Origin of the sequence: uncultured Kriegella sp. (assembly GCF_963975415.1) — a bacterium.
Classification (GTDB): Bacteria; Bacteroidota; Bacteroidia; order Flavobacteriales; family Flavobacteriaceae; genus Kriegella.
Map to the genome: position 1 here is coordinate 1 of NZ_CAXBGN010000014.1, position 115,343 is coordinate 115,343.

Consider the following 115,343-nt stretch of genomic DNA (forward strand, 5'->3'; position numbering starts at 1 on the left):
TGGACTTGCAACAAAAAAGTGGACAATTAGATAAGAGTCATGCTGCTATTTTTTGATTATACAATTCTATTTCAATTTCCTCTATAGTCTTATATCCCAAAGAGGAGTGTATTCTTCTTCTGTTATACCAGGTCTCTATCCATTGGAAGACAGATAGTTCGGCTTCTGACCTTAGGTTATAGCTATGTTCATAGACCCATTCTACCTTTAGGCTCTTAAAGAACGACTCAGCTACTGCATTGTCCCAACAATTACCTTTTCTGCTCATACTTTGTTTTATCGATCCATTATATCTTTTCAGTATATCTGTAAAAGTGGAACTGGCGTATTGAGACCCCCTATCGGAATGGAATATAAGTTCTTTTGTGATATTGTTCGATTTAATGGCCATATTCCATGCAGGGACTATAGTGTCGCCGGTACTTAAGGTTTGGCCCATCGACCATCCAACGACCTTCCGGTGGAACAGATCTATAATTACTGTTAAATACATCCAGCCTTGTTTGGTCTTTATATAGGTGATATCCGATACCCAAACCTGGTTCGGTCTATAGACGGTAAAATCCTGATCTAATATATTGGGTGCAACTGGATAGTTGTGCTTGCTGTGGGTCGTAGTTTGAAATTTACGCTTTCTTTTGGCAAACAGGTTATTTGCCCTCATTATCCTAGCTACCCTAGGTCTTGAGATGCAATATCCCCTTTTCCAGAGCTCCGCTTTGATCCTCGGTGCCCCGTAACTCCCAAAACTATCCTCATAAACATCTCGGATGGACTTGCAAAAAAAAAAGTGGACAATTAGATAAGAGTCATGCTGCTATTTTTTGATTATACAATTCTATTTCAATTTCCTCTATAGTCTTATATCCCAAAGAGGAGTGTATTCTTCTTCTGTTATACCAGGTCTCTATCCATTGGAAGACAGATAGTTCGGCTTCTGACCTTAGGTTATAGCTATGTTCATAGACCCATTCTACCTTTAGGCTCTTAAAGAACGACTCAGCTACTGCATTGTCCCAACAATTACCTTTTCTGCTCATACTTTGTTTTATCGATCCATTATATCTTTTCAGTATATCTGTAAAAGTGGAACTGGCGTATTGAGACCCCCTATCGGAATGGAATATAAGTTCTTTTGTGATATTGTTCGATTTAATGGCCATATTCCATGCAGGGACTATAGTGTCGCCGGTACTTAAGGTTTGGCCCATCGACCATCCAACGACCTTCCGGTGGAACAGATCTATAATTACTGTTAAATACATCCAGCCTTGTTTGGTCTTTATATAGGTGATATCCGATACCCAAACCTGGTTCGGTCTATAGACGGTAAAATCCTGATCTAATATATTGGGTGCAACTGGATAGTTGTGCTTGCTGTGGGTCGTAGTTTGAAATTTACGCTTTCTTTTGGCAAACAGGTTATTTGCCCTCATTATCCTAGCTACCCTAGGTCTTGAGATGCAATATCCCCTTTTCCAGAGCTCCGCTTTGATCCTCGGTGCCCCGTAACTCCCAAAACTATCCTCATAAACATCTCGGATGGTAGATGATATGGCCTCGTTCTCCATCACTCTTTTGGAAGGAACCCTGCCCAACCAATCGTAATACCCGCTTTTGCTTATCTTGAACATTTTGCACATCTTCCCGACTGGAAATTTAAATTTATGGTGTTTTATGAACCTATATTTTTCCTGTCGCTCTAGGAGAAGATGGCTATCGCCTTTTTTAAGATATCTCTTTCTAGTTCGGCATTCCTTAACTTCTTCTTCAATTCTGCAATTTCCCGTTGCTCGTCCGTTAATTTGGGGTTTCCCTTGCCCGGGAAACTGTTCCTGCCATAGGCATCCGATTCCCTGCGCCAACGGCTCAATACAGATGTAGGGATATCCAGTTCCCTGCAAATCTCGACAACGCTACCACGTGCGTAACTAAGTTCTACAGCTTTTTCCTTAAACTCTGCAGTGTAATTTCTTTTTTCTCTTGACATTTTTCAAAGTTAATTTTAATAACTAAAACGCTCTTAACTCTATGTCCGGTTAAATATAGTAAGTCCATAGTGAATACTTCTTCAAATACGGACTCAGAGAATAGTTGGCGCGTTCTATTTATAGTGCAATGCCAAGGCAGTTCCTCATCAATATCATATCTTATGAAATAAAAAATATCCAACCGCATTGAACAATGCGCGATGAGCTTAAGGTCACTAATTAAGTTCTCTAGATAACCAACTAAACAAAGCTTAAAGAACACTACCAGATCAATACTCTTTTGACCACTTTCAAAATAGTAATCCTTGGTCTGCTTATAAAGAAAATTTAAATTTAATACTCCTTTTAAACGCCTGTAGAAATTGTTCTTAGGTATACGTTCGCTCAACTGAAAATGGGAGAACGGCTTTTCTTGATAATCCTTTTTTCCCTGCATAACTAAAGTTAAGCAAAAACACTATTTTTAACAAGGTATAGGCTTGAGCAAAATGTATACGACGCGGAGAAACGCTACTTCGATTTCTTAGAAAATTATCCTGAAATAGCGAGAAGAATACCTCAATATTTAATTGCTTCGTACCTTGGTATTTCCGCTGAATTTTTGAGTAGAATCCGTAAAAAAACTTAATTGGATTGAACTAGGTCAATTTTTTACATTTTATTATTGATGAATTTTGCTTCATAATTTAAAAGTTAAAAATATGAACAAAGTTTTAATTATCAATGCTAGTGTCAGAGATGAGAAATCCTACAGCAGAAAATTGACCCAAATTTTTGTTGAAAACTGGAAAAATAGAAATCCACAGGACAAATTCACACATAGGGAAGTTGGTTTAATCCAAATTCCAACCATTGACAAAAAGTGGATTGCGAGTGCATTTATAAAACCACAGGACAGAACCAAGCAAAATCAATCTGGTGTAAAATTCAGCAATGAATTAGTGACAGAATTAATGGAGAATAATACGTATGTTATTGGAACGCCAATGTACAATTGGTCGATCCCAAGCGGATTAAAATCTTACATTGATCAAATTATGCGAATCAATGAAACTTGGAAATTTCGTTCTGGAGAACCGGATGGAGATTATGTAGGTCTGTTCAACAATAAAAAACTGTTTATATTATCAAGTAGGGGAGATACCGGTTACGGTGAAAATGAAAATAATGCTCATATGAATTTTTCAAACCACTTATTTGAAATTTATTTTTGAGATGATTGGAGTAAAAGACATCACAATAATCTCGCTTGACAATGAGGAGTTTGGATGGGAAATTTTCGAAAGGTCCAAACAAAAAATTTATCAAAAAATAAAATTAATTGAATAAAATAAGGGAGACAAAGGAAAATCTCACGCCCAAGTCTCTCGCAGGGACGTATCCAAATAAAAATCGATATAGGCAATGCTACTTTCGCATCATCAATGATAAGGCTTTTCAATAAATCCAATATTTAACAATAAAAAATCCAGTTTAAGGTACTGGATAAACCTTTAATGACATTAAGAAAAATAAGAATGCCGACTGGATTAGAACCTAAAAGGTGTTTTCCAAATCTAATTATTGATAATGTGCCCTTGTTCCGGCCTTGTCATTGGTGTTTAGTTTACTGCGCAACGAACGCATATCCGAAGATACCTTTTGCTCGATGACCCTGGCATAGATTTGCGTTGTAGAAAGTTTCGTATGACCAAGTAGTTTTGAAACTGTCTCAATGGGTACTCCATTGGAGAGTGTAACGGTAGTTGCAAAGGTATGTCTGGCAGCGTGAAACGTAAGCTTTTTATTGATTTTTAGGATTACCGCTATTTCCTTCAAATATTTATTGACTTTTTGATTGGAAAATACCGGAAGCAGTTGTTCCTGTTTATTTTCGGCATCTTGGTCATACTTTTTTATAATATCAAGTGCTTTATCCAATAGGGGAATTTTTACTGCTTCATCGTTCTTTTCCCTTTTTGTAAATATCCAATAATCCCCATCGATGCCCCTTACAATATGATCATAGCAAAGCAATTTTACATCGATATAGGATAATCCCGTATAACAGGCAAAAACAAATACATCCCTCGTTTTTCGGTGCATCTCTTTTGAAAGCTGACCGGATTGCAAAACTTCAAGTTCGGATTGGGATAAAAATGCCCTTTGATGTTTTGTGAACTTTAGCGAGAACCGTACAAATGGGTCTTTCTCGATCCATTCTAATCGAAGGGCGAGATTCATCATCTTTTTCAACCTCTCCAAATGTTTCATAACCCCGTTATTTTTTAGAGGTTGAGAGCGATTTATGGATTTACCGGTGCGGAGGAACTGTTCAAAGTCAATGATGAATCTATAGGATAATTGTTTGAGGAAGATATCATTGGTCTTTAGTTTGTTCTTCAAATACCGTTTGATATAGCGCTCCGTAGTGAAATAATTTTTCAACGTGCCGGGCTTTAGTACCGAAACCATATTCTTGTTGTGATAGGAAACCAGTTGAAGCAGCGTTTTGTGCTGTTCATCTTCGCCGAGATACCTCGCTTTGATGGCTTGGGCGGTAACGTATTTGGATTCGCCCAGAAGCTGTTTGTGGCATTCCAGTAAATCGGAGTAAACTTGGTCTAAATAGACGTTGAGGTCTTTCCCCTCGGAAGTTCTCGAATTTGCCCTCTTGGAACGGGTATCCCAATAGGTAACCGAAGTAGATCGTTTTAAACTGATCTCGGCACGTTTTCCATCGACCGTAATACGGGCATAAATGGGTGCCAAATCATCTTTTTTCTTGGCCATACTCAGCCAAAAATGAATAGTAAAAGTCTTGGAAGTCTGCATAAACTCTCGCTTTAAGTGAATAATCGATTTGTTTACGAAAGTCAAATCGTTGCGAAAGTCAAATTTATTGAATTACCAATGTAGTGAAAATTCTGGTAATAAATCAGGTAACCGAATAGGTAACCTTTGATTTGATAATAAAGCCAATCTTATGATTTCAAGAAAAATGAAAATCCCTGATTTTCATAAGATTAGCTATGTTTTGGTGTCTATTGACACCGTAATTGTCGGGGTGGCAGAGTTTGAACCCTACTACACAATGCTTTATATATCAATCAGTTACAGCTTTCAAGAAACAACTGTTATCCGATTTGTTGACGATACTTAAATGAACTCAAAGTAAATTGCTTTACTTTCTGACCCTACAAATATAAAATTTGTTAAATATTAAATCAACCCATTTAGTAACAAAATTTTATAATAACCCATGTACTTTATATATTATAATCAATACAATACTTTCTTCAGTGAAGCAACAAAACTTTCATGCTTCTCTGGATTGCCATTTTTTAGTTTTGTAAGGTTCTGTAGTTTCCATTGGACGGCAGGAAACCGTTCAAAATCATAAATATCCCAATTGGGTGTTCCTTCTCCAAAACTCAATAAGAACTCCTTGTCTTTGTCTGTTAGATTTTGATGGATTGTTTTTATCAATTCCCCTCTGGTCTTTTCAAAATCTTCATAGGTAAAGGGTTCCTCACTCATACCTTCAAATTGATTGACCAAGGTTTCTCTTTGGTCGATAAAATTGGGATGCAACATTTCGTGAAGGGGGCGATTACTGCACAAAAGGAACAATATGAAACCTTTTTTGATTTCTTCGGTAAATCCTTCATTTTCCAACAGATATTTTACATCGAACAAATCCCTAGGATGCTGACGGTCCAATGCAGCACAGATTTTTCCACCATACAACTGACCTAAAGGAACCACAGGTATGGCACAAAAAGCATCAAATTCCTCTTGGGTCTTTTCGCATAGTGGTAGCGTTACTGTATCATCCATAATTCCTCTGTTGATTTGGTTCACTTCCAATTTTATCTGTGCGTTTACGGTCGTGATTTGAAGCTTCAATGTTTCCTCTTTAAGGGTAATTGTAGCTTCCAGCAGAATTTTTTCGAGTTTAGTTTTTATCTGGCCAAGACTTTCAATAATGTTCTTAAAAGATGTCTTTCTGTCCTCAATGGGAATGTAGGTCAAATCGATGTCCACAGATAATCTGGGCATATCCCGTACAAACAGATTGATGGCCGTACCTCCATGCAATGCGAAAACTGGTTCTTTTGCCACTTCCGGCAACACTTGTAACAATAGGGAAACCTGTTGCTTATAGTTACTCATAATTCTCCAATGCTTTAGGGACAGTAATTTGATATTTGGATATATAAACACCATCCTTTACCAAGGAGCGCTTTCCTTTTCCAAGATCTATATTTTCCAAACTCATATATTTAAACCAATCGTGTCCGGCTTTTTCTGCCATGTATAGGAATAATCGTTTTACCTTTATTGAATTGCATGCCTCCAAAAGTTCACGTACCTGGTTTGGCCTAAGGTTGTTTAACCCCTCCATGATTTCATAACACTCGACCAATTCTTGTTTTTTTGGCGTTAGGTAGAGGCATTCCATCAAAGCCCTCGCCGGGTTGGACACCAACAAATTAAAAGCTCCCTGTTCTATAGCTTGCATCCCTATATTGGGTGGAAGAAAGGAGGAACTAAAGTAATTTACTTTTACCTCCCAATCGTATTTTGAAAACCAAGCGGGCAATTTTTCTTCGCTACCCCCGAATAACGTTACTTGTTTTGTGGATAGCTCCAAATAATGGGCCTTTCCTATTAAGGATAAGGCTGTTTTACCTCCTGGATGTATATTCAGGTCAGCTTGTTCTTGCAATGCAAACAATGCTCCCTGATAAGTAGGCATATCACCCACTCTCATCCAAGCTCCAGGACCTACGGAATATATCCAATTGCTCTTTTTATATCGATTAAGCAATTGTGTGGAGAACCCATTTTCCGTTAACCATGAGCTTAAATAGACAACTCCCGGAGGCTGTAAATTAAGAAGGTGGTTTATTTTTTGTTCTTTTTCCAAACTAATAGTTTCTGTTTTTAACTTTTTTTAAACCACACAAAGTTATCGTAGTTTATTTTTTTTCAAATATACAAACTATTAGTTTGTGATTTTATATTTTTATAAACTTTAATATTCAACAAAATTCAGCTATATTTAAACCAACTTTAACACAACCATTATTCGGCACAATTAATTTTATTTTTTGGATAATTTGAAAGTGCTTTACCTATTTTGAGAACTTTTGAGTTAGAAGAAATAAAAAGAATTCTTGAACACGCACCTAGTGTCAAGATTTTAAAATCCCGAAATCGGGAATTAATACTGCTGTTTCTACTATCGACTTTCCCAGATACCGGCAAAAGCCATTCTTACGATTTTATTCATACCAAACTTGCAGACCACCTTGAAAGTATTGAACTGGAAGAAGATGAGGAAAACGACCTTCAATTTGCAGATACGTATGAGGTAAAAGCCAAAAAACTCATTAAACGATGGACACAACTGGGTTTCTTGACCAGTTTTAGAAATGAGAGTGGCACACCGCATTATCAGCTTACCAATCACACCACTAAAACCCTTATTTGGTTGGAAAGTCTTAAGAAAAAAGAGTTTGTAGGAACCGAATCAAAATTCAAGGAAGTCTTTAATCAGCTCAAAGAACTTGTTGAATGGACCAATGACGATGTTGAAAAACGTATCGAAATCCTTGAAGTGAAAAAGCGTGAACTTGAGAATGAAATCAACGAGTTAAAAATTAGCGGTAAGGTAGATACCTATCAGGAATATGAAATTATTCCAAGGTTTCAGAATATCAATGATACTGCAAAAGAATTACTTTCAGATTTCAAAGAAGTTGAAATCAACTTCAAAGAAATTTCAAAAGAAATTTATCTTAAGCATACCGATTCAGACCTGTCCAAAAAAGAAGTACTGTCATTTACATTTGATGCCATTGACAAGCTCAAAAAAAGCCATCAGGGAAAAAGTTTCTATGCGTTTTGGCAATTCCTCATAGACAGAGGCCTAAAAACCGAGTGGAACAGTTTAATAGATGAATTGTTAAGCAAGCTAAAGGAAAAGGAAATCGAGGTCGATGATGACTTTCTCATAGGTATAAAAAACAATCTTTTTGAGACTGGCCAGCACGTCTATAGGGCAAATGATAAAATGGCTGAAAAAATCAGTCAAATCATTAGGGAGAGCGACTCTTTACAAAGAGAAAGCCTCAAAAGACTTTTGGCGGAAATAAAGAACCTGTTAATACAAACCAGTAGGGTTTCAAAATCACCAGATATATCCATAGAACTAGAAAATGAACCGGAAATCAATCTGGATTTTGATAAGAAGCTCACGCTAGAAAAGAAGAAAGATAGAACATACAGCCAACGACCGCTGGTCGTCCCGAAAGACATTGAACAATCTTCGCAGTTTGAGAAAATAGCTGCAAAACGAAAAATTAGTAAAAAGGTTTTGAATGCGAATATCCTTCGAACCCTTGAAGAGAAAGGACAGGCTTCTTTGGCCGAAATTATTGATGACAATGGTGGCGTTACCCAAGGACTGCCCGAAGTGTTTGGATATTTCAGCATTCTGAAAAACTTCAAGCATACCTTCAATAGTGATAAAGAAACACAAATCCTGTTCGATGGTACAGCGAATAAAATAATAAGAATTCCAGAAATAATAATCACAAAATGAACAGTTTGAGTTCCAATCTAAAAGAATATTCCTTGGCAATTGTACGATTGTTAAAGGGCACGATAAATAGTGACGACAAGGTTTGGGACGACGTGCTGTTGTATAGAAAACCCATTCAAGAATATGTTAATGTAATAGGGTTAGAGCTCATCATTAAGGAAAATGATGGCTATGCTTTTTTAAAACAATTTCCCATTGATGATGATGACAATACCATAGGATTGGTCTCACGAAAACAACTAGGTTTTGAAACCTCTGTACTCTTGGTGGTATTACGACAGATTTTGGAAGATTTTGAAACAAACCCATTGGATTTCACCGGGTCGGAAAAATTTATTGATAATGAGGAATTAATCAACCAGATAGAACTTTTTCTTCCCGAAAAATACGATAAGGTTGGCTATTTAAAGAAGCTTGAAGATTACATCAAGCGGATAGAAAAACTGGGGTACATAAAAAGAGTGGATTCCGATGACCCCAATACCCGATACCGAATCCATAAAATCATTAAAGAAAAAGTGAACATAGATGCACTAGAAGAATTTAAAAACAAATTGAATGAATATGTTGAGTCTATTTAGTACACGGTCAGATACCTCTGGATTTAGGCTCAACTATCTTGAGGTCTATAATTGGGGAACATTTGATGACGAAATTATAAGGATTGAGCCTAAAGGAAATAATTCACTACTTACAGGTGCCAACGGTTCCGGTAAGACAACTTTTATAGATGCGCTATTGACTCTTTTGGTACCACAGAAAAAGGACAGGTTTTACAATCAGTCATCAGGCTCAGAGAAGAAAGGCGACCGTACCGAGGAAAGCTATGTATTGGGTGCGTATGGTACAATATTGAAAGAAGGTGCCAGTAGCGCAACAGCCCAACGGCTACGGAATAAAGACACTTATTCTATATTATTGGCTTCCTTTGGGAACGAAGACCAAAAAACGGTAACCCTCTTTCAATTAAGATGGTTCTCAGGCAACGAGATGAGACGTAGTTATGGTATAGCCCACATACCCTTGACCATTGAGAATCACTTTCCAAAATTTGATGACAAAAACCTTTGGAAACATCGGTTAGAGCAAGAGTTCAATAGCAATACCCAGAAAAAAAGAGTTGAATTTTTTGACGATTACCCTACTCGTTATGCAAAGCGTTTGATAGCTGTATTGGGGATGAAATCATTAAAGGCTCTGAAGCTCTTTAATCAAACTGTTGGTATTAAGGTATTAGAGGATTTGGATGGCTTTATCAGGATTAATATGCTTGAGGATAAAAAGCCTGAAGCAACTTATGTTGAACTTCGAAATAGTTTCGTAACTCTTAGTAGCGCCAAAAACAAAATCGATAAAACGCAAGAGCAACTCAATCAGCTTGAGCCCATCAATAATCTAGCTGAAAAGCTTAAAGAAAAAACTAGCAGAAAGGAAAAACTAATCCATTCCAGAGATCTTGCAGTACTATGGTTTTCCAAAAAAGGAAAAGAGCTTTTTGATACCGAGAAAGAGAATTTGGAAGGCGAAAAGGAAAAAGTTGAGACTCAATTAAAGGAACTTGATGCCCAGGAAGAAACGCTTAGTGAAGATTTGAACGAGGTAAATAATCAAATAAAAAATGATGAAGTAAGTGCCCAAATCGATAAGCTTACCAAGAATGTAAAAGAATTGGAAGTCAAAAAGTCGCAACGGCAAACCAGGCTGGATTTGTACAATGCTTTCGCTAGAAAATTAACCCTCGAAGAAAACCCGACAGAAAGTGATTTTGATGAAAACAGAAACAATGCTATCAAAAGAGCTAAAGAAACAGATGATGAACGAACTCAAAAAATCGAAGGAAAAACAGCTGTTGAAATTAACATAGCAGAAAACAAAAAGGCAATTGACTCAATTGTTGATACGATAGAAACGCTTCGTAAAAACGATAACAACATTTCTGGCCGAGTGGCATCCATTAGGGAAGACATCTTAACTGTAACTGGTGCTTCAAAAAAGGAAATTCCTTTTGTTGGTGAACTCATTATGGTGAAAGACGAGCAATTAAAATGGCAATCTTCTATTGAAAAGGTGCTACATTCATTTGCCCTTCGATTGATTGTTCCCGAGAAATATTACAAAAAAGTAAATACCTATGTAAACGACACGAATTTACGTGGTAAAATCACATATCTGCGCCATACCGATTCCTTGTTGAGTGGTTTCAACACACCATTCCAAGATGATGATAAATTGATCGGTAAATTGGAATTTAAGAAAGATTCTCCCTATTCAGACTTCATCGAAGACAATATAGTATCGCGTTACAATTATCTGTGCGTTGAGGACTTGAACACTTTCGCGAAAGCTGAAAAAGCAATTACCATCAACGGGCTTATCAAAAGAGGGAAGGGAAACCACGAGAAAGATGATAGAGCTAAAATTAATTCTAGAAATAACTATGTTTTGGGATGGGATAACAAGGTCAAGATAAATGCACTAAAGGATAACTACACTAAACTTCGGGAAAATGGCGACAAACTTTTAGAAGACAAAAAACAACTAGATGCTGGTATAAGTACACTCGCAGATTTGAATAAAAATTACAATACATTTTTAACGAGTTTTGAGGATTACGACCTTATAAATTGGAAGAAGTATGCGCTGGAAATACAAGAGTTGAACGACATAATCAAAGAACTGGAAGAGGGAAACGATACCGCCAAAACTTTAAGAAAGCGGAAAAAAAGTCTGGAAGACAAGATTGCTGAAAATAAGGCGGAAAAGAAACCCAAATCTGAAAGGATATTCAATATCAATAGGATATTGGGTGAAATTCAAGGGGAACTTAAAACCTTTGAATCTCAACTCAAAATACTATCTGAGAACAATATTGATATATCAGATTTTGATGCCGAAAATCCATTGTTGAGCAATTTGTCCTATCAGAATTTCAAGCAGGTACGGTCAACATTTCAAGAGGATAACCAGAGTAATTTAAAGAAGGTTGAAGAATCAATTTATAAGACCAGAGATAAGCTTACACCGAGAATATCAAAATTCAAGAACCCAGATATGGATACCCTTGAACGATTTCCTGATTGGGGCTCAGATGTTAGCGAACTGACGAGCAATCTTGACCATCTTTACCAATACCAAGACCTTTACAAAAAACTCAAAGAAGATGATTTGCCAAGCTTTCAGGCCAAGTTTGATACCTACTTAGAGGATACTATTATCGATAAGGTAGGTGCTTTTAATTTTTTCTTTGAAAAATGGATTGAAGAAATCAAGAATACCATAAAGACCCTTAATGCGTCCTTACAAGCCATAGACTTTGAAGTTGCACCTAGAAGCACATACATTCAATTGTCAGAGCGAATGGCTCTGTCCGAGCAAGCTGACGATTTCAGAAAACTGCTTCACGAAGCCTTACCTGACGTTGCGCAAATAACAACTACCGAATCTAAAAGAATTCATTTTGAAAGCTACATAGCACCTTTAATCGAACAACTCGATAATGAAAAGTGGCGTAAACAGGCTCTTGATGTTAGGTATTGGTTTCAATATAGAGCAGAAGAATTTGTTAGGGAAGACGACCAGAAAATTGCCACATTTGAAAGTATGAGCCATAGGTCTGGTGGTCAAAAAGCCCAACTTACCTATACCATCTTGGGTGCGGCGATTGCCTACCAATTCAATCTGACTTCGCAGGGGTTAGAAGCCAATTCATTTAGGTTCGTGGCCATTGATGAAGCATTCAAGGCTCAGGACCAAGACAAATCAGAATATTTGTTGAAGTTATGCGAACAACTTCACTTACAGGTGTTGGTAGTGACCCCAAGTGATAATATAGAGATAGTTGAACCTTATATTTCCTTTGTGCATTTTACGGAAATTGAAAATGGCAAAAAGAGTTCGTTATACGATATGCCAATCGAGCAGTTTCAAAAGGAAAGCGAAAAATACTTAATGACCAGTTGATATCATCTTCAGAAATAAAGAAAAAAGCACTTAGAGCATACGCTTCATTTTTGTCCTCTCTGGTCAATCAAGAAGAGCTTTTTCCTATGGAAATTAGAGGGAATAAATCGCCAGGAAAGTCGCTTGAGGTTTACAGGAAGGAAATGGATGATTTATTAAGCGATTCAAATGACGACAACAAATACGGCTACACTATCGAGTGTGTAAAGACCAAAACCCGTTTTATAGGTTCACAGAGTTTGCCTAAACGAATTTACTTCGAAAATGAGCTTGACTACGTTGGCTATCTGGGAAAGATTAACGAGGTCAAGACCTTCAAACGATTAAAGGATGAAACGTTAAGCCTCTATCCAGAGCTCAAAAGTTGGCTCTGTGCCAACCCTCTGAAATTGGTTGCCATGATAGAACATTGGCAAGATATCCTAAAAGTGGTCGGCTATTTTAAATCCAATCCCAAACCAGACCTTTACATTCGGGAACTTCCAATAAAAGTTCACACCAAATTTATAGAACTGAACAAATCACTACTTCGGGAATTGTTGGATATAATACTTGCCCAATCTCTAAATTTTGACGAACACAATCACTTTGAGACACGATTCCACCTAAAATACAGCGAACCTTTGGTGCGTTTCCGCTTGCTTGATAGCCAAATAACACAGCAGTATTTTTCAGGGTTAGAAGATATTTCGATAAGACTAAGTGATTTTTCGAAAATTGAGTTACCAATAAAAAAAGTCTTAATTGTAGAAAATCTTATGAATTTACTCACTATTCCTGAAATGAAAAGTACCCTGTCGATTTTTGGTAAAGGCTTTAAAGTACTATCGCTAAAGAATATCGAGTGGTTAAAAAGCTGCCAAATTTGGTATTGGGGTGATTTGGATGCCCAAGGCTTTGAAATTCTTTCAGGCTTTAGAGGGCACTATCCTCAAACGAAGAGCTTAATGATGGATAAAGCCACATTTGATAAATATTATGAAGATGACTTAGAGACTAAATCGAAAGTCGCATCGCTTCCAAATCTGACTGAAGATGAGTACCAAATGCATCAAATGCTATTTAAAAATAAATGGAGATTGGAACAAGAAAAAATCCCAATAGACTATGCTCTACTAAAGCTAAAACCATTAACCGAACAAACATAACAACCAATGTATATATCAAATGTTTCCATAGTCAATTACAAAAGTTTTAGGAATGCCAAATTTTCGTTCAAGGAAGGCATCAATACTATCATAGGCGAAAATGGGTCTGGAAAAACTAATCTGTTTCGAGCCATCCGCTTGCTTTTGGATGATAACTTATTGCGAATGTCTTATAAGTTGGATGAAAGTGACTTCAATAGGCATTTGGGTGCTTGGAAAGGCCATTGGATAATCATCAGCATTGAGTTCAGCAATCTATCGCCCGATGAAGAAATTCAGGCATTGTTCGTACATGGCACGGGTGATGTGACTGAAGAACCTCTGACCAAGGCAACCTATACACTTCTGTTTAGACCAAAGCCAGATATTCGTATAAGACTTTCAGAATTAGCGGATGGCGATACAGTTGGTTTAGAGGCAATCCTAGATAGTTTATCCATAGATGATTATGAAACAAAATTTACAGGAAAGAGTACGGTGGATTTTAATGACGAGAATGTCTACAAGGATATTGTTGGCGATTTTGAAAATGTAAAGTTTCCTTTTCCAGATGACACATCCAAAATAGGTATCTTGATACCACATCAACTATCAATTTCGAGAGAGGTTTCCTTTACGTTTATTAAAGCATTAAGAGATGTGGTTTCAGACTTTCATAACAACAGGACGAACCCACTTTTGACTTTATTGAAAGCCAAAAGTGAGGATATTGATGAAGATGAATATGCAAACATTTCAAATCAAGTATCTGAATTAAATGAATCAATTGAGCAGTTGCAAGATGTCTTGGATGTTACTGACAATATTTCCCAAACGATTAAGGAAACTGTAGGTGAAACCTACTCACCTTCTTCGCTTAGTATTAAATCGAGTTTATCGGATGAAGCCAACAAACTTCTGCAATCTTTAAAACTGTTTATCGGGGAACCCGGTGAAGATTACGAAGGTGGTATCCACGAGTTGAGTCTTGGTGGCGCCAACCTCATTTATTTGACTTTAAAGCTATTGGAATTCAAGTATCAAAAGGCCAATGAAACCTTTGCGAACTTTTTGTTAATAGAAGAACCCGAAGCGCATATCCATACTCATATTCAAAAATCGCTGTTTGATAAACTGAACTATGGAGATACACAAATAATCTATTCGACACATTCCACTCAGATTTCAGAGGTAAGCAATCTATCAAACATCAATGTGCTCAGTAAAAAAGAAAATTATGCCGTTGCCTACCAACCTGCAAATGGTCTAGATGAACCAAGAATTATTAAGTTGGAACGCTACCTAGACGCCATACGGACAAACCTACTATTTGCCAAAGGTGTCATTTTGGTTGAAGGCGATGCCGAAGAAATTTTAATACCATCGTTGATAAAAAAAGTCCTTGGATTTAGTTTGGATGAGATTGGCGTGAGCATCATAAATATCAGAAGTACAGGTTTCGAGAATATAGCTGATATTTTTCACGACGACAGAATACAACGTAATTGCGCTATCCTAACAGATTTGGATACATCGATTGCAGATGTTGCCATTCAAGATGGGGATTCCGATGCGATAAAAAAATACAAAACCAAGTGTTACAACTCTGAGAAGAAAGGTAAAGAACGGCAAGAAAAAATAGCAGAATATATTAACGACAATAGATGGATTGAGGCTTTTTATGCACACCACACATTTGAGGTGGACTTTGCTATGTTGAATCAACCCGAAGTTGTGACAGGTATCGTTGAGCAGGTATATTCTGACCCAGATACCATCGACTTGGCCAAAGAGCAATTAGCATCTGATGAGGTGGCCATTGTTGGCAAAAGAATATTGACTATGGCAAAACAAGAAGGTAAAGGATGGTTTGCCATTCTGTTGGGAAGCAGTATTGACCATAATACAAAAATCCCAAACTATATTTTAAACGCGATACGTTTTGCGACACCTAAAATGAACCGAGAGATTATAGCAGGAATTTTTAATCATAGAATTAAAACACATTTAAAAGATGCCAATGGTTTTAATTTTAATGATTTAGAAATCAATTTGAGACGTTATCGAAATAATGAGATAGAGCTTCCAGAAATTCTAGATGAATTTGAGGCCTTAGTTCTGGATGATAGAGGTTTGGATTTTTTAAGACTATTGTAAAAATGTTTGTTTGGACCGATAAAGAACTAAATGAAGAGCAGAGTGCCGTTGTAAGGGACAATGACAACATTTTATTGGTGGCTTGTCCTGGAAGTGGTAAAACACGAACGCTTACCTATAAGGTAGCGAATGAACTTTCCAAATTAGATTCCCACAAAAAGTTTGTCATAGCTATTACCTACACCAATCGTGCAGCTAACGAAATAAAAGAAAGAATTGAATTGTTAGGTGTTCCAACCGACCAATTATGGATAGGTACTATCCATTCCTTTTGCAATGAATGGATTCTCAAACCGTATTCTTCACTTTTAGAAAAGCTCAAATTTGGATACCGAATTATGGATGCCAATGAGTCTGAAAACTTACTGAATGATATATGTGCTGCTTACCAAAAACCAAGAATTTCCAGTTGGGATTGTGGTCATTATGCAAGCATCAATGGTATTGTTCAAGTGACTAATTCGGGTTATAAGTATGATAATGTTAGCGCTGCATTACAAAGCTATTTTACATATCTAAATGAGCATAACTTCATTAGTTATGAACTGATTCTGTTATATGCCCATAAACTTCTTGAAGAAAACCCTATTATTTCGAATACGCTGTCCAAACTATTTGAAATCATTTTGGTTGATGAATACCAAGACACTAAAGAAATTCAGTACCACATCATTTCCAAAATATGGAATTCGGCGCAAGGAAATACAAGGGCATTGATTGTCGGTGATCCGAATCAAACAATTTATGGTGGTCTTGGTGGTTATCCTATTAAAAAAGAAGAGCTCGAAGCACTTTCTGGCCTCGAATTTAAAAGATTAGAACTTGAACAAAATTACCGTAGTTCTGTATCCATTGTTAACTATTTTGACAATTACAAGACCATAGAAAATAGTGTTGTGGCATCAGGAAATGAAAAAGATTATGTTAGTGTCATATCATTTAATAATCAAGTTCACGTAGATAATTTAGTAAAAGAAATGAGCAGATTACTCAGGTACAATATTGAAGAACTTGGTATTGACCCAAATGAAATCTGTATTCTTGGACCTCAATGGATTCATTTGGCATCTATTTCACGAAGTTTAATGATAGAATTGCCAGAATATAGTTTTAATGGCCCAGGGATGGCACCTTTTTCAAGGGATTTGGATAACTTTTGGTATAAACTTTCTCGCATTGTACTAACCGAAGCTTCGCCAAATATGTATTTGAGACGTTTGCGTTGGGCAAGTGAAGTTCTTAGAGACTTAGAAGATTCGGGATATAATGTCGATTCAATCAATCATAAACTTATTTTGAGAATTTGCAATGGGATTTATATCGAAGAATCTAATGGCTTACTCTATCTAGAGTCTTTTTTTGTATCATTCTTGGAAGAATTAGGAATTGACCTAAGTACAAATGTCTCATTAACTGAAAGTTTCACTTCTTTTTTTGATAGTTCAAAAAAACGCATCGAGAGAATAAAAAATGATGGTAACGACTTCATTGAGCATATAGACAGCTTCAAAAAAGTTTTCCAACAAAAGGAAGGTACTACGATTTCCACTATCCACGGTGTAAAAGGTGCGGAATTCGATACGGTTATAGCGTTTGGCCTACTTGAAGGTTATGTGCCTCATTTTATGGATGCTAATGGTGTTGAGTCTGCAAAAAGACTACTCTACGTAATTGGGTCAAGAGCTAGAAAGAATCTTCATTTAATTTCTGAAACAGGAAGAAAAAATAGGCAAAATCAACTCTATTATCCCACAAACGTCCTATCCCAAGTAGTTCATCAGTACGATGAGATTTAAAAGTTTTTGAATTCTAATATAGTTTAATAACTATAGAAGTTACCTAATCAATACTCTGCTAGGGTAAAATCGAAAAACATCCCCTCAAAAGGATATATATAATTATTTGGAAAATAGTAATTGAGAGCTATCAAGACTCAATTAACATCAATGAATAAATTAGTGTTTTCATAATACCCGCTCAGCACATTCCCCTACGTTCCACGGCTCCCCGCAAAAGTGCGAATAGCCACTCCATTTCGGAAAAAGAGCTTCACTAAAAAAGCCTTGAACACCATCCCCGTTTTTGGCTTTACATTCCACTACCCTTTCCCGTATGACTGGGAAGGGATGTTTCAATCCCGAGCCAAAAAGAGAATGGAGTCCGCTTATCAACGGAAAGCCACCGTCTCGGTTTTCCTAACGTGATTTTCGGCAAGAACTTCTTTGGCCCTTGCTCGAAATCCCTAAAAACCAAACTGCTGCCTTACACATTTTAAGGGGTTTATAATGGATAAAGCCTTTGTCGTTTTTCGGGGCATCGAAAAACGGGCACAGTATAACCAATTCTATTCCAAACCCCATCCCCTTCACTCGCTTAACTATCTGTACGCTCCCTTGTGTACGGCTTTGGAAGAATTGCTAATACTCTTATGGAACTTGTCAAGACCATAGCTGGTTTCAGCGAAAAATAAGGTTTCTACTTCCTTGAATCCGCCGAAAAGGCGGATTGCTACGTCGCAGACACTCCTGATTTGTTCCCCGAAAGTCTTGACAAAACCCACTTTATCCATTGGTGCCATGCACGTAAGAAATCAAACAAACACCCCTTAAAATTTAATCACGATTGAATGGAAAAGGGAATTATTAATCTTTTAAATATTTAGTTATGAGCAGTATTAAAAATCATGTACAGCTGATCGGGAACGTTGGGCAGGAACCGACCATTACGAACCTTGAAAGCGGCAAAAAAGTAGCCCGTCTGTCATTGGCGACCAATGAGAACTACAAAAACGGCAAGGGAGAAAAACAGACCGATACCAATTGGCACACCGTTGTCGCTTGGGGCAAGGTTGCCGACATCATCGAAAAATATGCCGAAAAAGGCAAGGAAATCGGTATCGTGGGCAAGTTAAAGACCCGAACCTACACTATGGACGATGGTAACCAACGCTATGTTACCGAAGTGGTAGCCGATGAAATCCTGTTAATGGGCAACAAGTAAAAAAGTAAAGAGGGTGTTACCGTCGAAAGCTGCACCCTCTTTTTCATTATCAATCTTAATTAGAATAACAATGAGAAACAAAGTTAACGAAATACAGATACGGTACCGAGAAAAAATAAGCGTCTCGAAATCACCACAAATGAATAATTCCGAGAATGTGGCAAAATTGCTATACGAAAATTGGGACAAGGACACTATCGGGTTGCACGAAACCTTTAAGGTACTCTTGCTTAACAACTCCAACAAGGTCAAGGGTATTTATCCATTATCCACAGGTGGTATTACGGGCACTATAGTCGATTTACGGCTATTGTTCGCCATCGCACTGAAAACCCTGTCCGTTGGCATCATACTCACCCATAACCATCCATCGGGGCAGTTGAAGGCATCCAAAGCGGACATTGACCTTACCGAAAAAATCAAGAAAGCGGCACGGCTTTTCGACATTCGGGTACTCGACCATTTAATCATTACGCCAAATGGTGACTATTACAGTTTTACCGATAATGGACTGGTTTAAAATCCCGCATCATGGAAAACAAGGAAAAGACGGCATTTGAAATATGGTTGGAAAATGGGCAGGACTTGGGGGATTACCCCGATGGTTTCAATCCCGATTTGTACGACCTATAATATTTTGAAAAATGGTACATCTAAATTATAACAATCTCGATGACGAAACCCAACAACGGTTGCTATCAATGTCAAAAAAGGACATTGAAAAGCGGTTTGGGGAACAATTAAGGAACTACGCCAGGGAACACTTTGAAAATTACCAAACCCTGTTGGAAGAGGAAGCGATACGAAATCTATACAATTACAAGTATATTTTTAGAATCTAAAATGTTAAATAACACCAAACAAGCCCATTTATTATGATGGGCTTTTTTTATGTCCAATACCCTAAATTCCATATCTTTATAGAGTTGGAACTGAATATATTTCCAACGGTCATCACCCCTTTTTGATTTGACTTTCCTTGATGACCATACCCATTATAAAAGCAATTTGAACGGAACGCAGTTTCCGTAAATCGGCAACCGATTTTTAATCGGGTTGTTCGGAAAATTTTGGTCCCTGCGGGACGAAATTTGGAGAAGCAAGAGGGTAACACGCATAGCGGTGTTATAATTATTTGTTTGCTCATAAAGCATTGTTAATCAATATCTTAAAAACATACAAGTATTTGATTAGCAAGGCCTTTTACAGTAAATGCGGCCAGATCGCCCGAAAACAGGGAATTTTTTACTGTAAAAAACCACTGGGATGAACCCGTAAAGAATTTAAAGGAAAATAATTCGGAGACAGGACAAATCTCGAATACTTAAATCTCGATTATCTAGTAAAAATGGGAGATACCTATCAAAAATATCGCTTTTCGGCCATCAGCATCAAAAAGAAAACGGCCGTGCGCTTTCGGACATTTTCCCGTCTGGTGTCGGATTCCCATACCCGTACCCTAGAGATCGTGATGGACTTTTTTGAACGGAACGACCTTTCTCCAAACGATGACCTAGGAATCCGAAATAATCGTACCAACAAACGTATCAATGCCGTGATTGCCATCCTGAAGAACATCGAAAAGCAACAGACCCTGCCCACCAAGGTCATGTTGAATACCCTGTTCCAGGAAATGTCACAAGTGGAAGACCAAGAAAAGGAAGAAAGCTTTGATTTCGGAACGCCGGAACCTTTTAGCAGGGACAGGGAACTGGAGCATTACCAAAACCGCTATGTGGAAATGCGGCAAGAACTCGGGCAGTATAAAAACCGTGTTCAGAATGTAATGGAACAAATGACCTATGTAAAAGGAACATTTGGCAAAGGGCATTTTAAGCTGGATATGGGCAAGGATGAATTTGAAAAACTCAAAAAAGAATTATAGGATGTACATTACCATCACGGCACAAAAAACTGATGGCAACTATGCCCAAAGTTCAGCAGACTTCGTTTCCTATCTGGAAAAGGAAAACGAGGGCAAGACCGTAGAAGAAATGAAACACTTCTTCAATCAATTTGGGGAAGAAATATCCACGGAAGAGGTCATCAGGGAAATAGACGGGAATACGGCCAAGCTCAAAAAGACCGAGCCCAAGTTCTATTCCATCACCCTGAACCCAAGTGCCAGAGAACTGAAAGCCATACAGGATTCCCCCGAAGCGCTCAAAAACTATACACGGGAAGCCATGAAGGAGTACGCCAAAGCTTTTAACAGGGAAATAGACGGAAGGCCAATCAATGTGGATGATATTAAATACTATGCCAAGGTAGAACGGCAACGCACGTTCAAGGGAACAGACAAGGAAATCCGGGAAAACCAACCCTATGCCACACGGATATTGGAATTAAGGAAAGAGATACGTGGCATCGAGGCCGGACAACAATCGGGCAATATCCGTAAACTGAACAAAGAAATCCAAAAACTGGAGGCAAAGGCCCCACACCGATTGAACGGCAAACGTATCGTTCGGGGAATGGCCAAACCAGGACCACAGAGCCATGTACATATCATCGTCAGCCGTAGAGATGCCTCTAACCGGCATGGTCTTTCCCCGGGGAGCAAGCACAAAGCCTCCGAAGTGGAAATGCACGGCAAGTCCGTAAAACGGGGCTTTGATAGGGACACTTTTTTTAAAAATTCGGAAAAGACATTTGATACCTTGTTCAAATATCGGCGCAATTATGTGGAGACCTATACCGCCCGTAAGACCTTTTTAAAAGACCCCAAACTATATTTTTCTATGATAACCAAATTACCGACCAACGAAAAGGCCGTAGCTTTTAAACTACTTCAAAAATCCGGGGTGAACACCACATTGTTGAGTATCCCTACGAACAAGCTCCAGCTCACCATAAAGGCCATCAACCAACTGAAAAAGGGAATCGGCAAGGCTATTGAATCAGGCTCCATCGGGATATGAACTGGCAATGGGAACATATCGCCCTGTATATCGTTGTACCTATTTTGTTTGCTGGAACTGTACTCTATGGTTTGTTCTTTGCAGAATGGAAAAAACCAATGGATAAAAAGTATCAGGTACATTTTAAATTGAAATATGGGAAGTTTAAAATAGACAACATCAAAAGAGGTGTGTCTATTATAGGTTCTGCAGGTAGTGGTAAAACAGAAAGCGTTATCTATAATTTATTGCAGCATTTTAGCAAACATCAATTTTGCGGTATTCTTCATGACTATAAAGATTTTGAATTGACGGAAATAGCCTATCCTTTATTTAAGGAGAATGGGGTGAAATTCTACACCATTGCTTTTGACCAGATCCACTATCGGGTGAATCCCATAGCACCGAGATATTTACCTAATGAGGAAAGCGTGCATGAAGTTTCAAAAGTCTTGATTGAAAATCTTCTGGGATTAGATGAGTCAAGTACAAACAGTACTTCTAAATTTTTCAATGATGCTGTGGAAGGCTTGTTGGGTGGAATGATATGGAAGTTAAAAACGAGCTATCCCCAATTTTGCACCCTGCCCCACATCATCGCTCTGTTCCAATCGCTCAGCACCAAAAAACTGGTTGCCTTCCTGAAATCGGATTTGACTTCCCAAAGTATGGCAAGTGCTTTTTTAAATGGTATCGAATCGGAAAAACAGACCGCCGGAGTAAAAAGCACTCTGGCCAATGCCTTTAAAAAAATCAGTTCACAAAAACTGTTCATGGCACTGTCAAAAGATGAAGTGCCTCTTAATGTCAATAATGAAAAAAATCCTGCGGTACTTTCCATAGTGAACCACCCTAAATATGAATCCGCATATTCGCCTATTATTGCCGCAATCATTCATACAGTAATTAAACAAATGAGCATCAGGGGGCAGAAATCCTCATTTTTGATGATGGAAGAAGCACCTACTATAAAGTTGCTCAATATGCACCGTATTCCGGCTACACTTCGAAGCTATGATATTGCTACCATTTATGTAATGCAGGATAAGATCCAGAACGATATGCTCTATGGTGAAAAAGCGAGTAAGGCCATTTTGAGCAACCTATCTTATCAATTCTTTGGTAAGGTCAATGACCCGGATACTGCAAAATATTATGAACGATTTTTTGAAATTATCAAAACGCCGACCAAAAGCATAAGTAAAAGCAGTGGGTTGAGTTTTGAGAGTCGAATCACCAAAGGCGAAAGAGAGGTATCCAAACGGAGGGCAGACGCTTTCTTTAGATTGAAACAAGAAGAATTTAACTTTCCATATTGCTCGTCATACATTCGCAACTACAATAACGTTAAGTAATGGAGTGCCCATTGAAACTGTTTCAAAACTTTTAGGTCATACCAAAATTGCAACTACTCAAATATATGCGAAAGTCATTGAACGAAAAGTAAGTGATGATATGAAGTTGCTTAATGACAGACTAAAAGAAACTTCAAAAATGACGAAATATTCCTAAAACCATTTTATCTATCATAAGGAATTAAATGCTTCTTTATATCAAGTAAATTTTCTCGTATATAAATCATAAAATTTCAAATTAGTTGAGATTTTTTGTAGTTGTTTAAATTAATTTATTTAATTTTGACCAATCGTTCATTTTTAAATATGAGTCCAAGAACCGAAAAACAATTAAAAGAACACAAAAAGGCACAAAAAGAAAAAATTCTTCAAGGTGCCTTGAAATTATTTGCAACTAAAGGATATTTCAATACATCTGTTAGTGATATTGCTAATAAGTTAAAAATCTCAAAAGGTTTATTATACAATTACTTTGATAATAAAGAACGATTATTAAATGAGGCTGTTGATTTTGCCTTAAAGGAAGCATCAGAATTAAATCTGTCTGAAGATGATTTAAAAAATTTAAGCCCTGAAGATATATTTAAGGCAGTAGTTGAGGGGTATTTTAAGTTGCTTGAAGAAAAGAAAGAGCTTTGGAGTCTTATAGTGTCTTTGGCCATACATGTAGGGTCTATACCGTCAGTTCATAAAACAATTTCATCCGTATATGAAGAACTTACCAAACAATTGGGTGAGCTCTTTACCATGATAGGTCACCATGATCCTGAAAATGAAGCTGTCAAGCTAGGGGCGTTAATGGATGGCATTGGTATTCAATATATGATTTTCGGTGAATCATATCCTTTAAACACGATTAAAGAAAACATTATAAAAGATTATATAAATTCTAAAAAAAATTAGCTATGAAATACAAGTTACTATTATTGTTAATGGTTGTTTCTAACTTCTCTTTTAGTCAAAATGCTGATGAGATTGTTAAAAATGCTGATGATAAATTTAGGGGGAAATCGTCCTATTCAGAGATCACCATCAATATCAATAGACCAAAGTGGTCCAAAGAAATGAAAATGAAAGGTTGGTCAAAAGGTTCAGATTATTCAGTTTTAGTAATAACCAGTCCAGCAAAAGAAAGGGGTACTGTTTTCCTCATGCGAGAAAAAGAGGTTTGGAATTACCTGCCAACAATTGAAAGAACAGTAAAGTTTCCGCCTTCAATGATGTTGCAGAATTGGATGGGCACCGATTTAACAAATGACGATTTAGTAAAACAATCCTCATTGGTGACAGATTATGATAAAAAAATTATTGGTGAAGAAGAAAAGGAAGGTTACATGTGCTGGAAAATTGAGTTGACCCCAAAGCCTAATGCCGCTGTTGTTTGGGGAAAAATAATCATTTGGATAGATGAAAAAGAATACATGCAGATGCAGACAGATTTTTATGATGAAGATATGTTTTTGGTCAATCAAATGATAGGATCGGACGTAAAAACATTTGATAGCAAGTTACTTCCTTCAAAACTAACTGTTGTGCCGGTCGATAAACCGGGACAATCTACGGTAATTAGTTATAGTCAGTGGAAGTTTGGTATCGATATACCTGATGAATACTTTACCACCAATTACATGAAACGCATCCATTAATTATTAATTAGTAAACAATGATTCTAAAAATTGCCTGGAGAAACATTTGGCGTAATAAAAAAAGGAGTCTAATTACTGTAGCCTCTATACTCATAGCAATATTCCTTTCCTTAATCATGCGTTCTATGCAGTTGGGTACTTATAAGGGTATGATAGACAATGTGGTAGGTTCTTATACAGGATATATACAGCTACATCATAAAGGATATTGGGATAATCGATCAATAGATAATTCAATAATTGTAACTAGTAACTTAATTAATCAATTGTCAAACACAGAAGGTGTTGAAACGATTTTACCAAGATTGGAAAATTATGGTTTATTGTCCTTTGGCGACCTTACTAAAGTAATTAGTCTCAATGGGGTTGATTTTAAGAAGGAACAAAAATTACAGGATATAAATTCAAAATTGATAACAGGTTTCCTTCCTCAAAACCCAAAGGATATTATTATAGGAAAAGGAGTAGCCTCTTATTTTAAAGTAGAAACCAATGATACTTTGGTTTTTGTAGGACAGGGATACCATGGAATGTTGGCTGCTGATAAATTTCATATTTCTGGAATTATAGACTTGAAAAACCCTGCCTTGAATAAAGTTACGGCTATGATGTCCTTGGAAGATGCCCAAAATCTTTTTAGTGCATCTGGCATTGTTACAAGTCTTGTGGTAGATAAAAATGACAATGTCCAACTTAAGTCGTTGCAAAAAGCAATCTCAAGCAAGTTGGACAGTAACTATGAAGTAATGAACTGGCAACAAATGATGCCTGAATTGCAACAAACCATTTTAGCAGATAGTGTTGGTGGATTGTTGATGATAGCTATCCTGTACATGATTCTCATCTTTGGAATTTTTGGCACCGTACTAATGATGACACAAGAAAGAAAATATGAATTTGGTGTGCTCGTCTCTATTGGGATGAAAAAAGGCAAGTTAATGTTTATGGTGTTTATAGAAACCATTATACTATCATTGTTGGGAGTAATTATGGGTGTTCTTCTTGCGTATCCAATCATGTTGTGGAAACACTACGACCCTTTGGTACTACCTGGTACACAAGCCGAAATGATGGAGAACTTCGGGTTTAATGCAGAAATTCCATTTTACATACAACCTGACCTGCCCTTGGTGCATGCTTCACTAATTTTCATAATAGCCTTGTTGGTATCTCTATATCCTATCTTAATTATTAAAAAACTGAATCCTCTGCATGCTATGAGAGGTTAACTTTTTAAAGTAACAAAATGAAAACATTATTAATGATTGCTTGGAGAAACGTTTGGCGTAATAAACTACGAAGCAGTATTGTCATTGCTTCGGTAGTTTTAGGCATCTGGTCTGGGTTGTTTATCATGGCCATGGTCTCCGGTATGAACGATCAGCGTTTGAGTAGTTTTATAAATACAAATTTGTCCCACATCCAAATTCACAATGCTGGTTTTCAGGAAAATTTTGATAAAAAAGATACTATCATAGGAAGTAATACTCTTTTAAAAGAAATAGACACCATGAGTCATGTAACGGCTTATACGAAACGGTTGGTATTACAAGGAATGGCATCTACAGCTCATGGTAATTATGGTGTGAAGATTATGGGAATATTCCCTGATAAAGAAAAAAATGTCACAGATATTTCAGAAAAACTGGTGCAAGGAACCTATTTGTACAAACTAAAAAGAAATCCAATTATCATTGGGGAAAAACTAGCCAATAAATTAGGTGTTAAAGTCAATTCCAAGGTGGTACTCAACTTTCAAGATTCCAATAATAATACCGTTTCAACTGGTTTTAGGGTTGAAGGAATTTTTAAAACCATAAACAGTTCGTTTGATGAGGAAAATGTATTTGTGAAGTATGATGATTTAGCTCCACTAGTTAGTTTAAGTGGCAAATACCATGAAATAGCCATCTTGTGTGATAACATTACTGAAACTGAAACTGTAGAGAACCAAATCAAAACAAACAATTCCGTTGAAAGTTGGGATCAACTTTCACCAGAATTGGGCTATGCCCAAGAAGCCATGAGCAACTTTATTTACATTTTTATGGGGATTATCTTATTAGCCTTGGCTTTTGGCATTGTTAATACTATGCTCATGGCGGTTCTGGAACGAAAACGAGAAATAGGGATGTTGCTATCTGTTGGTATGGATAAACGAAAAGTCTTTACCATGATTATTTTGGAAACACTTTTCTTGGCTTTTATAGCGGCGCTTCTAGGTGTATTGTTGTCAATATGGACGATTGAATATTTTGGTAGGAATGGCATCAATTTATCGGCTGTGGCCAAAGGACTGGAAAGTTTAGGTATGGGTGCAAGAGTATTTACCAAACTGCCATTTGCCATGTATGTAGATATTACACTAATGACACTTTCTGTAGCTTTGATTGCAGCCATTATACCAGCAAGAAGAGCTTTAAAATTAAATCCAGCAGAAGCCGTGAAAGCTATTTGATAAAAATTTAAAACTCAACAAAAATGAATGTTATAAAAACAGAAAACCTAACAAAAGTTTATAATGAGGGTAAAGGCAATGAAGTAAGGGCTCTTAACGGAGTATCCTTGGCTGTAGAAAAGGGAGAGTTCACTGCTATTGTTGGTCCTTCGGGGTCCGGAAAAAGTACCATGCTCAATATTATTGGTGGCCTTGACAAGCCTAATTCAGGAGAAGTGCTTGTCGATAAAACAGATATCATTGGAATGAAGGAAAACGAACTTATCAATTTCAGATTACAAAATATTGGTTTTGTGTTTCAGGCTTATAATTTAATCCCAGTCCTTAACGCTAAGGAAAATGTAGGTTTCATTATGCTTTTGCAGCATAAATCGAAAGAAGAAATTGATAATAGAGTTGAAGCCCTGTTAAAATCGGTTGGTTTGGATAGTCAAGCATCAAAACGCCCCAATGAAATGAGTGGTGGTCAACAACAGCGCATTGCAGTGGCCAGAGCATTGGCTTCTAAACCTAAATTTGTATTAGCTGACGAACCTACTGCTAATCTAGATTCAAAATCCACATCAGATCTTCTTGACATTATGGAGCAACTCAATGAAAAAGAAGGAATAACATTTGTTTTTTCAACGCATGATCAACGCGTTATTGATAGGGCACATCGTATAGTAACATTGGAAGATGGTAAAATAATTAAGGATACCAAGTAATTAAGTTGAAGTTAACAAAGCACATAGTATTCTATATTTTGGTTATTGCATCAATAATCAATATGACGGCACAGGAAAAGCAAAATTGGGTTTCTGAACATGTAGACTTTTCGGGTTATGTAAAGTATTTAAACACTTCTAGTTTTACTTCCTTGGATAGTATAGGAAATGACAACCTAATTCATAATAGATTAAACTTTAAGATGTATGCCAACGATAATCTTACACTAGCAATCGAATTACGTAACAGGATATTTTGGGGTACTTCAGTTAAATCAATTCCAAACTATGCGTCAATGGTTGAAAATTCAAACCAAGATATTGATATGACTGCTTTATTAATAAATCAACCAGCACTTATTTTGCTTTCAAATATTGACCGGTTGTATGTAGATTATCATTCAAGTAAATGGCAGTTGGTTTTAGGTCGTCAACGTATAAATTGGGGTAAGAATTTAGTTTGGAATCCTAATGACCTTTTTAATGCTTACAGCTTTTTTGATTTTGATTATGAAGAGCGACCAGGGACAGATGCCTTAAGAGCAAAATATTTTACTTCAGGAAATTCTAGTTTCGAATTTGCCATTAATTATACAGATCAATGGAAAGATAATACTGTAGCTATAAAGTATAATTTCAACAAATTTCAATATGATTTTCAAATGATAGTCACCAAATATTTAGAAAATTACACCTTGGGGTTAGGCTGGGAAGGTGTTATAAAAGATATGGGGTTCAAAGGAGAATTAAGTTATTTTATGCCGTATGGCAATTCCAACGAAGACAATGCTTTTGTAGGTTCCATTTCGTTTGATTATTATTTCAAAAATGATATTTCCTTAAATGTTTCTACATTATATAATAGTGATGGTATAAGTAACACAGATGCTTACGATGCTTCTCAATTATATAGTGAATCTATTGACGTAAAACACCTAATGCCTAATAAATGGTCCTTTTTTGGTCAAGCTTCTAAAACATTTACACCAGCAATAGTCGGCTCAATAACTTCTATATATGCTGCTGATATTGATATGATTTTTTTTATGCCACAGTTTACTTATAGTATATCCCAAAATTGGGATTTTGATGTTACTGGGCAACTTTTTTATGGTAAGCAAAAAGATAATTTTTCTAACCTTGGAAATAGTATTTATTTAAGGTTTAAATATAGTTTTTAAGTAATAAAACGATAGTGTAAGGATGTTTCTTAAAAAGAAGTAAATCAAAAATTAGATAAAGTTAAACCAAATTACAAACTGTTTATTATGAAAGTTTTATTAGTCCTATTTGCTAGTGCCTTCTTTATTAATGTTAATGCTCAAAAAATGAAAGAATATAAAATTGAAATAGCTGTAAAAGCTTCAAAAGAAAAAGTCTGGGAGGTGATAACAAATTTTGAAAATTATCCTAGTTGGAATTCTGTTTTAAAAATGGAAAGTAACAATAACTTAATTGTGGGGAATAAATTCAAAGTAACAATTACACAACCAAATGGCAAAAGTTCAAATTTTAAAGCTAAGGCAGTTAGTAAAAATGATTTTAAATCATTTTCTGCTACTCAAGTTGTTATGCTGAATTGGTTTTTTAAGGCAACACATAGTTTTATAATTGAAGAGGTAGACGAACAGAATGTTGTTTTTATTCAAAAATGGGAATTAAAAGGCATTATTGCCTCTCTGTTTAGAAAAAAGATTTTTAAAGAACTAGAAATTTTTAAAAAAATGAATAGAGAACTTAAAGAATTAGTAGAACAGTAGTAAAGTAGAATTGTTATGTTAAGACTTGGTGGATATATAAATATAATAATAGCATTTGCTCACATTATCGGTCTATTTTGGGCAGAAAAAATATTTGAGATAACAGGGATAGGAGAAGAAATGGTTAAGCTTTCTCAAATACATTTCTCATTACCTTACCTATTGACGATTTTTGTTGCTATTGTCTTTTTCATTTTTGGACTTTATGGACTTTCCGCAGATGGAAAAATTAAAAAACTCCCAAATTTAAAATATGGAATATTTATAATTTCAGGAGTGTATATAATTCGCGGTGCTGGAGAATTATTGTTTGGTATTCCTCAACAAAAGGCTGTATCCAGTTTAGAAACAATTTATTCTATTGTTGCTTTAGGCATAGGGTTACTGTTTTTATTTGGAGGTTTAAAAAAATGGAAGTTTAAAAATATAAGAGTATAATTAAAACGGGGTGTAAAATTCGCTTAAAATTAAATGGCAGATTTAATAAAAGAAACTTCAAAAAAAGAAATATCAATTTTTCGTACATCAGTAAATTCACAAAACGAAGTTAGGAAATTAAAGCCTTTACTAGATGTGATAATTGGTTCTAAAAATTGGAACTTCGACTTAGAAGATTGTGCATTCATATAATTCTATGACGTCTGAAGCTATTTTAAAATATTCATCTCCATCCAAAAGAACAAGGATTGATAAACTGCCTTTATGTTTTTCAAAATCAGTTGGAAATCTTAACCAAGTTTCTATTTCTTCATTTAGTATTTCTGATTTTAATGCTAGCTTCTTTCCAAATACCAAAGAAATTGTATCCAATTGTGCTTTTGCAGAAATACAGATTATTAAAAATAGAATACCTTAAAATTTCTTTCTTATCATATTATTGTTCATACACCCAGAGCTTTATCTAAAAATAGGTTAGTAAATTTTAAATTCAATTATTATCCTTTATTCTGCCCTGCTCTTCTTCAGAAGGGTTTCTTTTATCCTTTTCCTTATTAAAATTCGACCCAAAATTGTATGTCAATTGAAAATAGACATTTTGACGGGACCAATCGCTTATAATATCGGCATCAATATTATCATAAATAATATTGCCATAGAATTTGCGATTCAAAATCTCCTCAATACCCAAATTGATTTTGAATTTATCATCCATAAACTTTTTGCTTATGGCAAAACTAAGTCCGGCCAACCAATCGTGTTCTATTTGCCCCTGAAGTCCGCCGGTGGTATAGTATCCCGTCAATTCTGAATTCATATCCCAGGGAAGTTGATACTCCAGGTTTGTGTACCATGTCAAACTCCATTTATCCAAATCGAGTTTTGGGGTCAAATTTTCTGATTCGTATTTATTATAATTTACTATAATTCCGGTATAGCCATCCAAACCATCAAGAAAACTTACAGGTGCAAAACCCCTAAAGCTCCAATTTTCCCTCTTGGCAAGATTGATTACCGACCTGGAGGTTTGGGCCGTGGCATCATCTTGAGATATAATTTCGAATAAGGCGTCGTCTGTATTCTTGTATCCTATGCTAAAAAAGGGTTGATTATCATAAGTAAGATTAAATTGAAAACTATTGGTGAATTCAGGTTTTAAGTTTGGATTTCCTTGCTCAAAAGTATAAGGGTCGTAATAATAGACAAATGCATTTAGGGAATTATAAGAAGGCCTTAAAATTCGATAGCTATAAGATAGATTAGCTCCAAATTTGTCATTAATTTTTCTATCGATGCTAGCACTTGGAAATAATTTCGAAATTCTCCTGCTCCTTACTTCATTTGTATTGGTGGAAGTTCCCTTTGTATTACTGTTTTCCCAACGTAACCCACCAGAAAATGACCAATTTTCCCACTTTTTCACCATTTTTAAGTATATGGCCAAGATGTCTTCATCTACCAAAAAACGGTTACTTTGGTCAGCATCCAAAGTGAAATCCCCATTCGTATTTTGTACAAAAGAACGTAAGTCACTATCCGTGGAAACCCTTGAGTATTTTGTTCCGAACATCCAATTAAAATCTTGATTTAAAGTACGTTTATAATCTCCTTTATAAGTCAATATTTGATATTTTCCATCTTGAAAATATCGTTGGTCATCGTATGAAATTGGACTCTGTCCGACTTTATATAAATTGTTAATATTATCATTGTTGTAATCAACGTAATCAAAATCTAGAATGAACTTATTTTTTTCATCTTCAAACTTATAGTATGGGTTTATATTATAAGTTTTTCTATTACGATCAAAACTATTTTCAGTGAGTAAGGATTCTGATGAACCCGTTTCAATAATTTGGGTACTGTTAGATGCTATCCTGTCGGAATCTGTATTAATAAATCTTGTTCCAAATCCTATGGTATGATGCTCATTTATGTAATAGTCTAGCCCTCCATTGAATCTATAAGTTTTTGGATTATATGGTGAAATAGTCGATTGGTCATAAATTTCTCCATTTACCCTTCTAGTTATAAAAAGGTCTTCTCTCCATGCTGATTTTCTATACCCTGCACCTAATTGCCAATTAAGTTTATTCTTATAGCTTGCAATTGAGCCACTCACCCCATATTCAGGTCGATTATCATATCCCGTATAAAGTTTAAGGTTTCCATTAGTGCCTAGTCTAACATTTTTTTTGAGGATAATATTGATTAATGGACCTGACCCTTCGGCATCAAACTCAGCACCAGGTTGTTGAACCAATTCAACCTTTGAGATATTGTCCGCTGGGAGGTCTCGCAATAAGGATGAAATATCCATATACTCGGTTGTTTTTCCATTTATTAAAATGGTTATGCCTTGTTGTCCGCCATAAGTAATATTTCCATTGGTAACGATAATACCCGGTACTTTCTTCATGACATCCTGTAAATTGGAACTCACCATTTCAGATTGCTCCAAATTAACTATCAATTTTTCCGCTGTTTGCCGAATTATCGGACGATTACTTTTAACAACAACTTCGTTTAATGCTTGAGCTTCTTCCTCTAAGGTAAAACTATATGTTACATTTTGGTTTTCATCAGAAAGGGTAAAGGAATCTGATTTTTGGGTCTTAAAACCTAGGACAGAAACCTCCAGTAAATAATTTCCATTAGGAATATCCATAAAGGAATATACCCCTTTATCATCACTCACGGCTCCTGTTACCACCTTATCAGTATCAGCATGATATAAGACAATATTTGCAAAAGGTAATGGCTCTTCTGATTTATCAACAATCTTACCAGAAATGCTATTTTGAGAATACAATAATCCCGTATTCAGCAAAACATATATTATTATACTAATTCTCATAAATTTTCTTTATTTCACTATATTTTCAATCTTTGACTTGATTGAATTTATTTTGTCATTATATCCCTTATCACTACTATATTTCATTTTGAAGTGATTTTTTTTCAATCTTATTTGAAACGAATAATCTTCATTGTGTTTTTCATAATTAATTTTCCTATTACTCTTCTCTGGAAAATCATCAAAATTGCTCTTAAGTATTTGATAGATTGAAGAATACTCATCATTATCTATGGTTGTAGAAGATACCGTTTCATACTTAGATGGTACGATAGAGTTCGTTGTGCTACAACTAACAGCAACCATCATTAACAAACTGATTTTTAATATTTTTAAATTCATAATTTCTATATATTTAATTGATTTTTAACTAATGTGTAATAAAAATTTTTCTTATCTATTAACTCTGTATGTGTACCTTGTTCTACCATTTTTCCTTCAGATAAAACTATTATCTGGTCTGCCTTTTGAACGGTACTTAAACGATGAGCTATTATGACAACCGTTTTATTCCTAAACAACTTCTGCAAATTATTATGTACTTCTTTTTCATTAGTAGCATCTAAAGCTGAAGTTGCTTCGTCCAAGAAAATATACTTTGGATTTTTATAGATTGCCCTTGCAATTAATATTCTTTGTTTTTGGCCTCCTGAAAGATCATTTCCCCCTGAACCTATTTTAGTGAATTCTTTAAGTGCTAATGAATTGACAAAATCAAATAGATTGACAGCTTTTAAAACATTATTCATTTTTATTTTGTCAACATTTGTATCGTTCATAGCAATATTTCTTTCAATAGTATCATTGAATATATATCCGTCTTGCATCACAATTCCCGAATTCTCTCTGATACTCTTCGCCGATATTTCACTTATTTCATCCAAGCCATATAAAATCTTTCCAGATAATGGAGGAAAAAAGTTCAATAACAACTTCATTAAAGTTGTTTTTCCACTTCCACTATGGCCTACAATTGCTGTAACCTTCCCTTTTGGGATCATCAAATTGATATCCTGAAGGATATATTTATGAGAAAGTATATTGTATTTGAAATTGACATTTTGTATTTTAATATCAACTGGAACTATTTCCGGATTAAGTTTCTTATCTGACTCTTTTTCCTCATTTTTTTGAGTATATACTTCGCTCAGTCTATTAAAACTTAAAAAAGCATCTTGTTGAGATTTTATAAAGTTCAATAGTTGGTGTATTGGGGAATTCATTTGACCAATTATAAAAGAAACACTCAATAAAGCCCCCAATGTCATTGTATCTTTTACAACATAATTAGCCGCCAAGAACGTGACCAAAATATTTTTGAGTTGATTAAAAAATGTAAATCCAATAGATTGGAATTGATCAATCTTAAGTGATTTAATATTAATTTTCAATAAATTGTTTTGAAGGTCAATCCATTCATTTTTCTTATAATCCTCATATTGGTTAAGTTTCATCTCCTTGATACCATTATAAAACTCATAAACCGCTTCCTGGTTTTCTGATTTTGCCCTAAATAATTGATAATCCAAAGTTTTTCTTCTTCTTAACCAAAAGAATGACCATACTACAGATAAGGAAGTAAGTCCTAAGTATATTACAAACAGGTAAATGTCATAGTAGAATAGAATAATGGAATAAATAATTAACGTTAAAATCGAAAAAACAGTTAATATGCTGTCCGAAGTAAAAAACTCTTCAACTTTTACATTGTCCTGTATTCTTTGATTAAAATCACCTGAATTTTTAGTATCAAAGAAACTGATGGGAAGTTTTAGAATCTTATCCAAATACGAATAAATAACATCAATGCTAAAGTTTGCCCCAATGACTAGAGTGTACCAATTCCTCAGAATATTGATTCCCATTATTCCAAGAAAAACAAACAGTTGAGCCAAGAGAATTAAGGTAATAAAGTTTAAATCCTTCTTGCTTACTCCTTTATCTATCAAAGCTTCCGTCAAAAAAGGGAGAGCTATACTTAAAAGGCTGCCTATTAATACAAAAAACATCAACAAGAAAATCTTTTTCTTGTATGGAAGAAATAATCTTAATATGTGATTTATCCGTTCTTTGAAATCGTTTTGGTCCTTTAAAGAATAAAACTTGTCAGTAGGATCGAGAAATAGAGCAATTCCTTTTTCTTCCCCTTTCAGCCATGATTGTTTAAATTGTTCTTCATCCAAAGTAACTTTTCCATGAGCTGGATCTGCAATCTTAAAAGTCCTATTTTCACCTGTGAAAGAGATTGCCTCTAAAACCAAAAAATGGTTTTTGTTCCAATATAGTATGCATGGCGAATTAAAATTATTTACGAGCTGTCTTAAATCCAATTTAACAGATTGAGTCTTAAATCCAATTTTTTTTGCTGCATGAATAATTCCTAGCATAGAAACACCATCCTTACCTATTTGACAAAATTCTCTAAGATTGTGAAGTGAGAATTTATTTCCAAAATAGCTAGTCACCATACTTAATGAAGCTGGCCCACAATCCATTAAATCATGTTGACGGATTAATTCGATATGCTGGTCTTTTTTTCTGAACATTATTATTAATCAAGAAGCCGTTTTGTACATCTTAGAGTAACAGAATCTATAAAAGTTCGTTACGAATTGCTTAAAGTAAAGGGAGTCCTTTTTTATCAGGATACTTAAAATATCACTATTCTTGTTAGGACTAAGAATTAAATTTGTTAGCAGTATATAATTACCATAATATCTTGATATTGAACGATTCCAAAGTTTAACTCTTGACAATCCCCTTCTTTCAATTTTGCCATTATTAATACTTTCTGGTTGATTGTGTATTTGCATATAAATAGCATCATACATACTAGAAACTTCGGCATAGAATTTTGCTAGAGTTTTCACGGTTTTGTAATCTTTACTCGCTGTATTGATATCACAATTAAGAGCCAGTTCAATAACATTTTTATTAGCTCCCTTTGAGTCTTTGTATATAATTCCAGAAGGCTTTATCACTAACTGATATTCAACATTATCATCAGTCACAAAGACGTATTTGTTCCTTCCTTCCTTATTAATGTTATAACTATTCATTATGGTAATGGTTCTATTAATTCCAGTTCTTTCACCCTAACCCCTTTATTATTGATCAAGACTTTTAAGAAATACAGTGTTACTTCTTTTGGTAAACTCTTATGTTCATCAATAATTGATTTAACTTCAACGCCAACTTTGCATGTGTTGATAGTATCTAGTATGGATACGAGTTCTGGAAAATACTTGAATGATAATCTTGAACCTCTGACATAGACATATAATCTATCTTCTATTTTTTCCGAATTAATTTCAAATAAATCGTTTGGAATTATGAATTTGGTTTCAAGATTCGGGAAATACTCTTTTTGACTATCTATTTTTTTATGGTAACTAAGAGGTATATTTTGCCACCCTCCATTACTGATTAAGCATTTTTTGTACTCATTATAAGTTAGCTTTAAAAAATCCAATAAAGGCTTTTCTAAAATGTCTTTATCAATATTTAGGGTATTAACAAAATCAGTAAACGTATTTTCGTTACTTAAATAATCTAACTGACTTTCTATAATACTTTGATCATTTTTGAGAAATAAATTTTTAATGGTCTCAATCATTAATTTGGAAAAATCATACCTGGTAGGATTATTAAACCATAATGTTACTCCAATTGAGAAATCCCCGGAATACCCAATATGATGTTTGTTCCAAGGCATATAATATAAATCCCCAGAGCCAAACTCATATTTTTTTGCATATTTTAGGAGTGGGTCAACATTTTTATTATTAGAAATTCCCTTTCCTACCTTTTCATACAAATCTTCATCCCACACATACATACTCTTATTACCAGGACCCAAATGATAGTGTAATACATTTTCCCCTCTATTATCAGTATGTATTCCCAGTGGTGTCCACCCATAGTTTCCTATAAAAGTTGTTAACTCTAAACCCCACGGTGGAATTCCAACAATATCGAATAGAGGACGAATCGTTTTTAAAATAGTACTTGCAAGAATTTCTGAATGCTTTTCTCCATAATTGGTGATTATTCCAAATTTTTTGCCAAACACACGGGTGCAGTATGATTCGATACTTTCCGAATCGTTAAGTTTATTATCTTTAATCAGCCTTCTTATTTCTGAGTCACTCAACTCCTTATCATCTATATAAAGTCTGAACCCATTCGTAATATCAAGTCTATTTATCCTTGATCTTAACATTTCTCTAGCTCCATTGTTTAATGCATCTAAAGTATCTTCAGAGATTGCCTTTTTATAAACTTGTGTTTCTGAGAAAGAGAGATTTTTCTCGATAAATGAGAACCACCAATCCTTTGTAAAATTTTTTGTCTTCATAATATATTTTTAATTGATCATTTCTTCTGTCATTATTATTTAACTATGGCTACTCTCTTTCCAACCCTCTTATCATCCTGTTCATCAATACCATCTCTTATAGTCAACTTCTCAAGTGCTGATAGTTTTTCAGTTTCTAAAAAGTTATCTGGTGCCTTTATCTTATTTTCTATTTTTAAGTGATTTTTTGGTTATTGGTAATAAGGAGGCGTATATTTATAAACACCTCCTTAATAATCAAAGACTCCCTACTCGGAAGCTTTCTCCTTCTTCTTTTCCTTTTTTACTTCAACATCATCAACAGCGGTATTTCCACCTTTTAAGGTTTCGTTTTCCAAAGCTGATAGTTCTTGAGTGTCCAAGAATTTTTCTGGATTCGAATTTTTCATTTTTAAAAAATTTAAGATTGGTTATTACTCTTGTTTTTTCTCCTTTTTCTTTTCTACCTTAACATCAGTTTCGGCATTTCCACCCTTTAAGGTTTCGTTTTCCAAAGCTGATAGCTCCTGAGTGTCCAAGAATTTTTCTGGATTCGAATTTTTCATTTTTAAAAAAATTTATAATTATATAAGATTCAATTTTAGTTTCAAGACATTAATTGCTCTTCGGTCTATCTCTCGGCCAAGAGTATATTGTTTGTTTTTACAATCAACTCTTCGTGTATAAAACTATATTTTAGTACTTTACTTAATGCTACACTAAAGAGTAGTTGTATTGATGAACAGGAGAAACTACCCTTTTGGGTAGTTCTGAATTCATGGTTGAAGTCAAAAAATCTACAGGAACCAAAGACTTGTTTTTATTATAGAAGCCAATTAAGTCTTTATACCGCATACTCACGGGAATGGTTTCGGAACCTAAATAATTGATAGGTTTATCTACAGGAGTGGCCTTAATTCCCAACGCTAGCATGACCCTTAAAAGTTTACTGTCGCACTCTGCATAAGCTACAGCGTTTTTATCTTGACATATAGGAGCTATGGCACAAACCATAAGCCTCTTAAATAAATTGATATCCTTAACTCCTTTTTTTATGGCGAATCTGCCAATATGCCAAATGGATTTATTAATGTCATAACCATTTAACAGTAATGGATTAATACCGAATATTTTCTGGATAGGCAATATGTCCTTGTAATTCCACCGTAGTACCCTAATCGATCCTATTATGGAATTATCCTCGTCTTTGGAAACAAAAATTCCAGCATTTTTAAAATAAAGCATCTCTTCCTGGAAAATTGAACTTATGTCATTTTCATAATTTTCAGGGTAAATACTACTTGTGTGATGCTTGAAGTTTTCATTGACTACAAACTTGGCCAGGTCAAATAGTTGTTCTAACTCTAATCTTTTTAAATAATTTTTTGGAAGTATCATAATTCTGGTTTTACTTCCAAATCTATTGGGACTACATAGCTTTATTTTTACACAAAATGGTAGTTGTTAGTTAGTTACATAAAAACTATACTAAAGTGTAGTTTTTAAAATGTTAAGAAAAAAGTTACATTTGTAACAGTAAACACTTATACCTACACTATATGGCAGACATGAAAGACTTCTTTTCCTTTAAGAATTCGGTTAATGAAATTCCAGAGGGAAGTCAAGGACAAACATTAGATTATTTAGAAGCTATAAAAGCTTTCTCAAGGACTACATACAAAAGCATCTATGTGATTGATTATCAGAAAAGGGGCTTTGAGTATGTATCGGACAACCCATTGTTTCTTTGTGGCCATACTGCCGAAGAAATTAAGGAGATGGGGTACGCATTTTACTTTAAATATGTAATAAAGTCCGATTTGGATCTGCTGATTAAAATCAACACGGCAGGGTTCGAATTTTATGATAAAATCCCAATGGAGGAAAGAAAGAATCATACTATCTCATATGATTTTCATATAAAAAACCAAGAAGGAAAAACCATTTTGATAAATCAAAAATTGACCCCCATGTTCTTGACCAATAATGGCAAAATATGGAAAGCCATATGTATTGTTTCCTTATCTGCAGAACGACAAGCAGGAAACATAAAAATTTACAAAAAGGGGGACAATAAAATTTTCAAGTATGATCTTGATGGTGACTTTTGGAAAGCCGATGAAAAAATAAAACTTTCATCGAGGGAAAAAGAAATATTACAGCTATCGACCAGAGGTTTTACCATAAATGAAATATCCGAATCAATTTATGTGTCTCCGGATACAGTAAAATTCCATAGAAGAAAGTTATTCGACAAACTGGAAGTGACCAATATATCCGAAGCTATTATGTATGCCACCAATAATAAACTCATTTAGATTGTAAGGCTCTGGCAAACAAACATAATTATGTTAGTCCATTATTCAAGAATTCAATATCGTCGATAAATAAAATTCAGGAAATTTTTTTACTGCTCTTCCTGTAGCGATATCAAAGAGGATATGGGTACACATGGCGGCAACTTTCCAAGAGGCAATTGAAAGTTGTGGAGGTGGCAAATTTTCCTTTTCGCTTTTGTATTTCTCGATGATTTCATCGATCCAATCTTGAGGATTTCCCCAAAATCTCATATACGTTGACATGTATTCAACCATATTGACCTCATTAAATTTCTCATTTGGTTTTGCAATAGCAGATAATGACATACCATCTGGAGCAATTACCGTAACAAGTCCTCCCCAACCTAAATTATACGGGTGAATTACAGGAATATTATTTTCTTGACAAACTTTGTCAAACTGTAATGGGATATCTGTTGTAAAATCCAAGGCATTAATAGCAATTGCATGGCCTTTTATAAACTTTTCAACATTGGTTTCAGTTATAAAACTGTTATAAACCTCAATATTAGCTTCTTTATTGATAGCCTTCAATCTAGCATTTATGGACTCTACTTTCTCGGAGGCGATATCCTCTTCAGTATAATTCTGTCGGTTCAAATTGGATAGCTCTACCTTGTCGCCATCTATAATAGTGATATTCTCAAACCCCAAACGTAGGGCACACTCGGCAATTACACTTCCTATTCCGCTACCCCCCAATATTATGGGACAATCCTTAATGATTTTTTGCTCTTCATCACTAATGTATATTCTATTTCGCAGGTATCGTTCTTGCATTCCTGTTTATTGTTTTGATATCAAAATTAGGGTTAATAGTTGAATTGAATCCTACCCATAAGTGTAGTTTCAATCGGGCTCATTTTTAATAATTTTAACAGAATCCATAACATTCTCATTGAAAAAGTACGCAAACATATTAAGCGACCTTGAAAGGCATATTGAATTCTTGGAGTTTGACAATAGTACCTCAATAATATTCAAAGCTGAAAAAATTATTGAGAAGGCTAAGGAAAGTCTTAAAAAGGCTCGGAAAATCGTGCTTTCTCAAGGGTTTGACAATAAGGAAAGTGAGATTTACTTTTTTAAAATAATCAAGCCCAAGCTCTACAGTAAACTCATTTACCATCTTAAACTATTTGATATTGAAAACAAAAGACCAAGAGGAAGTACGAAATCACAAATCAAATATTTTAATTCCCAGATAAATAAACTGCAAACGTATCTGAATGACAATCTGGATTTCTATACTTATTATCGAAGGGAATCATCTATTTTCGATGAGTATTACTTTTTGAGAGGTAACGCAACAATTAAGCTCTTCCCTGGAACTTTCCACTTTTTAACAGACGAACAATTTTCAACAAGCCATGATAGCATGGTAGCCCAGATTATGGCTTACGACTTGCTCATTATATATATAAAAAGAGAGATAGATAGATTAGAAAATAATGGGTCCCTTCGAGAGTCTCGAATGATGTGGACCAACAATAAAATAGATTTGATAGAACTTATTTATGCTTTGTACAGTACCAATTGTGTAAACAAAGGAAGGGCGGATATCAAAGATATTGCATACGCCGCTGAACGTATTTTCAAAGTCGATCTTGGTGATTATTACAGAGCTTTTTTGGAAATACGAATGCGAAAAAAAGGAAGGACCAAATTCCTTGATGCACTAAAGGAAAATCTCGAAAAACGCATGGATGAAATCGATGAATAAAAACACCAAAGTTCGATAACTTGGGTGTTTCCGTTTTAAGGGACAACGCTCATTTTCTTTGATACCTTTTAGCTAACTATCAAAACTTGCAAACACCCAAACGAATACAATATAAGTCATTTAAAATCAACAAAAAATAATACCCAAGATGTCCTGTCTTGTGAATAAAACTCACCAAAGCCCATCAATTTTGTAAAACGAAAGTCAAATCAGCAAAGAGGCCATCAAATTAGGTGACAGTAATGCGATGGTCTCTTTTATTTAAATCGTTTTATTATGGCAGCAACCATCATTACCACCGAAGATCTTCGGGAATTCAAAACAGAATTGCTCGATGACATCAAACAACTTTTACAAAACCAATCAGGACACGTTTCTAAAAAATGGCTAAAATCCCCAGAGGTAAAAAAGCTTTTGGGAATCTCTTCCGGCACCTTACAGAACCTAAGAATCAATGGCACATTACCCTATACCAAAGTGGGTGGTGTACTCTATTACGATTATGAGGAAATTATGAACGTGATGGAAAAGAACAAAATCCATAACAAATTCTGATATTTCTTTGGAGCAGATAAATTACATCAAGCACCTGAATGCCGTGTTCCTGCAATTCTCGAAAGACGGCCGTTTGAATCCCACGCACATCAGTCTGTACGTGACCTTGTTCCAGTTGTGGAACAATTACCACTTCCCCGTTAATTTCCATATCAACCGGGAAGAAGTGATTCAGTTTTCAAAAATCGGTTCAAAGACCACCTACCACCGTTGTATCAAAGAACTGCACCATTGGAAATACCTGCTATACGAACCTTCCCACAATCCATTCCACGGCAGCAAAATCAAGATGTTCAATTTTGGGACAAGTGATGGACAAGTTCTGTACCCAAGCCATACCAATATCGGGACAAGCAATGGACAAGCGGTGGTACCTATAAACAAACATATACAAACAGTAATAAACAATACAAACGGGAATAAACTTGACCGGCCCAAAAATGAAAATGAGGTCATCGTTTTTTTTCAAGAAGAAAATTGGCCGGAACTGGAGGCCAAAAAATTTTACAACCATTACCAAGGCATCGGCTGGAAAGTAGGCGGTAAAACAAAGATTATCGATTGGCAGGCTACCGCCCGCAACTGGATGCTAAAAGCCGACGAGCTCAAAACAGTTAAGACAGTGGTTGCAGTTAGCCAAAATACGGACAACCTAAAGACAAGTTCCAATAAAAATTATAGTGATCCCCTATGAGTTCCCATAAACCACATATCATCATCGAGGGCAGTGTTCAATATACCTTAGGAACATTTAGGAACAATGAAATCATTTACGATTTTGATAAAATGCTCGTTTATCTCAATGCCAAAGGGAAATTGCTCTTTGGCAAAAAATTCAGGATCTATGAGGAAGACCGAAACATACTTTTCAAGCTGTGCAATTATTACATCAAGGACGAAGCAAATTGTAAAAAACTCGGTATCGACATCCATAAGGGCATTTTGCTTTCCGGTCCTGTGGGTTGTGGCAAAACCAACCTGATGAAACTCCTACGCCATATTGTACCACACCGTAAACTTTATGAGGTTATTCCCACCCGGAATATTGCCTTTGCCTTTAACAACATCGGCTATAAAATCATTGAGGATTATAGTGATAAAAAATTCTACTGCTTTGACGACTTGGGTGTAGAACCTACCGGACGGCATTTCGGGAAAGACTGCAACGTACTTGGCGAAATATTGTTGTCCCGTTACGAGCTGTTCTTGAACCATCATATCCAGACCCACGCCACCACCAACCTTAATGCCCAGGAGTTGGAGGAACGCTACGGGAATCGGGTTCGTTCACGGATGCGGCAGTTGTTCAATTTGGTGGCTTTTGACAGAGGGAGTAACGATAAGAGAGTATAGTCTTATAAAAGAGATAATTAAATGTAGGAATCCGCAAGAAAATATGTTAAAAAATTAATATATTTATGAGCGATTACACATAGAACAATATATAGGAGAGCTAATGAGTATTCATTGGCTTTTTTTGTTTATTAAAGTCTTAGTACATCAAAACAGATGATTAACAATACCTCTATACCGGATGCTGATCTATCCAATGCTGGAGATGATTACCATATATTATGGGCAATTCAAAAGTCTTTAGATCTTTTGAATTTTGACAAACATGGTTTGAAAGCGGTTCTTATTGAAGGAATTGAGGCTCCACTTTCTCATAGAATTGATCCAAGTGGGGGGAAACTATTAGGAATAGATTTAATCGAATATTATTCTTCTGATAATTTCGAGAAAGCTAACCGAGTAATTATATCTCAATTAAAATATAGTACTCGAAATGCCAATAAGAATCTTACTTTTTATAGTCTTTATAAAGGGAAAAAAGCTAAATCATCGCAAGGATCCATAATCCATAGGTTAGCTAATATCTACAAAGCATTTCGTCAAAATTATGGAAGAGACTTGGTTCAAAAAAAGATTAAGATAAAATTAGTTAGTAATCGAAATTTCAATCCTGTCCAATTAAGTGCTATTCAAGAAATACAAAAAGAATTACAGCTCATTGGAAAGAAAGTAAGTTTTAATCAATTATTAAAAGGAAATAGGAAATATATAGAGGCTTTTCAGAAACTTATGGATGCTTCTGGTTTAAAGGTTACAGAATTTTCAGATTTTATAAGACTTCTGGATTTTGAAGACTGCGGTTCAAACTCAAGGGATAATTTAAGGAAAGAGTTAATTCAGGCTATTAGTAATACCAGTGTTGTATCCAGAAACCAATTTAATGGTTTAACAAGGCTAATTTTAGATAAAATGATGCCCGAATCTAAAACTAACATTAGAATAACACTTACCGATGTCATTGCTACTCTGGGATTTAATAATGGAAGCCTTGAGAATTTATTCCCTGTGCCCCAGAACTTTGAAAAGTTACCAAAAAGTGTCCCAAGGGAGCAATTAGAGACGATACTTCAAGAGATAGAAAAAAATACAGGTAACCCCATATGTGTTCATGGTCCTGCAGGTATTGGAAAATCAACAATATCAATGCAAATTAGAAATTCCATACCTGATTTCTGTGAATGTATCGCTTTTGATTGTTATGGAAATGGGTCGTATTTGGATCCCACAGACAGAAGACATTTACATAAGAATGCTTTGGTTCAATTATCCAATGAAATTGCAAAACGAGTAGGTGTAAACTTTTTAGTCTTTAAAGAGGATTCAGAGGATGTTTACATTAAAGAATTTAAGAGAAGGGTTTTAGATGCGATAGAAATTCTAAAAAAAAGAAATGAGAATGCATATTTAGTAATCATCATTGATGCAGCTGACAATAGTATAACTGCCGCAAATAAAAGAAACGAAACTTCCTTTATACATGATTTATTGGAAGAGCCATTTCCTCCTGAATTCAAATTAGTTGTAACAACCAGAACCTATAGAAAAGAATCACTGCTATTGCCTAAGAATTACTTGGATATTTTATTGAAACCCTTTACGGAGATAGAAAGCGAACAACACTTAAAGCACTTTTTTCCTAAGAGTTCTGACGATGAGGCTCGTCACTTTCACGACCTTACCCAAGGTATTCCAAGAGTCCAATCTTATTCAATTGGGTTAAAAAAAGAGGGGGTTCAAGAAGTCATCAATTATCTACGTCCAAATGGAAAAACTGTTGAGGATTTAATTGATGAAAGGATTTTGGAGGCAGTAAACAAAATTGGCAATAATGGTTGGGTATTGGTAGATCATCTATTTATAAATTTAATAACATTGCCCCGTCCAGTACCAGTGCTGTATTTGGCAGAGCTTCTAGAAACGGATAAAGATCTAATAATAGATCTTGCCTCTGATATATGGCATGGATTGATTTTGTCAAATGGAAACCTGAGTTTCAGAGATGAAGATTTTGAAAATCACATTAGAAAGAAATACCAGGCCAATGACCAGCAAATAACAAAGATTGCTAATCTCTTTCTTTTGAGGGCTGTTAAAGAAGATTATGCTTCCATTAATCTTGGGAATTTATTATTTGAGGCAGGTCTTGGAAATGAACTAAAAGATATTGTATTAAATGAAAAACTAAGGAAATATCCATTAGATCCAATAAGAAATAAAGAAGTATATGTTGAGCGTGCTAAATTGGCTATGAAGATGACGCACCGGGAAACAGATAATCTAACATTTTTTAAATTATTGTTTATTGCAGCTGAACAATCCAAAACGGACAAGGCATTAAGCGATTTATTAATTGAGAACCCGGATTTGGTCATACAATTTGGAGATGAAGCATCATTAACTAAGCTTAATGCCGTATCAGATAGAAAGACATGGGGCGGTTCTTTCCATCTCAAATTATCAGGAATATATTCAAGGGAGAAATCAACAATAGAAATAGCTAAAAAACATCTAAAAACAGCCAATGATTGGTTGGATTGGAGGCATAAAATCAGGAATGATGAAAACTTGGATAGATATCCTATTAGCAGTTTGGATATTGCATTTGAAACAGAAGCAATACTAAGATTACTAGGACCATATAAGTCTTATCTGTCCATTTCTCGTTGGAAACCAAAAAGTGTACGCTATACCGCTGGAAATTACTTTGTAGATAATGTTTTGCTTCGCTCGTCAAGCAATCAGGTAAAAGGTTGGTTAACAGATTTGAAACTCCCCATATTAGTACAGGTTTTTTTGATTAATAAATTGTTCAAGGCCAATTTTAATACGGATAGTTTTAATTTCAAACAAATTATAGAATACTTATCCAAAGTCATTTCTGGTAAAGAGAAGTATAACAACTCATTTTACCTTCTTATTATTGATTTCATTGAAGTATTGGTTTTTCAAAATCTTTTCTCAAAAAAGGAAATCCTTGCGGTCCTTAGTAAAATAGTATATAGTTTACCAACTAGGGTGCCGCATTTTTCCAGCAACAATTTTGATAAGTCCTCAGAACTGGAAATGCATTTGAGTCTTAAGGCAGAAACGTTAATACAGTCAATCAATAGTAGAGAAATGACTGTAGAGGATATTTATCCTAAGAAATATATAGAAGCTGAAAAATTGAAAGATCCAAAGAAGAGGAGGAGTCTTGCTGACGAGAAAAGGGAATTTAAAAGATTCTTTAAACATGCTGTGCCTATTTATAAATTAAGGGCTGATAGATTGACTTCAAGGTTAAATGAAAAAGATTTTACACCCAAATTTGAGCTTGTTTGTAAAAACATTAAAGACGATTGGGATTTAAGATATTATTCCCATTGGGCAAATGATCAACTTAACTTTTTGGCTTCCATAGCTATTGAGGTTTTAATGTTAAATAAGTTTTCCGATGATCAAGTTGATTTGATACTGGATTCATTCTCAAACAAAACTTCGAATCGCATCTCGATTAGATTGATAGCTTTGGAGAAATTAATCAATCGAAGGGATAAACATACTCTATGTCTTAAGCTGCTCAATGAAATAGATAGTTTTATTAGCGAGAGCAAGATATCTGCTTCCGAAACAACTGAACTATATATTAAGTGCTCAATAAAAGGCTCTAAAATTGATAGGGAAACTGGAAAATATTATTTTGATAAGGCAATTGAAGCAGTCTCAGATGTAGACTATGAAGCATTTTATCAGATTAGATGTGTTTCAGAATTAAGTGAAATGGGAATTACTCAAAGTAATCCTCAAATGTCCTATAGATTAGCACAATTTTTGGAATATGCGGATGAAAAACTCAGCTATTATGATAAAAAACATTTTCCATACGGAGAAGGAATAAAAGGTATTTTCAATCTAGATCCTGCATCCGTGTTTTCGACAGTTTGCCGTTGGCACCACCGAGATGTCATTAGTTTAAATAAGTATATCCCTATTTTATTAAAAGCAACATTAGAAAACAATATTATAAATCATAAAGTCGCCAGTTCACTCCTTCCTTTGAACAGTAATTACTACCATGAGGATATAATGGGATTGTATAGGACTACAATTTCTAGGTTCAATTCAGATGGAGATTCTGAAAACCTAAAATATTTTGTCAAAATAGTCTCAAGAGATTTATTATTGGAGCAAAATTTAGAACACATAAAAGCATTGTATTCTGAATTAAGTAATTGTAAAATTATTGCTAAAGAGTATCTTAACCAATTAAAGGAATTTATTGAGTTTAGAACATATAGTAAGAGGAAGAAGGAGTCCAAATATAGTAACAATTCTTCTAAAGAGGATTACGCCCATGAGATCAACTTAGACAACATTGATTTAAGTTCCTCAAAGGACCTTGAAATTGCTATAAGGAATATTGTTAGTCGTGATAATGACTATCAACAGAGATGGAAAATAGAAAACTTTCTTTCAGATATAAAAGCGAATTGTGTCCCACAGGAATACGTTGGACATTTAAATGCCTTGGTAGATGTTTCAAATGAGGTGTTGAACTATTATTCCTTAGAAAAAGCACTTGATGAAAGGTTAAAGGAATGGAGAATTCATCCTGGAGTGAGAAAATGGAGTCAAGAAAAGTTCAAATATGTTCTAAACAAATGGTTTAATAAATTAAATGAAGATGACTACCTCTTTTTAGCTCATGTCAGAAGCTTTTCAAAGATATTCTCAGTTTCTGATGATGTTTTGTTTGATGCTATTATTCATGTTATTCCGGATAAGATAGAGCAACTTACTGACGAGTCACTTTATGGATTGAGCTTGACGATAAATAATCACTTAACTATTGAAGAAAATGAAAATCTAATTTTCTGGGCCTTAGAACGATGGACCTCAAAAATAGAGAAAGAAGCGGGCGATGGTTCATGGTATGATAAACTCATTCCACCTTCCAATCCTGAACAAATTGTTTGTGATGTCTTAAGATTCATACTTGGTCATCCCGACAAAAGATTAAGATGGAGGGCGGTACACTGTATCCGAAGACTTATAAATTTTGGAGAAATAGGTATAATAAAAAAGCTCTTTGAATTCCAAAACCATAAGGAGTGTTTCCCTTTTCAGGATAAAGAATATATGTTTTATTGGATGTCAGCTAAACTTTACCTGTGGATTGCTATTGAGAGAGCCAGCCAAGAATCTCCTATAAAATTGGTTTCATTAAAAAACGAAATATATCAAGAGCTTTTAAACCAAGACTTACCACATGCTCTAATAAAATTCTTTATTAAGAAAGTCTGTATTAACCTATATAAACATGATACTTCAATATTTAGCCCGGAAGAAAAAATAAACATTGATAACTCTTTGATAAGCGGGTTAGATATGATTAAAAATGACTATGGTGGTAAAGCCGAATTGAATTCAAAAATTTCATTTTCTAGAGAAAGGAATTTTCATTTCGATCCTATGGATACTCTACCTTATTGGTATAGTGGAGCCGCTCGACCTTTTAACCTTTTAGAGAATGATGTCGCCAATATTGCAGATTATTTCATAACCAACAAATGGGGCTATACAGGTAACCCTAATGAAGACGATTATATTAGAAATCAAATGAGTGATAGGGATTACCATTTGATGAGTAAAAGACACGGAAGCGACCCCGTTGTTGAGGATTTGGAAACCTATTTTGAATATCATGCTATGTTTTGTGCGGTAAATCAGTTATTGGAATTTCAGCCAACCGTGGAACCTGAATATAAAGACCAATGGGGTACATGGGATTATTGGATAAAATCCAAGGGAAACACTTGGGGAAATTATTGGTTATCCGATATTGCGGATACTGTTCCCTTAGAAGATAAATACTGGAACAATGAGTTTGAAAAATTTGACGAAAATTGGAGAAGCATAATAGACGATGAAAAATATGACACTGAAGTGGGGTTCGATCATTTTTTTGATAATAATCAGATAATGGCATTTTCATCCGTACGTCGGAATTTTGGGGAGAATTATGAATCCATTTCTATTCGGTCCGCTTTGGTTTCTAATAAGGGTTCAGAAGCCTTGTTAAGAGCGTTTCAGTCAGCTGAAGATTCCTATGACTACGCAATACCTTTTGAAAAAGATGAATATGATTTTGAAATTGACGTAAATGGTTTTCAATATATAGGATGGTTAAGAAATCCATCCTCAGATTATGAAGGATTGGACGTTCAAGATCCCTTTAAGAAGGATATTGGAAGAGACTATATCTGTTTTGGAAAACAAATTGAAAGCATATTTGATATTTCATACAGTGAATACCATAAAGAAGCATTCTTTGAAAATAAGGTGGTTTCAGAATATAGGCAATGGAACGAAACTACGGAATATAAATATCACGATAAAGTTGAAAGCAGCGGTGTAATTTTCAAAGTGAATATTCATTTTATTTTAAATTTTTTAAAGGAGATGAATATGTGTTTGATTCTTAAATGTGAGATTGAAAGACAACTAAATGAAAAAGTCTATGGTTTAGAAAAACGAGATCTAGGATTAGCGAACAACACAAAAATTTATCTTATACGACCAGATGGAAAAGTTAAAACACTCAGAGGACGCAATTTTAAAATTGGGTAAAAAAATAATTAAAGAACTACAGCTAGAACATACCGGAAACACATTAGTAAGATGGATGATTCACTATATATCCGAGTTAATGGAAAATGCTGATAAAGCCCCATCAGGAAAGAAAAAAGAACAATTGAGAAAAGAATGTTGCCAAGCAATATTAGAGTTATGGAGAAATAGAGAATTTCTTCCTATGAAGAAGCCTCTACAAAATGTAGCTCCAATACTAGAAATTTTAGAAGTATTTAAGGAACGTGATTTTTTAATATCCCCTCGTTGGCTTGAATACAGGGCACTTCCACGTGATAATAAATGGGCGAGTTTTGTAGATCTGGTCAAAAATAATTCTGAAAAAATTTTCAATCAATGCATGGATGTAAATTTTAATGAAGAAATCATCTTTAAAGAGAAAGAATGGTACAATGAACATGGTGAGTTTCTTTCCAAAGAAGAAAAGGAAATTATTAGTCATTTGGATATGATGATACAACTGAAGAATACCAGTTCTATAGATACCAATGCCATTGAAAAGACTTCTAAAAAGGAAAAATTTGATTATATTTTTAATGAACTTGAAAGTCTAATTAATGAACAAAAGAATGAGTTGATAAATTTAAAGAAATCAATTTCCAAATCTTTGTAGAAAGATCCGGAATAGACTATGATTTTATTCCCATCAAAATAGCCAACGCCATAGCCCTGATGTTTTTTGGATTCAAATAATAATCTGCTTCATCGGCATTGGTAATAAATCCCATTTCAACAAGTACCGTTGGGCAATACACAACAGTCTCCCGAAGTATCTGAAAATTGGCAAATTTCACGCCTCGTTCCTTAAAACCGAGCTTTCCTGTACTTTCTTTTAAAATGGAGAGTCCTATGGCAATGGATACCTTGATATGTTTTACTTTTTTTCTGGAAGTATGGACATACACCTCTATTCCTTGTGAGGTTCTGGAAGATGCATTGCAGTGCAACGACACAAACACATCTGCTTTAAGTGACCCGGCCAATCGGCCCCTATCTTTTAGGGAAACCAGGGTATCGGCATATCGGGTCAAATAGATAGCAAACCTATCATCAAAAAGGGTTTTGTTAAGTATGGTAATTTCTTTGGCTACATTCAAAACCACATCTTTTTCCAATATATCATTTCTACCTATGGCACCGGAATCGGTTCCACCATGTCCGGGGTCGATGATAATCACTTTTTGCTGACCAAAAACAAAGCAGAATTGCAGGAGCGAAATCCAAAAACTGACGTTTTTGAGGCCCAGGCACTTCCAAAATTTTAGAGTTATCAACATAGTCTTTTCAGATTTCCATATGATTTAATGCCAATTGGCATCAAACAAAAACAATCGGATTTAAAATTTATTTTATTCACAAACAACTGATTATCAATTATTTGAATTACAATATACAGTATTTTTCAAATATCAAAATCAGGCAAATTTTAAATCGATTTCATTATGAAAAAATCATTGTATGTAACCACCCTACTCTTGCTCATTTCAAGTACAACCTTTGCCCAAATAGGGGGCATCGAAGATTCCGTCAACGATGTTTCCGATACCATCCGTGCCATTTTCCCGATTATCCTTGGGGTCATCTTCCTTATCGGCTTCCTCTTCAATGCGGGACATTTCTTCGGTGAAAATGCCGATTTGAAAAAAGGGATTACACGAGTACTGGTCTTTGTCCTCATAGCCGGAGCTGTAGTGGGCATCTTCACCTATTTAATAGGCATAGTAGTGTAATGAAACGGTTCGAGGTCTATAAAAACATACGTAAGCGGGCGGTGATTATGGGGTTGCCCATATCCCTGTTCGCCTTGATGATGACATCCGTTATCGGCTCTTTATTGTTTATCATCTTTTCGTTCAGTTTTGTGGTCATCGTTTCCATATTTCTATGGAACGGAGCATTATATACAGTGCTGACCCACCTTACCAAAAACCCTGCTTTGATGCACATCAACAGGGTGTTCCCACAGACCATTAGTAACAAAAGAAGCAGCCACTTATACTATGAGAAGGATTAACCTATCGGCATACCATCCCATTTTGGACATCCAGGGGCATATCATCTTTGCTAACAATGGCAATTTGGTTTTGGGTTACCAAGTGGATACCCCTGAAATATACTCCTTATCTGAGAAGGATTTTGAGGACATACACGGTTCATGGTTCCAGGCGTCCAAATCACTGCCCGTGGCCACGGTTATTCACAAACAGGACATTTAAAGAAAAAGCCTTTATACGGCGAACGAATTGCCCAACGATACCTTTCTCCAAAAAGCGACCCACGATTATTTTAAAGGGCGTGGTTATTTAAAACATAGTTCATATCTGTTCTTTGTTCTCCCATACAACAAGGCATTGAACGCCACCAAGTTTACCTACCCGTTCCGTAAGGTCGAAAAGGGCATCCATAAACAGATGGACCATACTGTACAGGAGTTCATCGCTTCGGTAAACGATGCCGTTTCCTTTGTCAACAATAGCCGAAAGGTGTCCCTTACCCAATTAAAAGAGAGCGAAATATTAGAGCTTACCAACACTTACTTTAACGGGTTCAACGAGGGCGTAGCGAACAACGAGGGCTATACCTGGGGGTTGACCCCTGCGGAACTGGCCAAAAACTTAGCTGTGGTCATTTTGGTCATTTTTTCTACACAGGTATTGGGCGTTTTCGATGCCATTTTGGTGGCCATCGAGACCCAATACCGGGACACGGCTCCGGCACTCCTCCCGTTGCAGATGCAGGATATTGACATCGAACAGGATGTGGGTGCCTTGGAAGCCGCCAAAAAAGCAATGGCCATACTCTACGAGGCTCTGGTCACCCCTTTGTACGGGTTGAAGATGCTAGCCTTTATCATCGGGGTTTTTCTGTGGTTGTTGGATTTGTTCATCTATCCCTTGTTCTTGGCGGAGCGGTTTTTCCTTTTGGGCATCATGCAGGCGTTTTTTCCATTGGTCATCAGTCTGGCCGTATTTGAAAAGTTCCGGTCCTTGGCCTACAATTTCTTTAAGCTCTATGCTGGGGTGTATATGCTGGTGCCGCCTTCTTTTTGGTCAATGTATTCCTGAACAACCTCTATACCGAAATCAACACCAATTTTTGGAGCAACCTATTCGGAACGGATTGGGGAAGTAGCTTTTTTGCCCCGTTGCTGCAACTGGGCTCCATCGGGTTTATCGTATTCCTGAAGTTCAAACTGTACCGTAGGGCCATCTCGTTCACCCTTAAACTTTTCACTGGTGGATAATCCACATTAAAAGGCACATTAGACAATTAATCATCCATACTTAAAATGAAAACACCTTATAAAAACATATACAACATCCTTAAGCTGAACCGCTTTATTGTATTGACGGCCGTTGTAGGGGCTGTGCTCACCTGTATTGTTTCCATGCTGATGGTCATCAAACTGCACAAGGAGACCGTGGGCAGTGCCTTTGTGGTCAACTCAAACGGTAGTGTAATTCCCTTGAAGCTCGTTTCCCAACAAGAAAACCTGAACGTGGAGGCATTGGCGCACCTGGAGCTGTTCCATACCTACTTCTACAACATCGATGCGAGCAATTATGAAAGGAATCTGGAAAAGGCATTATGGCTGGGCAACAGCTCAGTGGATGCCCTCTATCGACAGAAAAAGGCCGATGGGGTCTATAACCGTTTGTTACAGTATTCATTGGTGCAAAAAGTGTTGAGCATCGAATCCAAAGTGGATATCCAAAACGAGCCTTACAGGTTTGAGACCAGGACCGTTTTTGAAATCAACCGGGGTTCCATAACCGATACCTACGAGCTTATCACAACGGGCAACCTTATCAAGGTGGATAGGAACTTTCCGAACAATACCCACGGATTGCTGATTACCGACTTTTTTGAAAAAACATTACGAAAAATCAATGGTGAACGATAAAACCCGTATAAAATGAAAGTAGAAAAAAACAAAATCATCTTTTCCATTGTATTGGTATGTATCCTACTTTTTATAGGAAGCTATGCCATGCTGGTATTGGGAGAGGATGAAGAACCGACCCTAGAGAACAACCAGGTTCCCGTGCCAGAATTGGAGGACGATCAAAAACAGTACGATTCAAAATTGGATGCCCTGAACGATTTGAAGGAGGTTAGGCAAACCAATGCCCCAAGCATCTACGATGAACGGCTACTGGATTCTACGGGCGTTTATGACCCGGATTTGTTGGACAAGGAAAAGATGCGATTGGTGGACAGTATCTACAAACAAGGGCAGATAAAATATTCAGAACAATCCTATGAACATATCAATCCGAGGTACAGGCCATCAAAACCGACCATTAAGAAGGAAAAGGACACCATCGACGTCAAGGATGAGCAGGAAACCGAAGTCGAGGTCAAGGAACGTGCTTTGGAGCACCAACTCTTTTTTGCTTCCCACCCCATCGAGAATGACGATTTGAATGCAAAAAATACGGACGGTTTTATCTACGTCCGTGTAGATGGTACGCAGACCGTCAAAAACAATTATCGCTTACAGATGCGGCTCCTAAAGGATGCCATGATTTATGGGCAACGTTATTCCAGGAATACGCCCATTTATGGATTTATCAGTTTTAAGCCCAATAGGGCCATCATCGATATTGAAAACATCAACCATCAACCCGTAAGATTAAGGGCACATGACTATCAGGACGGTAGCGAGGGAATTTATGTGGAAAACAGTTTTAGGGCAGAAGTTACCAATGAAATCGTTGGGGATATGGTGGACGACATTAACATTACCGGAGTGCCTCAGGTCAGTGGTTTCAAAAAAATTTTCCAGCGTAACCATCGCAATGTCAAGGTTACAATAACTGATAACTACAAACTCATTTTAAAAATATCCAAGACCAAATTTCAAGGAAAGCCCATGATGGGCAATTATTAAACTTACTCTTATGAAAACTTTTATCACATTACTGCTATTGGCCTTTACAACATCTATACAGGCACAGAAACCACTCGACACCATTTATGCCAATGACCAAAAGAACGTTGCCCTGTTTTTTCCCAATCCCATAAGGCAGGGCATTACAGGAATTTCCCATTTTGTGTTCACCTACAACCGTGAAAAGGAACAGTATTTTGGACTGTTACAGGCAAAACCGGGAACCGAGAGCAATCTTTTGGCCGTTACCAGTGACGGTAAGGTGTATTCCTATATCTTGAAATATTCCGAAAAACTTACCAAACTGAACTACTTCATCGACGAGGATGAAAGCATTGGCAATGAAAGCCCCACAATGGAAATACTCAAAACTGAAAATCCAGCAACCGCCACCAATAAGGATAGAACCGCTTATTTTCAAAGAGCTAGTGAATATTTACTCAGATCCGGTTCTGAAACCATTGCCGTAAAACGTAAAAAAGGAATCCGATTAAAGTTACAGAAAATGGTCTACGATGCTTCCGAGGTGCATCTGGTAATGGAGGTCAAGAACAAATCCGGAATCGATTTCGAAATTGACTATCTCAATGTGTACCGGACCAATGGCAACAATAAACGGAAAGCCTCTTACCAACGGTTGAGACAAGAGGTTGTTTATAAATATAAAATGCCCAACGCTATTGCTGATGGGAAATCGCAACGGTTTGTATTTGTGCTTCCAAAGTTTGTCCTAGGCGATAACGAAAAGTTGATGCTGGAACTGATGGAACGGAACGGGAGCAGAAAAGTGGTATTGGAGACAACTCTTTAACAAAATTACTGTACTATATAAACCTAAAAACCAAGCTTTATCGGCTTGGTTTTTTATCATTGGTTTTAAACCCAATTCGTTCCCTATTCTGTTGGTCAATCTGTACTTTATCTTTTTGCAATAGGTAGTTCAACGCTTGGTGGATGTCCTTGAATTTAACGTTCATTTCTTTTTCAAGTTTGGCTATTTGTTCCTTTAAATCCCCATAGTCCGCAAGATGCTTTCTATACATTACAAAAGCCCTAACAATGGAAATGTTTACCTGTATGGCCTTTTTACTCTTCAGTACACTGGAGAGCATGGCAACCCCTTGTTCAGAAAATGCAAAGGGAGCATATCGTAATCCCATTTTGTTAGATTCATTGGACATCACAAATTGTGACCTCCAATTCTCCAACTCCTCTTTGGTCAGTTCAAACATAAAATCATTGGGGAAACGGTCGATGTTCCGTCTCACTGCCTGTTTCAGCACTCTTGTTTCAACTCCATAAAGTTCGGCCAGGTCAAAATCCAACATGACTTTATATCCTCTAATCGTAAAGATTTTTTCTTTTATTATTGATAGTTCCATTTTATAGTTTTTGGTTATTAAAGTGCCTATCACATATTGTGATAAGCTTTGTTTGAATCATCTTTCTGTTCAGAAAATTGCACCCTTAATTTTTGCATATCATCGCTTACTTTACGCTCAATGACCTTGGCATAAATCTGGGTGGTCGAAATTTTCGAGTGACCCAACAGCTTCGATACCGTTTCAATAGGTATACCATTGCTCAATGTAACGGTAGTAGCAAATGTGTGCCTGGCAATGTGAAAGGTCAGGTTCTTTTTGATACCACAGACATCCGCAATCTCCTTTAAATAAGAGTTCAGCTTTTGGTTGGATATTTTGGGAAAGAGTCTACCCTGGGCAACGGCTTTGTAATTGTTTCTGTATTTTTCGATAATGGCCAAAGCTTTTGGAAGCAATGGTATACGGATGGGTTTGGTTGTTTTTTCACGTCTGTAATGAATCCATAATTCTCCATCAATGCCTATACAGATGTTATCTTCCGTCAAATGGATGACATCGATATAGCTCAAACTTGTATAGCAACTGAAAACGAACAAATCCCTTACCATTTGTAACCTTGCAATGGTCAGTTCCTTATTTTCGATTTCCTGGAGTTCGTCCAGACTCAAAAACCCGCGTTCCTTTTTTATGAACTTGGATTTAAAGTTGATGAACGGGTCACGTTCTATCCATCCCAATTTTTGCGACAGGTGTACCAACTTTCTGAACCGCTCGATATGTTTCATTACGGTATTGTTGCCCATCGGTTTCTGGTGGTCCTCCGGAACGTAGCTCCGCAGATACTTTTCGAACTTTATTATAAAATCATAATCCAGTTCCTGTAAATACTTATCGGTAGTCTTATATGCTTTTTTTAGGAACTTGAAAATATAGCGTTGGGTAGTGAAATAGTTTTTTTGGGTGCCCCATTTCAGCTTGCCCTCCATATCCTCATTATGGTAATTAATGATGTCCATAATGGAATGGCTATCGTCGTCCTCTCCAAAATACCTTGCTTTTACGGCTTGTGCGGTAATTAGTTTGCGTTCCGTTTTTAATTCCCGGTAGCATTCAAAAAGAAAGGTGTAGGTTTCGTCCAGATAGCTGTTGAGCATTCTGGATTTTTGGTTGTTTCCCTTTGCCCTGTTTCTGTGGATGTCCCAATCGGAGACCAGAGTTTTTCGTTTTAGGCTAATGGTCGCCCGTTTTCCGTTTACGGTAATTCTGGCATAGAGGGAAGCTTGCTTGTCTTTTGCCCTTGCGAAGTCTGCCCAGAACAAAATACTGAAGGTGGTCGATGTTTTCATTTGTTTCGTCTTTTAGTTAACAACAGGTGTTGTCAGACGAAAGCCAAATCACTTATAAAGATACATTTATTTACCGAACCAAAAAGGCTGCTTTAACAATTAGGTCAACACAAATGTTAAAACGGTTTTGTTATCCGATTTGTTGACTTTTGTTGACGCATTAAATCGAATCATTTGATTTCTCTAAAAAATAAAAAACCTGATAATCATTCGATTAACAGGTTTTTAGTAACAATTGATATGTTAAAAAGTCGGGGTGGCAGGATTCGAACCTGCGACCTCCTGCTCCCAAAGCAGGCGCGATAACCGGGCTACGCTACACCCCGAAGCGTAAAAAGTAATATTTCAAAGGAAATTGCGGAGAGAATGGGACTCGAACCCATGCGACACTTGCGCGTCGACAGATTAGCAATCTGCTCCGTTACCACTCCGGCACCTCTCCTATTTATTCCTTCAATGAACTGGCATCCTGAAATGCGGTTGCAAATGTACTTTTTCCAATTCTATGACGCAACTATTTTCTAGTTTTTTTTACTACTATTTTAAAGCTGCAACTATTCTGGATATTCTATTCTTAAATGGTAAATATTGGTCAACTTTTGCTTAAAGATTTTTTTAATGAGCTGAATCTCCTTAAAAGTAATATTAGCGTTCAAAAATTGGTTAGCGTTCATCTGCCCAGCGATAATTTTATCCACAAATTCATCAATGACAGAAAATGTCGGATTTTTAAGACTCTTCGAAGCTGCCTCGACGGAGTCGGCCATCATTAGAATAGCCGTTTCTTTAGAAAAAGGTATGGGCCCTGGATACCTGAAATCATCTTCGTTTACGTCGTTGTCAATACTTTGTTGCTTTTTGAAAAAATAATACACCAGCGTAGTTCCGTGATGAGACCTTATGAAGTCGATCACACGATCGGGCAGATTATTTTTTCGAGCTATCTCTATGCCATTAATTACATGGTCGATAATAATTTTTGCACTATCGCTAGGCGAAAGTTCATCATGTGGATTAACATTGGTAATTTGGTTTTCCGTAAAATAGGTAGGACTACCCATTTTACCAATATCATGATACAATGCTCCTACCCTGACCAACATGGCATTCGCGCCCACTTCATTCGCTGCGGCTTCAGCTAAATTAGCAACTTGTAAAGAATGGTGAAAGGTTCCCGGCGCCCTATTCGAAAGTTCTTTCAGTAACTTAGAATTTGTATCGGAAAGTTCCAATAATGAAACATCGGACACCAAGCCAAAGACCTTCTCATAAACATAAATTAAGGGTTGTACAAAAAGTGTGATCATTCCATTCAGTAAAAACAACCCAACTGTAAGCCATTGTATGTTATCTAAGTTGCCTTCATGAATGATATGGAAGGCCAAATAGCCAACAATATAGATTAGGGTAATCTGTCCTACGGAGATAAAAAGATTCGCTCTCTTATACAATTCCGAAACTGTCAATATGGTCACGATTCCCGTAATAATCTGGAGAAATATGTATTCAAAACTATTGGGTACCACAAAACCCAAAATCAGAACTGTAAGCACATGTACAAAAAGTCCAAGCCTAGCATCAAAAAATGTTTTTAAAAGCAGGGGTAGAATACATAGGGGAACGACAAAAACGTACGACTCATCATATTTGACAACTAAAGTGGTCACAAAAACCATCAATAGTATGTTGAAGAAAATAAATGTAACCTTCGTATTGTTGTTAAAAATCCCGTCTCTATACCTTTTCAAGAAAAGAAACAGCATCATGAGCACCAAAGCCACCAAAATCGTATAACCGAAGAGAATAAAATAGTAGTTGTTAGACGTCCACAATTCAGATTGGTACTCGTCCCGTAATGAATTTAAAATCTTTAAATTCTCAGCTTCGACCACTTCACCTTTGGCTATAATCAGTTTGCCCGCGTCGACCGCCCCGCGTGTTAAGGACACATTTGAAAGCTGGTCTTCCAATGCTTTTTCAGATAAACTTTTATCATAAAAAACATTGGGCTCTATGAGATCAAAAAATAAATCTTGGAAGTAAGAATTGAAACCACCAAGATCCTTGTTGTTTAGACTTTCAGCTACTATGTTTTCGATATTTTTCGAAAGGACCAAATCATTGGAATCGATACGTTTAGCCTCGTTGTCTTTAACCAAATATATTTGGTTATCCATACGACCCCCGGCAAATTCCGCAACAACACCACGATCATAGATGGCATCTAAAATTTCTTCTCCCGTCTCCTTTAATGGAAGTTTAAGATTATCATTGAAATCAGTTGCTTTAAAAGTTGATTCGAAATTCGATTCATAATCCTCATATACTCTTTGTTCTATACTATCGTCGAATCTATAATAATCGGTCCGCTGTTCCCTAATGGCACGTTGTTCTTCTGCAATTTCAGCATCGCCCTTCTTTACCGAAAAATCAAAGGGAGCATACAGGTTTTCGTACTGCCAAGGTTTCCCTTTTTGAAATTCGTATTTGAATTTACCTCCTTTCGGAAAGAAAAATACAATACAAAAAATGGAGGCGATGTACAGAATGTACTTATAAATAAGCGATTGATTTTTATAAACTTTATCCAAGAATTTTCGCATTATGAAAATAGGTATCCTCAAAAATAGAAAAATATAAATTCATGCAGTGCTTTTGGAGCCATTACCGACATCTTTGTGTTTTAATTTATTATTTTCGCAATCGTAATATGTTTCATTATGAAAGATGTTGTTATCGTCTCGGCAATCAGAACCCCCATTGGCAGTTTTATGGGAGGACTATCTTCAATACCGGCTACTCAATTGGGAGCTACCGCAATTAAAGGTGCTCTGCAGAAAATCAATCTTGACCCGAATCTAGTCGATGAAGTATTGATGGGCAATGTAGTGCAAGCGGGTACCGGTCAGGCACCGGCGCGACAAGCGGCACTCTCGGCAGGTATACCTGATAGTGTACCCTGCACCACCATAAACAAAGTATGTGCCTCTGGGATGAAGGCTGTGATGCAAGCCGCCCAAGCAATCCAATTGGGCGATATTAACATTGCAGTCGCCGGTGGAATGGAGAACATGAGCCTTATTCCCCATTATGTTCATATGCGTACAGCACAAAAATTTGGACCTGCGACGTTAATCGATGGAATGCAGAAAGATGGTTTGGTCGATGCCTACGACCAAAATGCTATGGGAGTTTGTGCGGATGCATGTGCAAAAAAGTACGAATTTAGTCGAGAAGCCCAAGATAACTTTGCCATTCAATCGTACCAACGATCTTCCAAGGCTTGGGCAACAGGAAAATTCGATAATGAAATAGTTCCTGTTTCAGTGCCCCAACGTCGCGGTGAGCCACTAGTGATTTCCGAGGACGAGGAGTTCAAAAACGTGAAAATGGAAAAAATTTCCGCTTTACGGCCAGCTTTCTCCAAGGACGGGACAGTAACAGCTGCCAATGCCTCCACAATAAATGATGGTGCTGCGGCTCTTGTATTAATGAGCGCTACTAAAGCCAAGGAGTTAAATCTAAAACCACTGGCCACCATACGAAGTTATGCCGATGCCGCGCAAGAGCCCAAATGGTTTACCACAGCTCCCGCCAAAGCATTGCCCAAGGCCATAGCCAAGGCAGGAATCTCCATTGACCAAATAGATTATTTTGAGTTCAATGAAGCTTTTGCAGTGGTTGGTTTAGCAAATATGAAGCTTTTAGGCCTTTCAGATGCCAAGGTAAACATTAATGGCGGGGCCGTTTCTTTAGGCCATCCGTTGGGTTGTTCTGGTGCGAGAATCATTGTCACCTTATTAAATGTACTCGAGCAGAATAATGCAAAAATAGGGGCGGCAGCCATATGTAATGGCGGCGGAGGTGCTTCTGCACTAATTTTAGATAGAAACTAAGCAGAACTTATGCAATACGGTATTTGTCACCTAAGTACTGTGCCTGTTAGAGCAATTTCCGACGACTCCTCTGAGCTGATTTCCCAGTTGCTTTTTGGTGAACATTTCAAAATTTTGGAAAGGCGAAAGTTCTGGTGCAAAATAAGAATGGCTTTTGATAAATCAGAGGGCTGGGTCAGCACAAATCAGATAAGCACTATAGAACAAGAGGAATACAATGCCCTTGAAAATTCAACCAATACCACGTATTCTTCAGAACTGATATCCATCGTCGAAAAAAACGGTTCTGTTCTAATACCGATTGTATTGGGGTCGGCGATTCAAACTACGACACTACAACAATACAGATTCGATGGCGCCAGTATAACCGGAAAAAAGAATCGAGAAAACCTTATCGAAACCGCCTTATTATACCTGAACGCCCCATATCTTTGGGGAGGAAAAACTCCATTTGGTATCGATTGCTCTGGTTTTACACAAATGGTTTATAAAATCAATGGCTATCATTTGTTCAGAAATGCTGCTGAACAGGCTACCCAAGGGTGTGCCCTAAGTTTTATAGAGGAAAGTGAACCAGGCGACCTGGCTTTTTTTGATAATTCAGAGGGTCTCATTCACCATGTAGGCTTAATCATGGAGAATAATTACATTATTCACTCCCATGGTAAAGTCCGTATCGACCGGTTAGACCATACAGGTATATTTAATACGGAAACAGGAACCTATACCCACAATTTAAGGGTTATCAAAAAGGTCATATAAAAAAACCTCGACAATACTGCTGCCGAGGTCATTACTTTTCCAATTACTCTAAAATTTATTACTCGCCCAATAATTTCTTGACGCGCATAAAGTTTTCGTTATCTCCCATCGCCCCATAGATATTCTTGAGTTGGGTCAATATACCCTGGTTGTCAGGATTGGTTTTTAAAGCCTCTTCCAAAACATCTGCACCTTGTCTAAAAAGACTATCTTTTTGCTCTTTCAATTCGTCATAACGGGCAATATCAGCCTTTGAATTCCCCAATGAATTCATCTCGTCAATCAATCCGTTACCCTCGTTTACATAGGTAGTAGATAAATTCAATTGTGCATTGGTGTACCCCGGGTTAATTTCCAAAGTCTTCTTGTAAGCTGCCCTGGCCTCTTCTAAATTGCCTTGCTCCATGTTGATAACACCCATGTTATAGTGTAAATCTGGATTATCGGGAGCTAAGGCCGCGGCTTCCGACTGAAGTTCCTTGAACTTGTCCTTATCCCCCATCTTATAATAAAGATTGGCTTCGTTCAAAATCAAATTCACGTCTTTTGGATTATTCGCCCTTGCAGCCTTATACGCCTCCAACGCCTTATCGTCTTGGCCCAATTGTGTGTATATCAATGCAATGTTCTTAACAATTTCCGCCTTCTTAGAAGGAGCCCTATCATCTACGGGATCTTTATAAGTACCTGACTTTACCATTAAATCACGTTGTGTCTTATCCATTTCCTCTACTTCACCCGTAGCAACATTAGTGGCTTTATAGGTAATTCCACTGCCGTCATAACCTAAGCCCTGAAGTTCCTCGTAGTACTCCAATGCCGGTTCGTAATGGCCTCCATTGACCGCACTACTCGCCGCATAGTACAAATAGACCGTGTCTTTCGGGCTGATTTTGTAACTCATATACAGTTTCTCAGCAGCCTCTTTGAAGTTTTCATTCGCGTTATCTTCAACTGCAGAATTCACTAAATCGGCTGTCAACGTACCCAAATGTTGTCTTGTTTCATCTGAATATTTCTCTTTTCCACTTTTCTCCTCGACATCGATTACTTTCTTAAAAGAAGACACAGCTTCATCAAAAGCCGCATTATCTCCCTTTTTTGCCAAGTCGGCATACGCCTTTCCTCGAACAAAATAGTATTGCGCTTGCAACTTTTCATCTGCCCCGGAAATCATTCCTGAAGCACCGTCAAGTGCGGTCTTTGCAGCTGCGGCATTTCCATCTTTTAAAGCTTTTTCGGCCGTCTTGATCTCATTTTTCTGAGCATATCCCACCATCACAAAAGACATGGAGGCCAGTATCAAAATTCTAGTTTTCATTTTCAATTGTATTAAAGTAATAATTAGTGTTTTTTTTGTTTTTATTGCTTATTCTTCTTCAGAATCGTCAGTACTTGACTTATCAAGAGCCGTGCCATCTTCAGTGTCGACTTCGATATCCAGCACTTCGGCTTCAGACAAATCATCTTCGTCTTTCATAACCTTTGCCACAGCAGCAATCGAATCATTATCTTTTAAATTGATAAGCCTTACACCTTGTGTAGCACGCCCCATAACCCTCAAGTCTTCAACGCTCATACGTATGGCGATACCTGATTTGTTGATTATCATAAGGTCGTCGGAGTCCGAAACATTCTTTATAGCCACAAGGCCTCCAGTTTTATCGGTAATAGATATTGTTTTAACACCTTTACCCCCTCTGTTCGTAACTCGATAATCTTCGATACTAGATCGTTTCCCGTAGCCATTTTCCGAAACTACAAGTATATCTTCATCAAAATCGTGTACAGACACCATACCGATTACTTCATCATTGTCATCGGCCAAACGAATACCTCGAACACCGGATGCATTTCTACCCATAGGCCGCGTCTTTCCTTCTTCAAAACGAATGGCTTTACCAGATTTTAGACCTAAGAATATTTCACTGGTTCCAGTGGTGAGTTTTGCTTCAAGTAACTCATCATCTTCCCGAATACCAATGGCATTGATACCATTCTGGCGCGGTCTTGAATATTGCTCCAAAGAAGTCTTTTTCACAATCCCCTTTTTAGTGGCCATTATGACATAATGGTTGTTCACATATTCTTCATCTTTAAGGTCCCGTGTACAGATAAAAGCCTTCACGTTATCGTCTTGCTCAATATTGACAAGATTTTGAATGGCCCTTCCCTTCGATGTTCTACTACCCTCGGGAATCTCGTAGACACGCATCCAGAAACATTTTCCTTTTTGCGTAAAGAACAACATGTACTGATGGTTGGTACCCACAAAGAGATATTCAAGAAAATCTTCGTTACGCGTCGATGAAGCTTTTTGACCTACTCCGCCCCTATTCTGGGTTTTGTATTCCGATAATGGTGTTCTTTTAATATAGCCCGCATGCGATATGGTAATGACCACTTGCTCATCGGGTATCATATCTTCAATACTCAAATCACCGCCTGCAAGGTTGATTTCAGACCGTCGCTCGTCACCGTATTTTTCTTTAATCTCAAGAAGCTCGTCTTTTATGATTTGCATCCTTCGGTCTTTCCTCTCTAAAATATCTTTTAAATCGGCAATTGTTTTAATTATCTCGTCGTACTCTGCCCGCAGTTTATCTTGCTCAAGACCTGTAAGTTGACGCAATCGCATCTCTACGATGGCCTTTGCCTGTATTTCTGTCAACTTAAAGCGTTCCATCAAATTTTCACGTGCCTGATCGGCATTGGCCGATGCCCTTATAATGGCAATCACCTCATCAATATTATCAGAGGCTATAATCAAGCCTTCCAATATATGGGCTCTGTCTTCAGCTTTTTTAAGCTCAAACTGAGTTCTGCGAACAACTACGTCATGCCGATGTTCCACAAAATAATGAATCATCTCCTTTACATTCAGTAATTGAGGACGACCATTCACCAATGCGATATTGTTTACACTAAAAGAAGACTGTAGTGCCGTATATTTATACAGCATATTGAGTACTATGTTGGGTATTGCATCCCTTTTAAGTATATATACGATGCGCATTCCCTTTCGATCCGACTCGTCACGAATGGTGGAAATTCCTTCGATTTTCTTTTCGTTTACAAGATCTGCCGTTTTTTTAATCATCTCGGCCTTGTTCACCTGATACGGAATCTCAGTAACTATGATACATTCCCTACCCTGAACTTCCTCTATGATGGCCTTTGCCCTTATTTTCACACGACCTCTTCCCGTATGAAAGGCCTCTTTCACACCATCGTATCCATAAATAATACCGCCTGTTGGAAAATCAGGGGCTTTAATATGGGTAATCAGCTCATCGATTTCAATATCATTGTTATCTATATAAGCAACAGTTCCATCGACAACTTCCGACAAATTATGGGGAGGCATGTTCGTTGCCATACCAACAGCAATTCCTGAAGCTCCATTGACCAAAAGATTTGGCACCCGTGTTGGCAAAACGGTAGGTTCTTTTAAGGAGTCGTCAAAATTCAATTGATGATCGACCGTATCTTTGTCGATATCGGCAAGCATATCATCAGCAATTTTTCGCATACGGGCTTCCGTATAACGCATTGCCGCAGGACTATCACCATCAACAGAACCAAAGTTTCCTTGCCCGTCCACCAACATATAGCGAAGGCTCCATTCTTGAGCCATACGCACCATGGTATCGTAAACCGAAGTATCACCATGGGGGTGATACTTACCCAAAACCTCCCCGACAATACGGGCAGATTTTTTATGCGAACTGTTCGAACGCACACCTAATTCGTGCATACCGAAAAGCACGCGCCTATGCACTGGTTTTAATCCGTCCCGCACATCTGGCAGTGCACGTGACACAATGACCGACATCGAATAATCGATGTAGGCAGATTTCATTTCATCTTCGATGTTGATCGGTATCAATTTTTCTCCTTCTGCCATTGTAAAATCTTCTGTTTTTTTTAGGTTAAAAAAGCATGCCAATATACGTAAAATCGTTACTTTTCAAGTATATATCACATACTTTATTCAAAATTTTATTAACACCAACCGCCCCTTGATTGTTTGATTATAAGATTGTTAATTATTCGGTAAACTATCGCTTTTTCGGCAATTCGAACAACTTTGTCGAATAATAGGTACAGTATTTGCCCAAGATTGACCTAGATTTACTAATTTTATGGTTGAAAGGATAATTTTATGGATGATAATTTTTCACCGAGGGTAAAAGACGTGATTGCATATAGCAAGGAGGAAGCACTTAGATTGGGCCATGACTTTATTGGAACAGAACATCTAATGCTCGGATTGCTACGCGATGGAAATGGAAAAGCAATAAGTATTCTAGATGCTTTGGAGGTTGATTTGGACCATCTGCGCAGAAAAGTAGAGATTCTTAGTCCCTCGAACCCAAACCCCAGCGGTTCACAAAAAGATAAAAAAAACTTACACTTGACAAGACAGGCGGAACGTGCCTTGAAGACGACCTTTTTAGAAGCAAAACTCTTTCAAAGCTCATCAATCAATACTGCACACCTACTTCTCTGTATTTTAAGAAATGAAAATGACCCGACTACAAAGCTATTACATAAGCTGAAAGTCGATTATGATGGGGTCAAAGAACAATTTAAATTTATGATTACAAGCGACGACGATATTGTAGATGCACCTACCTCCGATTCGTTCCCTAGTGATTCAGACGATGCCAGCGAAGGCAAGGAAGGTACTTTCGGAAGTGCTTCCGCTCAAAAAGGCAACAAAAAATCAAAAACTCCGGTATTGGACAATTTCGGTCGAGACCTTACACGTATGGCCGAAGAAAACAGACTAGATCCGGTTGTAGGAAGAGAAAAAGAAATAGAAAGGGTTTCACAAATATTAAGCAGAAGAAAGAAAAATAACCCATTGTTGATAGGGGAACCAGGCGTGGGAAAAAGCGCTATTGCAGAAGGTCTGGCCTTGCGTATTATCAATAAAAAAGTATCGCGTATACTCTACAACAAACGGGTTGTAACCCTAGATTTGGCATCATTGGTCGCAGGCACCAAATATCGTGGACAGTTCGAAGAACGTATGAAGGCGGTAATGAACGAGCTTGAGAAGAATGATGACGTCATACTTTTTATCGATGAAATTCATACCATTGTGGGAGCCGGTGGAGCTACAGGTAGCCTTGATGCCTCCAACATGTTCAAGCCAGCGTTGGCAAGAGGCGAAATACAATGTATTGGAGCAACAACTTTAGACGAATACCGACAATACATTGAAAAAGATGGTGCGTTGGAGCGTCGTTTCCAAAAAGTAATTGTTGAGCCCACTACGGTAAACGAAACGATTGAAATACTCAAAAACATCAAAGAAAAATACGAAGATCACCATAATGTCAATTATACCGACGAGGCGATTGTCGCATGTGTAAAATTAACGAATCGCTACATGACGGACAGATTTCTTCCCGACAAGGCTATCGATGCCTTAGATGAAGCCGGTTCAAGAGTCCATATTGTAAACATGGACGTGCCCAAACAAATATTGGTACTCGAAAAGCAACTTGAAGATGTTCGAGAGCTTAAAAATAGCGTTGTTAAAAAGCAAAAATACGAGGAGGCGGCCAAATTAAGGGATGATGAAAAAAGACTCGAAAAAGAATTGGCCGTGGCCCAGGAAAAATGGGAGGAAGACAGCAAATTGCATAAAGAAATTGTTACTGAAGACAATGTAGCCGATGTGGTCTCCATGATGAGCGGTATTCCCGTAAATCGCATTGCACAGACAGAAAGCAACAAATTGGCCGAACTGCCCCAACTGATCAAGACCAATGTTATTGGCCAAGATGATGCCGTGGCTAAGGTAGCAAAGGCGATTCAGCGAAATCGAGCAGGCCTCAAAGACCCCAATAAGCCTATAGGTTCCTTTATATTCTTAGGGCAGACCGGTGTCGGAAAAACACAATTGGCCAAAGTTTTGGCCAAAGAATTGTTCGATTCGGAAGATGCACTTATTCGAATAGACATGAGTGAGTATATGGAAAAATTCGCCATCTCTAGACTTGTGGGGGCACCTCCAGGATATGTCGGATATGAAGAAGGCGGGCAATTAACCGAAAAAGTTAGACGCAAACCCTATTCGGTAATATTGTTAGATGAAGTTGAGAAAGCGCATCCCGATGTTTTCAATATGTTGTTACAGGTATTGGACGATGGCTTCCTTACCGATAGTCTTGGACGGAAAATTGATTTCAGAAATACAATTATTATCATGACCTCGAATATTGGCGCGCGACAGTTGAAAGACTTCGGCCAAGGTGTTGGTTTTGGAACTTCGGCAAAAAAGGCCCAGGCAGATACCCACCAAAAGAGTGTTATCGAAAATGCATTGAAAAAAGCATTCGCTCCCGAATTCTTGAACAGGATCGACGACGTTATTGTTTTTAATCCTTTGGAAAGAAAGGATATTCACTTGATCATAGACATTGAACTGCTTAAGTTATTCGAACGCATAAAAGATATAGGCTACAACCTTAATCTTACCGAAAAAGCGAAAGATTACATTGCGGAGAAAGGCTTTGATAAACAATACGGAGCGAGGCCACTGAAAAGAGCTATTCAAAAGTACATTGAGGATGCCTTGGCAGAGGAAATCGTGAACTCGAAACTCGAAGAGGGCGACAGTATCTTCATGGATTTGGATTCGAAAAAAGGCGAGCTTACCATTAAAATTAAGAAAGCTGAAAAATCGTCGAAAACATAAAATTCCATAAGAAATTTGAAAAAAGGGAGTCATAAGAAATGACTCCCTTTTTTTATGTTCAACAAAAAGGCACATGAAAATAAAATACGGCTACTACTCCCTAAAGGCAGTATAAACGATATTTAAGCTTTTAATCTAATTTTTTATCGTAAAACTGTACTTACATCTACTTTCGTCCCAGACACTATAAAATACATGAAATGAAAGTGGGACAACCGAAAAAAACGATTGTTGTAAGGGAATATCAACTCGAGATTGGAAAAATTCAAGTTTACGATGATTATATGGTGGCTATTTTCGAAGAAGGTGCTACCCTCACCCTAGAAAGAACATACCAAATAATTGGAATTTCAGAAATTCACTTTCGCGAAAAGAATTTTGGGTATATCAGCCTTCGCAAACATTCATATGCCGTCGATCCGACCGTTTACTCTTATTTGAGGCAATTAGACAATCTTAAAGCCTTTGCTATTGTTTCGATCAAGGAAATCGATATGCACAACTTTAAAATTGAAAAGCTTTTTTATAAAAAGCCTATGAAATTTTTTATAGAATTCGATAATGCCCTCACTTGGGTAAAGAGAAGGGTTAAAGGAAAATAATTGTCAATCAAAACCAACAGTATAGTTTCTGTTGGAAAAGATACCCACTACATCCCTATATTTTTGACACCTCATGTCGCCAGACCAAAATTTATACTATTGCGGTTGTTCCGAATGTTCATGCTGAACTTGGGGCTCCTCGGGGACCTTGAACAGATCTAAATAGGCAGCACCGATACCTTCAACGATTCCTGTAGCTGTGAGCGCCTGGTATCCGGTATTCTCTACAGTCAAATCACCAGCCTTTCCGTGAAGATATACTCCAAAAATAGTAGCCTCAAGCGGTTCATAACCCTGGGCTATCAACCCGGTAATGATTCCGGTCAGTACATCTCCACTTCCTCCTGTGGCCATCCCAGGGTTTCCCGAGGTATTTACAAACCCCTTTCCCTCATAAAGCGTAATGGTATGCGCTCCCTTTATCACAACAATACAATCATACTTTTTCGCAAATTCCTTGGCCTTTTTCAATTTATCAAAATCGTTTTCCCATTTCCCGATCAAACGCTCTAACTCTTTAGGGTGCGGGGTCAAAACAGTTTTTGATGGCAATTTCTCCAATAATACTTGATTTTCAGAAAGAATATTCAAGGCATCGGCATCAACGACCAAAGGTGTTTTATTTTTATTCAGGAAATCGGATAACGCCTTTACCGTAGAGGCCTCCTTCCCCATACCGATTCCTAGTCCGATAACCTTTGGCGAAATATCAAAATTTATATGTGAAATATTCTTTTTATGGGCGTCAACAATAACCATTGCTTCGGGAAGCGCCGTTTGCATGATGGCATACCCACATTCTGGAACATAAGCAGTAACCAATCCGCTACCCGAATGAAGTGCAGCCCTGGCCGATAGCACAACAGCCCCCATTTTACCATAACTTCCACCCATGATCAACGAATGCCCGTAGGTACCCTTATGTGCAAATTTCTCGCGAGGAAGGTAATAAGACAATACTTCGCTCTTGCCAATAAGTCGGTATTCCGTTTCCAGTTGCGATAAAAAATTTTGATCCAAGCCAATATCCAAAACCTCCCAATGCTCCATATAAGCCCCGGTTTCAGGAAGAAAAAACACCAGTTTCGGAGCTTGAAAACTTAGCACATAATTCGCTTTTACAACCGCATCTTCCTCCTTGGGTACATCGTTCATATATAATCCGGAAGGTATATCCACAGAAAGCACCAAAGCCTCCGACTTGTGTAAATGCCGCATTAAATCAATGACCCAAGGTGCCGGCGGACGATTTAGACCAATACCAAAAATAGCATCTACAATAATATCATCCCGCCCGACTTCAGGGAGTGTTGAACCCTCCTCTAAAAAAACAGGCCATACTTTTCGTTCTTTTAAACGCTCTAAATTAATAAGAAAATCTTTTGAGCGTGTTTTACTATAATTAACTACATACACACCAATATTATATCCGTGATCCTGCAGGTGTCTAGCGAGTGCAACCCCGTCACCACCATTATTCCCTATCCCACAGAACAGATGAATCTTAACCGACGCTCCCTGAAGGCGCAAGTGCAGCCAATTGAACAACTGAACTGCCGCCCGCTCCATAAGTTCATCGCTCTTTATTTGTTGATTGGCTATTGTTGATTTGTCAGCGGCATATATCTGATCGGCATTAAAAAGCTTCATTCGTCAAAAAATTTAAGTAAATGTTGGATATTCTGTAAATTTTTTACAGAACATTTGATTAGCTCTTCAAAAGTAGTACTTTTGAAACTTTCAAAGAAGTATGCTTTTTTACGACGATTACATACAACAATTTTTTTCTACTCCCACAGATGGCATTACATCTATTGCCACAACCCCTTTGGGGTAAGCAGCTATATATCCGTCCGGTTTGCGTATCACCGCAAAAATTGAGTCAGTTCAAATTAATTTTTAGTACATCATGAAGATTTTGAAATTCGGTGGAACTTCGGTCGCCAACGCACAAAATATAACATTGGTCAAAAATATCGTTTCAGACGTAAATGCCGACCAGACTATCGTAGTCGTCTCCGCCTTTGGAGGGGTTACCGATTTATTGCTACAGACAGCTGATTTCGCCAGCGCGCAAGATTTGCGATATAAAAAGGTTCTGAAGGAAATAGAGGACCGACATATCGATACGATAAAGAAGTTAATCCCCATCAACAAGCAGAGCAAAGCTCTGAGCAAAGTAAAGAGCGACCTCAACACACTCGAAACTCTATTGGAAGGAGCATATCTAATCGGTGAGATTACTCCACGCCTCTCCGATAAGATTGTTAGTTACGGAGAATTACTGTCTTCATATAGTATCGCTGAGTTTTTTGCGGAGCAACAGTTAGACGCTGTCTATCTGGATAGCAGGAAGTTCATAAAGACCAACGACCTTAATGGCAAAGCAGTCGTTGACACGAAAACTACCAATAAGCTATGCAAACAGATACTGGGGGAAACAAAAAACAAGATAATCGTAGTTCCGGGCTTTATTGCTTCCTCAATCAACGGTAACTCAACAACTTTAGGTCGTGGCGGTTCTGATTTTACGGCCGCCCTTATTGCCGCGGCCCTCGATGCTGAAGTCCTAGAAATCTGGACCGATGTTAGCGGCATGTATACTGCAAATCCTAAAATTGTAAAACAGGCGCACGCGATACCCCATATATCTTATGAAGAGGCAATGGAACTGTCCCATTTTGGAGCCAAGGTATTGTACCCGCCAACGATTCAACCAGTTTTGACCAAAGGAATTTCCATCCATATAAAAAATACCTTTGATCCCGAGAGTGCCGGAACACTCATCACCAAGAATAAAACGGAAAAAGGAAAAACGGTTCGCGGCATTACCCATGTAGAAAATATCGCCCTATTATCTTTAGAAGGCCCCGGAATGGTGGGTATTCCCGGTATTTCAAAGCGGTTTTTCGAAGTGTTATCGCTTCATGATATCAGTGTGGTTCTTATTACCCAAGCCTCGTCAGAGCATTCTATTTGCGTGGGCATATCGGATAGTGATATCGAAAAAGCAGTGGAAATTGTTAATCTGGCATTCGAATATGAAATCGAGCGTGAAAAGATTTGGCCCGTAATCGCAGAACGTAATCTGGCCATTATTGCCCTCGTTGGAGACAATATGAAAAGTCACCAAGGCCTGAGCGGTAAGATGTTCAGTACCCTAGGAAGGAACAACGTAAACATTCGGGCCATCGCCCAAGGTGCCTCGGAACGGAACATCTCGGCAGTAATAAAAAAAGAAGATGTAAAAAAGGCGCTGAATGCCCTGCACGAAGAGTTTTTTGAGGAAAATATAAAGCAACTCAACCTCTTTGTTATGGGTGTGGGCAATGTAGGTTCTAAATTCCTAAATCAAATTCAACAACAGCGTAAGTATTTAAAAGAAAACCTAAAATTGAATATTAGGGTTATCGGCATCTCGAACTCCCGTAATATGCTTTTCGATGAAGATGGTATTTCTTTGAAAAATTGGGAAGCAGTTTTAAAAAACGGCGAAAAAGCTGACAAAGCCCTGTTTTTTGACAAGATCAATCGACTTAATTATCGCAATAGCATTTTTGTTGATAATACGGCCAGTGACGAAGTTGCTTCTACCTATGCCTCTTATTTAAAGAACAGCATTTCGGTAGTAACCTGCAATAAAATTGCCTGTTCATCAAATTACACCAATTATATCGACTTAAAGAATTTGGCCCGTGAATATAATGCCCCTTTTCTTTTCGAGACCAATGTAGGCGCTGGTCTTCCAATAATAGACACCTTAAAACATTTAATCGCTTCTGGCGATAAGGTTCTAAAAATTCAAGCCGTTTTATCAGGTAGTTTAAACTTTGTTTTTAATAATTTTGATAGCAAAACCACTTTTCACGATGTGGTAAAACAAGCTCAAGAGGAAGGATATACAGAGCCTGACCCAAAAATTGACCTCAGCGGTATCGACGTGATGCGCAAAATTTTAATTTTGGCGAGAGAGAGTGGAAATCAACTAGATATCGAGGATATAGGGAACAAGCCGTTTTTACCCGAAGAGAGTTTGGCCACTACAACGAATGAAGATTTCTTTGACTCCCTAACAAAACACGAGGCCTCTTTTCAGGAAATGTACAAAGCTGCCGCCGATACCGACAGCAAATTAAAATATGTTGCCCAGTTTGAGAATGGAAAAGCAAGTGTGGGACTACAGCATATTCCCAAGGGACATGACTTTTATAATTTGGAAGGCAGTGATAATATTGTGCTCTTTTATACAGAACGCTACCCCAATCAGCCTATGATTATAAAAGGTGCCGGTGCAGGAGCCGATGTCACCGCCTCGGGAATTTTTGCCGATATTATTAGAATCGGGAATTTCTAAACATATGTCAAAAAGCAATAGGAAGCTTATGAACAATCATGAAATACGCCTTTTCAGCCCAGCAACCATAGCCAATATTTCTTGTGGATTTGACGTGCTCGGCGTAGCGCTTGACTCTGTTGGTGATGAAATGATTATACGCAAAGTACCTGAAAGTGGTATACACATCACCAAATTAACAGGGCAAGATTTACCGATGGAAACCGATAAAAATGTGGCTGGAGTAGCGGGACTAGCTTTATTAGCGGCGAGTACTTATGAAGGCGGATTTGAAATAGAAATCTTTAAAAAAATTAAGGCCGGAAGTGGTATCGGAAGCAGCGCGGCAAGTTCTGCAGGTGCTGTTTGGGGCATGAACGAATTATTGGGCAAACCATTTTCGCAATTGGATTTGGTAAAGTTTGCGATGGAAGGCGAACGTTTAGCCAGTGGTGTCGCACATGCCGACAATGTGGCCCCTGCCCTATTCGGCGGTTTTACCTTGGTACGTAGTTACAATCCTTTGGATATAATTCCGATAAACAGTCCCAATGAGTTATGGGCTACCGTGATACACCCACAAATAGAAGTAAAAACATCCGATTCTAGAAAAATATTGAAGACAAAGATTTCTTTGGAGGATGGCATCAAGCAATGGGGCAATGTCGGCGGACTCATCGCAGGGTTGTTTACAAACGACTACGCTTTGATAGGTCGATCTTTAGAAGACCATATTGTTGAACCCATACGCTCTATGTTGATTCCCGAATTTGACAAGGTAAAATCAGAATCCTTGAAGGCAGGAGCCCTTGGTTGTGGCATATCTGGTTCAGGACCTTCTATTTTTGCCTTTAGTAAAGGAGAGGACACAGCACGAAAAGTAGCCCAAGTAATGAAAGAGATATATGGGGAAATAGCTGTGGAAAATGATGTTCACGTGTCTAAAATCAATAGTATGGGAATAAAATTGCTTCAAAACCAACAAGGAAGTATGGGGGTATGAACACCCCACATAAAAAATCTTAGCATAACCATGAACTTTTACAGTCTAAACAAGAAAGCCGCTAACGTATCATTTAAAAACGCGGTTATTAAAGGAATAGCACCCGACCGAGGATTATACTTTCCGGAAAGTATTTCAGCGTTACCCGCATCCTTCTTCGAGAATATTGAAAAGCTATCGACTACTGAAATAGCATTTCAGGCTATTCATCAGTATGTTCAAGATGACCTGCCCGACGCCACTTTAAAAAATATTTTGAAAGAGGTACTCGATTTTGATTTTCCAGTCGTTCAAATTGAAAAAAATGTAGCCACCTTAGAATTGTTTCATGGCCCGACCATGGCCTTTAAAGATGTCGGCGCTCGTTTTATGGCACGCTGTCTAGGGTATTTTTCAGAAAACCAGAACCAAGAAGTAACTGTACTCGTAGCCACATCGGGTGATACTGGTGGAGCCGTAGCCAATGGATTTCTGGGCGTACCTGGAGTGAAAGTGGTCATTCTATACCCAAAAGGAAAAGTTAGTGATATTCAAGAAAGACAACTGACCACACTTGGGCAAAATATTACTGCCTTAAGCGTAGACGGCACTTTTGATGACTGCCAAGAAATGGTAAAAACAGCTTTCTTAGATAAAGAACTGCTTGAGCAAATGCAGCTGACCTCAGCGAATTCTATTAATGTTGCACGATGGCTTCCTCAATTATTCTATTTTCTTTTAGCCTACAAACAAGTAAAATCTAAAGGAAAAGAAATTGTGTTCTCTGTACCCAGCGGCAATTTTGGAAACATCTGCGCAGGAATGGTTGCACAACGGTTAGGCATGCCTGTAAAACATTTTATAGCGTCGACCAATGTCAATGATACCGTGCCTGAATTTATGCGTACACAAAATTACAATCCGAAACCTTCAACGGCGACCATCTCCAACGCTATGGACGTAGGCGACCCTAGTAACTTCATACGCATTCGACATTTATATCAAGATAATTTTGAGGCATTGAACCAAAATCTTTCTTCATTCGCTTTTACCGATGAAGAAACAAAAAAGGCCATGCAGGATATATATAAGGAAAACAACTACATTGCCGACCCGCATGGTGCGGTAGGGTATCTCGGGCTAAAAAAATATCAGTCAGAGCATCACGACACTTTTGGTATCTTTTTAGAGACGGCGCATCCCGTTAAATTCTTGGATATTGTAGAGGAAACCATCGGAAAATCACTTGAAATTCCAGCACAAATTCAAAAGGTGATGGACAAAGAGAAAAAGTTTATCCAAATAAAAGAATATGACGAGCTCAAAACTTTTCTTCTAAGAAACTAATTTAGGGGGTGAACGCCCCCTTTGTTTCCATATTGAAAGTAAGCCATATAAAATCTTATAAAGAAAATGAGAGAGTTTCGCCTTGAATTAATCTCGTTTCTAGTACTCCCTGTTTTTTTTGCAAAACATTACCAACCGCTATTTTTGTATCCTTTATATATTCTATAGCTTTGCCGAGCCTAAAGGTTGAAATATAGCAAAGACCGGTGCCTTTCAAAAATCGACGGCTATCAACCACGAACTTGAAGAGAAAGTAAAAACCATAAACATTCTTTACCTATGAAAAATACCGCCCTCACTGCGACCCACGAAGCTCTTGGTGCCAAAATAGTACCTTTTGCCGGCTATAACATGCCCGTTTCTTACGAGGGTGTAAATGCCGAACATGAAACCGTGCGCAAGGGTGTTGGTGTTTTTGATGTTTCCCATATGGGAGAATTTTTAATCAGTGGCCCCACCGCTTTGGATCTGATACAAAAAGTGACCTCGAACGACGCCTCTAAATTGACCATCGGAAAAGCACAATACAGTTGCTTGCCAAACGAAACGGGCGGCATTGTAGATGATCTTATTGTTTACCGTTTGAAAGAAGACCAATATTTATTAGTAGTAAATGCAGCTAATATTGAAAAAGATTGGAATCACATATCGAAATACAATACTGATTTTAATGCCGATATGCGGAATATCTCGGAAGGCTATTCGCTTTTGGCTATTCAGGGGCCTAAGGCAGTAGAAGCTATGCAGACACTAACCTCTGTTGACCTATCAGCCATCAAGTTCTACAATTTTGTCGTTGCCGATTTTGCCGGAATACCACATGTGATCATTTCGGCAACAGGGTATACTGGATCTGGTGGTTTTGAAATCTACTGCAAAAATGAAGAAGTAAAACAGGTTTGGGACAAGGTATTCGAAGCTGGTGCAGCTCATGGCATAAAGCCCATTGGTCTCGCCGCACGTGACACCCTTCGATTAGAAATGGGGTATTGTCTTTATGGAAATGACATCAACGATGAAACGTCACCTTTAGAAGCGGGTTTGGGTTGGATCACCAAGTTTGCCAAAGATTTTGTCAACAGCGATACCTTGAAAAAGGAAAAAGAACAGGGCCCTAAACGAAAACTTATTGCGTTTGCTTTAGAGGAAAGAGGTATTCCAAGGCATGGTTATAATATTGTTGACCCTCAAGGTGAAAAAATAGGTACGGTTACTTCAGGTACGATGTCTCCCTCGATAGGAAAAGGTATCGGACTCGGCTATGTCCCCGCAAATCTTTCGACAACAGGCACCAAAATAAATGTGCAGATACGCAAGAATTTGGTACCTGCGACCGTTGTAAAACTACCTTTCTATAATGTATGACGATAGACTATCAACTAATTTTGGACCATATAGCCTCTGGCTGTCAATCGACAGAAGATCGAGGCAAGGTGGCAACCTATATTCCAGAACTTGCCAAAGTTGATCGCTATAAATTCGGTATCCATTTGGTGGATGCCCAAAAAAATGATTTTGGAGCTGGTAATTCCACAGAAAAATTTTCTATTCAAAGTATTTCAAAAGTACTGACCCTTGCCAAGGCCATTGCTATGGTTGGCGAAGATTTATGGCGGCGTGTAGATGTGGAGCCTTCAGGTGACCCGTTCAACCATCTATCGCTTTTAGAAATGGAAAATGGTATTCCTAGAAACCCCCTAATCAATGCGGGAGCTATTGTAGTCGCCGATGTATTGGTTACTAAACTTTCAAATCCAAAAGCCGATTTTCTAAAATTCGTAAGAGATTTGTGCAATGACCAGACCATCGATTTTGATAAGACCATCGCAAAATCTGAAAAGGAGACCGGATTCAGAAACTATGCCGCTGCAAATTTGTTGAAATCGTATGGTAATTTAAAGAATGATGTTGAGACGGTATTGGATTTTTACTTTCATCAATGTTCTCTTCAAATGACATGCGAACAATTGACAAAGGTATTTTTTATGTTCATGAACCGAGGTCTTTGTCAACGTGAACAAAAACAACTCACACTAAGACAGGTAAAACGAATTAATTCTATCATGCTTACCTGCGGTTTTTATGATGAAGCAGGAGAGTTTGCCTTTGAGGTGGGCCTACCCGGCAAAAGTGGTGTTGGTGGTGGTATTGTTGCGGTCTTACCCGGGAAATATTGCGTAGCCACCTGGTCCCCCGGACTCAATCCAAAAGGAAACTCAAAATTAGGTATGGAAGCTTTGGAAAAACTGACCACGGCAACCGGTCAATCAATATTTTAACTATTGCAGTCAAAAAAAATACTCATATTAGGTGGAAGCGGGTTTTTAGGAAATGCGCTTTATAAAGAACTCTACAACTATTATGACACTTATGGAACCTATAATTCGGCCCGTCGGGCTTTCGAGAGCAATCAAAAGTTCTTTAAGTACGACATGCACGAGGATGATGTGGTTCAATTGCTTGAAAAGGTAAACCCCCAATATATTATTTCGGCGATACGGGGTAATTTTGCGGCTCAAATACTGGCACACCAACACATTGTCGAATACCTGAAAAAAAGAGACGATTGTAAGCTTTACTTTATTTCTTCCGCCAACGTTTTTGACGCTTATAGCAAATACCCCTCCTATGAAAATGACAAAACACTTTCAGAGAGTGTTTATGGAAGGTTAAAAATAAAGATTGAGAACATGTTGTTGCGTCTGCCCAAAAAGAAAACGACCATTCTTCGCGTACCCATGGTCTTCGGCAATGGCTCTCCACGAATAAAACAGATTAAACAGGCCATTTGGGGGAATGAACCCGTAGAAGTTTTTCCAAATCTGGTTATAAACGTCACCAATGATGACAAATTCACCCAACAAATTCATTATTTAATCAATAGAAATAAAACAGGTGTGTTTCATTTAGGGTGCAATGATTTGGTGCACCATGAAGACTTCATTAGCGAAGTTGTCGATCGCATAGGCCATTTCAATCCTATCTTTAAAAGAATATATACCACCAACGACGAACGGTACCTTGCGGTTCTTCCCAAAGACAATATTCTTCCAAAAAACTTACAATTTAGCAGCCAAGACATTATAGATCATCACATTTCGGGTTAGCTCCGTGTTCATACCGCTAAATTATGAACGCATATCATATCTACCACAGTAGCAGTTCGTAATTTTAGTAACTTTAAAAGATTAAACTTACATGAGTTATGATGGATGACCAGATAGATTTCAGTGGCCTCAAAGCCGTTTATGTCAATTGTACTTTAAAAAAATCTCCTCGACAAAGCCATACACAAGGCTTGATAGACGTTTCACAGCGAATCATGGAAAAAGAAGGCGTATCGGTAGAAACTATTCGGGCCGTTGACTATGAAATTGCTTATGGGGTGCAACCCGATATGACAAAAGAAGGAGCCGATAAAGATGAATGGCCCAAGCTGTTCAAAACAATTTTTGCGGCTGACATTTTAATTTTAGGTACTCCTATTTGGCTGGGTGAGCGTTCGTCAATATGTACAAAGGTAATCGAGCGGCTTTACGCAATGTCTGGAAAACAAAACGACAAAGGACAATATTTGTTCTACGGAAAGGTAGGCGGAACTATAATAACGGGTAATGAAGACGGGGTCAAACATTGCGCTATGGGCATATTGTATGCCTTACAACATTTAGGATATTCTATTCCTCCCCAAGGCGATTGTGGGTGGATCGGTGAAATTGGGCCCGGCCCAAGTTATTTAGACAAGGAATCAAATGCAGCGCAAAACGATTTCACCAACAGAAATACTACATTTATGACATATAATCTGTTACATTTGGCGAAAATTCTAAAAGAGAAAGAAGGCTACCCAAGCCATGGAAATTCAAGAAAAGCTTGGGACACCGGTTCCCGATGGGCATTTGAAAACCCCGAATATAGATAACAACAAATTAAAAATCGATTAGTACAATGGAAAAATTATCAGAACGAACCATAGAAGAACGCCTAGACAAAATTGAGGGCTGGGAATATGTGAACGAGGCAATTGAAACCACGTTCGAATTCAAAGATTTTCGAGAAGCTTTCGCAACAATGACCCACATTGCGTTTGAATGTGAGGTTCAAGGCCATCATCCTGATTGGAACAATGTATATAATACTTTGAACATACGCTTAAGTACACATGACGCAGGGGGAGTAACTGAAAAAGACTTTGTTTTGGCCCACGCCATCGAGAAGATTATTGAAGGTGTATAGCATCCGTTGGCGATACTGCCCCTCTAAAAAATAAATATGACACGCAGCCCATGTTGTTTTTGAGGTGGACATCTCTTTGAAGTCAAAACAAAAACACTGTCAGACAATTAGTTATACCAAAATCAGTAATATCTTGGTACTTACTCGAGTACTGCTCTTTTTCGTTCTTAAATTTTCTTAAATTTGTCCGTATCAATTTAATGCAATAATAGATTATGGGAAGAGCTTTTGAATTTCGAAAAGCACGTAAAATGAAACGATGGGCCGCAATGTCCAAGGCCTTTACTCGTATTGGCAAAGATATTGTTATGGCCGTAAAGGAAGGAGGGCCTGATCCAGATTCCAATTCGAGACTGCGAGCAGTAATACAGAACGCCAAGTCTGTCAACATGCCCAAAGACAATATTGAGCGAGCTATCAAAAGGGCGTCCGATAAAAGTCAGGGCGATTACAAAGAAGTGCTTTTTGAAGGTTATGCACCTCACGGAATTGCGATTCTCATAGAAACGGCAACAGACAACAATACCCGTACGGTAGCCAACATACGTAGTTATTTCAATAAATGTGACGGTAGTCTAGGCACCTCTGGATCTGTTGAGTTCATGTTCGACCACACCTGCAACTTTCGCATTGCAGCTGAGGGTATCGACCCTGAAGAGCTCGAGCTCGAAATGATAGATTTTGGTACCGAAGAGATTTTCGAAGATGAAGACGGGCTGCTAATCTATGCTCCTTTTGAAAGCTTTGGAGCCATTCAGAAAGAATTAGAAAATCGCAGTATAGAAATATTGTCTTCTGGTTTTGAACGCATTCCTCAAGTGACAAAAGAATTAACGGAAGCAGAGGTCGCTGATGTAGAAAAATTGTTGGAAAAAATCGAAGAAGATGATGATGTACAGAACGTATATCATACCATGCAGGAATAAGTAGCATTAAACCTTACACCTACTACTATAACACTGTTTTTCAACAACTCATAAAAAGTTTATATTCCTTTATTTTTGTTTATATTTGATTGGTTTTCGAACTAATATCGAACTAATTAAAATGAACCTTAATTTCTATCTTTCTTCTTACGTCAAGAAAAATGGCACGCAATTGATAAGGCTCAAGATGGAGACCTCTAATAGGGATGTACAATATTTAGATTCAGGAATCTCCGTTAGAAGAACTCAATGGGACGATAAAAGAAAAAAAATCAAGCGTCATCCTATAGAGGAAAAATTAAACACCAGTTTAAACACCCTTTTACTTTCACTTCAGAAACTGTATTATGAAAATGAGGGCATTTCAGCGAAAAGACTTCTTTTCCTTTACAAAAATGCCCAAAAGTACGACTCCAGTTCCTTCTTGGATTTCTATCAACAGATAGTGGATGAGGCCAGACTAAAAGGAAAAATACGTACGGCCAATACCCAGCAGAAGTATATAAAAAAGTTGAAGGAGTTTGCAAATCACGTTTCATTTTCAGATTTATCAGTTCAGTTTGCTAAAGATTATGAACAATGGATGCTTGAGAAAGGAAACAAAGTAAATACAGTTGCCTCCAACTTTAAATCGCTATATGCGGTTCTGAATAAGGCAGTTGCCATTGGCATCATCAAAATAAACCCAATAAAAGGTTATCAAATTGTTACCGAGAATACGGAGAAAGAATCCCTTACATTCGATGAAATCAAAAAGCTTTCAGATTTAGAAATTCCAGCGCATCACAAAGGGATGTCTAAGGCTAGGGATATGTTTTTATTTTCTTTTTTTACCGCCGGCATGCGCTTCTCCGACGTATGCCGACTCAAATGGGAAAATATCATCGGGAATGAGATTGTCTACACCATGGGAAAATCTAAAACTCGTGCCGGTGCGAAAAGAACTTTGCCAGTTACCCCTAAGGCAATCGATATAATAGAGAAATACAAAGGTAAGGATGAAACGTTCGTCTTCCCTCCACTCTATGGTATGGAAGACAAATCGGCCGAAGAAATTGAACATCGACTATATATTTCAAACAACGCTGCCAACCGATCATTGAGAATTGCGTGTAAAAAAGCAGGCATTAAAAAAGGGGTGAGTATGCATATGGCCAAACATTCTTTTGCAGATTTCGCGGTAAAATCCAATACTGGAATATTGATGATTTCTAAACTATTGGGTCATACCAAATTATCAACAACCCAGCATTATTTAAAAGATTTCTATCACAAAGAGGAAGCGGAAGAAATGAATCGATTGTTTGGTTAGCCGGCGATTCATCGTAGTCAATTTACGCTGCTCATTCATAAAAATCATCAATTAACACAACCATTTATTCTAAAATTAGAAGCTTCTACCTCTTTGAAAACCTTTAAGGACATTTATATTCAAAACACTTTTCCAAAAGGTGCACTCTATAAAGAATTTAATATTTATTCAAGCAGGCTGATAACCGATGAAAGAATTGTACCCTAGTTAATGCTCTAACGTGTGCCATAATTGTGCTAAGTCGCGTAGATATTATAAGTCCATTTGACCGAAATGGGTGGCACCATTACTCCGAAATAACCACCAGTTCCCAAATATTAAATGTGCTAAGGCAACAAATCTTTAAATTCGTCAATTTTATCCTGAACAAAAATCATATATAATTTTTCTATTTCTGGAACCTTGGAAAGCACGTCTGATAGGCTAAATTGAGCCATATCTACATTGGTTAATTTATTTATGTCTTTACAAATTGACTTTAATTCTTCAAAATCAAATTTGGATTCGTTATCGGCGTTGTTAATTAAATGATCGCTCAATTTATCAATCCTTAGCTCTATTTCACGCCCAACATCGGTTAAGACTCCCTTTTGAATGTTGCTAAAATAATTTTGAACTATGCCGTTACCAATTTCATCAACATTCTCAAAACTTAATTTAATCTGTTCTAGGTGTGTATCTAAATATTGCAGAGTAGCTATCGTTTGATAACATTCCTCATATAGTTTGATTTCCGGTATTATATCGTTCCAAAAGAAAATATCCTTTTCTCTTAGAAATTCTTTGTTTGTGTCCTTTGGGATATTAAATATTTCAAATAAGCTTGTAAACTCATAGCCCTCATTAACTTTGGTTTGAATATAACTTAGTTTTGAAGTAGAAACTTCAAAAAACTTGTCATGGATCGGTTTACCGTCGACTAGCTGAACAAGAGTTACAGTCTCAAATTTCAGGGATAAAATTAGGTTTTTCAAAGATGAATGATGGGTTGAACCGAAGATTGTTAAAATCAAATCGACGAAGGACCAAACCGCATCCATTGAATTTTCAATAGTTACGTTCAACAAAAAGATTAAATTTTTGTTATCAGTGTCTGTAATCAGTTCGCCGTAAAGATTCGAACCTGAAAAGTGATTCCTAGTCTCTTTCAATATTCGTTTTCTTAAATCCAAAATAGTTTTTTCAAATCTCAATCGAGCTGATTTCAAAATACTTGGTTGGTATCTATGGGGAGAATAAAGAAATGCTTTCCAAATGGTTATATGAGTTAATAACAAATTCTTCTCCTTTTCTGCAAGAGTTAGCAATTCTTTTGAGTCATAGTACTTTTCAAACTTGTCGGCAAGTTCTTCTTGAAAAGCTACTTGGTTTTTGAAAGAATCACTCAAAATAACTTCGGTTAAGTTTCGCAGGTTTTCGTTTTCTATTTCTGCACCTTTGCCATTAAGTCTTTTTAACGAATTTGAAATTTCCTCATAAGAACGATTAATATAGTTGCTTATACTAGTAAAAAAGTCCCTTTTTATTGAGGTGAAATTTCTATATTTAAAAGCACTGTACGCAACCTTGACGTTTTTGTAGTCTTCTTTCTTTTTTATGTCGTCACCTAAATAACACCACTTATCCGCAACACTTTTTGGCAGTTTTTGATTTTCCACTTCTGATAATGGCTGCTTTATTAAAGATTCATTTTCTATTAAGAACTTAAGACCATTATTTTCGTTTTTAAAGTACATAACAATGCCCTTTCTGAACTCTAATAAAGCATTGTAATGTATTCTTCTGTCATCAAGTATTTTCTCTATGTATTCTTCCCAATTCTCCGTTCTGTATTGATAATCAACAAAATTGATAATCAAACGATTTAACCCGGTAAGAAAATGAAGGGGTAAATTTTCGATGGAAATGTTTTTTGAGGTAGGATCATGGTCTGAAACCATACCCGTAGGGTTGTAACCAATTCCATTAATTTGAAACTTATTTCTATCTGGAAAAGCTTGTCTCAACATATTTAATATCCTAGTTGTACTTTCATGAAATATGTTTGAAGAATCAATTAGGTTTTCAAAATCAACATCAATTATCCCGCCGTCTGAAAATTGTTTGTTTTCCAGCTTATTATCATGATAAGCTGTTGTTAAGTCAAAAAAGAATTTAGACGATATTTCTTTCCCATTATCAGTAAAAAATGGAATGTTAAAGAGTTTTCGGAAATTGGCTATGAAGATTTCCTCTATTTTAATCTTTAATTCCACTTTATCAATGAAATAGTTATATGATTTTAAACCTAAAAGGAATAAAGATTTAATCTCTATATCTACTGTCCCACGTTCAAAAAATTCTAGTAAGTCATTTTCCTTAAGTGGTATGGTAGTTTGTAGTTTTAGATGCCCGAGCCAAAACAATAACTCACCGAGATTTTTATAATCATCCACTTCCGTCGGCGTTATGTCAATTTGACTGTAATTTTGCAGCCAAGAGTTACAATACTTAAAAACCTCATCTTTTGGTGTTAGTCGCGCGGTTAACCTCTCTATTTGTGCCTTCCTTTTATTAGGGCCTTCATGATTCTTGTGGAGAATATCAAGCAAATCAAGTTGGGATTTTGATGTCAGCATCTCAGTGAAATCCACAAAAACAAATATCCACCAAGCACCTTTCAAAAGTGTATATGCATCTTCGAATACCTCTTGGTTTGTAATCAAAGTATAATCATGAGCTCCTTTCCATAATAAAGAGTTAAAAGAATTAAGGAATCCCGCCCAGGATTTGAAATCAATTATACTTAGCCATTGTATGGAATCTTCAACCGCATAGCCATTCATGTAACTATTCAATAAGAACTTATGCAAATCATCTTCGTCAATTATATTCAATAAATTACTGATATACTGGTTTTTATCATCGAAATCATTATTTTCAATTAAAATATCGTACAAAAGCTTAGATCGGATTGGGTGCAGACCGGTTAGAAATTTCTTGTTTCTTGAGTATTTTAATAGATATTCCTTTTCCAACAATTGCACGTATGAATTGGAAAGGGTTCTATCTATTTTTAGAAATTTCAGAAGCTCTAGATAGTCAAGTTTAGCGCCATACGTATCAGCAATGCACACATATTTTAAAATCTTTAGTTCATCAACCTTTTTCTCTTTCTCCAGCCGACGTACTTGATTGTCTAACCTAATTCTTAGTGTATCTCCTTCATTAATTAGATAAACGTATTCCAACAACATTTCGCCCATCCCAAATTCTAGCCAGGAGTCTTCAAAATCGGTAAACTTCAAATCAGTCCGATACGAGGAAAGAGAATCATATATCACCTTGGCTTCGTTTCTGTTAAAAACCAGTTCAATGTCCTGGAATTCATAGTCCTCGCCTAAGACCACCCTATTCCAATCTTCTTGGCGGATTGTGATTAAAAAGTTGACGTTTTCTTTATTTGAAAGCTCTCTTAAAATGCTGTTCCAATTGTTGTTTTGAGGTTCTACATCAATATAGACAGTAATGGGGAAGTTTAACCCTTTACTCATTGCCTCAAGAGTATTCAAAGTCTGATAAACCTCGTTTTCGTTCTTGGAAAGTCTAAGCTCGTATACAGCATTTGATTCTAAATAATCATGTATGTATCTATAGGCTAATGTACTTTTTCCTTGACCTGAAGCTCCGTGTATAAAAACAATATTACTCCTATGAAATGCAATTTTTATCAAGTCCAATTGTTCTTCCCGAACTACATCCAAATCAGCAAGAATATGCTCATATTTAGCAGAAATCCCATAGTAAAATGTCTTCTTCAGAGTTTGGACATCTTCATCTAAAAGATTTTTTAGGGTAATTGGATGTATGGATTTACCAAATTGATTTTGAAAAGATTTTTGTTCACTTATAAATTGGCCAATTCTATTTAGATTACTTACAAAATCCTTACCCAGGATATCCCTTTGATTTTCGCCAGAACGGTAAATCCAAAATAATAAAAGTTCTAAAGCAATACTAGGGTCGGTAAAAACATTGAACTCTTTTAAACGTTGTAAAACCTGAGAGGTTAAATGCTCTTCATTTACTAATTCTGGTAGTTGATAGGTATCAAGTATTCTCTTGATAGTTTCATCCTTAAATCTCTTCTTCTTTAATTTTTTTGCAAGAATTTTATCATTCTTCAATTCTTCACTTACGCTTCCGAAGGAGACAATCTTAATTTTTACGCCATTACTCTTAGCCGATAACTTAGATGCTCGTTTGAAAAACGAATCACTCGCTGTAAACAAATCAGAAAAACTTAAGTTTCCGCTTTTATTTTTTATTTGGACAGACTCCACATATTCTCTTTGGTTGTCTAGTATGTCAATATCTTCATACCCCCCTTCGATTCGAAAAACGTAGCCCTTATCATAGTCGACAAGTATTCTGTATAGTGAGTATAGAAATTGTGTCCTGTATCCTTTTAATGCCGAAGTAGCTCCCATATTTTATTAATATACGCTTTGGATAAAAGTATAAGAAAGAGCTCTAATTTTACAAGACTGCTCTTAAAATACAAAAAACAGGTACAAGTACATTTATAGTCATTCCCAAGTGAACTTATAATCACGACAATGCTTCAGGCCTTTGAGTATAGAGGTTCATTACCCAATTGGGTTGATTTTAACTTTCCAAAACTTTCGAGTTCCAAAAACTTTGACTTAAAAAGTTTAGAAGGAATTTTCATTTTTAAAAGATTGTGAAAATTCTCATCGTGTGTAGAGAGAATGATTTGCTTTTTATTATTTACAACAATACTTCTCAATAAGTCTATGGTAGAAAGTACATTTATGCTATCCATAGATTGAATTGGGTCATCGATAAATATACAGTCATAAGTTTTTGAATTAAGTGCAGAAGCCAGAAAGATGCTAAGACTCAAAATATTTATCTGGGCTGAACTGAAATATAAATTCGGGATAAGACTATTTTCATCATTCTCTTCTGTCCCACCTTTCACGTAAACATCGAGACTTGGGCTATCACCACTAAAAGTTGCGATAAACTTAACATTTTTGAACGTTGGGTGAGGGTCAATCTTCCCGTAAATTTCATTGATTAAATCTTCGTAAAAGAAGTCCTTAATTCTTTGGTCCAAATGATTTTTGGTTTTCTCAATTTCAGCATTTAGAGATTTGCGCACATTATCGTGCAAAAATTTCAGTTCCTTTTGTGTATTGGCCAAATCTAATTTTGCCTGCTCGGATTGTAAATATGGCAGAATGTTTTCAGAGTAGCCTTTAAGTTTATTTACCTCGATTACGTATTGCTCGTGCTGGCTTATCTTTTCTTTTGTTTCAGTTTCCTGGGTTTTTAGGGAACTATTGAGCGTTTCATTCGTTAGGCTACTTGTTTTTATTAGAAGATTATCTTCAAGATGGTTTTGATAAGCCCCAACACGGGATTCCAAATCCTGAAGTTTTTTCTCTACTTCATTTAAATTTTCCTTGAGTTGTTCTTCGTTAAGTTTTTTGAGTTTTTCATCGAGCGTTTTTATCTCTTTTTTTAGAGTTGAAAGAGCTTCATCTAACTCTTTGGATTCATCCTTGGTTTTTTGGATCTTGGCACTAACAAAATCAATTATTTGTTCTTCACCCTGGTCGTTGATATCCAACCACTGGGCAACTTCATTATAATCTTTATCATTTGCTAAATCATTGATTTCGGAATTCAATAGTTCTATCTTCTCTGAAAGTTCAATCTTCTCAGATTCTAATTTTTGATGTGCTTCTTTGGTTTTTTTGATTTGTTCTTCACCAGATGCTTTGGAAGTCTGTACAACCTCTATTTCTGCTTTAAGCTTTTTCTGGTAGGCATCTATGGATTCATCTTGAAAATTTGATTTTAAGTCGAGAAGCCTCTCATTTTCTGCATTTAGATGCTTTGTTAGCTCATCGAGAACACGTTCTTCACTTTCCTTTGTTTCTTCAGCACGTTTTAGTCGATTTTGTAAATCGGCCAACTTATTTACGTAAAACTGCTTGATGTTTTCGTATAGCTTATCTGCTGTACCTACATTTTCATTTATTTCCGATTGTTTTTTTGAGCGCTCATCCAGTAAGGTTTTTATAGAGGTAGAAAGCGCATTGTTGTTTAATATTCTATCTGCCAGAGCTTGATAATTATCATAGGTTTGTTCGCAGAGCGGGCAAGTGTCGGTTTCCTGCTGGTTCACAATGGCAAGACCAGAAGCAATAAACTCATTAAGGGATTTATTGAGTGATTCTTGCGAATCGATGTTCTCTTGTATTGACTCTAACTCTTTCTTAAACCCCAACCTTAGTGCTTCCAAAGTTTCAAGCTGTTTCAGGTTCTTTATCTGTTCTTGATTCTTACCAAGGCTTGTTTCCGAATATTGACCCAAATCAAATTCTTGGATAACCTTTTCAAGTTCATCAATCTCTTCCTCAAGCTTAGAATATGCAGTTTGCGATTTAGAAACTTTTTTGTGCTGAGGCTCAATTTTTTCTTTTAAAGACTTAATTGAAGTTACAAGCGACTCAAGGTTGTTTTTAAGTTCAGGGATTTTGGCTAATTGCTCATTGATTTTCAAACGCTGCCTTTCAAACCTCTTGTTGGCACTTTCAGCCTCTATGACCTTCCTATTGCTCTCTTCAATATAGGTTTGAAGTTTCTTTAATTTTTCCTGATGTTGGTTTTTGACCTCATTTTTCGACGTGATTTTTGAAAGTGTATCGTTATAAGCGGGAATCAAATTCTGGATAACTTCAAGTGCTTTTAACCGTGTCAAAATTTCAGCCTTTGATTTTTCCTTTTGCTTTATTTCATTAGCGGTAGCTTCGAGTTTTTTGAAATCCAGCAGATTTTCATTTATTACAATTTGTTGCTTAACCGTATTTGCCAAGTTCTCTATAGCTTCAAAGTACTGCTTACGAGAAAGGAAATCGGTATCGCCATTCTGTGCCAATCGAATGTGCGACAGTAATTTTTTTAATTTTTTAAACTCGGTATCGTCTGTAATTCTATCCGTTAGAGCATCCCGAAAATCTGTTACTTGCTTTTTGGTAGTCGTAATCTCAATTACATCAAGTCTTTCATTGAACTCAAAATTGTTGATAACAGCTATTTGGTTATTAACGGTAGCCAACAAGTCTTTATCAGAGGTTTCCGTAATCCTGCCCTTAAATTCTTTTATGTCTTTTTCAAGAACATCAATCTTTTTATTATTAGCACCCGAAAGTGCAATGACATTTTGGTAGTACAAATCGACCTCGCTGAGGCCTGGATTACTTTCCATAAATTTTTTATAGCGAATCTGTCCGTCAGCCTCTTTTAAAAATCTTGCAATCCATTCTTGCGAAAGAATTACTCTTGCAAAATTCTTATCATCCTTACTATTAGAGCTGGCATCGTTTGCACGTTGTTTAGCGACTTTAAGGCGGTTTTCTTTGTAAACATTATTCTCTGAGTCAAGGATTTTTACCCAAGTCTCATTCGTGGAATTCCGGTTTTTAAAAAGTGATATTTGCCCAGACGTAAGACGTCGCATTGTCCTAAGCGATTTCTCGGTATTTTTTGTGACCCAGAATCGCCCCACATAATCTGTCACAGCCCACTCAACGGCATCATAAAACGATGTTTTGCCAAAACCATTGGGTGCAAAAAGCGAAACAAAATCCGCAGTTTCACCATCTTCGGTCACAAAATTAAAGTTGGCATCTTCTGGACGGTCATAAATCCTAAAACCTGATATTTCTACTGAATTGAATTTCATTCTTCTTCCTCTCTAAATTTAGTGATTAACTCATCATACGCAAGATTTAATTGTTCTGGCAAAATGTTCTTTTTCTTAATTCTTTTATCTTTCAAGACATCGTAAATTATGGGGTCGTATAAGAAATCAACGGACTCACTTCTAATTACATCAGCTTCTAAGGTCAGCTCATTGTTGACGTGTTTCTTAATTAGAGCTTCTTGTGACAGAGAGGCATCTTCAACAATTTTTCGGCTGGAAAAGGTGTTGTTCTCTATGGTATATTTTAAATCAATATCTTCAATAGCTTGCGACGTTAAAAAGAACAGATAGATATTCCATTTTTCAAAACTTGTTTCAAGATGATTTTGATAATTCAATGCTATATTATTTGTTATAGCTTTCCAGTTTTCTAACAAGAATTTTTCATCGGGTATTTTAAGAAAAATACAATGGGTTATACCCTTCTCTAATTCCACAGTAGTAACTTCAACTGTGGTCTCAGAAAAATCATTTTTGAATATTTCCCTTATATCACGGTAAGAGTCTTTCATATAATTCTTTTAATAAAGGATAACACTCTACTGGTTTCATATCAACAAATTTTTCATCAAGGTCCAGTGCTGCATCTTCCTTAAATGTTGCTATATTGGTATATTTAAAACGGTCAAATGGAAAATCAAGTGTTTCAGCAATATTTATAGCGTCAGAAGCAAAAGCTTCGTTTTGTACTTTCGCAAATTCTCTGCGTGCTGATGATATGTTTGGCACTATATCACACAAATCGAGTACACCCTTGGTAACCGCACTCTGCCTTTTTTGATTTGAAGCAAAAATCACAAGTCCACCATCAGCTAAATCAGTATAATCAACTTTCCATAGGTCTTGTAAATGCTCATCCAAAAAATCCTTATCGGTATTGGAATAAAAAAACCTGATGTTTTGGGTAAGTGCATCTAAGTCTTCGGCATTATGTAGTTTATCTTTAGCGATATTCAAAATCACCAACAGCTCTAACCAAAAAGTCCATACTTTTTTGCGACGAAGCTCAACATTGTCTTTACAATTAACCAAAAGACGTTCGTCACCCATAAAGCTCTTAAGACCCAAAGGTGTTAAATCACTTTGTCGAATTAGTTCAGCTTTTGCCGTGAGAAGGTCTGAAAGTGCAGCTTCTTCCTTGTGTATTGGTGCTGAGCCCATTTGAAAAGTGTCGCCAATAAGTGAAACAAATGATTTGAGAAAAACCGGCAGCAACTCTACCAGTTTTCCAGCAGCATTATAAATTTCAACTATATCTTCATAGTATCTTATAGGAACAAATCCGATTTCACCTAAAGATAAATCAACATTAGTGGCCATCCTACTTTGTATTCCTGTTATAAAAACATTTGATTTGCCATCAACAGCCATAATACCACCACCTGAACAGCCTTGGATTTCATCTCTTGTTAAATTATGGTTACTTAACTCAGCAACATCAAAAAAATCACCAGATTGTTTAAATCTTGTAACTGCAAATGTTGCAACGGTATTACCTAATGTATCTTGGTGACTTAGTCTTCCTGGAAATCCGCTTAGGTAGAATTCGTTTTGTGGGCACTTTTTTCTGATATGAATATTATCAAAACCTGCACGATATGTTATTTTCAAAATTGCCGCATCAGAATTCTGATGAGGAAAGAAATTTTCTTCAAAGCAAATAGTGAATGTTTCCGAATGAACATTCCACTTATTGCCATCAAAATCCAAAAAAGTTAACGGTATTTCTGCACCATCACTTAAATATTCTAATTCATCAGTCTCTTCGTTTTTATTTTGAAAAAGGTGCTTTGCGGTTAATATATAAGTGTATTCGTCATCCATAGGCTGAAACACGCACCCACTTCCAGAACCTACCTTTACAGTATGTTTTTTTAAATCATTGATGCTCATTTTAAATTTGAAACTTTGAAATTAGTTTGACTTGTAATTGTGGGAAGTCCGCTTTATCCTGTTCAGTGAGAAGATTATTGGCCACTGTCTCATAATTGGAATAGATGGTTGCCTTTGGGTTCTTAGATACAATTCTTGCGATGACACTTTTATGTGGGTGGCCGTGCCCTGAGCTATTAGTACTGATAATGTAATTTTGGGTATCTACCAGCTCAAACAACTCTTTATTGTTGTTAGCTTTACTGCCGTGGTGAGATACTTGCATAAACTCAACCTTTACGGCATTTTCTTTTGAATGGCCAAAATCTTTTAAAGCAGCACATACTTCGCTCGGATGTGAATCTGCAAGCAGTAAAACCTTCTTATTTCTGTAAGAAATTAATAGAGTAATACTACTGCCGTTTTTCTCACTTCGGTCTTGCCTAAATCGGAAAGATGGATTTTTTTCTTCAGAAATTATGTCACTTAGATTTTTGTGCCAATCATTTCCTGCTGCGGTATATTTTATATCACCTGTTTTTTCCTGATAATGTTCAAGTAAATTCTCTAACTGTTTATGCGTAGGTGTAAGAATATTGACTTTTAAACCGAAACCTTCCCATTCTAATCCAGCTTTAATGATGCCATCACGGTCAAGATTATGCTTTTCAAGATACTTTTGAAATTCTATTCCTTCATCTACACCAGTAAGGACATTAGACCCATCAGCAAGGAATAAATCTAAATCATCGTTTTTTGGTTTTTTCAAATACCTTGCAATTGCTTCACCAGAATTGAACCATACTTCTTTAATAAAATCAGGTGCTTTTTTATCCTGCTCAAACCATTTCAGAAATCCTTCAATATGGTCGTTATCTATATGGGACAGAATGAGCAAATCAATATTTTCTTTCCTATACTTAATGTCATCTATTACTCTTTTTAAAGGGCCATTTCTTCGTACCCTGTCAAAGTAAGTAGCTTCACGACCGCCATCTACAAGAATATTTCTTGGTTGGTCATTCTTATCTAAAAGATTGATATAGATAGCATCCCCATTACTTGCCTTTAAAAATTTAATTTTCATCAATAGAAATCATTTGTATTATACATAGGCATAGGGTTCACAAAACTGTGGACTTAAGATTATCAAAAAAATAAGTGGGGGAAAACTTAAATTTGATTTTTTAAAAGTAATAAATTTCAATCAAAATTTTAACAAATTTTCACACTTTCAAAAAACGCAAATGAATTTTGGGATTATCTATTTCTAAATATTTGCTAAAAGATTTAAGCAAAGCTGTAAAACTTAAAAATGCTCGCATTTGAAATCAATTAAGACTAAATCGTGTTATAAGATGAGGAATGCAGAAATGTTGTACCTATGTTATACCCATGCCTATTTTCTGTGAGCTTTTGAAATAAAAAAGCCGAAGAGAAATCTTCGGCTTTAAGTGCGGGCGGGGAGACTCGAACTCCCACGCCGTGAAGCACTAGATCCTAAGTCTGGCGTGTCTACCAATTCCACCACGCCCGCTTTTTCAATATTTTAAGAACTTTTATTTGGATAAATCCTAAGTCTACCATGTCTACCAATTCCGCACCCGCATATTAATATTTTTATGAACTTTTTCTTGCTTAGCCCCTAAGTCTAATCTGCTCATATAAGCTTCAATATTAATTATACTGATAAAAAAAATCCGAATAATTTGAAGGGTTAGTGATAATTTTAAGAATCTAGTAATGCACTTTAAATAGGGGGACTTGTAATTGAAGAAAAATGCTATGTAAATCTAGATTTTCAAACTTACATACCTAATAAAAGGCAGGAAATATGACCTATAATAATTGATAAGATTGCAAACTCTTTACATTAAGCCTTTTCATCATGATTCTTGAATTGTCCTTAAAGTCAATTAAGTAACATTAAAAAAATTTGACTCTTTACAAAATCCACTTATTGTAAAGAGACTGATTATATTATCGAATCATTTTTAGATATAGCCCAAAATCTTAGCTAGGTAAATTTTTTTAAAATGTTATCTTGTGAAGCCATTTTCTACCTTTCCTTCTATTCGTTCAAAGTAATATAATAACCATTGTCAACCTTAATCGAAATCTCCCCTCTGCGAAGTTTTTGATTGACCGAATCAATGTCCTCATAAGCATACAGATATTTTTTACCAACCTTAAAAAAGCTAACTAGACCCAGTTCCCGTAAAGCTTGCATTATTTGGCCATTATAGGATACACCAAGCTTTTCGCAAAATGCCTTTCCGGTCAAATTAAGTGGCTGTATGTTTACCTGGTTGCCCATTAAATTCCAATAATACCCTACCCTATTTTATTTCCCTGTTCTCCTTCTTTTCTTCTTTCGCTTCCTGCGGTCGAAATCTTCCAGTTCCATTTTGAACGGAGTGAAAGGTTCGTCATCTAGGCCATCCTTTTGAGTGCCTCCCAAATCGTATTTTGGTTTTCCACCAATTTGGACTGTCCCTCCCTCAGCATCTTTTGCCTTTCCGATAGTGTTACTTGATTGGCCTGTATCCGGAGCAACAACTCCTTTATTTCCTTGTTCTGGATGATTATTTTCGAGAATAACTGCACGGTCTCTGATTTGTTCATAATCGATCTTTTTTATGATGTTGTTCCATGAATATTTTCGGCCTAGGCTGCTGCCCTTATAAATCACTTCTTCATATTTGAAGGAGATACCGGAAACCCTTCCCGTGGTCTTGCTGATATTGAATTTTGGCCGGATATTTCTTGACAGCAATTCATAGAGGAATTCCTCTGTAGTAGCTGAACGTTTTAACGCTTCCCTCAAATGATGTTGAAGCAGGCTTTTAATCGGTGCTTTGCCTGTCCGGAGCGATTTTTCTATCTCTTTTTGAGTTAGTGCCGCCTCTCTTTCCAAGCTTGCGTCCGGTAGCTCTGAAAGACCAAATTTCTTTTCCAGCTTGCGTACCAAGCGTTCGCTGCGCTCGTAGTCCCTACTATCGCTGACCAGCGCTCCAGATAGTTTTACCCTATTGGCAACGATATGGATGTGTTGATGGCTTTGGTCGTCATGGCGGTACATGATATATTGGTTGTCATCGAACCCCATTCCCTTGAGATAATCCAATCCTATCGAAACGAATTCACTATCACGCATCTTATCGCCCGGCGGCAGGTTCAGGGACACATGATAGACCGCTTTGCCAAGTCTCGGGCGTAACTGCCGAATTAAATTGAACTCCTTGGTCATATCGACCGGGCTGCCCAATTCTATATTCGCATCCAGCACAGTGGCCTGGCCCAGTTCCACCTTTTGTTGGTTGTAGGCCAACAGTCCATAAAAATCCTTGCCCTTTATCTGTTTTGCAATCATTTGTTGGTGATATTCGACTTTAATTCATGCAAGAGGTGCCGCAACTCTCCCAAGCGACGATACAAGTCTTTAGGGGAATGCATACGCAAATGTGCGTTTTTGGTCAGTTGGTTGATGTTGTTGCCGATCCGGCTCAACTCGACGAACAATCGTCTGTCCTCCGGTGTCACCTTGGTTCTTGGTAGCGGTCTGCCCGTTACCTTTTTACGGATGTAGTCCGGTATGCCCATGCCCAACGTGGCCGCATTTCTAGAAACTATAAGGTATTCATTGACCGTCATGCGTACATTGACCCGTATCGCTTTCAATGATTCAATATCCTTTTTTGGCCGTGCCATAATCCAGGGGTTTGGGGAGGATCCCCGACAAGCCTCGCGAACGAAGTGAGCGGTTTTTGCTTGCAAAAACATGGCTTGCTACGTGACCTCCGATTAACTTAGGCCAAACCTAAAACATATCGCAATTCAGTAAGGACTTTGTCGTACACCGAGTGTTGTACGGTAAATGGATTCAACAAAGTTTTACGTCCTCGAAAAGGGTTTTGAGAGAAGCCTCGGCTTCAGGAACCTCAAAATATCTATGGGATTCCAATACGAGATGCTTTAATGCAGATCTATAGCGAGCTTTGCCATGGGCGTTGTCCTCATAAAAAGTACAGGGGTCTTTGGGATGCACCTCCATGGGTGTGGTAAAGGATTTTATGTCCCTGTTCATATACTCGAACCGTTGGGAAGCCCTTCGGTGGATACCCTGAAGGGTAAGCTCTTCGGGGTATTTGGGTACATTGTAATAAAGCTCTTCCAAGATGACGATAAAGGCCCGTCTACGCGAAAGTTTCGGTTTTTGAGAAGCGATGCCGATTGCATTTTGTACATCACGTACCAAACGCTCGGCCAATAAAACCTGTGACCGGGAATATTCCTTGCCGTTGACCTCGGGATGTTCCTTCTTGGCCAAATCTTCCAGATAGCTGAGCAGTTTTTCCGACGGAATCATAATTTAGGTCCGCCCCTGCGTTTGTTTATGTTTGGAGTTCGCTCTATAGCATTTACCAAGACCTTGGCAAGTTTTTCGGACCGAAGGGAGAGGCCGAGCAGGTGTTGTTGCACTATAGAACCCGCCAACAAATAATCGGCCATTGTAGTCTTCCCAGGCCAGAGCTTTGCCTTTACGACAAGATGTAGCAGTACTTGTTCGTGGGCATCGAGACTATAGCGTGCATTTTCCAGTTCCTTATCAAAATTTTTGAGATAAGCTTCGGGGCGTGGTTTCTTTTCTTTCACGGTTTTCTCCACTTTTTTCCATTGGGCCTGCGTCGAAAAACGCGCTGTTAAATAAGCTATGGAGAATCGGCCATATTCCCATTTTCGGTATGACGTAGCTTGGTCCAATAGTTCCATTTCTACAAAATCCGCTAGCGGTTCATTGGACAATGGCCGTTTCAAATCACATTCGATATTTTGGAGTGCTTCCAACTGTAACATCGCAGGACTATCCAGATTGTTCATCAGATGTCTTACAAAGGTTTGGGATAGGTCGAACAGTGGTTGTTTGCCTTCCAGAATTGCCTTTAACAGCAGTTCCCGTTGCCCTTCGGATACCTCGTCATAATGAAGCCCATACGTAAAGATGGCCGTGATGAGGGTTTTCAGTTGCTCGTCCGAAAGCGTGGTCTTTTTGTGGGAAGGGGAAAGACCATCCAGTTCACTGATGACCTCAACGAAAGACTGTCGGTCTATCGGCCGACTGAAATCCAGTACTTTATATAGGGTTTCCGACATGGTATAAATTTAATCAATATAGATTGTTCTCAACTTTTAGGCAAGGGAAATTCCACTCCCATTCTCCAATTCAAAGCGTTCATCTTTTCTAAAAATCCTTGGATTCCTTTGACCAAATTTTCATAGGCTGGGGAATCCCCATAAATCATTTGCTCTTGCATGGTTTTATAATCTGCCTTCCAATCGTCCTCATACTCAGGGGGTGGGATGGGCCGTATATCCTGAGGTCGATGCAGATTATAATCGACCCCACCAAGTTTTGTGAATACATATCTATGATTTACAATGGTTTCATATAAACCTTTGTCGTGGATGGCATTGACCGCAAATTCCGTTTTCGATAATTGGAAAATATCGTACAAATGACGGCTTAACCTATCTACCCTTATCTTTTCCTTGGGACGTTGGAATTCCTCATGCAATAGGAAAAGTTTTTCCAAAAAAGTCCTTTCAGGGGTTACGGATGGGACATTTACTGGAGACTCGACAAATTCGGCATCGGGATATTCTTCGTCAACAAAGGAGTTTATCGGTTTTAATCGAAAAGGTTCCCTTAAGGAGCGACAGCCAATCTCGACCTGTACTCTTGGTTGGATGTATCCGGGGGATTTGGTAAGATAGGGATAGTAGATTTCTATGATACGGGGGTCTTGGTCACTTGATTCGGCCTGAATGATATTGAAACCCACATCCTTAAATCCATTGCTCTTGAATCGCTGCTGCAACTCTGGATAAAATTTCCCTGAAATATAGGAGCTGGTTTCTTTTCGGAGCTTGGTCAATTCTTTTTTTGATAGTTCCCCAGAATATCCAAAAAATCCACGGTCAGCGGCAAGGTCGATATCTTCGCTAAATCGATCTATCAGTTTCCAAGCCTTGCTTAGCGACGTCCCGCCTTTAAATACCAAATGTTCCGCTATCCCCATTTCAAATATTATTCCCAATGTACGGACGACCCACCAGTCCTTTTCAGCAGCAAAATCGGGGATACCCGTTTTGTTTTCTACATTTTTAAAGATGGCAAGCCGATCTTCTTTGGGTATATCGTAGAATGTCATTTTATCCATTGTCCAAGCTCTTTTCCATAATTTTCCGTATCCATGCCGGAGCCAATGCTATATCGTGAAGCAGGTCTTTTTGGTCTTCTTTTTTCAATAGGGCAATAATCTTTGCTTCTTCCTCGTCCGTTAATTGTTCCTTTCCGATCTCGCGAAGGGCCTGTATGACCAGTCTGCTTATCTCGCCCTTGGCCGATAAATTCTTGGGGGTGGTCTTCTTTAGTTTTATGCTTCGCTTCCCCAATTTTATTTCCCGGGGAGCTCCATCGGTAAGAAAGACAAGTTTCATGGGTACCTGTGTGCTAAGCCCCAATGCACTTAAGGCATACACTCCGGTAGGCACCAACCTGATCTTGTCCCTTTTGGCTATTGCCCTAGCAATTTCCTCTGCCGTTGGCAATACCTCTCCCGCATATTTACTTGTCTTGGGGCGTATATAGATTCCTTGGGCCACTCTTTTTATATAACCTTCTTTTTCAATCCTGTGGAGAGCTAGCCGTATGGCTTCAGGGGAACCCAATCCCCGAAAATCATCGGGGAACACTAATTCTCCCCGCTCCTTTTTGGAAATGGATTTTTTTATTTTGGACTCAACACTCTGCATAACACATTCATCTTATCTGTAACAAATTTAGTAAATTTTTGTTACAGAATACCTTTGGCTATTAATCTATTCCTACAATAGTTGCCTTCAAATTTGTTTGCGTAAAAAACGGTAAAATATCTTAAATACGGGAATCAACGGTACACACACCGAACAAAGTTCTCGTACACTATGGAACTACAAAACACGTTCCGCAAAGGTATGGGACCCCGATAGGGGCTTCCATACGTTTGCGTCCCGTTTCGAGGGGTTTGAAAATCAGTAGCCGGAAAGACGACCGAATGCGAGCCAGCGCAGCGTGCTCGCTTGGTCAGGCTTGAAGGTGGAGGGTTTTCAACTCCCGCAGAAACCATGGGGAGGGAGAGAAAAAGACGGACAAATAAGATCGATCAGTCCAATGATATGGTCAGGAGTACGACCTCGGCCATCTTTTAGCGATATAATATCCCCAGACCGATAGTTCCATTGCCCCGAAAAGCCATATCAAGTCCTTGATAAATGGAATGCCGACCATGATGAAAAGAAATAGCAGTAACGGTATTCCCAAAAAACGTTTGAGCCTGAGCATTCCCTGTAGAATGATCCACATAAAAATGATGAATCCCAAAAAGGGAAGCTTTTCGTATAGAATTTCAAGCGATAGCATGCACATTGGATTTTATGGGGAGCGGATTCGTCCTGCCTGTTTCAAGGTTTACGAATGCCCCGTGATATTTGATTTTTTTGTTCACTAAAAGTTCGTAGAGGCAATGGACGGCCATTGACGACAGGGCATCATTGATGAACAGCGATTGTTCCTGCAACTTGTCCGCATAGCTACACCCTTTACCCTGTTCCACCTCATCCTCCATTTTTGATAGGTCGGGGAACAAATCAACTATATGATCTAACTTTTGGTTTTGCACCTCCCTATTCGAAGGCCGATCATTGTGTTGCAGATTTCCGAGGACATACTGACCAAAGTATTTCCCGTTGCCCAAATCCAACCAATAATGTTGGTTCTCATAGGGATAGGAACTTGAGTGTGGGTGTTCCAACACCTTTGCCAGTTCCAACCTAAAATCGGCACCGTCCACACAGCTAATGATCAAATTGGCGTGCAATCTTTTATCGTCCGCACCTATCCGTTCGGGAACGGCATCCCATTGCAGTCCGAAGGTATGGTTGACCTTGGTTACGGCACAAATGGCCTTGTTGCCCCCAACATCCTGTGGGGCGTACAATTGTCGGCCCACGTTCGAAGGCTGTACCATATCCCCGTCGAAAACGGTCACATAGATGCCTGGATGCCCCAACTGCACCAAGGCATGGTCGAGCCTTGCCAAACGTGCCAACACGAGGGAACCATTGCCCCCTGCCCCGACCAACGCAATGGTTATGGGATGGGTGGGAGCGAAAAAATAATTCGGGGCGTAGTGGTAATCAGTTTTCATAGACATGCTGTAAAAGTTGGTGGTTCGGGAGTAAAAGGGCTTCCTCGAAATGCATTGTCTCGTGCATCTGGAGCATCAACTCAGTGTAGTTTCCGTTCAGCAGATGGTCGTGGTTCGTATGGGTAAACACGGACAGGAAAAATTGCTTTTCCACAAAGGCCATGATGTCCTCATAAAAGTCCAAATGGCGATAGTGCAATGTCGCATCGCCCATGCACACCTTTCCAGAGGCGTATACATTCATAAAAGGGGCATGGTAGAGTTCCGTATCGTCATGGATCGGCTTTTTTCGTGTTATCGCGAAAACGGACAGCGATTCCCCCGAAAGGGAAAATACCAATTTGGGTATGGGGTATGTTCCCGTAGGTATGTCCAATTGCTCTTTAAAAAGTAGCCTTTCCACGGGTCGGTCACAATACCAGACCAATTGCAATGTCCCCTTGTCCCTAAAATAGAGCAATTGTTTGGGCAACCGACCCTTAAAGGAAAACTCACTTTGGTCCACATCGACCAATTTGAGCATGTCCCTTACCATATCCATGGTAAGCGGAGACCCTGCCCCCAATTTCCCGTTTCGAACGGTATGCCTTGAAAAGTAACATTCGTCTCGTCCGTAATACCCGTTTATGGCCTCATAGCCTATGATGGCTATTTTGGGTTCAAAATGAAATTTCGGGTCGTGTAGGGTGTTTTCTTCCATCAGAGTTTTTTTAAGAGTTCGTTCAAACGGTCCATAAAATTGAAAACGGCATTTACCTGCCCTTCCTCCCGCATAAAAAAGGCCTTGGTCTCTTTACCAATGGTAAGGGAGGTATCGTAGATGGCATGGGAGTAGCCATACTGCGCAATCTCGTTTACAAAGTTGATATAGCCGTTTTCCAGTTGGGAATCCTCACTATCCAAAAAGACGATCAGGTCGTCAACTTCCATATCCATATCGTCTTCCAAGAAACAAAGGTTGGCAAAGGCATTGAATTCAATGGCAGGGGCTTCCAACAGCAAATCCCGCATCATTTTGAACAAGGTGTTCTTTGGACGGTAGCCACGCATACAGGCCAGCCAATCGAAATCCTCGTACTCTGCATAATCGGAAGCATGTGCCTCGATAAAGCACAGAACGCATGGCTCCTCGGCACAGCAGTCTGTCTTGGGGTCGGATTCGGATTCCGAGACCTCGAATGACCATTCGAGCAAACATTCCAAGAGGTAGCCCATCCGTTTGAATACATTGTCAAAGGGCAATGAATGCACAAAGGACAGCAGGCTAGCGAACAATTTTGGACTGCGGATTCGCAGCGAAAATATCGGGGCCATTGGAATCGCCCAAATATGGTGCGCCTCAAAAACGGGTTTCATGACAAGGATGCCATTATTTCCCTCTTGTGTACATACCTCCTTTACCATAGCATCCGGAATTTCCCTGTGCAATCGTTGCAATTGTTCGAAGAACCGCATTTCAGGGCTACCGTTCATCAATGCGATTTCTTTGCCCGAAAGCGTGTCCAACGCATTTTTCGTTAGTGTGCCTAGCGTGTCCCATCGATTTTCGTCCCCATCGGCGAATACCTCGAATCGGGGCAAGATCGGTATGGTCAGGTCAGAAAAAAACAATCCCCTTGTTGGATGTGTTTGGGTCTTCGTGTTCCCGATGACGGCTTCGTCCGCGAATCCAGAATGCCGAACAAGGCCTTGTGGAAGTGTGACAGTTCCTCTTTTGATGGTATGTGCTTCTTTTTCATTCATCGCTATCCTTTGGTTCCCGCTATGGTCTTGAACATAATTTCATGACGACCCTCGACAATGCCATTGTCCACGATCTTGGCGTTGGTCAGTTCGGGATACACCGAGGCATAGTGGTCTTTGATTTGATCCGGTGTCCAGTTCGGGTCGATGTCGTCCAAGACGGATTCACCCGAAACGTTCTTTAGCATAAATTTTCGTTCCAATCCTAATACTTCCATAATGCTTGTGGGTTAAAAAAAGGTGGGTTGTTGATAGGCTTTCATATCCTCGATGGTTTTTTTTGCCAAAGCGTCGTTTTCATCGAGTTCCAGTACTTTGTTGGCCAGATCCACGGCCTTCTCGTGTTCGACCATAGGGTTAAATTTCTTGCCCTTGACCAGTTCCTTTAGGTCGGACAGGGCCTTTTTCTTTTTCTCCTTGCGGTCGTTCGCCATTTTGGTCTTTTCTTCGGCCTTTTTCAGGTTGCTGAGATAGCCGTTGGCATTGTCGAACAGGACTTTTGTTTCCTGCATGGGTTTCCCCAACCGATCCAAAAAGACGGTATCGATTTCCTCGATACTGCCCTTGAGCGTGAAGGGCCTTATCGCTTTCAGGGCGTTGTCGCCCTCCGATGCCTTTGGGAGCAGGGAGACCGCACAGTTCGTACCGTGAAAGGAGACCGATATGGAGAATTGCCCGATGCCCGTCCTGCCCAAAGATTTAAAGAATGTTTCCATAGGTATTGCTTTTAATTGTTGTTACAAGATACCCCCAAGAACCTTTAAAACATTGAATATTAAGGGTTTAAACCACAATCAGCTTCTCCTTCCCCTAACCACAGAATACGCCCCGAAGGGGCGTTGAAACCGGTGTCTGCCTATTGGAGTTGGGCGGTGTAGTTGTACTTATCTGGATGAGCTTTGAGCGCCTATTAAATTTTTATGGAAATAATTGGCGATAGCTTTCTGGAGATCGAGGAAGTGATAATGTATTTATCTATTAAAATGTCCTATAAAAGGTCAATTAACGAGAATACTAAAAAAGACCAGGGTTGGGACACCTTGACAGAAGCAATAGCATTACGTTTAAACAGTCCCGTAAAATTCGCCGTTTTCTGGAACACTTACTGTTATCTTCTTCAACTCAATTAATTGGTTTTTATGTCTGGGAGAATTATCGCATTAATTCAATACTTTTATTGTAGGTATACTGCGTTTATATTCAATGATTGATGATATATTCTTGTTGTGCCTCATACAAAAGAAACTAAATGCAAGAATTAGAATCATTACAGAACATATTTAAAAACAGGATTTTCAAAATCCCGGACTACCAACGTGGATACGCTTGGACTACAAGACAATTAAAAGACTTTTGGGAAGATGTGGTAAACCTGCCACATGACAGATTTCACTATACAGGACTTCTATCTTTGAAAAAATTGAATAGACAAACTTGGTCTTCTTGGAATGACGAAAAATGGCTGATTGAAGATAGAGGCTATAAACCATTTCACATCGTTGATGGACAACAAAGGCTGACAACCTTTGTGATTTTTATTCAAGTTATTTCTGAATTGCTGAAAGAACTACCTTCAAATTCAGAGAATAAGGAAGATGATATTTATTTAGGTTCTTTCAGCTTGAAAGCTATCAAAGAATCATACCTTGTAATTGAGAAACCACCACAATTTATTATCAAGACATACAAATTTGGATACGAAACAGACAATCCAAGTTTCAAATTCCTAAAGCATAGGATTTTTCTTGAACGTAACAGCGGAAGTATTCAGGAAACCTTTTACACACTAAACCTTGAAAATTCTAAGAAGTTTTTCAAAGAGAATCTGGCCGAATTCTATAATGAGTATGGTCTGTCCGAAATTGAATCACTCTTTAAAAAGCTGACGCAAAACCTAATGTTTAACGTCTATGAAATTAGTGATGACTTTGATGTTTTTGTCGCTTTTGAAACAATGAACAATCGAGGGAAAAAGCTTTCCAACCTAGAACTACTAAAAAACAGACTAATATACCTCACAACACTATATGAAGAGGATGAACTGAAACCAGACGAACGAACTTCACTTAGAGAAAAAATCAATGACGCTTGGAAAGAGGTATATTATCAGTTAGGCAGAAATAAGAAATATCCCTTAAATGATGACGATTTTCTTGTAGCTCATTGGATCATGTATTTCCAATACTCAAGGGAAAAAGGAGACGATTACATTCGTTTTCTTCTTGAACAAAAATTTACTCCTCAAAATATCTACGCAAAAACAGAAGTAAAAGTAAGTTCCATACAAGAATTTGAGGAAATCAAAGAGAATGAAGAAACTGACCAAGAAGAAGTTGAAACAAACGGAAATGGAGAAGAAAAAACCGTTCTTCGCTCTAAACTTACACCGAAAGAAATTGAGGACTATGTAAATAGTCTTAAATCCGCAGCAGTTCATTGGTACAACACAAATCATCCAGTAAATAATCCTGACCTACCAGAGATAGAACGACTTTGGATTGACCGTTTGAATCGTATTGGAATCATTTATTTTCGTCCATTAGTCACAGTTTCTTACTTGTCAAAGATGGAAACTGTTGATAGAGTTGGACTTTTTCAAGCAATTGAACGTTTCATATTCGTAACCTTCCGACTCAGTAGAGCTTTTTCAACTTATAGAAATAGTGAATTCTATCGAGCAGCAAGACAATTAAGGAATAATGAACTCTCGATTGATACGATAATTGAAAGATTGAATGAACGAATGAACTACTGTTTCTACACGCCCCAAGAATCAGAAGAAACCTATTTTGACTATACATACTTTCAAAAATTCATTGAGAAGAAGTTTAAAAGTGGCGGTGGTTTCTACAATTGGAACGGCTTAAGATATTTCCTCTATGAGTATGAAATGGAAAAAGTACGACAAAGAGGTAGCCAAAAGATAGATTGGAAACTGTTTGTAAAAGGAGAAAAGGATAAAATATCAATCGAGCACATTTACCCTCAAACTCCTGACAAGAAGTGTTGGAAAGAAAGTTTTAGAGAATACAAAAAACAAGAACGACATTATTTTCAAGGCACATTAGGAAATCTTCTCCCCTTGTCTCAAAGCATCAATTCTAGCTTGCAAAATGACTGTTTTGTTAACAAGAAAAACCCAAAATACAATGATAGAAAAGACAAAATCAGACAAGGTTATTCAGACGGTTCACATTCAGAGATAGAAGTTTCAAATTATCCTGATTGGAACGCAGACACAATTTTGGAAAGAAGCATAAAGCTATTAGAATTTATGGAAAAGAGATGGGACTTAAAATTTGAGGACGAAAGGTCAATGGCGGAACTGCTTTTCTTGGATTTTATGTACGAGGAAGAAATTGAAGAAACGAAATAAAAGTACGAGGGACATCGATGGCCATGCGTAATGCTGGCGGAACTGCTAACATGAAACCGAGAACATTTAATAAACTAAGTGCTGAACGGAAAGGAAAGAGTCTTGAGATTCCGCACTGCGCATAGCCGAAACTTTTCTACATATTGTGTAAATCGTGCTTCTAGATTCAATGACTTAAAGCATAGGCAGCACATTCGTTTTTTTGCCGACAGACACAATCCAACGCTAAAAAACAAAAGAACTGCTTCTTTCCTTACTTATGGTATTTTCAAACAATCAAGAAAGGTTTTTTAACTAATCAATATACTTCACTAATTTTGTCATCAACTGACAAGTCAAAATATTCAAGTCAAATGAAGAAACATTTTGGAGAATACATCAGACAACTAAGAACCGATAAGGGATTTACGTTAACTCAGTTAGGTGCAAAACTCGAATTAGATTCAGCAAATTTGAGTAAAATAGAGAATGGAAAAAGGGATTTTGATGAAAAACGATTAAACCTTTTAGCCTCTGTATTTAATTTAAACTTAGATGAATTAAGGATTGAATTTCTTAGTCAAGTGATTGCAAAAAAAATTTACGAAAGTAGTTGCTCACTTGATGTTCTTCAAGTAGCAGAAAAAAAAGTTAATTATTTACGTCAAGCTAACTTAAAACAAAAAAGTTTAAAGTTTTAACTAATAGTAAACCAAGAAGTTACTGCAAACGACAATTTAGCGAATGAGAAATAAAATATTTATAAGTCACGCAACACCCGATGACAATGATTTTACTAGATGGTTAGCGTTAAAACTAATTGGATTAGGATACGAAGTTTGGTGTGACATTCTTTTTTTAGATAAAGGGGTTGATTTCTGGAGCAATATCGAAAAAGTTATAAGAGAAGATACCTGTAAATTTTTACTTGTTTCATCATCTTATTCAAATCAACGCGAAGGTGTTCTTAAAGAATTAGCAGTTGCAGCAAAAGTAAAAAAGCAACTGAAAGATGATAAGTTCATTATTCCATTAGCAATTGATGAACAACTATCTTACGATGATATTAATATTGATATTGTTAGGCTTAACGCTATCGATTTTAAAATGTCTTGGGCAAGAGGTTTGAAAGATATATTAGAAGCGTTCGAAAAACAAAAAGTTCCAAAAGAAGTTGCTGACGCTTCAAAAAGTAATTTACTTTATCAACAAATTTTTCTGCACGATAAAAGTGTAATTGAAAAAGAAGAAATTTATGACTCAAATTGGCTTTCGATATTGTCCTTTCCTGAAGAGTTAAGATTTCACGAATACAATTGGATGCTTCCTAAAAGATTTGACGTAAGAGAACTGACGTTTCCTGCTGTTCGTTACAAAAATTATCTCTGTACGTTCGCTTGGGCCTACGACTTTACATATCATTTACCTAAAACAGAAACATATCATAAGAGCAAAACAATTAGGATACCAACAGAGGAAATTTTATCAGGAAGTTATGATTCTAATTTTATTAGAAATGCAGAATGTAAAAGGCTAATAGTACAACTTCTTAATAAAGCATTTGAATTAAGGATGAAAGATAAAGAAGTTCAAGAATATGAAATGTCTAATAAAACCGCATATTGGCTCGAAAAAGGTAAGTTAGAAAAAGACAAATTTGAGAAAACCATGTTAGTCGGAAAGCAAAAAGATAAAAATTGGCATTTCGCAATTTCTGGAGCTTCAAAACTTTATCCCTTTCCTGTATTAATGATTTCATCACACATATTTTTTACGGCAGACGGAAAAAAATTGATTGACTCTTCAAGCGTTCAACATTCATCAAGAAGAAGACAAGGTAAAAACTGGTGGAATAATACTTGGAGAACCAAACTATTGGCATTTATTAAATATTTATCCGACGATGACACTTCCTTTTATTTAGAAATGGGTAGTGAAGAGAAAGTTTTTGTATCCAATGAACCAGTAAAATTTAAAGGTAACGTAAGCTATAATATTCCTGAAAAAAATACTCTTGAAGAAGAAGCTGAATTATCGGGCTTTAACCAAGGCGAAGATATCGAGGAGCTGGAAGAGTTGATTGAAAATTTAGAAGCTGAATGAAAGAACTTATATACATCGAAGAACCAAAAATACTATTTGCACACGGTCAAAAATGTACTGACGCCAGAGATGGACTTGCCTTATTTGGTCCATTAAATAATCTTTATGGCATTAAGAGTGGCGTTATTGGTACTAAACAAGGACTGAAAATATTTAGAGATTATTTAGACCACATACAAAAACCAATCTATAATAGTAACAGTATTACTAGACCGATGTTTCCCGGTTTTGAAGCTGTTTTCGATTGTAAATGGGAATCCACAGGAATCACATTTAAAGAAGTTACAAATGAAGATATTGGTAAATTTCTTTACAATAGCAGTACGCATAAGCGAACTTACGACTTAGTTTCCCTTTTTATAGACAAGATCATTTCTGCTAATAAAAATGAAGATGAAAATGTCGATGTATGGTTCGTCATTGTTCCAGATGAAATTTATAAATATTGCAGACCAAATTCAGTACTTCCCAAAGAAATGGTTCAGACTAAGGCACTAATGTCTAAATCAAAAGCAAAATCTTTCAGGTATGAACCATCACTATTCCCAGATATCAACATAGAATTAAAAGAACAAGAAAAAGAGGCTGAAACTTATAATTATGACGCACAGTTTCACGACCAATTTAAGGCAAGATTATTAAAACACACCATACCAACACAAATTTTTAGAGAAAGTACGTTGGCTTGGCGCGATTTCAAAAATGCATTTGGTCTGCCAATTAGAGATTTTTCTAAAATTGAAGGGCATTTGGCTTGGACAATTTCAACAGCTGCGTTTTACAAAGCTGGAGGTAAACCTTGGAAATTATCTGATGTCCGAAATGGAGTATGCTATCTTGGTTTAGTTTATAAAAAAGTTGAAAAAAGTAAAAACCCAAGAAATGCTTGTTGTGCAGCTCAAATGTTTTTAGATAATGGAGATGGTACGGTTTTTAAAGGAGAAGTTGGACCTTGGTACAATCCTAAAAATGGACAGTATCATTTAGAACCTAAAGAAGCGAAGGCTCTGTTAAGTCAATCCTTACAATCCTATAAAGAACAGATTGGAGAATATCCTAAAGAGGTATTCATTCACGCAAAAACAAGGTTTAATCATCAAGAATGGGATGCATTTTTAGAAGTGACACCAAAAGAAACTAATCTTGTCGGAGTAACCATTTCAAAAACAAAACCACTCAAATTATACAAAACTGAGGGAGATTATACAATTTTAAGAGGAAATGCATATGTAGTTAACGAGAGAAGTGCCTTTCTATGGACTGTGGGCTATGTTCCTAAAATACAAACTGCATTATCAATGGAGGTTCCTAATCCTTTATTTATAGAAATAAATAAAGGAGAAGCAGATATAAAACAAGTTTTAAAGGATATTTTATCTTTAACTAAATTGAATTATAATGCCTGCATTTTTGCAGATGGTGAACCTGTAACGTTAAGATTTGCGGACAAGATTGGAGAAATACTTACTGCGAGTACTGACATAAAAACACCGCCTTTAGCATTTAAATATTATATCTAATGCCAACGGACGAAACGAAACTGAATTGATATGCTGAAAAAAATTACACTGAAAGGAAAATAGAAAAAAGTGTTGGTCTTACCACCAACCAACCCAATTCAGATTAATTTCGGTTCAACTTCAACCTCAGTACTCTAATATAGTCGCTAGTTGCAACTTCTAAAATAGCCGCTCATTTATTGTCGGCGAGATATTGGATTTGCAATATTAGGTTTTGCGCAGGATCAGACCTTCACCGCCCTTTTTCGTTTGAGGTCTTTGATATCCTGTCTTAATACCTGCATTTTGGCCGTCTTTTCCCGAGGGAAGCCAATGGCCGTTTTCTTTCTATGGGTTTCCATCGAACGTAGGTTATAGTCCAGATCGAATTTTTTGGATCTGATTTCCCGCTGTATCTTTTGACATAGTTTGAAAAGTTGAAGGGCGACTTTTTCCGGGTCGAACCGCTGCTGTTTTCTGCCAACGATATGGAAATTCCTGAACTCCAGCCGATAGCAATAGAGATAATTGTTGTTTGAGGGAACATATTCCGCTTGAAAGACCAAATTGGCGTTCAGGGTTTGCAAGCGGGCAACTTGCTTGTGCTTTTGTATGTTCAGGTTCAAATTCGACCGTTCGACCATCGCCAGGCCCAATCCTTTGAAAAATGTTTTGGGTTCCCTTATGTTATGGACACTCGATTCGAGTTCGGAACCCGAAACGAGACCTAGCAAACTTCTTTGCAACTGGCCCATGTCCTCGGGTTCGATTTCATCCATGGGCAGGTTCAGCTGGCTGATCGTATTTTGCGCCCTCTCCAAATCGGCCACTTGGGAAACAATATGTTTGTTTTCCTTTTCGATGCGCTCGATGGCTTTGAAGGAATTGGCCTTGTTGAGCTCGTGCAACCGCTTTTGCGATTGTAGAAACTTTAGGTCATCCGAAAGCTTGACGAGTTGAAACTGGTCCATATCCCCAATCAACGCGGCCTGCATCTGTTCATAGGACAGGCTCTTGTCATCGGGAACGAGGTCGTCATAAATGCGCTTGTTCGGATCGGCCTCCCTGATCTGTTCCCGAAATCTTTCTTTATGGGTATTCAACGAATAGGAAAAGATGTCCGTGGAATCCTTGATGCCGTAAAATCGCTCCACCACCGTATTGCCATAGATTTGGGCCACTTCATTTCCCTTGCGCAGGCCCCGTCCGGCACGTTGGTCGAAGGCATCTGGGGAATAGGGAATGTCCATATGGAAGATGCCTACGACCCGTTTTTGGATATTCGTGCCCGTACCCAATACCTGTGTACTACCGAGTGCCACCCTAATCTCTCCATTTCGTATCTTTTCTTGCATGAAATCCGTTTTGTTCTTCGCCTTTTCCTCTTGGGCCAAGGCAATTTCATGGGCTGGAATGCCATAGTCTTCCCGAAGGATTTCGCGGACCGTTTCATAGGAGTTGTATTGTCCAGGTTTCCAAACGTTCAGGTCGGAGAACACCAAGCACACCCCTTTGTGCTCCGCTGTTTTTTTATAAAGCCCGGCGACATCCCGGCATAGACGCTGGAGTTTGAACTGGTCGAGTTCCGAAAAATCGATGGCGAGATTGTCCTTTGCCAAAGGGTCGATCAAAAGGGACCGGTTGATATTAAGTGCCGTTATGTGTGCGGACTTCATTTGGTCTGCGTTGTAAATGGGAACCTTGAACAGGGCATTTTGGTTGCGATCCTTTGTAAACCTGAGCGAGGCCTGTTTGAGTTCTTCATAGGCCGGTGTCGACTCTAAAATGATAAATTCCCTGTCCACTTCAAGGTCATGGGTCTTGAAATGTTTGTCCCTACAGATATGGGTAAAGGAGTTGTACATCTTGCTCAATTCGGGCAGATTGGTATAGTATCGAAATCGCGCATGCATCCTCGGATCCCCGAAAATGTTCGGTTCGATGCTTACGCTCTGCTTCAGGAAAATCGAGGCCCAGGCATCGAAATTGAAGATGTTCTTGCGCTTCAGTGCCGCAGGGGTAAGATAGCGCTGGTAGGCATACAGTTCGGTAACCGAGTTTTTTAGAGGGGTGCCGCTATAAAAAAAGATGTTTTTGTCGGGACCCATCCTGTGGTGGATGGATTTTATGCTGATTTCGAGGTCCAGGTTCCTTTGACTGTCCGAATGGTTGTTGAGGCCGGATACGTTCTGGTGCCGGGTCGTGAAGCCGATGTTCTTGAAATAATGGGCCTCGTCGATCATCAGGGCCTCGATGCCCAGATCGGTCAGTGTTGTCTCCGATTCCCCGGACCGTTCCTCCAATTTTTTTAAGGTCGCCTGCAACTTATCCTCCAAATGTTCCTTTCTTTTGATAAGGCCCTTAATCAGTTTCTTGGATTCCTTGATATTTCCGTATTCCCTTGCCGTTTGTAAGTCCTGTTCGATCATATCGATTTTTTCCCCGAGGATATGCAGGACGAAATGTCTTGATTTGGGAATCTGCTTTAAATGGCCGTGCTCGGCGATGATCAGGTCAATGGCCCTGTGGTTTTTAATCGTTTTCAAGGTCTTGGCCCTTTTGCCCTTGGCCATGTTCTTCGAACTTAATCGGAGGATGTTCAGTTGGGGAAAATTGGCCCTGATCTCGGCCTCGATCTGGGGGGCTACGCTTTTTAAGGTCAATAGCAAAGTTCTTTTGCTCTTCCCATGTTGTTTCAGTTTATGGGCCAGCATCGCCATGGAGAGGGTCTTGCCCTTGCCGACCTGATGATCGTTCAGGGCACTCCCTTTGGTAAGCCCGAAGAGGGTGGAATCGATCTGGTGTTGATAGGGCGGGTAGACCAAGGTATCGGGAAAGGTGAGCCATCCCTTGGGCACGGTGATATTGACATCGGCCAAAAAGGCCTGATAATAGTTGTTCTCAATGGTGGCCTTCAACTCTTGCCGCCCCTCGATAAAGGATTTGAAATGGAGCTGCAGTTCCTCGTAAAGGTTTTGGGCCATCAAGGTGGCATCCTTGTCCAGTTTCCTGATGGTCTTTCCCGATCGGTCCTTGTACGAAGTGAAAATGACCGGATACCTATTTTCCGCAAAATGTTGCAATATCCGTTTATAGTTCGCCTTGACCTCATGGCGGAGCACCACACTGAATCGTTCGTGGGCCTCTTGGTTAAAGTCCCTTGGGAACATCAAGGTCAAGGTGGAGTTGAACTGCGCCATATTGATCTGTACCTTCTCGCCTATGAGTTCCTCCAAAAAGGACTCCTTTGCGGAAATAGGAATAAAATGGCTTTCGAAATTGAACTCGATATCGTTCAGGTCCAACTTTGCGGGAAGCAGTTCCGTCAATGCCCGTTCCATTTTTTCCGTTTCGATTTCAAATGGTGGAGGATGGTTCCCGACATACTCGATCTTATCCTGGATATAGCCACTCGAAAATAGGAAATAGGGCACCACTGCATAGCCCGTTTCGGATTCCCTATCGGGCTCTAGAAAAAGGGAGCGGGTTTCCAGCCCGTTCAGCAACAGTTCCTTTTCGTTGGTCTTAAAGGCTCTTGTGATGGCTGCTATATCGATCTGTCCGTTATGGTCAAATTGGTAGCGCGCCATTTGTTCGGGATTCTCGAATCTGGGTTCCTTTGAGTCGGATGTATCTGTGCCAATTTCAGCAGAAGCGGTTTCATCGGGTTTGGTTTTGGCGCGGGGAGCCTTTAGAAATCGTTCCAGGGTGAACGACGGATTTTTGCCATAACCCTTTCCATCCTCCTTTTTCTCAAACTGTTGGCGGACCTGCTCGAAATAATGGTCGTCCTTCAGAAATATGAGATGCCCCTTTAGGAATCCCCACTTAAAATGGAAGGTGTCCAATTGGTAGTCCAAGTCCTGGAAGCGTCTGGCAACTTCTTGCTCTGGAAGTTCCCTTTTTTCGATATTGAGGTTGAGCAGTACGAGCTCGTTCCGCATACGGGCATAGTCCGCCACCAATTCTCTGATTTTATGGGGTACCTTTCTTGTGCTCTGTGGGTCGGTGTAAAACAAAACTTCGCCCTTCTTGTTAAAATTGTAGGTACCAAAAAACAACCGGGAGTATTGTTTGGCTTCTTTATCGTGCAAGGCAATCGGAGGTAAAACCGTATCGACGATAGGAGGCGTTGGTGGTGCTGCCGTTTGTTCCTCGGCTATGGCCTCCTTTGGCAAGGGTTCCGGTTTTTTCGGTATATCTAAAGGTGCCGGACCGACCTCGAACTTGAAACCATCGGATTGTCCTTCCAGAAAATTCGACAGGGATATTTCGTTAGGTTCAACAATAATGCTTGGCCTGTTGTGGAAAAAGCCGAGCTTGGGCGTACCGTGAACATTTCCCGGATTGTTCTTGAAAAAACGATTGGTCAGAAAGGATTGACCTTCCAGTTCAACGGCTTCGGTTTCCGCAAAATCCATTTCGTCGGTGGATAGCGTTTTTTTGTTGGAAGTCCTACGGTACACCAATAGATCGGATACGACCTTGGTGCCCTCGTTGGTGAACAAGTCCGTGTTGAAACGGTTGGCCAGGAGCAAGTCGTTCTCCAATAATATAGACTCCCTAAAACCATTGTAGGCACTTCGCTCGGCAAAGGCGGAAGAGGTAACCAAAGCCATGATCCCACCATAGCGTACCATCTTAGGGGCATAAAAATTAAAATAATTGCCCACGTTTTTGAGCGGGCCTTCCGTCAGGTAATCGTGTCGATACGCCTTGGTGATGGGAATGTCGCCAAATGGGATATTGGTCATGACCAAATCGAAACGGGCCTTTTCCACCTGATCCAGAAAAAAATCCTCAAAAGTGGTGTTCAGTACGGTTACACGGTCGTCTTTTTGGTTATTGGCCTTAAGGATCTCAAAGGATAGGATATCAGGTTCCAAAGCTGTGATATGGGCTTCGGGGAACACCTTTTTTAATTCCTGTACATAGGCCCCATTGCCAGCCGAGGGTTCCAGTATGGTCTTGGGTTCAAACCCATTTTTCTTTAGAAGACCGATCTTAAATTCGATGATGGTCTTGGGCGTGTAGTAACTGGTCAGATGGTACCGCCGCAACGAATCCAGAATTTCCTTAAAGGTTTCTGGAAAAGCCTGTTCAATCGTCCGCAATAACTGTTTCCCTTGCTCTTCATTTCCGGAGGCGGGATAGAACAACAGCTCCCCCAACTTGGCAAGTCCGGAATTGTTGATATAATAGTTCTTGGGATTCGATGCCTTTATCAAGGCAACGATCTGGGCCAAATGTTCCTGTTTCATCCCGGACTATTGAAGCGATTTCAGGATGGCCGCCCTGCCCTCGGCGTGTTTTTCGTTCAAGGCCCGATAGATATCCGACAGGGCTTCATTGGCATGCTCCAGCGCAAGGGGCCCAATGTGGCCGTCCTCAAGAAACTGTCCCTGTAATTTGGCGTGCAGGATATAGGCATTGATGGCAAAATCAAAACGGTATTCCGCAGCATCCAAACGGGCGGTCAGGTTCGGATAAGCCTCCAACGCGTAAAAACAAAAATGAAGGTCGGGACCACATTCCCCATTGGCAAGCTGACGCTCCCAGTCCTTGATCGTTTCCGGATGTTCGGCCCGGAATTTTTGGGTTTCCGAGGTAAGCAATAGTTCTGCCTGTGTCATAGATTGTATTTTTTAAGGTTTGTTTGACAGTGTAAAATCTTTCGCGTTTTCAATATTTGGACGCAGAGTTTCGTTCAATTCGATAAGGTGTTCGTACAAGGCGTTCTTGAACAGCATCACGCCTTCAAGTGAATCGAAGTGATAGAAAACGTGTCGCCCCTTTTCGGAGTGGATGAATAGTTCATAGGCCTGCTGCTCAGCACTTTCGCTCCATGGTTGTAATATTTCTGATGTAAAATCCAACAACGTGGTAATACTGTCCATAAGGAAAGCATCCCGTAGTAAGGGGCGTCCAGTTGTGTCCAAAATCGTTATCTCAAAAAGCATGGTGTCAAATGGAAAATTTAATTCTTCTTTTTTCTTTAGTCCCCAATGGTTCCAAGGGATTGGTACGGTTCATATATTCCCTGTAGCCACGGTAGTATTCGGGATGTTTGCTTTTTAGATTGGCAATGGGCCTATATTCCTTGAGTTCTGGTTTCTTGCCGTTTTTAGTCAACGCAAAATAGGTTTTGCCCGAACCGTAATGCTTTTTTAGCAGTAGGGTAT

98 protein-coding genes, 3 tRNA genes and 4 pseudogenes (1 of these 105 running past the window's edge) are annotated in these 115,343 nt (G+C 37.8%); 55 read left to right on the forward strand and 50 right to left on the reverse strand.

Features of this window, described 5'->3' with window-relative positions:
- Positions 1–37 precede the first annotated feature (37 nt).
- From AACZ88_RS21030 to AACZ88_RS21045, 4 genes and pseudogenes are all read right to left on the reverse strand, one after another.
- Positions 38–772, reverse strand: a pseudogene (locus tag AACZ88_RS21030) (IS3 family transposase); the annotation flags it as partial.
- A 37-nt stretch (positions 773–809) separates the two neighbouring features.
- The gene (locus AACZ88_RS21035) at positions 810–1,805 is read right to left on the reverse strand and encodes an IS3 family transposase (RefSeq protein WP_244178407.1); all 996 of its coding nucleotides are present in this window, start codon (positions 1,803–1,805) and stop codon (positions 810–812) included.
- Positions 1,703–1,990 carry a transposase gene (locus AACZ88_RS21040; RefSeq protein WP_239986604.1) on the reverse strand — a complete coding sequence of 96 codons (288 nt, stop codon included), beginning with the start codon at positions 1,988–1,990 and terminating at the stop codon, positions 1,703–1,705. Before AACZ88_RS21040 ends, AACZ88_RS21035 begins: the two co-directional genes overlap by 103 nt.
- Complete coding sequence (locus AACZ88_RS21045; protein ID WP_339714891.1) at positions 1,939–2,427, reverse strand: transposase; 489 nt, start codon at positions 2,425–2,427, stop codon at positions 1,939–1,941. The genes AACZ88_RS21040 and AACZ88_RS21045 overlap by 52 nt, the downstream gene beginning before the upstream one ends.
- Positions 2,428–2,692: 265 nt before the next feature.
- On the opposite strand from AACZ88_RS21045, the gene AACZ88_RS21050 reads away from it, so the two are divergent.
- The gene (locus tag AACZ88_RS21050) at positions 2,693–3,205 is read left to right on the forward strand and encodes an NAD(P)H-dependent oxidoreductase (protein ID WP_208630734.1); all 513 of its coding nucleotides are present in this window, start codon (positions 2,693–2,695) and stop codon (positions 3,203–3,205) included.
- Between the two features lie 346 nt (positions 3,206–3,551).
- Here AACZ88_RS21050 and AACZ88_RS21055 read toward each other — a convergent pair whose 3' ends face one another.
- The gene (locus tag AACZ88_RS21055) at positions 3,552–4,805 is read right to left on the reverse strand and encodes a site-specific integrase (RefSeq protein ID WP_339714898.1); all 1,254 of its coding nucleotides are present in this window, start codon (positions 4,803–4,805) and stop codon (positions 3,552–3,554) included.
- Positions 4,806–4,956: 151 nt separating this feature from the next.
- On the opposite strand from AACZ88_RS21055, the gene AACZ88_RS21060 reads away from it, so the two are divergent.
- Positions 4,957–5,133 carry a hypothetical protein gene (locus tag AACZ88_RS21060; protein ID WP_339714901.1) on the forward strand — a complete coding sequence of 59 codons (177 nt, stop codon included), beginning with the start codon at positions 4,957–4,959 and terminating at the stop codon, positions 5,131–5,133.
- A gap of 119 nt (positions 5,134–5,252) precedes the next feature.
- Here AACZ88_RS21060 and AACZ88_RS21065 read toward each other — a convergent pair whose 3' ends face one another.
- Positions 5,253–6,146, reverse strand: a complete 894-nt coding sequence (locus AACZ88_RS21065) for a nucleotidyl transferase AbiEii/AbiGii toxin family protein (RefSeq protein WP_225604105.1) — start codon at positions 6,144–6,146, stop codon at positions 5,253–5,255.
- Entirely contained in the window at positions 6,139–6,903 is a 765-nt protein-coding gene (locus tag AACZ88_RS21070; RefSeq protein ID WP_225604104.1) for a type IV toxin-antitoxin system AbiEi family antitoxin, read from the reverse strand. The genes AACZ88_RS21065 and AACZ88_RS21070 overlap by 8 nt, the downstream gene beginning before the upstream one ends.
- Before the next feature lie 213 nt (positions 6,904–7,116).
- On the opposite strand from AACZ88_RS21070, the gene AACZ88_RS21075 reads away from it, so the two are divergent.
- Genes AACZ88_RS21075 through AACZ88_RS21100 form a run of 6 tightly spaced genes read left to right on the forward strand, consistent with a single transcriptional unit; the run spans position 7,117 to position 17,623 of the window.
- Positions 7,117–8,583, forward strand: a complete 1,467-nt coding sequence (locus AACZ88_RS21075; protein ID WP_225604103.1) for a DUF3375 domain-containing protein — start codon at positions 7,117–7,119, stop codon at positions 8,581–8,583.
- The gene (locus AACZ88_RS21080; RefSeq protein ID WP_225604102.1) at positions 8,580–9,164 is read left to right on the forward strand and encodes a DUF4194 domain-containing protein; all 585 of its coding nucleotides are present in this window, start codon (positions 8,580–8,582) and stop codon (positions 9,162–9,164) included. Before AACZ88_RS21075 ends, AACZ88_RS21080 begins: the two co-directional genes overlap by 4 nt.
- Positions 9,142–12,543, forward strand: coding sequence for an ATP-binding protein (locus AACZ88_RS21085; RefSeq protein ID WP_339714913.1), 3,402 nt, complete (start codon positions 9,142–9,144; stop codon positions 12,541–12,543). The genes AACZ88_RS21080 and AACZ88_RS21085 overlap by 23 nt, the downstream gene beginning before the upstream one ends.
- On the forward strand, positions 12,540–13,691 hold the full coding sequence (locus AACZ88_RS21090; RefSeq protein WP_225604100.1) for a Wadjet anti-phage system protein JetD domain-containing protein: 1,152 nt from the start codon (positions 12,540–12,542) through the stop codon (positions 13,689–13,691). Before AACZ88_RS21085 ends, AACZ88_RS21090 begins: the two co-directional genes overlap by 4 nt.
- 6 nt (positions 13,692–13,697) lie before the next feature.
- Positions 13,698–15,827 carry an AAA family ATPase gene (locus AACZ88_RS21095; protein ID WP_225604099.1) on the forward strand — a complete coding sequence of 710 codons (2,130 nt, stop codon included), beginning with the start codon at positions 13,698–13,700 and terminating at the stop codon, positions 15,825–15,827.
- 2 nt (positions 15,828–15,829) lie between these two features.
- Positions 15,830–17,623, forward strand: coding sequence for an ATP-dependent helicase (locus AACZ88_RS21100; protein ID WP_225604098.1), 1,794 nt, complete (start codon positions 15,830–15,832; stop codon positions 17,621–17,623).
- A 581-nt stretch (positions 17,624–18,204) separates the two neighbouring features.
- Here AACZ88_RS21100 and AACZ88_RS21105 read toward each other — a convergent pair.
- Positions 18,205–18,405 carry a hypothetical protein gene (locus tag AACZ88_RS21105; RefSeq protein ID WP_225604097.1) on the reverse strand — a complete coding sequence of 67 codons (201 nt, stop codon included), beginning with the start codon at positions 18,403–18,405 and terminating at the stop codon, positions 18,205–18,207.
- An 86-nt stretch (positions 18,406–18,491) separates the two neighbouring features.
- Between AACZ88_RS21105 and ssb the strand changes: the two genes are divergently transcribed.
- From ssb to AACZ88_RS21180, 15 genes and pseudogenes are all read left to right on the forward strand, one after another.
- Positions 18,492–18,827, forward strand: coding sequence for a single-stranded DNA-binding protein (gene ssb / locus AACZ88_RS21110; protein WP_225604096.1), 336 nt, complete (start codon positions 18,492–18,494; stop codon positions 18,825–18,827).
- A 70-nt stretch (positions 18,828–18,897) separates the two neighbouring features.
- Positions 18,898–19,347, forward strand: coding sequence for a JAB domain-containing protein (locus AACZ88_RS21115; protein ID WP_225604095.1), 450 nt, complete (start codon positions 18,898–18,900; stop codon positions 19,345–19,347).
- Between the two features lie 124 nt (positions 19,348–19,471).
- Positions 19,472–19,669 carry a hypothetical protein gene (locus AACZ88_RS21120; protein WP_225604094.1) on the forward strand — a complete coding sequence of 66 codons (198 nt, stop codon included), beginning with the start codon at positions 19,472–19,474 and terminating at the stop codon, positions 19,667–19,669.
- 506 nt (positions 19,670–20,175) lie between these two features.
- On the forward strand, positions 20,176–20,712 hold the full coding sequence (locus AACZ88_RS21125; protein WP_094998145.1) for a BfmA/BtgA family mobilization protein: 537 nt from the start codon (positions 20,176–20,178) through the stop codon (positions 20,710–20,712).
- 1 nt (position 20,713) lies between these two features.
- Positions 20,714–21,748: a MobB family relaxase gene (mobB, locus tag AACZ88_RS21130; protein WP_094999274.1), complete on the forward strand. Its 1,035-nt coding sequence runs from the start codon at positions 20,714–20,716 to the stop codon at positions 21,746–21,748.
- Positions 21,745–23,082: a type IV secretion system DNA-binding domain-containing protein gene (locus tag AACZ88_RS21135; protein ID WP_339714931.1), complete on the forward strand. Its 1,338-nt coding sequence runs from the start codon at positions 21,745–21,747 to the stop codon at positions 23,080–23,082. The genes mobB and AACZ88_RS21135 overlap by 4 nt, the downstream gene beginning before the upstream one ends.
- Positions 23,021–23,239: pseudogene (locus tag AACZ88_RS21140) on the forward strand (tyrosine-type recombinase/integrase); the annotation flags it as partial. The gene AACZ88_RS21135 and the pseudogene AACZ88_RS21140, both read left to right, overlap by 62 nt.
- Before the next feature lie 149 nt (positions 23,240–23,388).
- Positions 23,389–23,985 (forward strand): TetR/AcrR family transcriptional regulator, encoded by a 597-nt coding sequence (locus tag AACZ88_RS21145; protein WP_339714933.1) that lies wholly within the window; start codon positions 23,389–23,391, stop codon positions 23,983–23,985.
- 2 nt (positions 23,986–23,987) lie between these two features.
- Positions 23,988–24,728 (forward strand): outer membrane lipoprotein-sorting protein, encoded by a 741-nt coding sequence (locus tag AACZ88_RS21150; protein ID WP_225604091.1) that lies wholly within the window; start codon positions 23,988–23,990, stop codon positions 24,726–24,728.
- A gap of 17 nt (positions 24,729–24,745) precedes the next feature.
- The gene (locus tag AACZ88_RS21155) at positions 24,746–25,957 is read left to right on the forward strand and encodes an FtsX-like permease family protein (RefSeq protein WP_225604090.1); all 1,212 of its coding nucleotides are present in this window, start codon (positions 24,746–24,748) and stop codon (positions 25,955–25,957) included.
- A gap of 17 nt (positions 25,958–25,974) precedes the next feature.
- Positions 25,975–27,186 carry an FtsX-like permease family protein gene (locus tag AACZ88_RS21160; RefSeq protein ID WP_094998140.1) on the forward strand — a complete coding sequence of 404 codons (1,212 nt, stop codon included), beginning with the start codon at positions 25,975–25,977 and terminating at the stop codon, positions 27,184–27,186.
- 23 nt (positions 27,187–27,209) lie between these two features.
- Positions 27,210–27,893 (forward strand): ABC transporter ATP-binding protein, encoded by a 684-nt coding sequence (locus AACZ88_RS21165; RefSeq protein ID WP_339714940.1) that lies wholly within the window; start codon positions 27,210–27,212, stop codon positions 27,891–27,893.
- A 62-nt stretch (positions 27,894–27,955) separates the two neighbouring features.
- Positions 27,956–29,074: a hypothetical protein gene (locus AACZ88_RS21170; RefSeq protein WP_339714943.1), complete on the forward strand. Its 1,119-nt coding sequence runs from the start codon at positions 27,956–27,958 to the stop codon at positions 29,072–29,074.
- A gap of 87 nt (positions 29,075–29,161) precedes the next feature.
- Entirely contained in the window at positions 29,162–29,653 is a 492-nt protein-coding gene (locus AACZ88_RS21175; protein WP_339714946.1) for an SRPBCC domain-containing protein, read from the forward strand.
- Positions 29,654–29,668: 15 nt separating this feature from the next.
- Positions 29,669–30,091: a hypothetical protein gene (locus AACZ88_RS21180; protein ID WP_339714949.1), complete on the forward strand. Its 423-nt coding sequence runs from the start codon at positions 29,669–29,671 to the stop codon at positions 30,089–30,091.
- Positions 30,092–30,259: 168 nt separating this feature from the next.
- On the opposite strand, the gene AACZ88_RS21185 is transcribed toward AACZ88_RS21180, so the two are convergent.
- From AACZ88_RS21185 to AACZ88_RS21225, 9 genes are all read right to left on the reverse strand, one after another.
- The gene (locus AACZ88_RS21185; protein ID WP_094998135.1) at positions 30,260–30,463 is read right to left on the reverse strand and encodes a hypothetical protein; all 204 of its coding nucleotides are present in this window, start codon (positions 30,461–30,463) and stop codon (positions 30,260–30,262) included.
- A gap of 118 nt (positions 30,464–30,581) precedes the next feature.
- On the reverse strand, positions 30,582–32,948 hold the full coding sequence (locus tag AACZ88_RS21190) for a TonB-dependent receptor (protein ID WP_094998134.1): 2,367 nt from the start codon (positions 32,946–32,948) through the stop codon (positions 30,582–30,584).
- 9 nt (positions 32,949–32,957) lie between these two features.
- On the reverse strand, positions 32,958–33,290 hold the full coding sequence (locus tag AACZ88_RS21195) for a hypothetical protein (protein ID WP_158657180.1): 333 nt from the start codon (positions 33,288–33,290) through the stop codon (positions 32,958–32,960).
- A gap of 5 nt (positions 33,291–33,295) precedes the next feature.
- Positions 33,296–35,494, reverse strand: coding sequence for a peptidase domain-containing ABC transporter (locus AACZ88_RS21200; protein ID WP_094998132.1), 2,199 nt, complete (start codon positions 35,492–35,494; stop codon positions 33,296–33,298).
- A gap of 9 nt (positions 35,495–35,503) precedes the next feature.
- Entirely contained in the window at positions 35,504–36,007 is a 504-nt protein-coding gene (locus tag AACZ88_RS21205) for a hypothetical protein (protein ID WP_094998131.1), read from the reverse strand.
- The gene (locus tag AACZ88_RS21210; protein ID WP_094998130.1) at positions 36,007–37,305 is read right to left on the reverse strand and encodes a hypothetical protein; all 1,299 of its coding nucleotides are present in this window, start codon (positions 37,303–37,305) and stop codon (positions 36,007–36,009) included. The genes AACZ88_RS21205 and AACZ88_RS21210 overlap by 1 nt, the downstream gene beginning before the upstream one ends.
- Positions 37,306–37,553: 248 nt before the next feature.
- Positions 37,554–37,694 (reverse strand): hypothetical protein, encoded by a 141-nt coding sequence (locus AACZ88_RS21215; RefSeq protein WP_188669484.1) that lies wholly within the window; start codon positions 37,692–37,694, stop codon positions 37,554–37,556.
- Between the two features lie 24 nt (positions 37,695–37,718).
- Positions 37,719–37,850 (reverse strand): hypothetical protein, encoded by a 132-nt coding sequence (locus AACZ88_RS21220; RefSeq protein ID WP_262494254.1) that lies wholly within the window; start codon positions 37,848–37,850, stop codon positions 37,719–37,721.
- A 148-nt stretch (positions 37,851–37,998) separates the two neighbouring features.
- The gene (locus AACZ88_RS21225) at positions 37,999–38,682 is read right to left on the reverse strand and encodes a hypothetical protein (RefSeq protein ID WP_094998129.1); all 684 of its coding nucleotides are present in this window, start codon (positions 38,680–38,682) and stop codon (positions 37,999–38,001) included.
- 161 nt (positions 38,683–38,843) lie between these two features.
- Here AACZ88_RS21225 and AACZ88_RS21230 point away from each other — a divergent pair, with 161 nt between their 5' ends.
- Positions 38,844–39,602 carry a LuxR C-terminal-related transcriptional regulator gene (locus AACZ88_RS21230; protein ID WP_094998128.1) on the forward strand — a complete coding sequence of 253 codons (759 nt, stop codon included), beginning with the start codon at positions 38,844–38,846 and terminating at the stop codon, positions 39,600–39,602.
- Positions 39,603–39,647: 45 nt separating this feature from the next.
- On the opposite strand, the gene AACZ88_RS21235 is transcribed toward AACZ88_RS21230, so the two are convergent.
- A complete protein-coding gene (locus AACZ88_RS21235; protein ID WP_094998127.1) occupies positions 39,648–40,403 on the reverse strand; it encodes a ThiF family adenylyltransferase in 756 nt (251 codons plus the stop codon).
- Between the two features lie 118 nt (positions 40,404–40,521).
- Between AACZ88_RS21235 and AACZ88_RS21240 the strand changes: the two genes are divergently transcribed.
- From AACZ88_RS21240 to AACZ88_RS21265, 6 genes are all read left to right on the forward strand, one after another.
- Complete coding sequence (locus AACZ88_RS21240) at positions 40,522–41,346, forward strand: RteC domain-containing protein (RefSeq protein WP_158657179.1); 825 nt, start codon at positions 40,522–40,524, stop codon at positions 41,344–41,346.
- Between the two features lie 276 nt (positions 41,347–41,622).
- Complete coding sequence (locus tag AACZ88_RS21245) at positions 41,623–41,901, forward strand: helix-turn-helix domain-containing protein (protein ID WP_094998125.1); 279 nt, start codon at positions 41,623–41,625, stop codon at positions 41,899–41,901.
- Positions 41,902–41,908: 7 nt separating this feature from the next.
- Positions 41,909–42,595 (forward strand): hypothetical protein, encoded by a 687-nt coding sequence (locus AACZ88_RS21250; RefSeq protein ID WP_188669483.1) that lies wholly within the window; start codon positions 41,909–41,911, stop codon positions 42,593–42,595.
- Entirely contained in the window at positions 42,592–43,254 is a 663-nt protein-coding gene (locus tag AACZ88_RS21255; protein WP_339714971.1) for an ATPase, read from the forward strand. The genes AACZ88_RS21250 and AACZ88_RS21255 overlap by 4 nt, the downstream gene beginning before the upstream one ends.
- A gap of 156 nt (positions 43,255–43,410) precedes the next feature.
- Complete coding sequence (locus AACZ88_RS21260; protein WP_339714973.1) at positions 43,411–49,863, forward strand: ATP-binding protein; 6,453 nt, start codon at positions 43,411–43,413, stop codon at positions 49,861–49,863.
- Positions 49,817–50,497, forward strand: coding sequence for a hypothetical protein (locus AACZ88_RS21265; protein ID WP_339714976.1), 681 nt, complete (start codon positions 49,817–49,819; stop codon positions 50,495–50,497). Before AACZ88_RS21260 ends, AACZ88_RS21265 begins: the two co-directional genes overlap by 47 nt.
- 16 nt (positions 50,498–50,513) lie before the next feature.
- On the opposite strand, the gene AACZ88_RS21270 is transcribed toward AACZ88_RS21265, so the two are convergent.
- Positions 50,514–51,161, reverse strand: a complete 648-nt coding sequence (locus tag AACZ88_RS21270) for an N-acetylmuramoyl-L-alanine amidase (RefSeq protein WP_339714979.1) — start codon at positions 51,159–51,161, stop codon at positions 50,514–50,516.
- A 165-nt stretch (positions 51,162–51,326) separates the two neighbouring features.
- Between AACZ88_RS21270 and AACZ88_RS21275 the strand changes: the two genes are divergently transcribed.
- The 7 genes and pseudogenes from AACZ88_RS21275 (at position 51,327) to AACZ88_RS21305 (ending at position 55,589) form a co-directional block, all read left to right on the forward strand.
- Positions 51,327–51,614 (forward strand): hypothetical protein, encoded by a 288-nt coding sequence (locus AACZ88_RS21275; RefSeq protein WP_225604068.1) that lies wholly within the window; start codon positions 51,327–51,329, stop codon positions 51,612–51,614.
- Entirely contained in the window at positions 51,614–51,898 is a 285-nt protein-coding gene (locus AACZ88_RS21280) for a hypothetical protein (protein WP_225604067.1), read from the forward strand. Before AACZ88_RS21275 ends, AACZ88_RS21280 begins: the two co-directional genes overlap by 1 nt.
- A pseudogene (locus AACZ88_RS21285) lies at positions 51,885–52,442 on the forward strand (DUF3875 domain-containing protein); the annotation flags it as partial. The gene AACZ88_RS21280 and the pseudogene AACZ88_RS21285, both read left to right, overlap by 14 nt.
- Positions 52,431–53,128: pseudogene (locus AACZ88_RS21290) on the forward strand (hypothetical protein); the annotation flags it as partial. The pseudogenes AACZ88_RS21285 and AACZ88_RS21290, both read left to right, overlap by 12 nt.
- 45 nt (positions 53,129–53,173) lie before the next feature.
- Positions 53,174–53,788 carry a conjugal transfer protein TraK gene (locus AACZ88_RS21295; RefSeq protein WP_225604066.1) on the forward strand — a complete coding sequence of 205 codons (615 nt, stop codon included), beginning with the start codon at positions 53,174–53,176 and terminating at the stop codon, positions 53,786–53,788.
- 12 nt (positions 53,789–53,800) lie between these two features.
- A complete protein-coding gene (gene traM, locus AACZ88_RS21300) occupies positions 53,801–54,778 on the forward strand; it encodes a conjugative transposon protein TraM (RefSeq protein ID WP_225604065.1) in 978 nt (325 codons plus the stop codon).
- 10 nt (positions 54,779–54,788) lie between these two features.
- A complete protein-coding gene (locus AACZ88_RS21305; RefSeq protein WP_225604064.1) occupies positions 54,789–55,589 on the forward strand; it encodes a DUF4138 domain-containing protein in 801 nt (266 codons plus the stop codon).
- 37 nt (positions 55,590–55,626) lie between these two features.
- Here AACZ88_RS21305 and AACZ88_RS21310 read toward each other — a convergent pair whose 3' ends face one another.
- From AACZ88_RS21310 to AACZ88_RS21330, 5 genes are all read right to left on the reverse strand, one after another.
- The gene (locus AACZ88_RS21310) at positions 55,627–56,160 is read right to left on the reverse strand and encodes an ORF6N domain-containing protein (RefSeq protein ID WP_225604063.1); all 534 of its coding nucleotides are present in this window, start codon (positions 56,158–56,160) and stop codon (positions 55,627–55,629) included.
- A 29-nt stretch (positions 56,161–56,189) separates the two neighbouring features.
- Positions 56,190–57,449: a site-specific integrase gene (locus tag AACZ88_RS21315; protein ID WP_225604062.1), complete on the reverse strand. Its 1,260-nt coding sequence runs from the start codon at positions 57,447–57,449 to the stop codon at positions 56,190–56,192.
- 251 nt (positions 57,450–57,700) lie between these two features.
- Positions 57,701–57,775: transfer RNA gene (locus AACZ88_RS21320), tRNA-Pro, on the reverse strand.
- Positions 57,776–57,807: 32 nt separating this feature from the next.
- A tRNA-Ser gene (locus AACZ88_RS21325) sits at positions 57,808–57,891 on the reverse strand.
- A 112-nt stretch (positions 57,892–58,003) separates the two neighbouring features.
- Positions 58,004–60,052: an HDIG domain-containing metalloprotein gene (locus AACZ88_RS21330; RefSeq protein ID WP_339714988.1), complete on the reverse strand. Its 2,049-nt coding sequence runs from the start codon at positions 60,050–60,052 to the stop codon at positions 58,004–58,006.
- A gap of 117 nt (positions 60,053–60,169) precedes the next feature.
- On the opposite strand from AACZ88_RS21330, the gene AACZ88_RS21335 reads away from it, so the two are divergent.
- Entirely contained in the window at positions 60,170–61,345 is a 1,176-nt protein-coding gene (locus tag AACZ88_RS21335; RefSeq protein ID WP_339714990.1) for an acetyl-CoA C-acyltransferase, read from the forward strand.
- A gap of 9 nt (positions 61,346–61,354) precedes the next feature.
- Positions 61,355–62,107: a C40 family peptidase gene (locus AACZ88_RS21340; RefSeq protein ID WP_339714993.1), complete on the forward strand. Its 753-nt coding sequence runs from the start codon at positions 61,355–61,357 to the stop codon at positions 62,105–62,107.
- 58 nt (positions 62,108–62,165) lie between these two features.
- Here the strand turns inward: AACZ88_RS21340 and AACZ88_RS21345 are convergent, their stop codons facing one another.
- Both AACZ88_RS21345 and gyrA read right to left on the reverse strand, forming a co-directional pair.
- The gene (locus AACZ88_RS21345) at positions 62,166–63,428 is read right to left on the reverse strand and encodes a tetratricopeptide repeat protein (RefSeq protein WP_339714996.1); all 1,263 of its coding nucleotides are present in this window, start codon (positions 63,426–63,428) and stop codon (positions 62,166–62,168) included.
- Between the two features lie 48 nt (positions 63,429–63,476).
- Positions 63,477–66,014 (reverse strand): DNA gyrase subunit A, encoded by a 2,538-nt coding sequence (gyrA, locus tag AACZ88_RS21350; protein ID WP_339714999.1) that lies wholly within the window; start codon positions 66,012–66,014, stop codon positions 63,477–63,479.
- 258 nt (positions 66,015–66,272) lie between these two features.
- On the opposite strand from gyrA, the gene AACZ88_RS21355 reads away from it, so the two are divergent.
- On the forward strand, positions 66,273–68,822 hold the full coding sequence (locus tag AACZ88_RS21355; protein ID WP_339715002.1) for an ATP-dependent Clp protease ATP-binding subunit: 2,550 nt from the start codon (positions 66,273–66,275) through the stop codon (positions 68,820–68,822).
- Positions 68,823–69,022: 200 nt separating this feature from the next.
- On the forward strand, positions 69,023–69,424 hold the full coding sequence (locus AACZ88_RS21360) for an STAS/SEC14 domain-containing protein (RefSeq protein ID WP_339715005.1): 402 nt from the start codon (positions 69,023–69,025) through the stop codon (positions 69,422–69,424).
- Between the two features lie 96 nt (positions 69,425–69,520).
- On the opposite strand, the gene AACZ88_RS21365 is transcribed toward AACZ88_RS21360, so the two are convergent.
- Positions 69,521–71,074, reverse strand: coding sequence for an NAD(P)H-hydrate dehydratase (locus AACZ88_RS21365; RefSeq protein ID WP_339715008.1), 1,554 nt, complete (start codon positions 71,072–71,074; stop codon positions 69,521–69,523).
- A gap of 259 nt (positions 71,075–71,333) precedes the next feature.
- Between AACZ88_RS21365 and thrA the strand changes: the two genes are divergently transcribed.
- The 10 genes from thrA (at position 71,334) to AACZ88_RS21415 (ending at position 82,560) form a co-directional block, all read left to right on the forward strand.
- On the forward strand, positions 71,334–73,778 hold the full coding sequence (thrA, locus tag AACZ88_RS21370) for a bifunctional aspartate kinase/homoserine dehydrogenase I (RefSeq protein WP_339715010.1): 2,445 nt from the start codon (positions 71,334–71,336) through the stop codon (positions 73,776–73,778).
- Between the two features lie 28 nt (positions 73,779–73,806).
- On the forward strand, positions 73,807–74,760 hold the full coding sequence (locus AACZ88_RS21375; protein ID WP_339715013.1) for a homoserine kinase: 954 nt from the start codon (positions 73,807–73,809) through the stop codon (positions 74,758–74,760).
- 30 nt (positions 74,761–74,790) lie between these two features.
- Positions 74,791–76,086: a threonine synthase gene (thrC, locus tag AACZ88_RS21380; RefSeq protein WP_339715016.1), complete on the forward strand. Its 1,296-nt coding sequence runs from the start codon at positions 74,791–74,793 to the stop codon at positions 76,084–76,086.
- A gap of 279 nt (positions 76,087–76,365) precedes the next feature.
- The gene (gcvT, locus tag AACZ88_RS21385; RefSeq protein ID WP_339715018.1) at positions 76,366–77,451 is read left to right on the forward strand and encodes a glycine cleavage system aminomethyltransferase GcvT; all 1,086 of its coding nucleotides are present in this window, start codon (positions 76,366–76,368) and stop codon (positions 77,449–77,451) included.
- Entirely contained in the window at positions 77,448–78,365 is a 918-nt protein-coding gene (locus tag AACZ88_RS21390) for a glutaminase (RefSeq protein WP_339715021.1), read from the forward strand. The genes gcvT and AACZ88_RS21390 overlap by 4 nt, the downstream gene beginning before the upstream one ends.
- 3 nt (positions 78,366–78,368) lie before the next feature.
- Positions 78,369–79,193 carry a sugar nucleotide-binding protein gene (locus AACZ88_RS21395; protein WP_339715024.1) on the forward strand — a complete coding sequence of 275 codons (825 nt, stop codon included), beginning with the start codon at positions 78,369–78,371 and terminating at the stop codon, positions 79,191–79,193.
- A 101-nt stretch (positions 79,194–79,294) separates the two neighbouring features.
- Positions 79,295–80,008: an NAD(P)H-dependent oxidoreductase gene (locus tag AACZ88_RS21400; protein ID WP_339715129.1), complete on the forward strand. Its 714-nt coding sequence runs from the start codon at positions 79,295–79,297 to the stop codon at positions 80,006–80,008.
- Between the two features lie 26 nt (positions 80,009–80,034).
- Positions 80,035–80,322, forward strand: coding sequence for a 4a-hydroxytetrahydrobiopterin dehydratase (locus AACZ88_RS21405; protein ID WP_339715027.1), 288 nt, complete (start codon positions 80,035–80,037; stop codon positions 80,320–80,322).
- Positions 80,323–80,537: 215 nt separating this feature from the next.
- On the forward strand, positions 80,538–81,248 hold the full coding sequence (locus AACZ88_RS21410) for a YebC/PmpR family DNA-binding transcriptional regulator (RefSeq protein WP_339715030.1): 711 nt from the start codon (positions 80,538–80,540) through the stop codon (positions 81,246–81,248).
- 121 nt (positions 81,249–81,369) lie between these two features.
- The gene (locus AACZ88_RS21415; RefSeq protein WP_109649978.1) at positions 81,370–82,560 is read left to right on the forward strand and encodes a site-specific integrase; all 1,191 of its coding nucleotides are present in this window, start codon (positions 81,370–81,372) and stop codon (positions 82,558–82,560) included.
- Positions 82,561–82,886: 326 nt separating this feature from the next.
- Here the strand turns inward: AACZ88_RS21415 and AACZ88_RS21420 are convergent, their stop codons facing one another.
- From AACZ88_RS21420 to AACZ88_RS21510, 19 genes are all read right to left on the reverse strand, one after another.
- Entirely contained in the window at positions 82,887–87,029 is a 4,143-nt protein-coding gene (locus AACZ88_RS21420) for an ATP-binding protein (protein WP_109649977.1), read from the reverse strand.
- A gap of 134 nt (positions 87,030–87,163) precedes the next feature.
- The gene (locus AACZ88_RS21425) at positions 87,164–90,319 is read right to left on the reverse strand and encodes an AAA family ATPase (RefSeq protein WP_109649976.1); all 3,156 of its coding nucleotides are present in this window, start codon (positions 90,317–90,319) and stop codon (positions 87,164–87,166) included.
- Positions 90,316–90,852, reverse strand: coding sequence for an ABC-three component system middle component 1 (locus AACZ88_RS21430; protein WP_109649975.1), 537 nt, complete (start codon positions 90,850–90,852; stop codon positions 90,316–90,318). Before AACZ88_RS21430 ends, AACZ88_RS21425 begins: the two co-directional genes overlap by 4 nt.
- Positions 90,833–92,233, reverse strand: a complete 1,401-nt coding sequence (locus AACZ88_RS21435) for an ABC-three component system protein (RefSeq protein ID WP_109649974.1) — start codon at positions 92,231–92,233, stop codon at positions 90,833–90,835. The genes AACZ88_RS21430 and AACZ88_RS21435 overlap by 20 nt, the downstream gene beginning before the upstream one ends.
- 1 nt (position 92,234) lies before the next feature.
- The gene (locus AACZ88_RS21440) at positions 92,235–93,299 is read right to left on the reverse strand and encodes a hypothetical protein (protein WP_109649973.1); all 1,065 of its coding nucleotides are present in this window, start codon (positions 93,297–93,299) and stop codon (positions 92,235–92,237) included.
- Positions 93,300–93,667: 368 nt separating this feature from the next.
- Positions 93,668–93,749: transfer RNA gene (locus AACZ88_RS21445), tRNA-Leu, on the reverse strand.
- Between the two features lie 534 nt (positions 93,750–94,283).
- On the reverse strand, positions 94,284–94,529 hold the full coding sequence (locus AACZ88_RS21450; RefSeq protein ID WP_109649972.1) for a hypothetical protein: 246 nt from the start codon (positions 94,527–94,529) through the stop codon (positions 94,284–94,286).
- A gap of 27 nt (positions 94,530–94,556) precedes the next feature.
- Positions 94,557–95,585 (reverse strand): relaxase/mobilization nuclease domain-containing protein, encoded by a 1,029-nt coding sequence (locus tag AACZ88_RS21455; RefSeq protein WP_109649971.1) that lies wholly within the window; start codon positions 95,583–95,585, stop codon positions 94,557–94,559.
- Complete coding sequence (mobC, locus tag AACZ88_RS21460) at positions 95,582–95,923, reverse strand: plasmid mobilization relaxosome protein MobC (RefSeq protein ID WP_165357355.1); 342 nt, start codon at positions 95,921–95,923, stop codon at positions 95,582–95,584. Before mobC ends, AACZ88_RS21455 begins: the two co-directional genes overlap by 4 nt.
- Positions 95,924–96,095: 172 nt before the next feature.
- Positions 96,096–96,581, reverse strand: coding sequence for a hypothetical protein (locus AACZ88_RS21465; protein ID WP_109649969.1), 486 nt, complete (start codon positions 96,579–96,581; stop codon positions 96,096–96,098).
- Complete coding sequence (locus AACZ88_RS21470; RefSeq protein WP_109649968.1) at positions 96,578–97,366, reverse strand: hypothetical protein; 789 nt, start codon at positions 97,364–97,366, stop codon at positions 96,578–96,580. Before AACZ88_RS21470 ends, AACZ88_RS21465 begins: the two co-directional genes overlap by 4 nt.
- Positions 97,367–97,395: 29 nt before the next feature.
- Positions 97,396–98,433: a nucleotidyl transferase AbiEii/AbiGii toxin family protein gene (locus AACZ88_RS21475; protein WP_109649967.1), complete on the reverse strand. Its 1,038-nt coding sequence runs from the start codon at positions 98,431–98,433 to the stop codon at positions 97,396–97,398.
- Positions 98,426–99,028: a DUF6088 family protein gene (locus tag AACZ88_RS21480; RefSeq protein WP_109649966.1), complete on the reverse strand. Its 603-nt coding sequence runs from the start codon at positions 99,026–99,028 to the stop codon at positions 98,426–98,428. Before AACZ88_RS21480 ends, AACZ88_RS21475 begins: the two co-directional genes overlap by 8 nt.
- Before the next feature lie 406 nt (positions 99,029–99,434).
- Positions 99,435–99,674 carry a hypothetical protein gene (locus AACZ88_RS21485; RefSeq protein ID WP_129654155.1) on the reverse strand — a complete coding sequence of 80 codons (240 nt, stop codon included), beginning with the start codon at positions 99,672–99,674 and terminating at the stop codon, positions 99,435–99,437.
- Positions 99,661–100,461, reverse strand: a complete 801-nt coding sequence (locus AACZ88_RS21490) for a PRTRC system ThiF family protein (RefSeq protein ID WP_170117816.1) — start codon at positions 100,459–100,461, stop codon at positions 99,661–99,663. The genes AACZ88_RS21485 and AACZ88_RS21490 overlap by 14 nt, the downstream gene beginning before the upstream one ends.
- Positions 100,451–101,161 carry a hypothetical protein gene (locus tag AACZ88_RS21495; RefSeq protein WP_109649963.1) on the reverse strand — a complete coding sequence of 237 codons (711 nt, stop codon included), beginning with the start codon at positions 101,159–101,161 and terminating at the stop codon, positions 100,451–100,453. Before AACZ88_RS21495 ends, AACZ88_RS21490 begins: the two co-directional genes overlap by 11 nt.
- Positions 101,161–102,204, reverse strand: a complete 1,044-nt coding sequence (locus AACZ88_RS21500) for a hypothetical protein (RefSeq protein ID WP_109649962.1) — start codon at positions 102,202–102,204, stop codon at positions 101,161–101,163. The genes AACZ88_RS21495 and AACZ88_RS21500 overlap by 1 nt, the downstream gene beginning before the upstream one ends.
- Positions 102,205–102,206: 2 nt before the next feature.
- Positions 102,207–102,422 carry a PRTRC system protein C gene (locus AACZ88_RS21505; RefSeq protein ID WP_109649961.1) on the reverse strand — a complete coding sequence of 72 codons (216 nt, stop codon included), beginning with the start codon at positions 102,420–102,422 and terminating at the stop codon, positions 102,207–102,209.
- 12 nt (positions 102,423–102,434) lie between these two features.
- The gene (locus AACZ88_RS21510) at positions 102,435–102,920 is read right to left on the reverse strand and encodes a PRTRC system protein E (protein ID WP_109649960.1); all 486 of its coding nucleotides are present in this window, start codon (positions 102,918–102,920) and stop codon (positions 102,435–102,437) included.
- 533 nt (positions 102,921–103,453) lie between these two features.
- Here AACZ88_RS21510 and AACZ88_RS21515 point away from each other — a divergent pair.
- From AACZ88_RS21515 to AACZ88_RS21530, 4 genes are all read left to right on the forward strand, one after another.
- Positions 103,454–105,580 carry a DUF262 domain-containing protein gene (locus AACZ88_RS21515; RefSeq protein ID WP_109649958.1) on the forward strand — a complete coding sequence of 709 codons (2,127 nt, stop codon included), beginning with the start codon at positions 103,454–103,456 and terminating at the stop codon, positions 105,578–105,580.
- Positions 105,581–105,933: 353 nt separating this feature from the next.
- Positions 105,934–106,260: a helix-turn-helix transcriptional regulator gene (locus AACZ88_RS21520; protein ID WP_109649957.1), complete on the forward strand. Its 327-nt coding sequence runs from the start codon at positions 105,934–105,936 to the stop codon at positions 106,258–106,260.
- 43 nt (positions 106,261–106,303) lie between these two features.
- Positions 106,304–107,662 (forward strand): toll/interleukin-1 receptor domain-containing protein, encoded by a 1,359-nt coding sequence (locus tag AACZ88_RS21525; protein WP_109649956.1) that lies wholly within the window; start codon positions 106,304–106,306, stop codon positions 107,660–107,662.
- Entirely contained in the window at positions 107,659–109,182 is a 1,524-nt protein-coding gene (locus AACZ88_RS21530; RefSeq protein WP_109649955.1) for a hypothetical protein, read from the forward strand. Before AACZ88_RS21525 ends, AACZ88_RS21530 begins: the two co-directional genes overlap by 4 nt.
- Positions 109,183–109,406: 224 nt before the next feature.
- Here AACZ88_RS21530 and AACZ88_RS21535 read toward each other — a convergent pair whose 3' ends face one another.
- The 4 genes in view from AACZ88_RS21535 to AACZ88_RS21550 are tightly spaced (at most 12 nt apart) and all read right to left on the reverse strand, a layout consistent with a single transcriptional unit that may run on beyond the window.
- A complete protein-coding gene (locus AACZ88_RS21535; RefSeq protein WP_109649954.1) occupies positions 109,407–114,422 on the reverse strand; it encodes a helicase-related protein in 5,016 nt (1,671 codons plus the stop codon).
- 6 nt (positions 114,423–114,428) lie between these two features.
- A complete protein-coding gene (locus AACZ88_RS21540; protein ID WP_109649953.1) occupies positions 114,429–114,794 on the reverse strand; it encodes a hypothetical protein in 366 nt (121 codons plus the stop codon).
- Between the two features lie 12 nt (positions 114,795–114,806).
- Positions 114,807–115,121, reverse strand: coding sequence for a hypothetical protein (locus AACZ88_RS21545; RefSeq protein ID WP_109649952.1), 315 nt, complete (start codon positions 115,119–115,121; stop codon positions 114,807–114,809).
- 4 nt (positions 115,122–115,125) lie between these two features.
- Positions 115,126–115,343: the 3' portion of a hypothetical protein gene (locus AACZ88_RS21550; RefSeq protein ID WP_109649951.1), read on the reverse strand. 1,042 nt of this gene lie beyond the right edge of the window; the window shows 218 of its 1,260 coding nt (coding positions 1,043–1,260); its start codon lies off the right edge, out of view; the stop codon is at positions 115,126–115,128.

Bases quoted from the DNA above. Each gene is read 5' to 3' on its own strand.
- AACZ88_RS21495 (WP_109649963.1), bottom strand. From the start codon at position 101,161: ATGGAAGAAAACACCCTACACGACCCGAAATTTCATTTTGAACCCAAA.
- AACZ88_RS21360 (WP_339715005.1), top strand. From the start codon at position 69,023: ATGAAAGTGGGACAACCGAAAAAAACGATTGTTGTAAGGGAATATCAA.
- AACZ88_RS21260 (WP_339714973.1), top strand. From the start codon at position 43,411: ATGATTAACAATACCTCTATACCGGATGCTGATCTATCCAATGCTGGA.
- thrC (WP_339715016.1), top strand. From the start codon at position 74,791: ATGAACTTTTACAGTCTAAACAAGAAAGCCGCTAACGTATCATTTAAA.
- AACZ88_RS21220 (WP_262494254.1), bottom strand. From the start codon at position 37,850: ATGAAAAATTCGAATCCAGAAAAATTCTTGGACACTCAGGAGCTATCA.
- mobC (WP_165357355.1), bottom strand. From the start codon at position 95,923: ATGGCACGGCCAAAAAAGGATATTGAATCATTGAAAGCGATACGGGTC.
- AACZ88_RS21430 (WP_109649975.1), bottom strand. From the start codon at position 90,852: ATGAAAGACTCTTACCGTGATATAAGGGAAATATTCAAAAATGATTTT.
- mobB (WP_094999274.1), top strand. From the start codon at position 20,714: ATGTACATTACCATCACGGCACAAAAAACTGATGGCAACTATGCCCAA.
- AACZ88_RS21535 (WP_109649954.1), bottom strand. From the start codon at position 114,422: ATGAAACAGGAACATTTGGCCCAGATCGTTGCCTTGATAAAGGCATCG.
- AACZ88_RS21120 (WP_225604094.1), top strand. From the start codon at position 19,472: ATGGTACATCTAAATTATAACAATCTCGATGACGAAACCCAACAACGG.
- AACZ88_RS21335 (WP_339714990.1), top strand. From the start codon at position 60,170: ATGAAAGATGTTGTTATCGTCTCGGCAATCAGAACCCCCATTGGCAGT.
- AACZ88_RS21415 (WP_109649978.1), top strand. From the start codon at position 81,370: ATGAACCTTAATTTCTATCTTTCTTCTTACGTCAAGAAAAATGGCACG.
- AACZ88_RS21355 (WP_339715002.1), top strand. From the start codon at position 66,273: ATGGATGATAATTTTTCACCGAGGGTAAAAGACGTGATTGCATATAGC.
- AACZ88_RS21150 (WP_225604091.1), top strand. From the start codon at position 23,988: ATGAAATACAAGTTACTATTATTGTTAATGGTTGTTTCTAACTTCTCT.
- AACZ88_RS21085 (WP_339714913.1), top strand. From the start codon at position 9,142: ATGAATATGTTGAGTCTATTTAGTACACGGTCAGATACCTCTGGATTT.
- AACZ88_RS21505 (WP_109649961.1), bottom strand. From the start codon at position 102,422: ATGGAAGTATTAGGATTGGAACGAAAATTTATGCTAAAGAACGTTTCG.
- gcvT (WP_339715018.1), top strand. From the start codon at position 76,366: ATGAAAAATACCGCCCTCACTGCGACCCACGAAGCTCTTGGTGCCAAA.
- AACZ88_RS21205 (WP_094998131.1), bottom strand. From the start codon at position 36,007: ATGAATAGTTATAACATTAATAAGGAAGGAAGGAACAAATACGTCTTT.
- gyrA (WP_339714999.1), bottom strand. From the start codon at position 66,014: ATGGCAGAAGGAGAAAAATTGATACCGATCAACATCGAAGATGAAATG.
- AACZ88_RS21465 (WP_109649969.1), bottom strand. From the start codon at position 96,581: ATGATTCCGTCGGAAAAACTGCTCAGCTATCTGGAAGATTTGGCCAAG.
- AACZ88_RS21345 (WP_339714996.1), bottom strand. From the start codon at position 63,428: ATGAAAACTAGAATTTTGATACTGGCCTCCATGTCTTTTGTGATGGTG.
- AACZ88_RS21105 (WP_225604097.1), bottom strand. From the start codon at position 18,405: ATGGCACCAATGGATAAAGTGGGTTTTGTCAAGACTTTCGGGGAACAA.
- AACZ88_RS21480 (WP_109649966.1), bottom strand. From the start codon at position 99,028: ATGCAGAGTGTTGAGTCCAAAATAAAAAAATCCATTTCCAAAAAGGAG.
- AACZ88_RS21450 (WP_109649972.1), bottom strand. From the start codon at position 94,529: ATGGGCAACCAGGTAAACATACAGCCACTTAATTTGACCGGAAAGGCA.
- AACZ88_RS21135 (WP_339714931.1), top strand. From the start codon at position 21,745: ATGAACTGGCAATGGGAACATATCGCCCTGTATATCGTTGTACCTATT.
- AACZ88_RS21200 (WP_094998132.1), bottom strand. From the start codon at position 35,494: ATGTTCAGAAAAAAAGACCAGCATATCGAATTAATCCGTCAACATGAT.
- AACZ88_RS21295 (WP_225604066.1), top strand. From the start codon at position 53,174: ATGAAAACACCTTATAAAAACATATACAACATCCTTAAGCTGAACCGC.
- traM (WP_225604065.1), top strand. From the start codon at position 53,801: ATGAAAGTAGAAAAAAACAAAATCATCTTTTCCATTGTATTGGTATGT.
- AACZ88_RS21125 (WP_094998145.1), top strand. From the start codon at position 20,176: ATGGGAGATACCTATCAAAAATATCGCTTTTCGGCCATCAGCATCAAA.
- AACZ88_RS21390 (WP_339715021.1), top strand. From the start codon at position 77,448: ATGACGATAGACTATCAACTAATTTTGGACCATATAGCCTCTGGCTGT.
- AACZ88_RS21305 (WP_225604064.1), top strand. From the start codon at position 54,789: ATGAAAACTTTTATCACATTACTGCTATTGGCCTTTACAACATCTATA.
- AACZ88_RS21420 (WP_109649977.1), bottom strand. From the start codon at position 87,029: ATGGGAGCTACTTCGGCATTAAAAGGATACAGGACACAATTTCTATAC.
- AACZ88_RS21180 (WP_339714949.1), top strand. From the start codon at position 29,669: ATGTTAAGACTTGGTGGATATATAAATATAATAATAGCATTTGCTCAC.
- AACZ88_RS21340 (WP_339714993.1), top strand. From the start codon at position 61,355: ATGCAATACGGTATTTGTCACCTAAGTACTGTGCCTGTTAGAGCAATT.
- AACZ88_RS21425 (WP_109649976.1), bottom strand. From the start codon at position 90,319: ATGAAATTCAATTCAGTAGAAATATCAGGTTTTAGGATTTATGACCGT.
- AACZ88_RS21400 (WP_339715129.1), top strand. From the start codon at position 79,295: ATGGATGACCAGATAGATTTCAGTGGCCTCAAAGCCGTTTATGTCAAT.
- AACZ88_RS21510 (WP_109649960.1), bottom strand. From the start codon at position 102,920: ATGGAAACATTCTTTAAATCTTTGGGCAGGACGGGCATCGGGCAATTC.
- AACZ88_RS21330 (WP_339714988.1), bottom strand. From the start codon at position 60,052: ATGCGAAAATTCTTGGATAAAGTTTATAAAAATCAATCGCTTATTTAT.
- AACZ88_RS21195 (WP_158657180.1), bottom strand. From the start codon at position 33,290: ATGAATTTAAAAATATTAAAAATCAGTTTGTTAATGATGGTTGCTGTT.
- AACZ88_RS21310 (WP_225604063.1), bottom strand. From the start codon at position 56,160: ATGGAACTATCAATAATAAAAGAAAAAATCTTTACGATTAGAGGATAT.
- AACZ88_RS21100 (WP_225604098.1), top strand. From the start codon at position 15,830: ATGTTTGTTTGGACCGATAAAGAACTAAATGAAGAGCAGAGTGCCGTT.
- AACZ88_RS21245 (WP_094998125.1), top strand. From the start codon at position 41,623: ATGGCAGCAACCATCATTACCACCGAAGATCTTCGGGAATTCAAAACA.
- AACZ88_RS21270 (WP_339714979.1), bottom strand. From the start codon at position 51,161: ATGTTGATAACTCTAAAATTTTGGAAGTGCCTGGGCCTCAAAAACGTC.
- AACZ88_RS21530 (WP_109649955.1), top strand. From the start codon at position 107,659: ATGAAAGAACTTATATACATCGAAGAACCAAAAATACTATTTGCACAC.
- AACZ88_RS21215 (WP_188669484.1), bottom strand. From the start codon at position 37,694: ATGAAAAATTCGAATCCAGAAAAATTCTTGGACACTCAAGAACTATCA.
- AACZ88_RS21470 (WP_109649968.1), bottom strand. From the start codon at position 97,366: ATGTCGGAAACCCTATATAAAGTACTGGATTTCAGTCGGCCGATAGAC.
- AACZ88_RS21265 (WP_339714976.1), top strand. From the start codon at position 49,817: ATGGAAAAGTTAAAACACTCAGAGGACGCAATTTTAAAATTGGGTAAA.
- AACZ88_RS21225 (WP_094998129.1), bottom strand. From the start codon at position 38,682: ATGATACTTCCAAAAAATTATTTAAAAAGATTAGAGTTAGAACAACTA.
- AACZ88_RS21280 (WP_225604067.1), top strand. From the start codon at position 51,614: ATGAAACGGTTCGAGGTCTATAAAAACATACGTAAGCGGGCGGTGATT.
- AACZ88_RS21230 (WP_094998128.1), top strand. From the start codon at position 38,844: ATGGCAGACATGAAAGACTTCTTTTCCTTTAAGAATTCGGTTAATGAA.
- ssb (WP_225604096.1), top strand. From the start codon at position 18,492: ATGAGCAGTATTAAAAATCATGTACAGCTGATCGGGAACGTTGGGCAG.
- AACZ88_RS21255 (WP_339714971.1), top strand. From the start codon at position 42,592: ATGAGTTCCCATAAACCACATATCATCATCGAGGGCAGTGTTCAATAT.
- AACZ88_RS21165 (WP_339714940.1), top strand. From the start codon at position 27,210: ATGAATGTTATAAAAACAGAAAACCTAACAAAAGTTTATAATGAGGGT.
- AACZ88_RS21410 (WP_339715030.1), top strand. From the start codon at position 80,538: ATGGGAAGAGCTTTTGAATTTCGAAAAGCACGTAAAATGAAACGATGG.
- AACZ88_RS21405 (WP_339715027.1), top strand. From the start codon at position 80,035: ATGGAAAAATTATCAGAACGAACCATAGAAGAACGCCTAGACAAAATT.
- AACZ88_RS21210 (WP_094998130.1), bottom strand. From the start codon at position 37,305: ATGAAGACAAAAAATTTTACAAAGGATTGGTGGTTCTCATTTATCGAG.
- AACZ88_RS21055 (WP_339714898.1), bottom strand. From the start codon at position 4,805: ATGCAGACTTCCAAGACTTTTACTATTCATTTTTGGCTGAGTATGGCC.
- AACZ88_RS21275 (WP_225604068.1), top strand. From the start codon at position 51,327: ATGAAAAAATCATTGTATGTAACCACCCTACTCTTGCTCATTTCAAGT.
- AACZ88_RS21500 (WP_109649962.1), bottom strand. From the start codon at position 102,204: ATGAATGAAAAAGAAGCACATACCATCAAAAGAGGAACTGTCACACTT.
- AACZ88_RS21540 (WP_109649953.1), bottom strand. From the start codon at position 114,794: ATGACACAGGCAGAACTATTGCTTACCTCGGAAACCCAAAAATTCCGG.
- AACZ88_RS21065 (WP_225604105.1), bottom strand. From the start codon at position 6,146: ATGAGTAACTATAAGCAACAGGTTTCCCTATTGTTACAAGTGTTGCCG.
- AACZ88_RS21435 (WP_109649974.1), bottom strand. From the start codon at position 92,233: ATGAGCATCAATGATTTAAAAAAACATACTGTAAAGGTAGGTTCTGGA.
- AACZ88_RS21175 (WP_339714946.1), top strand. From the start codon at position 29,162: ATGAAAGTTTTATTAGTCCTATTTGCTAGTGCCTTCTTTATTAATGTT.
- AACZ88_RS21490 (WP_170117816.1), bottom strand. From the start codon at position 100,461: ATGAAAACTGATTACCACTACGCCCCGAATTATTTTTTCGCTCCCACC.
- AACZ88_RS21040 (WP_239986604.1), bottom strand. From the start codon at position 1,990: ATGTCAAGAGAAAAAAGAAATTACACTGCAGAGTTTAAGGAAAAAGCT.
- thrA (WP_339715010.1), top strand. From the start codon at position 71,334: ATGAAGATTTTGAAATTCGGTGGAACTTCGGTCGCCAACGCACAAAAT.
- AACZ88_RS21315 (WP_225604062.1), bottom strand. From the start codon at position 57,449: ATGAAAACATCGACCACCTTCAGTATTTTGTTCTGGGCAGACTTCGCA.
- AACZ88_RS21520 (WP_109649957.1), top strand. From the start codon at position 105,934: ATGAAGAAACATTTTGGAGAATACATCAGACAACTAAGAACCGATAAG.
- AACZ88_RS21060 (WP_339714901.1), top strand. From the start codon at position 4,957: ATGATTTCAAGAAAAATGAAAATCCCTGATTTTCATAAGATTAGCTAT.
- AACZ88_RS21475 (WP_109649967.1), bottom strand. From the start codon at position 98,433: ATGGATAAAATGACATTCTACGATATACCCAAAGAAGATCGGCTTGCC.
- AACZ88_RS21095 (WP_225604099.1), top strand. From the start codon at position 13,698: ATGTATATATCAAATGTTTCCATAGTCAATTACAAAAGTTTTAGGAAT.
- AACZ88_RS21515 (WP_109649958.1), top strand. From the start codon at position 103,454: ATGCAAGAATTAGAATCATTACAGAACATATTTAAAAACAGGATTTTC.
- AACZ88_RS21160 (WP_094998140.1), top strand. From the start codon at position 25,975: ATGAAAACATTATTAATGATTGCTTGGAGAAACGTTTGGCGTAATAAA.
- AACZ88_RS21190 (WP_094998134.1), bottom strand. From the start codon at position 32,948: ATGAGAATTAGTATAATAATATATGTTTTGCTGAATACGGGATTATTG.
- AACZ88_RS21455 (WP_109649971.1), bottom strand. From the start codon at position 95,585: ATGATTGCAAAACAGATAAAGGGCAAGGATTTTTATGGACTGTTGGCC.
- AACZ88_RS21235 (WP_094998127.1), bottom strand. From the start codon at position 40,403: ATGCAAGAACGATACCTGCGAAATAGAATATACATTAGTGATGAAGAG.
- AACZ88_RS21485 (WP_129654155.1), bottom strand. From the start codon at position 99,674: ATGCTATCGCTTGAAATTCTATACGAAAAGCTTCCCTTTTTGGGATTC.
- AACZ88_RS21170 (WP_339714943.1), top strand. From the start codon at position 27,956: ATGACGGCACAGGAAAAGCAAAATTGGGTTTCTGAACATGTAGACTTT.
- AACZ88_RS21375 (WP_339715013.1), top strand. From the start codon at position 73,807: ATGAACAATCATGAAATACGCCTTTTCAGCCCAGCAACCATAGCCAAT.
- AACZ88_RS21045 (WP_339714891.1), bottom strand. From the start codon at position 2,427: ATGCAGGGAAAAAAGGATTATCAAGAAAAGCCGTTCTCCCATTTTCAG.
- AACZ88_RS21080 (WP_225604102.1), top strand. From the start codon at position 8,580: ATGAACAGTTTGAGTTCCAATCTAAAAGAATATTCCTTGGCAATTGTA.
- AACZ88_RS21545 (WP_109649952.1), bottom strand. From the start codon at position 115,121: ATGCTTTTTGAGATAACGATTTTGGACACAACTGGACGCCCCTTACTA.
- AACZ88_RS21525 (WP_109649956.1), top strand. From the start codon at position 106,304: ATGAGAAATAAAATATTTATAAGTCACGCAACACCCGATGACAATGAT.
- AACZ88_RS21145 (WP_339714933.1), top strand. From the start codon at position 23,389: ATGAGTCCAAGAACCGAAAAACAATTAAAAGAACACAAAAAGGCACAA.
- AACZ88_RS21440 (WP_109649973.1), bottom strand. From the start codon at position 93,299: ATGAAAATTAAATTTTTAAAGGCAAGTAATGGGGATGCTATCTATATC.
- AACZ88_RS21365 (WP_339715008.1), bottom strand. From the start codon at position 71,074: ATGAAGCTTTTTAATGCCGATCAGATATATGCCGCTGACAAATCAACA.
- AACZ88_RS21115 (WP_225604095.1), top strand. From the start codon at position 18,898: ATGAGAAACAAAGTTAACGAAATACAGATACGGTACCGAGAAAAAATA.
- AACZ88_RS21155 (WP_225604090.1), top strand. From the start codon at position 24,746: ATGATTCTAAAAATTGCCTGGAGAAACATTTGGCGTAATAAAAAAAGG.
- AACZ88_RS21050 (WP_208630734.1), top strand. From the start codon at position 2,693: ATGAACAAAGTTTTAATTATCAATGCTAGTGTCAGAGATGAGAAATCC.